The 113,639-nt window shown below is 68.4% G+C and carries 97 protein-coding genes and 1 pseudogene (1 of these 98 cut by a window edge); 29 read left to right on the top strand and 69 right to left on the bottom strand.

Translation table 11 applies throughout. The features are described 5' to 3' along the window. Positions 1–595: the 5' portion of a pyridoxamine 5'-phosphate oxidase family protein gene (locus ACOCMH_RS11665; protein ID WP_427307118.1), read on the bottom strand. 380 nt of this gene lie to the left of the window's left edge; 595 of the gene's 975 nt are visible here — the first part of the coding sequence; its start codon is at positions 593–595; its stop codon lies off the left edge, out of view. Between the two features lie 48 nt (positions 596–643). Then, positions 644–1,294, bottom strand: coding sequence for a glutathione S-transferase family protein (locus ACOCMH_RS11670; protein WP_427307119.1), 651 nt, complete (start codon positions 1,292–1,294; stop codon positions 644–646). Positions 1,295–1,392: 98 nt separating this feature from the next. Here ACOCMH_RS11670 and ACOCMH_RS11675 point away from each other — a divergent pair, with 98 nt between their 5' ends. The 3 genes from ACOCMH_RS11675 to ACOCMH_RS11685 all read left to right on the top strand — a co-directional run bounded on the left by ACOCMH_RS11675 (position 1,393) and on the right by ACOCMH_RS11685 (position 4,072). Next, a complete protein-coding gene (locus tag ACOCMH_RS11675; RefSeq protein ID WP_427307120.1) occupies positions 1,393–2,295 on the top strand; it encodes a LysR family transcriptional regulator in 903 nt (300 codons plus the stop codon). A gap of 238 nt (positions 2,296–2,533) precedes the next feature. After that, a complete protein-coding gene (locus ACOCMH_RS11680) occupies positions 2,534–3,220 on the top strand; it encodes a TetR/AcrR family transcriptional regulator (RefSeq protein WP_171518076.1) in 687 nt (228 codons plus the stop codon). Positions 3,221–3,397: 177 nt separating this feature from the next. Continuing rightward, positions 3,398–4,072 carry a histidine phosphatase family protein gene (locus tag ACOCMH_RS11685; protein ID WP_427307121.1) on the top strand — a complete coding sequence of 225 codons (675 nt, stop codon included), beginning with the start codon at positions 3,398–3,400 and terminating at the stop codon, positions 4,070–4,072. A 172-nt stretch (positions 4,073–4,244) separates the two neighbouring features. Here the strand turns inward: ACOCMH_RS11685 and ACOCMH_RS11690 are convergent, their stop codons facing one another. The 3 genes and pseudogenes from ACOCMH_RS11690 to ACOCMH_RS11700 form a co-directional block, all read right to left on the bottom strand. After that, positions 4,245–5,420: an acetyl-CoA C-acetyltransferase gene (locus ACOCMH_RS11690; protein ID WP_427307122.1), complete on the bottom strand. Its 1,176-nt coding sequence runs from the start codon at positions 5,418–5,420 to the stop codon at positions 4,245–4,247. 144 nt (positions 5,421–5,564) lie between these two features. Continuing rightward, positions 5,565–6,032: a PaaI family thioesterase gene (locus ACOCMH_RS11695; RefSeq protein ID WP_427307123.1), complete on the bottom strand. Its 468-nt coding sequence runs from the start codon at positions 6,030–6,032 to the stop codon at positions 5,565–5,567. Between the two features lie 4 nt (positions 6,033–6,036). Next, positions 6,037–7,014 (bottom strand): annotated as a pseudogene (locus ACOCMH_RS11700) (NAD(P)H-dependent flavin oxidoreductase); the annotation flags it as partial. A gap of 208 nt (positions 7,015–7,222) precedes the next feature. Here ACOCMH_RS11700 and ACOCMH_RS11705 point away from each other — a divergent pair. After that, positions 7,223–8,098 carry a crotonase/enoyl-CoA hydratase family protein gene (locus tag ACOCMH_RS11705; RefSeq protein WP_427307124.1) on the top strand — a complete coding sequence of 292 codons (876 nt, stop codon included), beginning with the start codon at positions 7,223–7,225 and terminating at the stop codon, positions 8,096–8,098. Between the two features lie 33 nt (positions 8,099–8,131). Continuing rightward, the gene (locus ACOCMH_RS11710) at positions 8,132–8,803 is read left to right on the top strand and encodes a nitroreductase (protein WP_427307125.1); all 672 of its coding nucleotides are present in this window, start codon (positions 8,132–8,134) and stop codon (positions 8,801–8,803) included. Between the two features lie 30 nt (positions 8,804–8,833). On the opposite strand, the gene ACOCMH_RS11715 is transcribed toward ACOCMH_RS11710, so the two are convergent. Both ACOCMH_RS11715 and ACOCMH_RS11720 read right to left on the bottom strand, forming a co-directional pair. Then, positions 8,834–11,596, bottom strand: coding sequence for a LuxR C-terminal-related transcriptional regulator (locus ACOCMH_RS11715; protein ID WP_427307126.1), 2,763 nt, complete (start codon positions 11,594–11,596; stop codon positions 8,834–8,836). A 166-nt stretch (positions 11,597–11,762) separates the two neighbouring features. Beyond that, positions 11,763–13,310: an AMP-binding protein gene (locus tag ACOCMH_RS11720; protein WP_427307127.1), complete on the bottom strand. Its 1,548-nt coding sequence runs from the start codon at positions 13,308–13,310 to the stop codon at positions 11,763–11,765. Between the two features lie 255 nt (positions 13,311–13,565). Between ACOCMH_RS11720 and ACOCMH_RS11725 the strand changes: the two genes are divergently transcribed. Continuing rightward, positions 13,566–14,717 carry an acyl-CoA dehydrogenase family protein gene (locus ACOCMH_RS11725; RefSeq protein ID WP_427307128.1) on the top strand — a complete coding sequence of 384 codons (1,152 nt, stop codon included), beginning with the start codon at positions 13,566–13,568 and terminating at the stop codon, positions 14,715–14,717. A 55-nt stretch (positions 14,718–14,772) separates the two neighbouring features. Next, entirely contained in the window at positions 14,773–16,008 is a 1,236-nt protein-coding gene (locus ACOCMH_RS11730; RefSeq protein WP_427307129.1) for an acyl-CoA dehydrogenase family protein, read from the top strand. Positions 16,009–16,134: 126 nt separating this feature from the next. On the opposite strand, the gene ACOCMH_RS11735 is transcribed toward ACOCMH_RS11730, so the two are convergent. Next, positions 16,135–17,681 (bottom strand): IS3 family transposase gene (locus tag ACOCMH_RS11735; protein ID WP_427306043.1). Its coding sequence is split into 2 segments (ribosomal slippage): positions 16,135–17,198 and positions 17,198–17,681, totalling 1,548 coding nucleotides; the frame shifts between segments, so codons are not numbered across the junction. Positions 17,682–18,430: 749 nt separating this feature from the next. Here ACOCMH_RS11735 and ACOCMH_RS11740 point away from each other — a divergent pair. After that, positions 18,431–19,567: an FAD-dependent monooxygenase gene (locus tag ACOCMH_RS11740; RefSeq protein WP_427307130.1), complete on the top strand. Its 1,137-nt coding sequence runs from the start codon at positions 18,431–18,433 to the stop codon at positions 19,565–19,567. Positions 19,568–19,637: 70 nt separating this feature from the next. After that, positions 19,638–20,483 (top strand): IclR family transcriptional regulator, encoded by an 846-nt coding sequence (locus ACOCMH_RS11745; protein ID WP_427307131.1) that lies wholly within the window; start codon positions 19,638–19,640, stop codon positions 20,481–20,483. On the opposite strand, the gene ACOCMH_RS11750 is transcribed toward ACOCMH_RS11745, so the two are convergent. From ACOCMH_RS11750 to ACOCMH_RS11780, 7 genes are all read right to left on the bottom strand, one after another. After that, a complete protein-coding gene (locus ACOCMH_RS11750) occupies positions 20,470–21,483 on the bottom strand; it encodes a tripartite tricarboxylate transporter substrate binding protein (RefSeq protein WP_427307132.1) in 1,014 nt (337 codons plus the stop codon). The two genes, ACOCMH_RS11745 and ACOCMH_RS11750, sit on opposite strands and share 14 nt — an antisense overlap. Before the next feature lie 34 nt (positions 21,484–21,517). Further along, a complete protein-coding gene (locus ACOCMH_RS11755) occupies positions 21,518–22,369 on the bottom strand; it encodes an IclR family transcriptional regulator (RefSeq protein ID WP_427307133.1) in 852 nt (283 codons plus the stop codon). Between the two features lie 101 nt (positions 22,370–22,470). After that, positions 22,471–23,205, bottom strand: a complete 735-nt coding sequence (locus tag ACOCMH_RS11760) for a CoxG family protein (RefSeq protein WP_427307134.1) — start codon at positions 23,203–23,205, stop codon at positions 22,471–22,473. Then, positions 23,195–23,671: a (2Fe-2S)-binding protein gene (locus tag ACOCMH_RS11765; RefSeq protein ID WP_427307135.1), complete on the bottom strand. Its 477-nt coding sequence runs from the start codon at positions 23,669–23,671 to the stop codon at positions 23,195–23,197. The genes ACOCMH_RS11760 and ACOCMH_RS11765 overlap by 11 nt, the downstream gene beginning before the upstream one ends. 9 nt (positions 23,672–23,680) lie before the next feature. After that, positions 23,681–24,547 (bottom strand): FAD binding domain-containing protein, encoded by an 867-nt coding sequence (locus ACOCMH_RS11770; RefSeq protein WP_427307136.1) that lies wholly within the window; start codon positions 24,545–24,547, stop codon positions 23,681–23,683. Continuing rightward, a complete protein-coding gene (locus tag ACOCMH_RS11775) occupies positions 24,540–26,831 on the bottom strand; it encodes a xanthine dehydrogenase family protein molybdopterin-binding subunit (RefSeq protein ID WP_427307137.1) in 2,292 nt (763 codons plus the stop codon). Before ACOCMH_RS11775 ends, ACOCMH_RS11770 begins: the two co-directional genes overlap by 8 nt. 62 nt (positions 26,832–26,893) lie before the next feature. Further along, positions 26,894–27,841 (bottom strand): Bug family tripartite tricarboxylate transporter substrate binding protein, encoded by a 948-nt coding sequence (locus ACOCMH_RS11780; protein WP_427308444.1) that lies wholly within the window; start codon positions 27,839–27,841, stop codon positions 26,894–26,896. Positions 27,842–28,222: 381 nt separating this feature from the next. Here ACOCMH_RS11780 and ACOCMH_RS11785 point away from each other — a divergent pair, with 381 nt between their 5' ends. Then, a complete protein-coding gene (locus ACOCMH_RS11785) occupies positions 28,223–28,750 on the top strand; it encodes a MarR family winged helix-turn-helix transcriptional regulator (RefSeq protein ID WP_427307138.1) in 528 nt (175 codons plus the stop codon). A gap of 69 nt (positions 28,751–28,819) precedes the next feature. On the opposite strand, the gene ACOCMH_RS11790 is transcribed toward ACOCMH_RS11785, so the two are convergent. The 13 genes from ACOCMH_RS11790 to ACOCMH_RS11850 form a co-directional block, all read right to left on the bottom strand. Then, on the bottom strand, positions 28,820–30,238 hold the full coding sequence (locus ACOCMH_RS11790; protein WP_427308445.1) for an MFS transporter: 1,419 nt from the start codon (positions 30,236–30,238) through the stop codon (positions 28,820–28,822). A 238-nt stretch (positions 30,239–30,476) separates the two neighbouring features. Then, positions 30,477–31,433 carry a PDR/VanB family oxidoreductase gene (locus ACOCMH_RS11795; RefSeq protein WP_427307139.1) on the bottom strand — a complete coding sequence of 319 codons (957 nt, stop codon included), beginning with the start codon at positions 31,431–31,433 and terminating at the stop codon, positions 30,477–30,479. Between the two features lie 29 nt (positions 31,434–31,462). Beyond that, complete coding sequence (locus ACOCMH_RS11800; RefSeq protein ID WP_427307140.1) at positions 31,463–32,437, bottom strand: VOC family protein; 975 nt, start codon at positions 32,435–32,437, stop codon at positions 31,463–31,465. A gap of 23 nt (positions 32,438–32,460) precedes the next feature. Then, positions 32,461–33,939 carry an aldehyde dehydrogenase gene (locus ACOCMH_RS11805; protein WP_427307141.1) on the bottom strand — a complete coding sequence of 493 codons (1,479 nt, stop codon included), beginning with the start codon at positions 33,937–33,939 and terminating at the stop codon, positions 32,461–32,463. Between the two features lie 149 nt (positions 33,940–34,088). Next, positions 34,089–34,889: an aspartate dehydrogenase gene (locus ACOCMH_RS11810; protein ID WP_427307142.1), complete on the bottom strand. Its 801-nt coding sequence runs from the start codon at positions 34,887–34,889 to the stop codon at positions 34,089–34,091. A 12-nt stretch (positions 34,890–34,901) separates the two neighbouring features. Next, a complete protein-coding gene (locus tag ACOCMH_RS11815; RefSeq protein WP_427307143.1) occupies positions 34,902–36,617 on the bottom strand; it encodes a thiamine pyrophosphate-binding protein in 1,716 nt (571 codons plus the stop codon). Continuing rightward, positions 36,610–37,413 carry an SDR family oxidoreductase gene (locus tag ACOCMH_RS11820; RefSeq protein ID WP_427307144.1) on the bottom strand — a complete coding sequence of 268 codons (804 nt, stop codon included), beginning with the start codon at positions 37,411–37,413 and terminating at the stop codon, positions 36,610–36,612. Before ACOCMH_RS11820 ends, ACOCMH_RS11815 begins: the two co-directional genes overlap by 8 nt. Before the next feature lie 5 nt (positions 37,414–37,418). Beyond that, on the bottom strand, positions 37,419–38,270 hold the full coding sequence (locus ACOCMH_RS11825; RefSeq protein WP_427307145.1) for an IclR family transcriptional regulator: 852 nt from the start codon (positions 38,268–38,270) through the stop codon (positions 37,419–37,421). Positions 38,271–38,301: 31 nt separating this feature from the next. Then, a complete protein-coding gene (locus tag ACOCMH_RS11830; RefSeq protein ID WP_427307146.1) occupies positions 38,302–38,838 on the bottom strand; it encodes a cupin domain-containing protein in 537 nt (178 codons plus the stop codon). 42 nt (positions 38,839–38,880) lie between these two features. After that, on the bottom strand, positions 38,881–39,654 hold the full coding sequence (locus ACOCMH_RS11835) for an SDR family oxidoreductase (RefSeq protein ID WP_427307147.1): 774 nt from the start codon (positions 39,652–39,654) through the stop codon (positions 38,881–38,883). After that, positions 39,647–40,708, bottom strand: coding sequence for a Rieske 2Fe-2S domain-containing protein (locus ACOCMH_RS11840; protein ID WP_427307148.1), 1,062 nt, complete (start codon positions 40,706–40,708; stop codon positions 39,647–39,649). The genes ACOCMH_RS11835 and ACOCMH_RS11840 overlap by 8 nt, the downstream gene beginning before the upstream one ends. A gap of 39 nt (positions 40,709–40,747) precedes the next feature. Next, on the bottom strand, positions 40,748–41,053 hold the full coding sequence (locus ACOCMH_RS11845; RefSeq protein WP_427307149.1) for a recombinase-like helix-turn-helix domain-containing protein: 306 nt from the start codon (positions 41,051–41,053) through the stop codon (positions 40,748–40,750). 250 nt (positions 41,054–41,303) lie between these two features. Beyond that, positions 41,304–42,182, bottom strand: a complete 879-nt coding sequence (locus ACOCMH_RS11850; protein WP_427307150.1) for an alpha/beta fold hydrolase — start codon at positions 42,180–42,182, stop codon at positions 41,304–41,306. A gap of 329 nt (positions 42,183–42,511) precedes the next feature. Between ACOCMH_RS11850 and ACOCMH_RS11855 the strand changes: the two genes are divergently transcribed. From ACOCMH_RS11855 to ACOCMH_RS11865, 3 genes are all read left to right on the top strand, one after another. Further along, the gene (locus ACOCMH_RS11855; RefSeq protein WP_427307151.1) at positions 42,512–43,606 is read left to right on the top strand and encodes a porin; all 1,095 of its coding nucleotides are present in this window, start codon (positions 42,512–42,514) and stop codon (positions 43,604–43,606) included. A 100-nt stretch (positions 43,607–43,706) separates the two neighbouring features. Continuing rightward, positions 43,707–44,705: a Bug family tripartite tricarboxylate transporter substrate binding protein gene (locus ACOCMH_RS11860; RefSeq protein ID WP_427307152.1), complete on the top strand. Its 999-nt coding sequence runs from the start codon at positions 43,707–43,709 to the stop codon at positions 44,703–44,705. 145 nt (positions 44,706–44,850) lie between these two features. Further along, positions 44,851–45,342 carry a DUF421 domain-containing protein gene (locus tag ACOCMH_RS11865; RefSeq protein WP_427308447.1) on the top strand — a complete coding sequence of 164 codons (492 nt, stop codon included), beginning with the start codon at positions 44,851–44,853 and terminating at the stop codon, positions 45,340–45,342. 65 nt (positions 45,343–45,407) lie between these two features. Here ACOCMH_RS11865 and ACOCMH_RS11870 read toward each other — a convergent pair whose 3' ends face one another. Further along, complete coding sequence (locus ACOCMH_RS11870; protein ID WP_427307153.1) at positions 45,408–46,991, bottom strand: fatty acid--CoA ligase; 1,584 nt, start codon at positions 46,989–46,991, stop codon at positions 45,408–45,410. Positions 46,992–47,068: 77 nt separating this feature from the next. Further along, complete coding sequence (locus ACOCMH_RS11875) at positions 47,069–47,851, bottom strand: SDR family NAD(P)-dependent oxidoreductase (RefSeq protein WP_116388592.1); 783 nt, start codon at positions 47,849–47,851, stop codon at positions 47,069–47,071. A gap of 270 nt (positions 47,852–48,121) precedes the next feature. On the opposite strand from ACOCMH_RS11875, the gene ACOCMH_RS11880 reads away from it, so the two are divergent. Together ACOCMH_RS11880 and ACOCMH_RS11885 are read left to right on the top strand one after the other, a co-directional pair. Beyond that, on the top strand, positions 48,122–50,446 hold the full coding sequence (locus tag ACOCMH_RS11880; protein WP_427307154.1) for a mechanosensitive ion channel family protein: 2,325 nt from the start codon (positions 48,122–48,124) through the stop codon (positions 50,444–50,446). A 352-nt stretch (positions 50,447–50,798) separates the two neighbouring features. Next, positions 50,799–51,965 (top strand): helix-turn-helix transcriptional regulator, encoded by a 1,167-nt coding sequence (locus tag ACOCMH_RS11885; RefSeq protein WP_427307155.1) that lies wholly within the window; start codon positions 50,799–50,801, stop codon positions 51,963–51,965. Between the two features lie 19 nt (positions 51,966–51,984). Here the strand turns inward: ACOCMH_RS11885 and ACOCMH_RS11890 are convergent, their stop codons facing one another. Further along, entirely contained in the window at positions 51,985–52,875 is an 891-nt protein-coding gene (locus ACOCMH_RS11890; RefSeq protein WP_427307156.1) for a LysR family transcriptional regulator, read from the bottom strand. A 105-nt stretch (positions 52,876–52,980) separates the two neighbouring features. Between ACOCMH_RS11890 and ACOCMH_RS11895 the strand changes: the two genes are divergently transcribed. The 4 genes from ACOCMH_RS11895 (at position 52,981) to ACOCMH_RS11910 (ending at position 57,197) form a co-directional block, all read left to right on the top strand. After that, a complete protein-coding gene (locus tag ACOCMH_RS11895) occupies positions 52,981–54,204 on the top strand; it encodes a CaiB/BaiF CoA transferase family protein (RefSeq protein WP_427307157.1) in 1,224 nt (407 codons plus the stop codon). Then, a complete protein-coding gene (locus ACOCMH_RS11900; protein ID WP_112774895.1) occupies positions 54,201–54,662 on the top strand; it encodes a MaoC family dehydratase in 462 nt (153 codons plus the stop codon). Before ACOCMH_RS11895 ends, ACOCMH_RS11900 begins: the two co-directional genes overlap by 4 nt. A 330-nt stretch (positions 54,663–54,992) precedes the next feature. Further along, the gene (locus ACOCMH_RS11905; RefSeq protein ID WP_427307158.1) at positions 54,993–56,153 is read left to right on the top strand and encodes an acyl-CoA dehydrogenase family protein; all 1,161 of its coding nucleotides are present in this window, start codon (positions 54,993–54,995) and stop codon (positions 56,151–56,153) included. Positions 56,154–56,198: 45 nt separating this feature from the next. Further along, positions 56,199–57,197, top strand: coding sequence for an acyl-CoA dehydrogenase family protein (locus ACOCMH_RS11910; RefSeq protein WP_427307159.1), 999 nt, complete (start codon positions 56,199–56,201; stop codon positions 57,195–57,197). Between the two features lie 24 nt (positions 57,198–57,221). Here the strand turns inward: ACOCMH_RS11910 and ACOCMH_RS11915 are convergent, their stop codons facing one another. The 8 genes from ACOCMH_RS11915 to ACOCMH_RS11950 form a co-directional block, all read right to left on the bottom strand. Next, positions 57,222–58,775 (bottom strand): SpoVR family protein, encoded by a 1,554-nt coding sequence (locus ACOCMH_RS11915; RefSeq protein ID WP_427307160.1) that lies wholly within the window; start codon positions 58,773–58,775, stop codon positions 57,222–57,224. A 131-nt stretch (positions 58,776–58,906) separates the two neighbouring features. Continuing rightward, entirely contained in the window at positions 58,907–60,169 is a 1,263-nt protein-coding gene (locus tag ACOCMH_RS11920) for a YeaH/YhbH family protein (protein ID WP_427307161.1), read from the bottom strand. A gap of 37 nt (positions 60,170–60,206) precedes the next feature. After that, positions 60,207–62,129, bottom strand: a complete 1,923-nt coding sequence (locus ACOCMH_RS11925) for a PrkA family serine protein kinase (protein ID WP_427307162.1) — start codon at positions 62,127–62,129, stop codon at positions 60,207–60,209. 466 nt (positions 62,130–62,595) lie between these two features. Further along, positions 62,596–63,783, bottom strand: coding sequence for an acyl-CoA dehydrogenase family protein (locus tag ACOCMH_RS11930; protein WP_427307163.1), 1,188 nt, complete (start codon positions 63,781–63,783; stop codon positions 62,596–62,598). Between the two features lie 138 nt (positions 63,784–63,921). Beyond that, positions 63,922–64,701 carry an enoyl-CoA hydratase/isomerase family protein gene (locus tag ACOCMH_RS11935; protein ID WP_427307164.1) on the bottom strand — a complete coding sequence of 260 codons (780 nt, stop codon included), beginning with the start codon at positions 64,699–64,701 and terminating at the stop codon, positions 63,922–63,924. A 20-nt stretch (positions 64,702–64,721) separates the two neighbouring features. Next, positions 64,722–65,705 (bottom strand): Bug family tripartite tricarboxylate transporter substrate binding protein, encoded by a 984-nt coding sequence (locus ACOCMH_RS11940; protein ID WP_427307165.1) that lies wholly within the window; start codon positions 65,703–65,705, stop codon positions 64,722–64,724. A gap of 34 nt (positions 65,706–65,739) precedes the next feature. Beyond that, positions 65,740–67,464, bottom strand: a complete 1,725-nt coding sequence (locus tag ACOCMH_RS11945; protein ID WP_427307166.1) for a long-chain fatty acid--CoA ligase — start codon at positions 67,462–67,464, stop codon at positions 65,740–65,742. A 42-nt stretch (positions 67,465–67,506) separates the two neighbouring features. After that, on the bottom strand, positions 67,507–68,550 hold the full coding sequence (locus ACOCMH_RS11950) for a Bug family tripartite tricarboxylate transporter substrate binding protein (protein WP_427307167.1): 1,044 nt from the start codon (positions 68,548–68,550) through the stop codon (positions 67,507–67,509). 313 nt (positions 68,551–68,863) lie between these two features. On the opposite strand from ACOCMH_RS11950, the gene ACOCMH_RS11955 reads away from it, so the two are divergent. Then, positions 68,864–70,051, top strand: a complete 1,188-nt coding sequence (locus tag ACOCMH_RS11955) for an AraC family transcriptional regulator (protein WP_427307168.1) — start codon at positions 68,864–68,866, stop codon at positions 70,049–70,051. Positions 70,052–70,072: 21 nt separating this feature from the next. Here ACOCMH_RS11955 and ACOCMH_RS11960 read toward each other — a convergent pair whose 3' ends face one another. The 3 genes from ACOCMH_RS11960 to ACOCMH_RS11970 form a co-directional block, all read right to left on the bottom strand. Next, positions 70,073–70,279 carry a DUF6494 family protein gene (locus ACOCMH_RS11960; RefSeq protein ID WP_062802625.1) on the bottom strand — a complete coding sequence of 69 codons (207 nt, stop codon included), beginning with the start codon at positions 70,277–70,279 and terminating at the stop codon, positions 70,073–70,075. Between the two features lie 146 nt (positions 70,280–70,425). Beyond that, positions 70,426–71,670: a CaiB/BaiF CoA transferase family protein gene (locus ACOCMH_RS11965; protein ID WP_427307169.1), complete on the bottom strand. Its 1,245-nt coding sequence runs from the start codon at positions 71,668–71,670 to the stop codon at positions 70,426–70,428. Continuing rightward, the gene (locus tag ACOCMH_RS11970; RefSeq protein WP_171517072.1) at positions 71,670–72,584 is read right to left on the bottom strand and encodes an SDR family NAD(P)-dependent oxidoreductase; all 915 of its coding nucleotides are present in this window, start codon (positions 72,582–72,584) and stop codon (positions 71,670–71,672) included. The genes ACOCMH_RS11965 and ACOCMH_RS11970 overlap by 1 nt, the downstream gene beginning before the upstream one ends. A 188-nt stretch (positions 72,585–72,772) precedes the next feature. Here ACOCMH_RS11970 and ACOCMH_RS11975 point away from each other — a divergent pair, with 188 nt between their 5' ends. Then, the gene (locus ACOCMH_RS11975; protein WP_171517071.1) at positions 72,773–73,675 is read left to right on the top strand and encodes a LysR substrate-binding domain-containing protein; all 903 of its coding nucleotides are present in this window, start codon (positions 72,773–72,775) and stop codon (positions 73,673–73,675) included. 15 nt (positions 73,676–73,690) lie between these two features. Here the strand turns inward: ACOCMH_RS11975 and ACOCMH_RS11980 are convergent, their stop codons facing one another. Together ACOCMH_RS11980 and ACOCMH_RS11985 are read right to left on the bottom strand one after the other, a co-directional pair. Continuing rightward, entirely contained in the window at positions 73,691–74,197 is a 507-nt protein-coding gene (locus ACOCMH_RS11980; RefSeq protein ID WP_427307170.1) for a DUF2628 domain-containing protein, read from the bottom strand. A 198-nt stretch (positions 74,198–74,395) separates the two neighbouring features. Further along, positions 74,396–74,863: an MgtC/SapB family protein gene (locus ACOCMH_RS11985; protein ID WP_427307171.1), complete on the bottom strand. Its 468-nt coding sequence runs from the start codon at positions 74,861–74,863 to the stop codon at positions 74,396–74,398. 508 nt (positions 74,864–75,371) lie between these two features. On the opposite strand from ACOCMH_RS11985, the gene ACOCMH_RS11990 reads away from it, so the two are divergent. The 5 genes from ACOCMH_RS11990 (at position 75,372) to ACOCMH_RS12010 (ending at position 80,945) form a co-directional block, all read left to right on the top strand. After that, entirely contained in the window at positions 75,372–76,541 is a 1,170-nt protein-coding gene (locus ACOCMH_RS11990; protein WP_427307172.1) for an acyl-CoA dehydrogenase family protein, read from the top strand. A 9-nt stretch (positions 76,542–76,550) separates the two neighbouring features. Then, positions 76,551–77,747, top strand: a complete 1,197-nt coding sequence (locus tag ACOCMH_RS11995; protein WP_427307173.1) for a CaiB/BaiF CoA transferase family protein — start codon at positions 76,551–76,553, stop codon at positions 77,745–77,747. Between the two features lie 73 nt (positions 77,748–77,820). Continuing rightward, positions 77,821–79,203: an MmgE/PrpD family protein gene (locus tag ACOCMH_RS12000; protein WP_427307174.1), complete on the top strand. Its 1,383-nt coding sequence runs from the start codon at positions 77,821–77,823 to the stop codon at positions 79,201–79,203. 8 nt (positions 79,204–79,211) lie between these two features. After that, a complete protein-coding gene (locus ACOCMH_RS12005; RefSeq protein ID WP_427307175.1) occupies positions 79,212–80,036 on the top strand; it encodes an HpcH/HpaI aldolase/citrate lyase family protein in 825 nt (274 codons plus the stop codon). Between the two features lie 42 nt (positions 80,037–80,078). Continuing rightward, complete coding sequence (locus ACOCMH_RS12010; RefSeq protein WP_427307176.1) at positions 80,079–80,945, top strand: FAS1-like dehydratase domain-containing protein; 867 nt, start codon at positions 80,079–80,081, stop codon at positions 80,943–80,945. Between the two features lie 244 nt (positions 80,946–81,189). Here ACOCMH_RS12010 and ACOCMH_RS12015 read toward each other — a convergent pair whose 3' ends face one another. The 4 genes from ACOCMH_RS12015 to ACOCMH_RS12030 form a co-directional block, all read right to left on the bottom strand. After that, on the bottom strand, positions 81,190–81,540 hold the full coding sequence (locus ACOCMH_RS12015) for a hypothetical protein (RefSeq protein WP_427307177.1): 351 nt from the start codon (positions 81,538–81,540) through the stop codon (positions 81,190–81,192). 504 nt (positions 81,541–82,044) lie between these two features. Next, positions 82,045–82,353, bottom strand: coding sequence for a hypothetical protein (locus ACOCMH_RS12020; protein WP_427307178.1), 309 nt, complete (start codon positions 82,351–82,353; stop codon positions 82,045–82,047). A gap of 123 nt (positions 82,354–82,476) precedes the next feature. After that, a complete protein-coding gene (locus ACOCMH_RS12025; protein ID WP_427307179.1) occupies positions 82,477–83,448 on the bottom strand; it encodes a Bug family tripartite tricarboxylate transporter substrate binding protein in 972 nt (323 codons plus the stop codon). A gap of 55 nt (positions 83,449–83,503) precedes the next feature. Then, on the bottom strand, positions 83,504–85,024 hold the full coding sequence (locus ACOCMH_RS12030; protein ID WP_427307180.1) for a class I adenylate-forming enzyme family protein: 1,521 nt from the start codon (positions 85,022–85,024) through the stop codon (positions 83,504–83,506). A 359-nt stretch (positions 85,025–85,383) separates the two neighbouring features. Between ACOCMH_RS12030 and ACOCMH_RS12035 the strand changes: the two genes are divergently transcribed. The 3 genes from ACOCMH_RS12035 (at position 85,384) to ACOCMH_RS12045 (ending at position 89,335) form a co-directional block, all read left to right on the top strand. Then, complete coding sequence (locus ACOCMH_RS12035; protein ID WP_427307181.1) at positions 85,384–86,577, top strand: acyl-CoA dehydrogenase family protein; 1,194 nt, start codon at positions 85,384–85,386, stop codon at positions 86,575–86,577. 13 nt (positions 86,578–86,590) lie between these two features. Further along, positions 86,591–87,718: an acyl-CoA dehydrogenase family protein gene (locus ACOCMH_RS12040; RefSeq protein WP_427307182.1), complete on the top strand. Its 1,128-nt coding sequence runs from the start codon at positions 86,591–86,593 to the stop codon at positions 87,716–87,718. A gap of 237 nt (positions 87,719–87,955) precedes the next feature. Continuing rightward, positions 87,956–89,335 carry a DUF1329 domain-containing protein gene (locus ACOCMH_RS12045; RefSeq protein ID WP_427307183.1) on the top strand — a complete coding sequence of 460 codons (1,380 nt, stop codon included), beginning with the start codon at positions 87,956–87,958 and terminating at the stop codon, positions 89,333–89,335. Positions 89,336–89,402: 67 nt separating this feature from the next. Here ACOCMH_RS12045 and ACOCMH_RS12050 read toward each other — a convergent pair whose 3' ends face one another. The 21 genes from ACOCMH_RS12050 to ACOCMH_RS12150 all read right to left on the bottom strand — a co-directional run bounded on the left by ACOCMH_RS12050 (position 89,403) and on the right by ACOCMH_RS12150 (position 113,487). Beyond that, positions 89,403–89,591: a hypothetical protein gene (locus ACOCMH_RS12050; protein WP_427307184.1), complete on the bottom strand. Its 189-nt coding sequence runs from the start codon at positions 89,589–89,591 to the stop codon at positions 89,403–89,405. A gap of 538 nt (positions 89,592–90,129) precedes the next feature. Next, positions 90,130–92,418 (bottom strand): arylsulfatase, encoded by a 2,289-nt coding sequence (locus ACOCMH_RS12055; protein WP_427307185.1) that lies wholly within the window; start codon positions 92,416–92,418, stop codon positions 90,130–90,132. A gap of 163 nt (positions 92,419–92,581) precedes the next feature. Beyond that, on the bottom strand, positions 92,582–93,658 hold the full coding sequence (locus ACOCMH_RS12060; RefSeq protein WP_427307186.1) for a Rieske 2Fe-2S domain-containing protein: 1,077 nt from the start codon (positions 93,656–93,658) through the stop codon (positions 92,582–92,584). A gap of 75 nt (positions 93,659–93,733) precedes the next feature. Next, positions 93,734–94,975, bottom strand: a complete 1,242-nt coding sequence (locus ACOCMH_RS12065) for an NADH:flavin oxidoreductase (RefSeq protein ID WP_427307187.1) — start codon at positions 94,973–94,975, stop codon at positions 93,734–93,736. A gap of 23 nt (positions 94,976–94,998) precedes the next feature. Continuing rightward, positions 94,999–97,449, bottom strand: a complete 2,451-nt coding sequence (locus ACOCMH_RS12070; protein WP_427307188.1) for an efflux RND transporter permease subunit — start codon at positions 97,447–97,449, stop codon at positions 94,999–95,001. A gap of 29 nt (positions 97,450–97,478) precedes the next feature. Then, on the bottom strand, positions 97,479–98,441 hold the full coding sequence (locus ACOCMH_RS12075; protein WP_427307189.1) for a WD40/YVTN/BNR-like repeat-containing protein: 963 nt from the start codon (positions 98,439–98,441) through the stop codon (positions 97,479–97,481). Positions 98,442–98,641: 200 nt separating this feature from the next. Further along, the gene (locus ACOCMH_RS12080) at positions 98,642–99,847 is read right to left on the bottom strand and encodes an acetyl-CoA C-acyltransferase (protein ID WP_427307190.1); all 1,206 of its coding nucleotides are present in this window, start codon (positions 99,845–99,847) and stop codon (positions 98,642–98,644) included. Positions 99,848–99,861: 14 nt separating this feature from the next. Further along, positions 99,862–100,317 carry a MaoC family dehydratase gene (locus ACOCMH_RS12085; RefSeq protein ID WP_427307191.1) on the bottom strand — a complete coding sequence of 152 codons (456 nt, stop codon included), beginning with the start codon at positions 100,315–100,317 and terminating at the stop codon, positions 99,862–99,864. 107 nt (positions 100,318–100,424) lie between these two features. Next, on the bottom strand, positions 100,425–101,228 hold the full coding sequence (locus tag ACOCMH_RS12090; RefSeq protein WP_427307192.1) for an SDR family oxidoreductase: 804 nt from the start codon (positions 101,226–101,228) through the stop codon (positions 100,425–100,427). Continuing rightward, entirely contained in the window at positions 101,225–102,427 is a 1,203-nt protein-coding gene (locus tag ACOCMH_RS12095; protein ID WP_427307193.1) for an acyl-CoA dehydrogenase family protein, read from the bottom strand. Before ACOCMH_RS12095 ends, ACOCMH_RS12090 begins: the two co-directional genes overlap by 4 nt. Next, complete coding sequence (locus ACOCMH_RS12100) at positions 102,424–103,572, bottom strand: acyl-CoA dehydrogenase family protein (RefSeq protein WP_427307194.1); 1,149 nt, start codon at positions 103,570–103,572, stop codon at positions 102,424–102,426. The genes ACOCMH_RS12095 and ACOCMH_RS12100 overlap by 4 nt, the downstream gene beginning before the upstream one ends. Positions 103,573–103,583: 11 nt before the next feature. Beyond that, positions 103,584–104,459 (bottom strand): SDR family oxidoreductase, encoded by an 876-nt coding sequence (locus ACOCMH_RS12105; protein WP_427307195.1) that lies wholly within the window; start codon positions 104,457–104,459, stop codon positions 103,584–103,586. A gap of 10 nt (positions 104,460–104,469) precedes the next feature. Beyond that, positions 104,470–105,621: an acetyl-CoA C-acetyltransferase gene (locus ACOCMH_RS12110; protein ID WP_427308449.1), complete on the bottom strand. Its 1,152-nt coding sequence runs from the start codon at positions 105,619–105,621 to the stop codon at positions 104,470–104,472. Between the two features lie 20 nt (positions 105,622–105,641). Further along, positions 105,642–106,709, bottom strand: coding sequence for an acyl-CoA dehydrogenase family protein (locus tag ACOCMH_RS12115; protein ID WP_427307196.1), 1,068 nt, complete (start codon positions 106,707–106,709; stop codon positions 105,642–105,644). Positions 106,710–106,729: 20 nt separating this feature from the next. Next, a complete protein-coding gene (locus ACOCMH_RS12120) occupies positions 106,730–107,896 on the bottom strand; it encodes an acyl-CoA dehydrogenase family protein (RefSeq protein ID WP_427307197.1) in 1,167 nt (388 codons plus the stop codon). Beyond that, positions 107,886–108,680: an enoyl-CoA hydratase family protein gene (locus tag ACOCMH_RS12125; protein WP_427307198.1), complete on the bottom strand. Its 795-nt coding sequence runs from the start codon at positions 108,678–108,680 to the stop codon at positions 107,886–107,888. Before ACOCMH_RS12125 ends, ACOCMH_RS12120 begins: the two co-directional genes overlap by 11 nt. A gap of 211 nt (positions 108,681–108,891) precedes the next feature. After that, positions 108,892–109,971, bottom strand: a complete 1,080-nt coding sequence (locus ACOCMH_RS12130; protein ID WP_427307199.1) for an NAD(P)H-dependent flavin oxidoreductase — start codon at positions 109,969–109,971, stop codon at positions 108,892–108,894. Beyond that, a complete protein-coding gene (locus tag ACOCMH_RS12135) occupies positions 109,968–110,858 on the bottom strand; it encodes an enoyl-CoA hydratase (RefSeq protein ID WP_427307200.1) in 891 nt (296 codons plus the stop codon). The genes ACOCMH_RS12130 and ACOCMH_RS12135 overlap by 4 nt, the downstream gene beginning before the upstream one ends. Positions 110,859–110,875: 17 nt before the next feature. Next, a complete protein-coding gene (locus ACOCMH_RS12140) occupies positions 110,876–111,676 on the bottom strand; it encodes a CoA-transferase subunit beta (protein ID WP_427307201.1) in 801 nt (266 codons plus the stop codon). Between the two features lie 16 nt (positions 111,677–111,692). Continuing rightward, positions 111,693–112,583, bottom strand: a complete 891-nt coding sequence (locus ACOCMH_RS12145; RefSeq protein ID WP_427307202.1) for a CoA transferase subunit A — start codon at positions 112,581–112,583, stop codon at positions 111,693–111,695. A 7-nt stretch (positions 112,584–112,590) separates the two neighbouring features. Further along, a complete protein-coding gene (locus ACOCMH_RS12150) occupies positions 112,591–113,487 on the bottom strand; it encodes a VOC family protein (RefSeq protein ID WP_427307203.1) in 897 nt (298 codons plus the stop codon). Positions 113,488–113,639 lie beyond the last annotated feature (152 nt).

Below are 113,639 nucleotides of genomic sequence, written 5' to 3' on the forward strand. Positions count from 1 at the left end.
CTTGCGTCGACACGCTATGGCTTGACGCGATGAACAGCGTATCGGCGCCGCGCAGCCAGGCGCCGGCGTGCGCATCCAGCGCGTCGCCGTGCCAGGCCGCAGGCGCGGCAGCCGGCTCGGCAATGGCTACGTCGCGCAACTGGATGTAGCGCGGACAGTTGCCGAAGCTCTGCTCGACCTCGACCGTCAGTCCCGCCTGATCCTGCGCCACGATGATGCCGTTCATGCGGTTGCGCCGGCGCGTAGGCAGTTCGATACCGAGCAGGCCGATGCGTGCGCCCTGTTCCAGCGCCGCGGCAAGCGGATCACCGGGTAACGGCACGGCGTCGATACGCAAGTGGGTGGCGTCCGGCGTCCGCGCAAATCCCGGCGCCCCTACCAGCAGCGTGGCCCAGGGGGCGCCATCGGCATCGACCGCGCCGGCCAGCAGGAACGGCAGCTGCGCGAAGAACGCGCGGTGCTGTTCCGGCATCTCGCCACGAATCACGCGCGGGCCCGCCGCTGCCATGCGTTCGCGCTTGCCGGCGCGCTGCTGTGCGGCGAGTTCGCCGGCGTGGAATGGCAGGCCGGCATGCGGCCAGGTGGGCAGGTCCATGAGTGCTCCTTCGAAATTCCAGTAGCCAGGCGCTCGCCGGCGCAAAGGCTATGCGGCCAGGCCGGCCTTCGATACCAGGATCGGCACGAAGCCGGGCAACGCTTCCACGCGGCGCAGCCAGGCATTGAGCGCCCGGTACGGCGCCAGCGGCACGTTGCCTTCCTCGGCGCGGGCGATATAGCTGTAGGCGGCTACGTCGGCAATGGTGGCGTGTTCGGCGGCCAGGAACGGCTGTGCCGCCAGGATGGGCTCGATCAGCGCAAACAGCCGCTGCGCGCGCGCGACCGCGTCTTCCATCGGCACCGGCCGGCCAAACAGCACGCCCAGGCGCGCCGCTGCCGGGCCGAACGCAATCTCGCCGGCAGCCACCGACAGCCAGCGCTGCACGCGGGCCGCGCCGACAGGATCCCGCGGCAGCCAGCAGCCGTCGTCATAGCGCGTGGCCAGGTAGACCAGGATCGCGTTGGAATCGCCCAGCACCACGCCGTCGTCGTCCAGCACCGGCACCTGGCCGAACGGGTTCAGGCGCAGGAAGGCCTCGCTGCGCTGCTCGCCGCCAGGCAGGTCAACATCCACGAGCCGATACGGCAAGCCAAGCAGACCCAGCATCAGCTCGGCGCGGTGCGCGTGGCCGGAAACCGGCGAACGGTACAACACCAGCGGCCTGGCGGGCACTGCGGGGGCATTCGTGTGTGGCATGGCACTCTCCTGAGCGGTTGGTATGCACGGATTCTGGATGCCGGCGACGCTGCAATAAATAGAGGCATTGATATTTGACTACTCCACAAAATGGAGTAATGTTTGCCGCCATGGACAAGCTACGTGCAATGCAGACCTTTGTGCGGATCGTCGACGAAGGCAGCCTGACTGCCGCCGCGGCGTCGCTGCACACCTCGTTGCCGGCGGTGGTGCGTACGCTGGCGGCGCTCGAAGCCGAACTGCAGGTGCGGCTGCTGAACCGCACCACACGGCGGCTGTCGCTGACCGCCGAGGGGCGCAGCTACCTGGAGGGCTGCCGGCGCATCCTGGCCAATATCGACGAAGTCGAGGCAGGCCTGAGCGCCAGCCATGTCGAGCCCAGCGGCCAGCTCACGCTGACCGCCTCGGTCTTGTTCGGGCAGATGTACGTGGCGCCAGCGGTGACGCGATTCGTGCAACGCTATCCGCGCGTGCGTTGCCGCATGGAATTCACCGACCGCGTGGTGAACCTGCTTGAGGAAGACCTGGACGTGGGCGTGCGCATCGGCCCGCTGGCCGATTCCACGCTGGTGGCGCAATCCGTCGGCCATATCCGCCGCGTGGTGGTCGCCACACCCGCCTACCTGCGCAAGCATGGCGTGCCCCGCCACCCGGACGCGCTGGCCAGCGCCAACTGCGTGCGCTTCACCGGCAACCATGCGCACTGGTGGACCTTCCGCGAAGGCGAGCGCGAGTTCCATGTGCCGGTGTCGGGCAACCTGGAGTTCAACCAGACCGCACCCGCCGTGGCGGCCTGTGCCGCCGGCGCCGGCTTCGGCCATTTCCTGTCGTACCAGGTCGCGCAGCTGGTCGAGGAGCGCAAGCTGCGCATCGTGCTGGAGGATTTCGAGCAGCCGGCCTGGCCGCTATCGCTGATCTATCCGCACGCGCGGCTGCTGCCGGCGCGCACGCGCGCCTTTATCGACTGGATGCGGGACGAGCTGAGCCCCCGCTTCAACTAGGCCCTGTCGTGTGATTGCCGATTGCCGCGTCAACCACGCGCGGCGGCGCATGGCGCTCGCGCACGGAATGTTCTGCGCGTCCTGATCGGCAAATGGCAAGGCACCGGGCTGGCACCACGGTGCGCCGACGGCATCTGCGCGGAACATTTGCAGGGCCACCCGACAAAACCCTTGACGCGTTGCCGTGCGCACCGGTATTTTCAGAAACCGAATCCGAATTCGAATACGGAATATGCCCATGTCAGCAACGCCTTCCGGCTTCACCGCCAACGCTTCCTTCCCCCGTATCGACACGCCCTCGATCCTGCAGCCGCCGCGCCAGCGTCGCGCGCGCGAGACCGAACAGGCCTTGTTGGGCGCAGGCCGAGAACTGCTGGCGACGCGCGACTTTGCCGCGGTTTCGGTGGCGCAGATCGCTGCGGCGTGCCAGGTATCGGTAGGCGCCTTCTACGGGCGCTTCCGCGACAAGATGGCCTATTTCGAGGCCCTGCGCACGTTGGTGATGGAAGAAACTTCCGCATCGATCGACCGCTACCTGGCCCAGGAACGCTGGGAAGATGTCGCCACGCAGGTGCTGCTGGAAAAGACCGCCAGGTTCATGGTGCTCGGCACGCTGGCCAACCGTGGCGTCATGCGCGCATCGCTGCGCCATGCGTCCACGCGCCCCGAGGAATGGCTGCCCCACCGCCAGAATGGCGAGGCGATCGTGGAACGCATGGTGCAGCTGCTGGTGCCCCGTCTGCCACTGCCCGCGGAGACGGCCGAGCTGCGCGTGCGGTTTGCCATGCAGGCCGTTTTCAGCGTGCTGGTCAATGCCGTGCTCAATGATTCCGGACCGCTGCACCTTGACGACGAACGGCTGATCACCGAGCTGAATCGCCTGATGGCCGGCTATCTCGGCGTGCCCCTGGCCGAGGCGGCCTGAGCCTGCCTGGTAATGCAGCCAGGCCATGGCTGCTATGAATTGCGCGGCGCTTGCTTGGCGCGGGCGCCGGCGTTCCATAGAATGGGCCAACGCTCCGCTCCGAGCCCGGCGCCCGGATCACCCCAGGTGCCTCGCCGGGACAGCCCTATCCGCCTCAATGATTTACCGGAACCGCTCATGGCCACGCTTTTCCTCGTCCGGCATGGACAAGCCTCGTTTGGCGCTGCCAACTACGACTGCCTGTCGCCGACAGGCCGGCAGCAGGCGCGCTGGCTTGGCGAATATTTCGCCGAGCGCGGGGTCAGCTTCAGCCGGGTAGTGGCCGGCACATTGGTGCGTCAGCAGGATACCGCCGCCGAAATCCTGGCCGTCATGGGGCAGCCCCAGGCCACGGTCATCTCGCATGCCGGCCTGAACGAATACGATGGCGAGGCGCTGTACCGCTGCCATACGGGCGGCGCCGACCACCGCGCCCACCAGAACGGCGACTACAACGACTATTGGCGCACCTTCCGCGCGGCCTATGCGGCCTGGACGCAGGACGGGCTCGCCGAGATGCCCGAAAGCTGGGCCGACTTCGGCGCGCGCATTGCCGGCGCGCTGGCGCACGCCAGCGAGGGCACGACGCGCGAGGATGCAATCCTGGTGGTCAGCTCTGGCGGCGCCATCGGCCGGGCCACGGCCGACCTGCTCGGGGCGCCGGCGCAGGCCGCGATCGAGATGAACCTGCAGTTCCGCAATACGGCATTCTGTGAAATCATCGTCGGCCGCGGCGTGCAGCGGCTGCTGAGCTTCAACAATGTGCCCCACCTCGAACGCGCCGACCGGCGCAGCGCCGTGACCTTCGCCTGACGTGGATTGCGGGCTCGCGGCGCTCGCTCAGCGCGATCCGCCCCCTTAAATGACAATGGCCGCGATTTCGCGGCCATTCTTTTTCTTGCTCCGGCTGCTGGCGCGGGCACTTTCACATGCCCGCGCCGCCGGTCCTTCTCCCTTTACTGCCCTGTGTCGCGGCGTCGCTGTTTTACAGGCGCTCGACGATGGTCACATTGGCCAGCCCGCCGCCTTCGCACATCGTCTGCAGGCCGTAGCGCTTGCCATGCGTATGCAGCGCATGCACCAGCGTGGTCATCAGCTTGGCGCCGGAGCCGCCGAGCGGATGGCCCAGCGCGATCGCGCCGCCATGCACGTTCAGGCGCTCCGGATCGGCGCCGGTCGCCTTGAGCCACGCCAGCGGCACCGGCGCGAAGGCTTCGTTGACTTCGAACAGGTCGATATCGCCGATGCGCAGGCCGGCACGCTTGAGCGCCACCTCGGTGGCCGGCAGCGGGGCTTCCAGCATTACCACCGGGTCATGGCCGATCACGGTCATGCTGTGCACGCGCGCCAGCGGCTTGACCCCCAGCTTCTTCAAACCCGCCTCGTTGACCACCATCAGGCCCGCGGCGCCATCGCAGATCTGGCTGGCCGTCGCGGCGGTCACGCGGCCGCCTTCGGCGATCAGCTTGACGCTGCCGATGCTTTCCAGCGTCGCGTCGTAGCGGATGCCTTCGTCGGTGGTGTGCATCTCGCCGTTGGCGCCGTCGGCTGTGCGCACTTCCACCGGCAGGATCTCGGCGCTGAAGCGGCCCGCCCTGGTGGCGGCGATGGCGCGCTGGTGGCTTTGCAGCGCGTAGGCGTCGAGCTGCTCGCGCGACAGGTCATACTTGCGCGCGATCATCTCGGCGCCGGTGAACTGGCTGAACTGCACGCCGGGGTAGCGCGCCTCGATCCCCGCGCTCTTCGGCACGCCGAAGCCATTCTTGGCCGGCAACTGCGACGACAGGCCCATCGGCACGCGCGTCATGCTTTCCACGCCGGCGGCAATGACGATGTCCATCGCGCCCGACATCACCGCCTGCGCGGCAAAGTGCAGCGCCTGCTGCGACGAACCGCACTGGCGGTCGACCGAGGTACCCGGCACGCTTTCAGGCAGGCGCGAGGCCAGGATCGCATTGCGCGCGACATTGCCGGCCTGCTCGCCGACCTGGCTCACGCACCCCATGATGACGTCTTCGACCAGCGCCGGATCGGCGCCGGTGCGTTCCACCAGTGCGTCGAGCACCTGTGCGGCCAGGTCGGCCGGATGCCAGCCCGACAGCTTGCCGCCCTTGCGGCCGCCGGCGGTACGGACCGCCGCGACGATATATGCCTCTGCCATGTGATCTCCTTGGTTCGGTGCAGGCCGCCGGGGCAGCCGTGGTGTTATGCGGCATGCCGGCGCGGGTGCCGGCAGCGTCGAGGGCTATTGTTGCGCCGGGGGTGGCGGCAAGCGTCGTCGGAAGCGACGAAGTTGCCGCACCGCTCAGGCGCGCGGCGCCAGCACCGCGAAGATCGCCGTGGCGCGCAACAGGCAGCGCTCGCCACTGAACAGCCGGCAGGTGCCGTAGCGCAGCCGCGAGCCCAGCTTGTCGAATTCCACGCGGGCTTCGACCCAGTCGCCCAGGCGCGCGGAGTCGAGATAGTCGAGGCTCAGGTTGACCGTCACCGCGCTTTTGGCGCGGCCGGTTTCCAGCGACATCATCATGCCGATCGCGGTATCGGCCAGCGTCGCCAGCATGCCGCCATGCGGGATGCCCAGGTTGTTCAGGTGGCTCTCGTCGATTCGCACGGCCAGCGTGCGGCGTCCGGCGTGCAGATAGAGCTGGCCGAAGCCCGCCATGTAGCCGCTCATCTGGCGCAGCGGGATAAAGCCCTCCGGCACGTCGGCGCCAGCTTCGGCAGGCGCGGCGATGGCACGCGTCATCGCCGTCTCGATTTCCGCCTCGGCCATGGCGTCAGGCAAAGTAGCGCGAGGCCACGCTGAGGTGTTCGCGGCAATCGGCCACCATGCGTGTGATCAGTTCTTCGCAAGTGGGCACGTCGTCGATCAGGCCCACGCACTGGCCGGCGCTGATGATGCCGCCGTCGGTTTCGCCCGCCTTGAGCGCGGCCCTGCCGCGCACGCCGGCCACCAGATGCTTGACGTCTTCGAACTGCGCGCCGCCGGGACGGCGTTCGATGCTCACCACTTCATCCGACACGGCGTTCTTGAGCACGCGCGCGGTATTGTGCAGCGTGCGGAAGATCAGGTTGGTGTCGCGCTCGCTGGCCTGGACCAGCGCCTGCTTGACGTTGTCGTGGATCGGCGCCTCGCGCGTGGCGCAGAAGCGCGTGCCCATGTTGACGCCCTCGGCGCCCAGCGCCAGCGCCGCGGCCATGCCGCGCCCGTCGGCGATGCCGCCCGAAGCGATCACCGGGATCGACAGCTTGCGCACGGCCTGCGGGATCAGCACCATGCCGGGCACATCGTCCTCGCCCGGATGGCCGGCGCATTCGAAGCCGTCGATCGAGACCGCATCCACGCCCAGCCGCTCGGCCGACAGCGCATGGCGCACCGCCACGCACTTGTGGATCACCTTGATGCCCGCGGCCTTGGCCCGCGCGATATGTTCCTTCGGGTTGTTGCCGGCGGTCTCGAGCACCTTGATGCCGCTCTCGATGATGACGTCGAGGTAGCGGGCGTACGGCGGCGGGTTGATCGACGGCAGCAGGGTCAGGTTCACGCCGAACGGCTTGTCGGTCATCTCGCGGCAGCGGCGGATCTCGTCGGCCAGGTCCTCGGGCGTGGGCTGGGTCAGCGCCGTCAGGATGCCCAGGCCGCCCGCGTTGGAAACGGCGGAGGCCATTTCAGCGTAGCCAACCCATTGCATGCCGCCCTGGATGATCGGGTAGCGAATGCCAAGCAGTTCGGTGATGCGAGTCTTCATGGTGGTCCTTTTGCTGTCTGCGCGGCACGGCGCTCGGCGGTATTGTGGCGCGCCGGTCCTGCCGTGGGATGCACGTCAGTCTACGGCCACGCGTGGCATCGCAGCCTCGTCGGAAGCGACGATTGCGGGCGGCGCATTCTGCACTAGTGTTGGACGAGCCCCGCTGCCGGCGCCCCCGTCCCGGCATCCCTCCCCTCTCCCAGCAGGAGCCAGCATGACGCCAGCCACGCCTTCGTTCGAAACCCTGCGCTACGCCGTTGAAGACGGTGTCGCCACCATCACGCTGCACCGCCCGGACCAGCTCAATGCCTTTACCGCGCAGATGATGCACGAGCTGATCGCCGCCTTCGACGCCACCGATGCCGACGACAACGTGCGCGCAGTGATCGTCACCGGGTCCGGCCGCGCCTTTTGCGCCGGCGCCGACCTGTCCGGCGGCAGCTCGACCTTCGATTTCGAAAAGCGCTACGGCGCCAGGCCGGACACCGCGCATCGCGATGGCGGCGGGCGCGTGTCGCTACGCATCTTCCGCAGCCTCAAGCCGGTGATCGCCGCGGTCAATGGCGCCGCGGTCGGCGTGGGCGTGACCATGCAGTTGCCGATGGATATCCGGCTGGCCTCGACCGACGCCAAGTTCGGCTTTGTCTTTGCACGCCGGGGCATCACGCCGGAGGCGGCGTCGTCGTGGTTCCTGTCGCGCGTGGTCGAGATCTCAACCGCGCTGGAATGGTGCTATACCGGTCGCGTGTTCTCGGCCCAGGAGGCGCACGAACGCGGCCTGGTGCGCTCGCTGCACGCACCCGAAGACCTGTTGCCGGCAGCGCAGGCAATTGCGCGCGAGATTGCCGCCAATGCCGCGCCGGTGTCGGTGGCGATTTCGCGCCAGCTGATCTGGCGCATGGCCGGCGCCAGCCACCCGATGGAGGCGCACAAGCTGGACAGCCGTGCGATCCAGTCGCGCGGGCGCTCCGCCGACGTGAAGGAAGGCGTCAGCGCGTTTCTGGAAAAGCGGCCCGCCGCATTCCCGGAAACCGTGTCGCAAGACATGCCGGACTTCTTCGACTGGACCAGCGAACCGCCCTTCGCCTGAGCCGCTCGAATCGATCTTTTCTCCGGAGTCCCGATGCAAGTCAGCCAAGCCGTCGCCAGCCGCAAGTCCGTCCGCGGCTTCCTGCCCCGGGCCGTCGCGCCCGACACAATCCGCCGCGTGCTCGATGCCGCCGCACGGGCCCCGTCAGGCGGCAATCTGCAGCCGTGGCACATCCATGTGGTCGGCGGCGAGGCGCTGCAGCGCCTGCTCGGCGTCATGCGCGAACGCATCGCCCAGGCGCCCACCGGCGAAGCGCGCGAGTACGACATCTATCCGCGCGAACTGGTCTCGCCCTACCGCGAGCGGCGCTTCCAGGTGGGCGAGGCGCTCTATCACCACCTCGGCATTCCGCGCGAGGACAAGGCGCGGCGGCTGGCGCAGTTCGCCAGCAACTTCACCTTCTTCGGCGCGCCGCTGGCGCTGTTCTGCACGGTGGACCGGCGCATGGGCCCACCGCAATGGTCGGACCTCGGCATGTATCTGCAGACGGTGATGCTGTTGCTGCGCGAGGAAGGCCTGGACAGCTGCGCGCAGGAGTGCTGGGCAATGTATCCGCAGACCGTTGCCGATTTCCTGTCGCTGCCGGCCGAACGGATGCTGTTCAGTGGCATGGCGATCGGCTACGAGGACCCCGCGGCGCCCGCCAACCAGCTGCGCGCCGAGCGCGCGCCGCTGGCGGAATTCACCGAATTCATGGGCATTTGAACTGGCACCGGGCGGCCGGCGGGTTGAGGATCAAAGCAGGCCGAGCTGGCGCGCGATCGCCACCGCCTGGGTGCGGTTGCTGGCGTGCAGCTTGGCGCTGATATTGCGCAGGTGCGTGCGCACCGTGGTCTCGGACACGAACAGGCGCTCGGCCATGGCGACGTTGGAGTAGCCCTCGGCCAGCAGGTGCAGCACCTTCTGCTCCTTGGGCGTCAGCGGTTCCACCAGCGCCGCCGGCGCGGGCCGGCCAGCGCCGCCAGGCGGCTCCGCGACGGCCAGGCCGCAAGCCTGCAGCAGCTTTTCAACGTAGGGAGCCGGCAGGCTGGCCGCCTGCCGCGCGCAGGCGTCGGCCACCAGCCGGCGCACATCGTCGCCCTCGTCGGCAAAGATGCGGACAAAGCCTTCGGCCGCGCCGAAGCGCAGCGCCTCGCCCATCACCACCAGCGCATGCGCGCCATCGCCGGTGCGCTGCCATGCCTGCGCCAGCAGGATGCGTAGCTTGAGCGCGCGGCGCATCAGCTGGTTGCCGGCGGCTGCGGCCAGCTCGCGCTCGACGGCCTCGCGCACCGGCGTGCCCGGGCGCGCATACAGGTCCAGCCGCAGCCGGCCGAGCGTGATGTCCTCGACATCGCTGGCAAAGGAGCTGACGCCGGGGCGCGTGCGCCACAGCGCCGGATCGGCGGCGCGCTCGATGGCCTCTTGCGCGGCGTGCACATTGCCCTGGCGCAGCGCCAGGCGGGCGCGCTCCAGCATCGCCGCCATCACCAGCCGCGTGAGGCCGCGATGGTGCCCCAGCGCTTCGAGTTGCGCCAGCCATTCATGGGCCTGGTCTGGCTCACGGCGCTCGAAGGCAATGCGCGCCAGCACCGCGTGCCCCGTGATGATCTGGTCAGGCAGGCCGAGGTCGCGCGACAGCGGCAGGTAGACGTTGAGCAAGCGGCTGGCGCGCTCGGAATCGCCGCTCTCGTAAAGACCCTCGGCCAGCAGGATGCCGGCCATGGCGTTGCCATTGGTGGGTCCGAAACGGTTCGGCAGCATCGTGCTGGCGGCGATGCGGAAGCGCGCCAGCGCCTGCTGCAGGCGCCCCTGGCGCAAATCGATCAGCCCTTCGACCGATTCCGAAAAGATCTTGTTGAAGTTGCTGTCCGAACCGCGCACCGCATGCCGCGCGACCTGCAGCAGCCGGCGCGCTTCGGGATAGTCGCCGGCCACCGCGGCCAGCCGCGCCATCGAGGTGGCGAGGATCGCATCGGGGAAGGCATAGCCCATCGGCAACGGCGGCAGCTCGTTGCGGGCAAAGGCGCGCGCATCGTCGAAGCGGTCCATCATGTTCAGCAGCATGTGGCGCAACGCGCGGATATGCGCCAGCAGGTCGCCGGCCGCGCCCGCGGTGGGAATCTGCTGCAGCAGCGCGATGGCTTCGGCCGGCCCGCGCGTGAACGACACCGCCCACACCCGCGCGATCTGCAGCTTGGGCAGCCGGGCCAGGTCCTCGGCAGGCACCGCCTCGAGCCAGCGCGTCAGCAGGCGCATGCGGCCCTGCGCCAGCAGGTCGTCGGCCGCGCCATCCAGTAATTGCAGCGCATGCGCGAGCGCCCCGGCGGCGAAGGCATGTTCGATGGCGGGCACCAGGCGCTCCTGCGACTCATACCAGCGCGACGCCGACAGGTGCAGCTGCGGCACGGCTTCGGGCATGGCCTGCGCCAGCTGCGCGCGCAGGAAACCGGAAAACAGGCTGTGATAGCGATACCATTGCTCGGGCGCGGCGCCGGAGCCGCGTTCGCCGTAGCGTTCGCTCTCCAGCGGCAGCAGGAACAGGTTGGCGCGCTCCAGCCAGGCCAGGATGTCTTCGCTGCTGCCGGCGGTGGCGGGCTGGCACACCGCGTCGCACAGCGGGCCGCACAGCTGGTCCAGGATCGAGGTGCGCAGCAGGAAGTCACGCACCGGCTCAGGCAGGTGCAGGAAGACGTCTTCGACCAGGTAATCGGCAATGGCCGCATTCGAGCCCGAGAAACCGGCGATAAAGCCCTCTGGCTGGGTGCGCCGCTCCAAGGCCACCGACGCCAGCCACAGTGCCGTGGCCCACCCTTCGGTGCGCCGGTGCAGCGCGCTGATGGCGGCCTGCTCCAGCTTCAGTCCGCGCGCCTGGCGCAGGAAGGACGCGGTCTCGTCGGCGGAAAAGCGCAGCTGCGCCGGCTCGATCTCGAGCAGTTCGCCGCGCGCGCGCAAGCGCGCCAGGCCGGTCTCGGGCACCCAGCGCGTGCCGATCACCACGCGGCAGCCCGGCGGCAGGCTTTCCACCAGTTGCCAGACCAATCCGGCCACGGCTGCGTTCTGGATGGCCTCGAAATCGTCGAGGAACAGCGTGAAGTCGCCGTGATGGCTGGCAAGGCGATCGATCAGCGCGAGCGCCTGCTCGCCCGGGTCCTGCGCCAGCGCCTGGCGCGCGGACCGGTCCGGCCCGCCGCTGCCCAGGCCCTGCGCAATCGCGGCTTCGATCGAGCCGAGGAAGCGCGAGGTGTCATTGTCGGAGCGGTCCAGCGTGAGCCACGCGGTGCGGCCGCCCGCGGCCTCGAGCCGCGCGCGGCACTGGAGCATGGCGGTGGTCTTGCCGAAGCCGGCGGGCGCGCGCACCAGCACCAGCTTGACGAAGCCGGCCGCGCACACGGCATCACAGATCGCCGCGCGCTGGACCTGGAACGGGGTCAGCAGCGGCGGACGCAGCTTGGCGGCCAGCGATGCCGCGCCGGCAGGTGGCGGCGTGCGCCGTCCGGTCTCCTCGATACTTGCCATTGGCTGTTTGTCGTCTCCCGCACATCGCGGCCCTGGGCGGGCGCGCAATGCGCCCCCGGCTGCAACACGCAGGCGGGTGGCCGTGGCTGTGGTGTAGCGAGGAATTATGACGTAAACCGCTGCGCTCGCTCAAACCCGCGCAGCGGCCAGGCACCGTTTGCCGGACTCACACCAGCTTGCTGGCGTGCCCGGCCCAGTAGCGGTCGCGCAGCAGCCGCTTGAGCAGCTTGCCGGTGGGCAGGCGCGGCAACTCGGGCTCGAAGTCCACCGAGCGCGGGCACTTGATGGCGGACAGGTTGGCGCGGCAGAACGCGATCAGCTCGGCGGCCAGTTCGGGCCCGGCCTGGCCCATGTCGGCGGGCTGCACCACGGCCTTGACCTCTTCGCCGAAATCCTCGTTGGGCACGCCAATCACGGCGACGTCCATCACCTTTGGATGCGTCATCAGCAGGTTCTCGGCCTCTTGCGGGTAGATGTTGACGCCGCCGGAGATGATCATGTTGGCCTTGCGGTCGGTCAGGTACAAGTACCCGTCGGCGTCGACATAGCCGACATCGCCGATGGTGCTCCAGTCCGGATGCTGCGGATGGCGCGTCTCCGCGGTCTTGGCCTCGTCGTTGTGGTAGGAGAAGGCGCGGCCCTCGGCAAAGTAGATCGTGCCCGGCTCGCCCGGCGGCAGCAGCGCGCCGTCCGGCCCGCAGATGCGCAGCTTGCCCACCATGGCCCGCCCCACCGTGCCCTTGCGCGCCAGCCATTCCGGCGTGTTGACCACGGTCACGCCATTGCCCTCGGTGCCGGCGTAGTACTCCCAGATCACCGGTCCCCACCACGCGATCATGGCTTCCTTCACCTGCACCGGGCACGGCGCGGCGGCATGGATCGCCACGCGCAGCGACGACACGTCATAGCCCTGCCGCTGCGCGTCGGGCAGCTTGAGCATGCGCGAGAACATCGTCGGCACCAGTTGCGTGTGCGTGATGCGGTGGGCCTGCACCAGCCGCAGGAACTGCTCGGCGTCGAAATGCTCCATCACCACGGCGGTGCCGCCCACGGCCTGCACCGACATGGTGTAGCGCAGCGGCGCCGCGTGGTACAGCGGCGCGGGCGACAGGTAGCGCGTGTCGGCATCGAAGCCATAGAGCCGCTGGCACAGGGCGGTGAGCGTCGTCGGCGCCTCGATGTCGGGGCTCGACGGAGGTGCATATACACCTTTGGGCCGGCCGGTCGTGCCGGACGAATACAACATGTCGCCACCGGTCACTTCGTTGTCGATGCGCGTTGCCGGGCAGCCGGACAGCGCGGCCTCATAGGCGTCATAGCCCGGCACCGTGCCGTCCAGCATCAGGCGGCCCTGCAAGGCGGGCGTCTGGCCGGTCAGCGCCGCCGCAATTTCCGCCTGCGTGTGCGTGGTGATCAGCAGGCGGGCGCCGCTGTCATTGACGATATAGGCCGCGTCGGCGGCGTTCAGGCGCGTGCTCAGGCAGATATAGACAATGCCGCTGCGCTGCGCGCCCCAGCACAGCTCGAACAGCCGCGGATGGTTCTCCACCATGAAAGCCACGCGGTCGCCAGGCTGCAGGCCCAGCTTGCGGAACAGGTGGGCGACCTGGTTCGAGCGCTGGTCCAGCTCGCGGTAGGTGACGACGGCGCCGCTGCTGCCCATGATGACGGCGGGCTTGTCGGGCGTGCGCTGCGCGTGGATGTGCGGATGCATGGCGTGGAGCTCCTCGACTGGGATGGTGGCACGGCGGATGCCGGTTCCGCATTCTCGGAACCCTGGCCGGTTCCACCATCGTCGGAAGCGACGAAGCGGCATCGGCCATTTTTTGTCGCAGCGCCGCAAAAGAAGGCGCCGCCGGCCAGGCGGTCAGCTTCGTCCGATGCGACGATGCGCCGCCGGACGGCTTGGCCGGAAGATGCCCGCCAGACTCCCGCCAATCACGCCTCACCCTCATCCGAAGGAGCCAAGGTGGATTTCCAGTTCAGCGAAGAACAGTCGATGCTGCGCGACACGCTCGCGCGTTACCTGGCCGATCACTATGATTTCGAAGCGCGCCGCGCGGCGGTGCAGTCCGCGGCCGGCTGGCGCCCGGACTGCTGGCGCGCGTTTGCCCGCGACCTCGGCATCCTCGGCGCGGCCTTCCCCGAGCAGCTGGGCGGCCTCGGCGGCGGCGCGGTCGAACACATGGTCGTGATGGAACAGCTGGGCCGCCACCTGGTGCTGGAACCTTACCTGGGCACCGTGGTGCTGGGCGGCGGCGCGCTGATGCACGGCAGCCCTGAACTGGCGGCGCAGTGGGTGCCGGCCATCATCGGCGGCGAGGCCACCGTGGCGTGGGCCCATGCCGAGCCCGCCAGCCGCTACTGCCGGCACGACGTGCAGGCCAGCGCCACGCGCCAGGGCGACGGCTACCGGCTCAGCGGGCACAAGCACGCCGTGGCCGGCGCGCCGTTCGCCTCGCATCTTTTGGTCAGCGCCCGCAGCAGCGGCGCGCGTCGGGACCCGCGCGGCATCAGCCTGTTCTGGATCGCACGCGACACGCCGGGCGTGACGCTGCGCGAATACCCGACCTTCGACGGGCAGCGCGCCGCCGAGGTGCTGCTGGACAACGTGCAGGTACCGGCCAGCCAGCGCATCGGCGCCGAAGGCGCAGCCTTGGCACTGATCGAGCAGCTGTGCGACCAGGCCATGGTTGCGCTGGCAGCCGAAGCCAATGGCGCGATGGCGCGCATGCTGGCCGACACCATCGACTATGCGCGCCAGCGCAAGCAGTTCGGCGTGCCGATCGGCACCTTCCAGGCACTGCAGCATCGCATGGCCGATATGTACATGCAGCTGGAGCAATCCGTGGCGCTGACGCAGGTGGCCGCCATGCAGGCCGCCAGCGCACCACCGGTGCGCGCGCAGGCGGCCTGCGCGGCGAAGATCCAGGCCGGCCAGGCGGGCGCCTTCGTCGGCCAGGGCGCGGTGCAGATCCACGGCGGCATGGGCGTGACCGAGGAACTGGCGGTGGGCCACTACTTCAAGCGCGTCACGGCGATCGACCTGCAGCTGGGCTCGGCCGAGCACCACCTGCGCCGCTATGCCGACCTGCTCTATCCCGCGCAGGCCGCGGCCTGAGCCCGCCGAAACACCGACGCACACAACCCTGTCGATTACCCAGCGAGGCCCGTCGATGCATCTCGAGTTCTCCCCGCAAGACCAGCAGTTCCGCGAAGAAGTGCGCGCCTGGATTGCCCAGGCCTATGACGCCGACCTGCGCGCGATGATGGCGCAGTCCAAGAACGGCTACCTCGACAAGGCCGGACAGTTGCGCTGGCAGAAGGCGCTGCATGCGCGCGGCTGGGCCGCGCCGAACTGGCCCAAAGAATATGGCGGCCCCGGATGGAGCGCGGCCCAGCGCTTTATCTTCCAGTCAGAACTGGCCGCCGCGGGATGCCCGCCGGTGTCGCCGATGGGCCTGAAGATGGTGGCGCCGGTGATCATGAAGTACGGCACGCCCGAGCAGAAGCAGCGCTTCCTGCCGCCCATCCTCAGCTCCGACGTCTGGTGGTGCCAGGGCTATTCCGAGCCCAACTCCGGCTCCGACCTGGCGTCGCTGCAGCTGCGCGCCGACCCTGGCACCGATAGCGATGGCGAGCACTACATCCTGAACGGCTCCAAGATCTGGACCACGCATGCGCAATGGGCCGACTGGATGTTCTGCCTGGTGCGCACCAGCCGCGAATCGAAGCGCCAGGAAGGGATTTCGTTCCTGCTGCTCGACATGCATACGCCCGGCATCACGGTGTCTGCGCTGCCGACGCTGGATGGCCCCATGCCCGGGCAGCAGGAGGTGAACCAGGTTTTCTTCGAGAACGTGCGGGTGCCGGTCGCCAACCGCATCGGCGAGGAAGGCAAGGGCTGGACCTATGCCAAGTACCTGCTGGAGTTCGAGCGCGGCGGCACGTATAGCCCGATGCTGCGCAAGCAGTTGTCCAAGATCGCCGAGATCGCGGCGGAACAGCCTGGCGACGACGGTGGCCGACTGCTGGACGATCCGGTGTTCCGCCGCAAGCTGGCCGCGCTGCACCTGCGCGCGGCCGCGCTCGAAGCGGTGGAATTGCGGGTGTTTTCGGGCGTGGAATCGGGCACTTCGATCGGGGCTGCGTCGAGCATGCTCAAGCTCACGGGCACTGAGACCCTGCAGGCGGCCAGCGAGCTTGCGGTAGAGGCGGCTGGGCCCGCGGCGCTGCCGTTCGTGCAGGACACGTGGGCGCAACTGCAGGGACGCGAGGCGCCGCCGCGTGTCGGGCCGGACTATGCGGCGGTGCTGGCGCCGCGCTATTTCAACTATCGCAAGGCGTCGATCTATGGGGGATCCAATGAGATTCAGCGCAATATCATTGCGAAGATTGTGTTGGGGCTTTGAGGTGGGGGCTGGGTTGGGTCGCTTTTGGTGACATGCTGTCGGCTTTTGAACCGCCGGGTTCCGCCCTGCTGGGCGGGTTACTTTTTGTCCGAGCGGTGTGTGTCAAGGTAGTTGTCGCGTCCGCCGTTATGCTGCTTTCCGGTGCTCCCTAGCCTCCTGCTCAGCTCGTTCGGGGTTCAAGAAGACCACTGGATCCAGTTTCCAATTCCGGATCCCTCGCGACCAGCGCTGCGGATGTCGGGCGCGGGCTGCCTGATACAGCATCGTGCGTCGCGCCAGTAGGGGCGGCGCTTCACCGCGGTGCCGCTGGTTCGGCGTGACGTACTTTAGGCCACTGTGGCGGTGCTCCTCGTTGTACCAACGCACGAACCGATGGACCCAATCGCGCGCCTGCTGCAGCGTATCGAATGGCCGATCCGGCCACAGCGGGCAGTACTTGGCTGTGCGGAACAGCGCTTCCGCGTAAGCGTTGTCATTGCTCACACGCGGACGACTGTATGAGGGCTGCACGCCCAGGTAACCCATCATCGCCAGCATCGTCCCTCCTTTCATGACGCTGCCGTTGTCCGAATGCAGCACCAGCGGCCGGCCGGCGGTCTTCTCGCGCAAACAGCCCAGCGACAGCAGTTCGCTGGCATGGTTGGCCGATTCGCTCTCGTGCACCTCGTTGACTACCAGCTTGCGGCTGTAGATGTCCTGCATCATGTACCAGTAAAAGAAGCGACCTTTCACCGTCGTGGGCATCCACGTGATATCCCAGCACCACACCTGGTTGGGTCCGTCGGCTCGGTGGGTGGTCAACGGACGCGACTTGGCTTCGTGGCCGCGTCCGCGCCGGCGCGCCTGGCCGGCGGCCTTGAGCACGCGGTAGAAGGTCGACTCCGAGGCCAGGTAACGGCCTTCGTCGGCCAGCCTGGGTACGATCTGGTGCGGCGTCAGGCCCTCGCAGCCGGGCTCGTTGGCCGCGGCCAGCACGGCCTCACGCTCGGCCTCGCTGAGCTTGTTGGCCGGCACCGGACGCTGCGCGCCCGGTCGTCCATCCTCAGGCGTATGGCGCCAGCGCTGCAAGGTGCGCTCGTTCAGACCTAATTCCTCGCACGCGAGGGCCTGGCGCGCGCCGCTCTTTACCGCTTCATCGATCAACGCAATGGCCTCGCGGCGATCCGAGACGTTGATCAATCCTCCTCGTCCCTTCCCCAGATCGCCTCGGCTTTTTTTCTTAGCACCAGCAGCGCTGCGGTTTCCGCCAGCGCGGCGTCCTTGCGCTTCAGCTCACGCTCCAAGTCACGGATTCGCTTCTTCGCGGTTGCTTCCTCGCGCAGCTGTGTGTCTGCCTTGGGCGGCGTCTTCGCATTCGCCTGCTCACAGGCAGCACGCCACTGCCGGATCTGTTCTGGCTGAATGCCCTTCCTGCGGCAGTATTCGGACAGCTCCGCTTCACTCAGGGGCGCCGTCTCCAGCACCACCCGGAACTTGTCCGCGCTGGACCACTTATCGCTCTGTTTGCCGTTGCCTGGCACAACTCGTCCTTGCTCTCGCGCCTCGTTGCGCCAGGTGCGCAGGCTCACCGTCGTGACACCCGTCTCCCTGGCCAACTCCACAACCGATCGGTTCACGGGCGGCATCATCTGCTCAACCACCCATTCCTTGTACTCCGCCGGATAGCGTTTCATTCTCCAACCGCTTCCGCCCTCCATTGTCCTTCATCGAAAGGCGGCGGGGCGACATCTATCCTGACATGGAGGGGAGCGACAAAAAGTAACCAAAAAGCGCGTTTACTGCCCTGCGGGCGGCATGTCTTATCGTAGTGTGCCCCGGGTTTTCGTACGGGGCTTGGCTTCCTCATAAGGCTAGACTGCCTGCCGCAGGGGTGCGCTTCGGTGGCAGGGGCGTTGAAGTGGTGGTTGAACGAGCCCAGAGCGGTGGGTGGTCCCTGCTGCTGGCGTTACCGTAGGAACGCCTTCGGCTGCGCTGCGCGCAAGCGCCCAATGTCCCCAGCGCATATTGAGCCTGCGCAGCAGCCGCAGGCGTCCCCGCGTTACGGCCGGCAGCAGGCGGCCTACGCCCTGCATGGGGATTGTCCAATAGTGGGTGATCGAAGGCACTATCCCTGACTCACATAGCGTAGCAGGGTCGAACGCGCACCCACATCCAAGCGGCAAGCACCGCCGCCCATATGACCAGCGCCGCGTAATTTATAGCCAGCCGCTCAGGCGACGCGTTTTTTGGTTACTTTTTGTCGCTCGGACAAAAAGTGACTCGCCGGCTACGCCGGCGAAACAGCCGCGCCCGCCAAGAACGATAAAGCGACGCCCCCACCCCTAGGGTTCCCCCGTAATTGACGTCCACCCTTTCACGCCTATATATTTTTATGAACATATAGTTCATTTTTGAACATCTCCCAACCAGCCAGCTGGAAACCATGCCCCTCAAAATCGGAATCAACGGCGCCGGCATCGGCGGCCTCGCCGCGGCCATCGCACTACGCAAACTTGGCCTGGACGCAATCGTCTACGAACAAGCCCCCCGCTTCGCCCGCGTCGGCGCCGATATCAACCTGACGCCAAATGCCGTTCGCGCGCTGGACGGGCTTGGCGTTGGCGAGGCTCTGCGCGAAACCGCCGCGCGTCCCAGCCACCGCATCAGCCGCATGTGGGATACCGGCGCGGAAACGTCGCGGCTGCCGATGCAGGAAGAGGCCGAGCGGCGCTATGGCGCGCCGCAGCTGACCATGCACCGCGCCGACCTGATGACCGCGCTGGAAGCCGCCGTGCCGGCCGACTGCGTGCGGCTCGGCCACCAGGCCGTGGCGATCGAGGCCGGTGCCGATGGTGCGACGCTGCGCTTTGCCAATGGCACGCACCAGCACGTCGACGTGCTGGTCGGTGCCGACGGCATCCATTCCACCGTGCGCACCGCGCTGTTCGGCCAGGAAAGCCCGATCTTCACCGGCGTGGTGGCCTATCGCGCCGTGGTGCCGGCCGAGCGCCTCGCCGGCGTGCCCAACCTGGGCGCCTTCACCAAATGGTGGGGCCCGGATGCGGCCACGCAGATCGTCACCTTTCCGCTCAACCGCGGCCGCGACATCTTTATCTTTGCCACCGTCGCGCAGGCAGCCTGGCGCCATGAGTCGTGGACCACGCCGGGCCGCGTGGCAGACCTGCGCAGCGCCTATGCCGGCTTCCACCCCGAGGCGCGCGCGCTGCTCGAGGCCTGCGACGAGGTGCTGATCTCCGCGCTGTACGTGCGCGATCCGCTGCCGGCGTGGTCGGCAGGCCCGGTCACACTGATGGGCGACGCCTGCCATCCGATGATGCCGTTCATGGCGCAGGGCGCGGGCATGGCGATCGAGGATGGCGTGGTGCTGGCGCGCTGCCTGGCCGAGGCTGCGAAGGACGGTGCCGCCGGCGTGCCGGCCGCGCTGGCGCGCTACCAGGCCGCGCGCCATGCGCGCACCAGCCGCATCCAGATCGGCTCGCGCAGCAATGCCTGGCTCAAGGACGGCGGCAATGCCGACTGGGTGTACGATTACGACGCCTGGAACGTCACCCTCGGCTGAAGCCGCGGGCCGCGTTTCACCGAAGCACGGCCGCCTGCGCGGCCGTTTTCCATGGATTGCCAACGCCAAGATGCCCAAGTTCCCCATGCCGACCGAACCCGACCTCGACGACAGCGCCGCGCCGGAAGATGGCCGCGAGGCCCAGCTGGTGTCGCCGGTCATCCGCGGCCTGCGCTTGCTGCGCTTTATCGCCGAGGGCGGTGCCACCGCCAACCTGAGCGAGGTCGGCCGCCGCATCGACGTGAACCGGGTCACCGTGATGCGGCTGCTGGATACGCTCGAGCATGAAGGCATGGTCGAGCGGCTGCCACAGGGCGGCCACCAGGTCGGCTTCAATTTCCTGAAGCTGGCCGCGCGCGTGCTGGCCTCGAACGACCTGACCAGCTTTGCCGGGCGCGTGCTGGCCCGCCTCAGTACGTCGCTGCAGCTGTCGGCCTACCTGGCGGTGCGCGATGGCGGCGATGCGCTCTACCTGCTGCGGCAGATGCCGGCGGCCGCGCTGGTCAGCAATATCCAGGTGGGCAGCCGCGTGGCCGCGCACCTGACCACGCCGGGCCGGATGCTGATTGCCGAGTTGCCCGCAGAGACGCTGCGCGAATTGCTGGGGCCCGATCCGCTGCCGACGGTCACCGGGCAGAGCCCGGCCACCCACGCGCGGCTGGCCGAGATCCTGGCCGCCGACCGCGAACGCGGCTGCGCTTGGAGTTTCTCGGCCTACGAGCCGGGCATCGATGCGTGCGCGGCACCGGTGCGCGGCGCCGACGGCGCGGTCATCGCCGCCATCAGCGTGGCCGGGCCGCAGCAGCGCTTCGAAGCCGACGGCACGCTGCGCGAGCGCGTGGCGAAGGAAGTCCGGCAGGCCGCGCGTGACCTGTCGGGACTGATGGGTTACCGGGGCGACGCTACTGCGCGGTGATCCCGTACTGCCGGATCACCTTCGCCCACGTGGCGGTTTCCTCGCGGATGCGCAGCTCGAGCGCCTGCGGCGTGCTGCCCACCGGCTCCATGCCCTGGCGCTGCAGCTCGGCCCGCACCGCGGGCGTGGCCAGCAGCGCGCGCACGTCGGCGCCGAGGGCATCGGCCGCGGGCTGGGGCGTGGCTTTGGGCACCAGCAGCGCGTACCAGGAACTGACGTCGATGCCGGGCACGCCCTGCTCGGCCAGTGACGGCACGCCGGGCGCCGCCGGTGACCGCTTCGGCTGCGTCACCGCCAGCGCGCGCAGCGCGCCGGACCGGATAAACGGCGCCAGCGTCGGCCACGTGCCGAACAGCACCGGCACCTGTCCTCCCACCACGTCGTTGAGCGCCTGCGTGGTGCCCTTGTACGGCACGTGCAGCAGCGCGATGCCGGCCTGGTGGCGGAACAATTCGCCAGCCAGGTGCAGGCCGCTGCCAACGCCGGGGCTGGCGTAGCCGAGCGGTTTGCCCGCATGGTCGGCTTGCTTTGCCAGCTTGATCAAGTCCTGCACGGAGTTTGCCGGCACCGACGGATGCACCGCCAGCACGTTGGGCGAGCCCGCCAGCAGCGACACCGGCCGGAAATCGCGCCCGACGTCGTAGGCAAGCCCAGGCATCATCGTGGGGTTGATGGTCAGGTTGCCGGCGGGCGCCACCAGCAGCGTGCAACCATCGCCCGGCGCGCGCCGCACCGCGTCGATGCCGATATTGCCGTTGGCGCCAGGCTTGTTGTCGACCACGAAGGGCATGCCGCGGCGCTGCTGCAGCCCGTGGGCCAGCGTGCGCGCGAGCTGGTCCGCGGGACCGCCCGCCGGAAACGGCACCACGATGCGCACGTTGGCGCAAGCGGCCGCCTGCGCCGCCTGCCAGGGCAGGCACGCCGCCACTACTGCGGCCACCGTGCCGGCCAGCCACCGGCGCCGCCGCGGCGCCCTCGTTCGTTGCTTGCTTTGCTGCATCTTGCTTTCCCTTGATGGCGGCGGCACCTTGCCCTCAGGCGAACGGCCTGGGCACCTCCGGCCGGTAGTCGAGCAGGCGCGACAACTCGGCCGCGGCGCGCCTGACCTGTTCCACCATATTGTCGAGCTGGTCCGGCTCGATGCGCGCGGCCGGGATGGTGGCGCCCAGCGCCGCCACCACCTTGCCGCTGCGGTCGCGCACCGGTGCCGCGATGGTGGAGATGCTGGCCTCGAAAAATCCTTCGTGCAGCACATAGCCGCGCCGGCGGTCGCGCTGGACCATCTCGTACAGCTCTTCGACCGTGCGCGGCGTGCTTTCGGAATAGACCTCGAGGCGCTCTTCCGGATAGAGCGCGCGCAGCTCGGCCAGCGACAGGTCTTCCAGCAGCACGCGTCCCAGCACCGTGGCATGCGCGGGCAGCCGCGTGCCGACATTGACGGTGCTGGCAAACGGACGCGAGGCCACGGATTTGGCCACGTAGACAATGAAGCGCCCGTCGCGCACCACCAGGTTGCACGGGTAGTGGATCTCGTCGCGCAGCCGGTCCAGCAGCGGGCGCCCCAGTTCGGTCAGCTCGAGCGAGGCCAGGTAGTCGAAACCGAGGCGCAGCACCGCCATGCCCAGCCGGAACTCGCGCCCGCCGTCGGTGCGCTCGACGAAGCCCATCATTTCCAGCGTGGCCAGCAGCCGGAACACCGTCGAGCGCGGCACCTTGAGCCGGCGCGCCAGCTCGGCGGCCGACAAGGTGCGCTCGCGGCTGCTGAATTCGCCCAGCAGGCGCAGGCCGCGCTCCAGCCCGGGCACGATGTACTTGTCCTGCGCGCTCTCCGGCGCACCCTCCTGGCCGCTTTCCTGCGTCGCTTCCTGCGGCGAATCGGTCGTCATGGTCTGTCTCTGCAATAGTCGGTCTTGGCGCAACGCTCTCATATATCACGCCTGCACCCGATAGGGTACCCGTATTGCGGACAGTCCCCGCCGGCCAGCCGCTATGCGACCGGGCGCAGGTACTCGCGCAGCCACGCCGCGCACTGCTCGCCGTGCGCCGCGGGCCAGCGCACCACGATGGTCTCGTCATGGCGGCGCAGTTCGATGCAAATGTCGGCATGCGGCCCGCGCCCGAACAGGCGCGACCACAGCCCAGCCCGCGCTGACGGCGGCTGCGCGGACTGCGCCGGCTGGACTGCGTGGCCGTTGACCGCCGGCGCCGCCGCGACGCAAGCTGCTTGCGGCGCAGGCGCCGGCCTCGCCACAGGCTCAGGCGCAGGCTGCGCGCCCTGCGGCGACAGCCGCGCCAGCAGGTTGGCGCCGAACTCGTCCCACATGCGGTCGGCCTTGGTCTTCATCACGCTCAGGCCGAACGTACCCAGCCGGCCCAGCACATCCACCTGCACCCGCATGCGCAACTGCGTGCCGCCGTCGTCCAGCGGCGTCAGGAACAATTCGCTCGACTGCCGCAGCGAGCTTGCCACCGAAGCGTCCTCGCCGGTGCCCTCGGTGCGCAGATAGTGCGGCGCACGTGTCTCGACGATCTTCGTATGCAGCCGGAAGCGCGCGTTGATGAAGGCGATCTTGACCGCCATGTGGGCGATGTACTCGACCTCGCTGAGCACTTCGATCGATGCCATGCCAGGCACGCACGCGCCCATCACGTTGGGGTCGAGCAGCAGCGCCCACACGCGCGCCGGCGGCGCCGCGGTAACCAGGGTCTTTTCAATTTCCACGCATTTTCTCCGCGGCGGACAGGACCGATTCGACGATGCCGACATAGCCGGTGCAGCGGCAGAGGTTGCCGTTCAGGCCGTGGCGGACCTCTTCCTCGGTCGGGTTGGGATTGTTGGCGAGCAGCGCGCACGAAGCCATCAGGAAACCCGGGGTGCAATAGCCGCACTGCAGCCCGCCATGGTCCATGAAGCACTGCTGCAGCGGATGCAGTTGGCCGTCGGCGGCCAGGCCCTCCACCGTCATCACATGGCGCCCGCGCGCCTGCACCGCAAGCATCAGGCAGGACTTGACCACTTCGCCGTCGACCAGCACCGAGCACGCGCCGCAGATGCCGGTCTCGCAACCGCGCTTGGTGCCGGTCAGGTTCAGGTCGTCGCGCAGCAGGTCCGCCAGCAGGCGCCGCGCCGGCACCTGCACCTGGTGTTCTTCACCGTTCACGGTGAGTTCTATGCTGACTGCATTCATGGGGACTCCTTATTCCGAGGCCACGCCGAACAGCTCGGCGAGGGTGCGGCGCGCGACCACGCGCACCATCTCGCGCCGGTATGCTTCCGACCCGCGCGCGTCCGACACCGCGTTGATATCCGCGGCGACAATGGTGGCGACTTGCGCGGCCAGTTCCGCCGTCACCGTCTGGCCGGCGAGCAGCGCCTCGGCGCGGCGCAGCCGGGCCGGGACCGGCGTGGACGCGCCCACTGCCAGCCTGGCCTCGATGCAGAACGCGCCCTCGCGCCGCACCGCCAGCGCCACGCTGGCGAGCGGGCGGTGCTCGGCGGCGGTGCGCAGGAAGCGCGCATAGCGGCCATCCGCCCCGGCTGCCGGCGCGGGCACGCGGATTTGCGTGACGATTTCGTCCGGGGCCAGCGCCGTAACGTAGTAGTCGACCAGGAAGTCTTCGATCTCGATCACGCGCTCGCCACCGCGGCCGCTGACCACCACTTGCGCGCCCAGCGCCATCAGGCAGCCGGGCGGATCGGTGGCGGGATCGGCATAGCAGAGGTTGCCGCCGAGCGTGCCCTGGTTGCGCACCTGTGGATTGGCCACGCGCGCGGCCATGCTGGCCAGCATCGGGTAGTGCGCCTGCACCAGCGGCGAGCGCGCGACCTCGGCATGCAACGCCAGCGCGCCGATGCGCAGGCCCTCGCGCGCATCGAACGTGATGCCGCGCAGCGTGTCGAGCCGGCCCAGCGAGACCAGGTGGCTCGGCGTCAGCATGCGCTGGCGCATGCCGAGCATCAGCGCGGTGCCGCCGGCAAAGATGCGGCAGCTGTCGCCAAGGTCGGCCAGCAGATGGCTGGCTTCGGCCACGGTGGCCGGCTCCAGGAAGGCAAAGTCACGCACGGGCGGCCTCCTTGTCATTCAGTTCGGGCAGGCCCGCCAGCACCTTCTCCGGCGTGATCGGCAGCGACTGGATGCGCACGCCGACGGCATCGAACACGGCATTGGCGATTGCCGCCGCGCCCGGCAGGATCGCAGTCTCGCTGGCGCCCTTGGCGCCGTAGGGGCCGTTGGGGTCGTTCGACTCGACCACGTCGGTGCGCAGCATCGGCACCGCGTCGGCAGTCGGCATGGTGTAGTCGGCAAAGTTGCCGTTCATCAGGCGGCCATCCTCGTATTGCAGGTTCTCGTACAGGGTCCAGCCGATCGCCTGCACGGTGGCGCCGTGGGTCTGGCCATGCACGGCGAGCGGATTGATGGCCTTGCCGCAGTCGTCGGCGACAAAGCTGTCGATCACGGTGACCTGGCCGGTGCTGGTGTCGACCTCCACCTCCACCGCCTGCGCCGCGAACGAATGCGCGGGCGCGACGTTGCCGTAGTAGTCGGCATCGTGCATCACGGTGGGTGCGTCGTAGCTGGCGCGCACGTGGATGCCCTCGCCGCCGTGGCGAAAGATATGCAGGCGCGCGATCTCGGCCAGCGTGGCGGACTGCTCCGGCTGCCCCGGCACGGCGATGCGGCCATCGGCGATCACCAGCTGCTGCGCCGCCACGCCCAGCTTTTCCGCCGCGAGTGCGAGCAGCTTCTGCCGCGCCTCGCGCGCCGCGCGCAGCACCGCGTTGCCCGAGATGATGGTCACGCGCGACGCCAGCGAGCCCAGGCAGAACGGCGCGGTATCGGTATCCGGCGCCATCACGGTGACGTGCGACAGCGGAATGCCCAGCTCCTGCGCGCAGATCTGGCTGAGCATGGTGTTGGCGCCCTGCCCCATGTCGCACTCGCTGGTCTGCAGCATGACGCGGCCGTCCTCGTTCATCTTGAGCAGGATGGTCGAGCCGTCCCAGTTGCCCAGGGTGCGGTTGCCGCTGACATGCATCGCCGCGGCAATGCCGACGCCGCGCCGGCGCGTGCCGGTGCCGCGCGGGGCCGCGCGTTTTTCGTCCCAGCCGATGGCCCGGCGCGTCATGTCGAGGCATTCGGCCATGCCGGTGCTGCTGATCTTCCAGCCGTGCACGCTGGTCTCGCCGGCGCCGATGGCATTGCGCTTGTGCACTTCGACGGGGTCGATGCCGAGCATGCCGGCCAGCACCGTCAGGTGGCAGTTCAGCGGAAACTGCATCTGCTGCCCGCCGAAGCCGCGGAAGGCACCGCGTGGCGGGTTGTTGGTATAGGCCATCACCGCGTGCGAGCGCACGTTGTGCAGGCGGTGCATGTTATCGCTGCGCATGGCGGTGACGTGCATCACATCCCCGGCAAGTCCGGAGTAGGCGCCGCACTCCGCAGTGATGCGCACGTCCTTGGCCAGGATCACGCCGTCGGCGGACAGGCCCATGCGCAGCCAGACCTGCATCGGCACGCTGGCGCGCGCGCCCTGGAAGTCTTCCAGCCGGTTGTTGACCAGCCGCACCGGACGCTCCAGCCGGCTGGCCAGGAAGGCGCAGATCAGGCTGTTGTTCTCCTCGACGATCTTGGCGCCGAAGCCGCCGCCGGTGGTGGCCTGCACCACGCGGATGGTCGACACCGGCCGGTCCAGCGCCTCGGCCAGCCGCGCCCGCGCCAGGAACACTGACTGCGTCGACGCCCACACCGTGAGCCGGCCGTTGCCGTCCTGCGCCGCGACCGACGCCATCGGCTCGAGGTAGCCCGGGTACTGCGAATGCATGTCGTAGGTGGCTTCGTACACCGCGGCGCAGGCCGCGAACGCGGCATCGACGTCGCCGCGCACGATGCGCATTTCATGGCCGATATTGCGCGTGCCGGTGTGGATCTCGGGCGCGCCCTCCGCCAGGGCCGCGGCCGGCGTCAGCAGTGCGGGCAGGACCTCGTACTCGACGTGGATCCGGTCCAGCGCATCGCGCGCGATCTCCTCGCTGACGGCCACCACCGCGGCCACTTCCTCGCCGACATGGTGCACCACGCCGCAGGCCAGGATGCGCTGCTCCTTGCGGTGCGGGCCCCAGTGGCGGGCGGGCACGTCGTACCCGGTCGCCACCAGTTTCACGCCGGGCAGCGCCTTCGCCGCGGCCGTGTCGATGCGCACGATGCGTGCGTGCGGGTGCGGGCTGCGCAGCACCTTGGCGTGCAGCATGCCGGGCAACTTGAGGTCGCCGGCATACTGCGCGCGGCCCATGACCTTTTCCCGCGCGGTCACCTGCGGCGTGGACGTGCCCACGATGGCCTTGCTCATGCCGGCCTCCTGCCTGTCGTTGTCCATGGGATGTGGCGGCGATGCGATGGCGCTGGCGCGGGTCATTCGGCGGTGATCGCCAGGTCGCGGATCACCTTGCCCAGGCGCTCGTAGTCGGCCGCGTTGACCTTCTCCAGCGCGGCCGGCGCGCCGCCCACGGGCGTGGCGCCGAACGTCGCCATCTTGTCGGCCACGTCGGGCAGGCGCAGCACGTCGTTGAGCTGCTGGTTCAGCACCTTGACCACCTCGGGCGGCGTGCCCTTGGGCGCCATCACGCCGTGCCACGCGCCGACCACCACGTCCTTGTAGCCCAGCTCGGCCAGTGTCGGCACGTTGGGCAGCAGCGGCGAGCGCCGGGCATCGGTGATCGCCAGCGGGATCAGCCGGCCCGTGTTGATGTATTGCGCCACCGGGCCCAGCGTGACGTAGGCAAACGGCACGTGCCCCGCCACCACGTCGTTGACCGCGGGCGCTACGCCCTTGTAGGGCACGTGCTGGATCTTCACGCCGGCGGCGCGGTTCAGCATCTCGCCTGCGATATGCATCGGCGAGCCCGCGCCCGGGCTGCCATAGGTCAGCGTCTTGCCGCCCCGGGCCGCGGCCACCATCTCGCCCACGGTCTTCACACCCGCCTGCGGGTTGGCCACCAGCAGCACCGCCTGCACGGCGGTCTGGATCACGGGCGTGAAGCCATGCAGGGGGTCATAGCTGGCCGACGGCGCCAGCTTGAGCACCATCGGCGCCAGCGTGAACGGATTGGGCGTGTACAGCAGCGTGTAGCCGTCCGCCGGCGCGCGGCTGACGAACGCGGCGCCGACCACGCCACCGGCGCCGGGACGGTTTTCGACGATGACGGGCTGCTTCAGGCGGGCCGACAGCTTGTCGGCGTAGAGCCGGGCCATGGCGTCGGTGTCGCCGCCGGGCGGGTAGGCCACCACCATGGTCACGGCCTTGGCCGGATAGGCGGCGGTGGCCAGCGCACTGCCCGCGGCCAGCGCAAGCGCGGCCATGGCAGTGGTGGCGACGACACCGGCAAGGGGACGTTGGGGACGTTGGGGACGTTGTCTCATCTACAGCTCCTGTGGGGGCGCATTCGCGACGCAGTCGTGGCGGTCAGCACGTCGCGGAAACAGGGTTGGCTCGGGTTACAACTCTGTGCGGTTGTTTTATTGGTAAAACGTTGATCCCATAAAGGAACACAAGCATCGTATGCCGCATAAGTTGACAACTCAACTTACGTTAAATACCAATTGACGCTCAACTATTTATAAAGGTCATTCTGTAGTCATCGCATCGAGATACTGATGGCGGCATTGGCAAGCGCCTGTGAGACAATCTGCCCCGCCCACCGGCCACGCATCCTGGCCGGCAGACCAGACCAAGAGGAACGCATGTCCCGTGATGCCGCGCCCGCCCACGGCAAGCCCGCGCCCGCCACCGCCCCCGCCGACAACACCAGCCCCTGGACCGACCTCGACGAGGCCGGCAGCGGCCTGACCGTTGATAACTTCCTGACCACGATGCTGAGCCAGCTGGTGACCGCGCTGCGCAGCACGGTGACCAAGCCTTATGCGGAACAGTTCGGCCTGACCGTGCCGGAATGGCGCATCCTGGCGCTGCTGGCGCATGCGCGCGCGTTGCCGTTTGCCGAGCTGGTGGCGCAATCGACCTCGGACAAGGCGCTGGTGAGCCGCACGCTGCGGCTGCTGGAGGACCGCGGGCTGGTGCAACTGACTTCGGCCGGCAACACGCCGCGCAAGAAGCTGCTGTGCGAAATCACCGAAGCCGGCACCGCGCTGCACGACCAGGTGATGCCGCTGGCGCGGCGCGGCCAGGCGGAGGTGATCCGGCAGTTGTCGCCGCAGGAACGCGAGGCGGTGTACCAGGGGCTGCGCAAGCTGCTGCGCGCGCAGGCATAAAGAAAAAAGGGCCGCGCCGGCATTGCGGCGCAGCCCTGTTGGAACACTGAGGGAACCGCACGGGCCCGTTCAGACCTCCAGTTCTTCCAGCACCCGCCCCTTGGTCTCGATGCCGAGGCAATGCACGGTGACGGCCGCCAGTGCCGGCACCACCGACAGCGCAAAGAAGGCAAAGCTGAGGTCGCCGCTGCCGATGGTGCTGGCGATCAGCCCAGGCGCGAAGATGGCCGCCAGCTTCAGCCAGGCGCCGCCCAGGCCGCAGCCCATGGCGCGCACGCTGGTCGGATACAGCTCCGGCGTATAGACATAGGCCGTGATGAAGCCGCTGGCCAGGAACCCCATTGCCAGCGCGCAGAAGGTCGCGACCACGTACACATTGGCGGCGTGGAACACCCCTGCCAGCACCAGCGACAGCGCGCACAGCAGGAACGACACGTTGATCACCGGCTTGCGCCCGACCTTGTCGACGATCATGGCGCAGACCAGCGAGCCCACCACGCCCAGCACCGAGGCCCCGGCGGCAAGGTTCAGCGCCAGCTGCAGCGGCGCGTGGTAGACGGTCTTGTAGACCGTGGGCAGCCACGTCGACAGCCCGTACTGGATAAAGCCGCAGGTGGCCCACAACATCCACACCGCCAGCGTGCGGCCGAGATAGGCCTTGCTGACCAGGTCGCGCACGCGCCGGCGCGGGTGCTGGCCCATGCGTTCGTAGGCGCTGGTATCGCCGGGCGGCGGCAGCGGCGTGCGGGCGCGTGCCTCGAAGGCACGCAGCGCGGCATCGGCCTCTTCCAGCCGGCCTTTCTCCGCCAGCCAGCGCGGCGATTCCGGAATCACGCGGCGCAGGATGAAGAACAGCACCAGCGGCGCGCCGCCGATGAAGTACATGACTTCCCAGCCGTAGTGCGGCACCAGCCAGGCACCGATGCCATTGGATACCATCAGCCCGATCGGGAACACCACTTCGTACAGCAGCACGAAGCGCCCGCGGCCATGGGCGCGCGTGACCTCGTTGATATAGGTCGCTGCCACCGGCAGCTCGCCGCCAAGTCCCAGGCCCTGCACGATGCGCAGCAGCGCGAAGATCTCGAACGACGGCGCAAAGCCACACGCCAGGCTCATCAGGCCGATGATGCCGGCGCTCCAGCCGATGGAGCGCAAGCGGCCAAAGCGCTCGGCCAGCCCCGGGAACAGCAGCGCCCCCACCAGCTGGCCGACCGACGGCGCCGCGATCAGAAAGCCGATCTGCCCCGGCGTGAGCGACCACTGCGCGATCAGCAGCGGCAGCGTGGCGGCGATGGCAATCACATCGAAGCCGTCGAAGAAGGTGGCCAGGCCGATCAGCAGCCGGGCCCGCACGTGCATGGCGTTGCCGGGCATGCGCTCGATGCGGGCGACGATATTGCCGCGCGTGAGCGGGCCACTGCGCGCGCTCGCCGCGCTCTGGCCGGAGCTGTCCGCCGCGGTCACGATACCTGCGGTGGCGGCCACCGGTGCGCCGGGGGACGCTGCGTCTTGTCTCTGGGTTAGCACGGGACTTCTCGGTTGATTCTGGGGTGGCCCGCCGTGCGGGAGGTTTGCTCCCCTCTCCCGCGAAGCGGGAGAGGGGCCGGGGGTGCGCGCCGGCGGTTCTGGTGGCATGGTTCCTTGCCAAACCACCCCTCACCCTGCCCTCTCCCCATGCGGGGAGAGGGGAGCACCGTCGGTGTTCAGGGGCGGTGCGACAGGATCACAAATCCAGCACCAGCTTGCTGCCCTTGCACCCCGACACGCACACCATCATGGTCTTGTTGCTGGCGCGCTCGCTGTTGCTCAGCACGCTGTCGCGGTGGTCGGGGCAGCCTTCGAGCACCGCGGTCTCGCACGAGCCGCACACGCCTTCGCGGCAGCTGTACTCGACTTCCACGCCGGAATCGAGCAGCGCATCGAGCAGCGACTTGCCCGGCGGCACCTTGACCAGCGAGCCGGTGCGCGACAGCTGCACCACGTATTCGCCTTCCTGCACCGCCTCGGTCGACGGGTCGGCGGCAAAGCGCTCGATATGGACATTGGGGTAGGCATGCGCCGCGCACGCGGCCTCGAATGCATTCAGCATCGGGCCCGGGCCGCAGCAGTAGAAGTGCGTCTGCGCCTCCTGCTCTCCCAGCATCGCCTTCAGGTCCGGCGGCGCACCCGCTTCGTCGTCGAAATGGAAGCGCACCGCGTCGCCGTAGGCCGACAGCGCATCGACGAACGCCGCCTCGGCGCGCGAACGCGCGCAGTAGATCAGCGTGAACGACTTGCCCAGCTCGGCCAGCCGCCGCGCCATGCAGACGATCGGCGTAACGCCGATGCCGCCGGCGACCAGCACGGTATGCGCGGCGCTCTCGTCCAGTTCGAAGTTATTGCGCGGTGCGCCCACCGTCAGCGTGGCGCCCACGCGCAGCTGCTCGTGCACATAGCGCGAGCCGCCACGGCTGCCGCGGTCCAGCAGCACGCCCACGGTGTAGCGGTTGCGCGTTTCCGGCGCCCCGCACAGCGAGTAGCTGCGCACCAGGCCGTTGCCCAGGTGCAGGTCGATATGGGCGCCCGGGCGGTACTCGGGCAGGGTCTTGCCGTCGGGATCTTGCAGTTCGATGCTGACCACGCCGCGCGCTTCGTAGCGCATGGCCTGGACCCGCAGGGTCAGGGACTGGTGGGCACTCATTGCTGCTTCCTTCTGTTGCGCTTCTCTGCTTACCGCTTCTCGGTCAGGAACTTGCCTGCCGGGCCGCCCGCGTTCTTCTGCCGGCGCGTGTTGCCGTCGATGCCGCCCTCGATCGCCCATTCGGCGAACATGGTCGGGCCCGGTTCGAAGGCGCGCGGTTCCCAGTGTTCGTCGAGCTGGTCTTCATCGGCGTAGTACTCGATCAGTCCGCCGGCCGGGTTCTTGAAGTACCAGAAGTAGGCCGAAGAAATCGGATGCCGGCCCGGGCCAAGCTGCGTGTCCCAGCCCTTGCGCGACACGTGCAAGCCGCCGCCGAACACTTCATGGATATCGCGCACGGTGAAGGCGACATGGTTGAGGCCGCTCTTGGGTTCCGGCAGCTGCAGCAGGAACAGGTCGTGGTGGCCGCCGTCCGCGGCGCAGCGCAGGAACGCGCCGCGGTCCGGATAGCGGTCAGACGGCACGAAGCCGAATTTCTCCACATAGAACTGCTCGGTGGCCTTGACATCCTTCACGAAGAACACCACGTGGCCGACTTCAATCGGCGTGGCGTGATCGTAGATCGGGCTGCGCTGGTTCATGCGCGGCTTGTCGTTCCAGGTATTCATCAGCGCGCATTCGACCTGCACGTCATGCTTGCGCGTGACCTGGAAACGCACGGCCAGCCCGTTCGGGTCGGTGCAGCCGAGGCGCAGCGTGTCGCCGTCGCCTTGCCTGATAAAGCCCGGCGCATCGGCGATTGCGCGAGCCAGATGGTCGAGCGATGCCTGCGATTCGACACCCCACACCACTTCGCGCAACGTCGGGCCGGCCTCAATCGCGGGCGGCAGTGAAGCATCGTCGATGCGGCGCACCAGCACGCGGCAGCCGTTCAGCGTTTCGAAATCCAGCCCCTGCGCGTCGTCGCGCTTGATGGCCAGGCCCCAGTCGGTGAAGAAACCGCGGCAGGCGTCGAAGTCATCCGCGCCGTACACGATCTCGTCGATTCCCAATACCTTGATCATGGCTTCTCTCCAGCTTGCCGGGTTCAGTGGTTGGCCCACGGCAGCGGTTGTTCGTTCAGGCCCCAGTACACGCTTTTCTGCTCCATGTACTGCAGGATGCCCAGTCGTCCCTTCTCGCGGCCCAGGCCGCTGTCGCGCCAGCCGCCGAACGGCGTCGCGATCGAGAATTGCTTGTAGGTGTTGATCCACACATTGCCCGCCTGCACCGCGCGGGCCACGCGCCAGGCGCGCTTGTAGTCGCGCGTCCAGATGCCGGCGGCGAGCGCGTACACGCTGTCGTTGGCCTGCGCGATCAGGTCGTCCTCGTCGTCGAACGGGATTGCCACCAGCACCGGCCCGAAGATTTCTTCCTGGCAGATGCGGGCGTGGTTATCCAGGCCTTCGATGATGGTCGGCGTGTAGAAATAGCCGTTGGGCAGGCCGGCCACGTCGGGGCGCACGCCGCCGCTACGCAGTTGCCCGCCTTCGTCCACGCCCGCCGCGACATACGATTCGATCGAATCGCGATGGCGGTCGGTGATCAGCGGGCCCATCTGGGTACGCTCGTCGGCGGGATCGCCCACGCGCAGCTGCGCGGCGCCGTGCGCCAGCCGGTCCATGAAGGCCTCGTACTGCGAACGCGCCACGAACAGGCGCGAACCGGCGATGCACGACTCGCCCGACGAACTGAAGATGCCGTACAGCACCCCGTTGACCGCATGGTCCAGGTCGGCATCGTCGAACACCATGGTCGGCGACTTGCCGCCCAGCTCCAGCGACACCGGCATCATCTTGTCGGCGGCGATATGGGCGATGTGCTTGCCGGTGGTGGTGCCGCCGGTGAACGACACGCGCCGCACCAGCGGATGCTTGGTGATGGCGTCGCCGATCACGGAACCCTTGCCGGGCAGCACGCTGACCAGGCCCTTCGGCACGCCCGCTTCTTCGCAGATGCGCGCCAGTTCCAGCGCCATCAGCGGCGTGACCTCGGCGGGCTTGACCACCACGGCGTTGCCGGCGGCGAGCGCGGGCGCCATCTTCTGCGCCTCGCTGGCGATCGGCGAATTCCACGGCGTGATCGCCGCGACCACGCCCATCGGCTCGTAGACGCTCATGGTCAGGCAGTCGCCGCGCTGGGGCGTGATGGTTTCTTCCAGCGTCTCGCAGGCGGCGGCAAAGAACTGGAAGGTGCCGGCGGCACTGGCGACCAGCGCGCGCGTCTCGCTGATGGGCTTGCCGTTGTCCAGGCGCTGGCGCTGGGCCAGTTGCTCGCCCTTGGCGCGGATCAGCTCGGCCACGCGGTACAGCGCGGCGGCGCGCTCATGCGGCTTGCGCTGGGCCCAGCCGCTGGTGAGGAAGGCCTGATGGGCGCCCTGCACGGCTTCCTCCACGTCCGCCAGGCTGGCGGCGTTCAGTTCAGCCACCACTTCGCCGGTGGCCGGGTAGCGCGTGCCGTAGCGGTCGCCGGTGCCGAGGCGCCATTCGCCGGCAATGCAGATGGGGAGTACTTCTTGGTGTTTCATGTCGTTGCCTGCTAAGTCTGTCTTTGCCTGCGGGATCTTGCTGCGGTGCCTTGTTGCGACGGCATTCTCAAATGCTGCTGCGGAACTCCCCTCTCCCGCGCGCGGGAGAGGGGAGCAAACACGCAGCGGTCGTTGGCGCCTCAAGTTCTTTAAATCGATACCGCGTGCGCCCGGTTCCCCAGCGCCCGCACCACGCTGAACACCGTCAGCGCCGAGGTCTTCGGGTTCGCCGCCAGCGGCTTGCCGCGCATGGTCAGCTCGAACCCGCCAAACGCCCCACGCGCTTCCACGTGATGCACGTTCTCCACCGCATGCGGATCGGCCAGCAGCTTTACCGCGGTGCGGTCCAGCCCGAGGCCGGCCAGCGACACGGTTGCGGCGACGTTGGCGTTCTTGGGGTACAGGCGCGCGGCGTCGCGCGCGGTGCCTTCGAAGATCACCGTGGTCTCGGTCAGCGCGTCCAGGTCGAACAACTGCTCGGCCGGCGTGCCGGTCCAGGCGCGCGCCGGCTTGCGGCCGGTGTAGATGACTTCGTCGAGCCCGCCGACACGCGCCGCGGCCAGCGCATCGATGGCGCCGATCGCGCCCGACAGCAACTGCACCTGCGTGCCGCCGCGGCGCGCGGCGGCTTCCAGCCGCTCGGCCATGCCGGGCTCCGACAGCGCGCCCACCGACACCACCATGCACGGGATGCCGCGCTCCAGCGCCGGCACGATGTGCTCTTCCAGCGCATGGTGGCCGGCGCACTCGACCAGCAGGTCGGGCCGCTGGTCGTCCAGGTGCGTGGCGACACGGGCGCGCGGCGCCAGCGCGGAGACCGCGCCGCGGGCCTCGTCCATCGTGTGCTCCGGCACGATCACCACGTCGAACACCACGTCCGGATCGCTCTTGAGCAATTCCAGCACGCCGCGGCCGATCGCGCCGCAGCCAACCATGGACACATGCAGCATCGCGGGTCTCCCTCAGGCGGTGATGGTGGTTTGTTCGCGCGCCGGCTCTTCGTTGTCCTTGTTCACCGGGGGGCCGGCGAAGATGGTCTTGAAGGAACCGATCGACAGCATGTCGATTTCCAGCAGGAACGGACCGGACTCGGCCTTGGCCGCCTCGAGCGCGGCGCCCGCCTCGGCCAGGTTGCTGACACGCGCGTGGCGCAGCGACAGCGACTTCGCCAGCGTGGCGTAGTCCGGCGTATGCAGGTCCACGTAGTGGCGGCGGCCGCCGTACTGCGCGTCCTGGATGTTCTTGATCACGCCGTAGCCCTTGTCGTTCATCAGCACGATCACCATGTCGGCGCGCTCCTGCACCGCGGTCGCCAGCTCGCCCAGGTTCAGGATGAAGCCGCCGTCGCCGGCCAGCGTGAAGGTCTTCTTGCCCGAGCCGGTGGCGGCGGCGCCGATCGCGGCGCCGATACCCATCGCCAGGCCCTGGCCAATGCCGCCGCCGAGCGCATGTACCCCGGCACGCGAGTCGAAGATGCGCAACTGGCGGTTGCCCCAGGTGCTGTTCGACACGGTCACGTCGCGCACCCAGTTGAAGTTGCGGCCGACCGCGCCCTGCAGCGCCTGCACCAGCGCCGAATACGGGCCGAGGCCATCGACCAGGCCGTTGACGGCGGTGTCGTGCGCGCGGCGCAGGTCGGCGGCGAAGGCCGGGTCGATTTGCATGCGCTGCTCGAGCCGGTCGGCGAGCGCGTCCAACGCCAGCGCGGCGTCGCCGCTGACAAAGTAGTCGCTCATGTAGCAGCGGCCTTCGGCGGCGGGATCGGCATCGATGCGCAGCAGCGGGCGCGGCAGCTTGAGTTCGTACTTCAGGGTTTCATTGCCGCGCAGGCGCGAGCCCACCACCAGCATCGCATCGCAGGTCTGATAGAAGGCCTCGACCGGCTTGTGCAGGTTGAACGCGCCCAGCGAGCGCGGATCATCCTCCGGCACGATGCCGCGGCCCTGCGTGCTGGTGACCACGCCGAAGCCCAGGTCCAGCAGGCGCTGCACCTGCTTGCTGGCGTGGCGCGCGCCGCCGCCCAGCCACAGCAGCGGGCGCTTCGCCCGGGCCAGGCGCTCGGCGAGCGCATCCAGCGCGTGCGGCGACGGCACGTGCCGCGGCACCGGCAGCGGCTGCAGGTCGACCGGCATGTCGATCAGCGCGGCCTGGATGTCGATCGGGATCTCCACGCTGACCGGGCCGGTCGGCGCCGTCAGCGCGGTCTGCACCGCCAGCTTGATGGTACTGATCGCGGTGTCGGCGCTGCGGATGCGGAAGGCGGCTTTCGACACGGCCTTCAGCATGGTGAGCTGGTCCGGCGCTTCGTGGATGTAGGCCAGGCTCTGGTCCAGGTACGGCGTCTCGATCTGGCCGGTGATATGGAGCATCGGCGTGCCGGCGGTCAGCGCTTCGACCATGGCGCCGGCGGCATTGCCGGCGGCGGTGCCGGTGCTGGTCAGGCACACGCCCAGGCCGCCGGTGGTGCGGGCATAGGCGTCGGCCATGTTGGTGCCGCCCGCCTCGCCGCGCGCCGGCACGAAGCGAATCTGGCCGCGCTCGCCCATGGCGTCGAGGATCGGCATGTTGTGGATCGAGATCACGCCGAAGGCGGCCTTGACCCCACATTGCTCGAGGAACGCCGTGATGGCGCAGCCGACGGTGACCTGCTGTTGTTCGTACTGGTGTTGATTAGGCATGACGGGAGTGTCCTCCGGAGATATCGATATGGCTGCCCGTGGTGTACGAAGACAACGGCGAGGCAAGGAACAGGATGGCGCGGGCTGCCTCGACGGGCAGGCCCAGGCGGCCAAGGGGAATATGCTTCTGCCGGGCCAGGCGCGCGGTCCACGCGGCCCAGTCCAGGTGACGATCTTCTTCGGGACGCGCCTCGAAGCGGCGGCGCCACTGGCCCGATTCGACCAGCCCGATCAGGATGCCGTTGACGCGCACACCCTTGGGCGCGAACTCGGTTGCCATCGAGCGCACCAGGTTCAGCACGCCGGCGCGCGCGGCGGAAGTCGCCACCATGTGCGGCTCCGGCTGCTGCGCCAGCAGCGAGTTGACGCAGACGATCGCGCCCTGGCCGGACTGCTCGAGCTGCGGCAGGAACGCGCGCGTCGGGTGGATCACCGAGAAGAACTTGAGCTGCAGTTCGTCCATCCAGGCCGCGTCCTCGGTATTGGCGAAGGTGGACACGCGGCCCTGGCCGGCGTTGTTGACCAGCATGTCGACGTTGCCCAGCGTGGCCTGCACGGCGGCGGCAAAGGCGGCGACCTGTTCCGGCCTGAGCACGTCGCAGGTGGCGGCATGGAGCCGGCACCCGGGAAATTGCTCGCGCAGCCGCGCTTCGGCGCTGCGCAGGCGCGCTTCGTCGCGGCCGCACATGGCCACGGCGGCGCCCGCCTCGAGCAGCAGTTCGACGGTCGCCAGCCCGATGCCGGAGGACCCGCCGGTAACGACGGCAACCTTGCCGCCGAGATCAATCATGGACATTGTCCTCACTCCCGATACAGATTCACCACCTTGCCGGCGCTGTGCAGCGACGGCCGGTAGTCGAGCAGGCGCGACAGCTCGCCCGCGGTATCCCTGACTTTCTCCACCATCGCGTCCAGTTGCTCCGGATCGATATGCGCGGCGGGAATGGTCGCGCCCAGCGCCGCCACCACCTTGCCGGTGCGGTCGCGCACCGGCGCCGCGATGGTCGAGATACTCGATTCGAAAAAGCCTTCCTGCAGCACGTAGCCGCGCTCGCGGTCGCGCTGGACGATGGCGAAGAGCGCATCGGCCGTGCGCGGCGTGCTGTCGGAGAACACTTCCAGCTGCGCCTCCGGGTACAGCGCGCGCAGTTCCGCCAGGGTCAGGTCCTCCAGCAGCACCCGGCCCAGCACCGTGGCATGCGCCGGCAAACGCGTGCCGACGTTGACCGAGCTGGCGAAGGGCCGCGGCGACACCGCCTTGGCCACGTAGACGATCGAACGGCCGTCGCGCACCACCAGGTTGGTCGGGTAGCCGATCTCGTCGCGCAGCCGCTCCAGCAGCGGGCGGCCCAGCTCGGTCAGCTCCAGCGACGCCAGGTACTCGAACCCGAGCCGCAGCACCGCCATGCCCAGCCGGAAATCGCGGCCGCCATCGGCGCGCTCGACAAAGCCCAGCATTTCCAGCGTGGCCAGCAGGCGGAACACGGTGGAGCGCGGCACCTTGAGGCGGCGCGCCAGTTCCGCGGCCGACATGGTGCGGTCCTTGCTGCTGAACTCGCCGAGCAGGCGCAGCCCGCGCTCCAGTCCCGGGACGATGTACTTGTCCGGGGTCTCGTTGGCGGCTGGCGTGGTCGGGATGGCGTGGGTGCTCATGGTCGGTGCGTGCGCTCGGGCCGAGGGCGCATCAGCGCTTGATCTTCGACAGCGGGTGCTCGGGCGGGTAGGTCGGCGTGATCGGCTTTTGGGCGCCGAGCATCACGCACATCAGCGCGTCTTCGTCGCCGATATTGATTTCCTCGCGGTACACGCCCGGCGGCACCGAGACCAGGTCGCGGTCGGTCAGGATGGTCTCGAAGCGCTCGCCATCCTTTTCCAGGACCAGCTTGATCTTGCCGCGCATGACGAAGAACACCTCTTCCACGTCGGTGTGGATATGCGACGGGCCTTCATGGCCGGCCGGGATGATCATCGTGGAGAAGGTGAAGTGCTCCGACGGCACGGTATTGGTGTCGGCGGCCACGCCGGTGCCGCCGGTGCCCAGGTAGCGCATCTGCGCGCGGCGGTACTTGGGGTCGAAGTCGGCCTGGAACTTCAGCGCGTCCCAGTCGTACTTGCGCGTGGAGAAGCGCGCGACGCGGCTTTCCATCCACTGGTCGAACGAGGCGCCCTCCGGCTGGTCCCAGGAACGCTTGATGTTTTGTTGTTGGGAAAGATCGCTCATTTGGATTCCTTCTGCTTGATGTGGCTTCAGTGGATCGGTGGATCAATGCATGACAAAGCCGCCGTTGACCGCCAGGGTCTGGCCGGTGACGAAGCGGGCAAGGTCGGACAAGGCGAACAGCACGGCGCCGCAGACATCGTCGGGCAGTTGCTCGCGCTGGATCGCGCGTTGCTCGCGGTACAGGTCGTGCCGGTGCTGGGGCACGTATTCGGTGGCCTCGACCAGGGTCAGGCCCGGGGCCACGGCATTCACCGTGATCTGGTCCTTGCCCAGCTCGCGTGCCAGCGAGCGGGTCATGCCGATGATGGCGCTCTTGCTGGCCACGTAGGCAAGCAGGTTGGGCGCGCCCCACAGCGGCGTGTCCGAGGCCAGGTTGACCACCGCGCCATGGCCGCTGGCGCGCAGCGCCGGCAGGCAGGCGGCGGTCATCAGCCAGGTGCCGCGCACGTTGACGTTCATCACGCGGTCCCAGGTGGCGATATCGATGGCAGCGGCGTCACGGCCGCCCGAGTCGGTCACGGCGGCGTTGTTGACCAGGCCATCGAGGCCGCCCAGGGCCTTCACGGCGGCGTCGGCACAGGCCTGCACCGAGGCGGGGTCGGACAGGTCCAGCGTGACCGGCACCACCTTCAGGCCGCGGGCGCGCAGCGCATCGGCTTCCTGCTGCAGGCGCTCGGCCAGGATATCGGCCATCGCCACGCTGGCGCCGGCTTCGGCCAGCGACGTGGCGAAGGCCAGCCCCAGGCCGCGCGCGGCGCCGGTGACCAGCACCTTGCGTCCGGCCAGCAGCGCGTTGTGCTTGGGAGCCTCAGGCATGGCTGGCGGCTCCGGCGGGTTGCAGCATGGCCACCGGCTCGTCGGCGACTTCCTGCTCGGCGCGGCGCTTGAGCAGCCGGCGCACGCGCGTGATGCCGGCATCGTGCTGGTACAGCATCTCGTGGTCGCGCGCGTTGGGGGCCATCATCTCCAGCACCACGCGGTCCTGCTCGAGCACGTCCCAGTGCAGCTGCTCCAGGCGGTTGCGATACAGGAAGCGCCATACGTCGCGCTCCCAGCCCTGCACGTGGCGGGTGCGCCAGAAGAACACCATGCAGTGGTCTTCATCGACCGGGGTGGCCATGCCGACGATGCCGAACGGGCCGCCGGGGCCGACCTTGGCGCGGTACGGGATCGCCAGGCGCAGCCACAGCGTGCCGGTCTCGCCGAATTCGACCCAGTCGAAGTTGACGCCGCGCTGGCCGGTCTTCTCGAACACCAGGCCGTGCTCGGTCTCGCGGATCTGCATCACGGCGGATTTCTCGCCCGACGCCATCGAGTGCGACACCGCATGCAGGTAGGCGCCGTGCATCGGGTCCATTACGTTGTCGATGGCATAGCGGTAGTTGCAGTCCCAGTGCGCCACGCACAGGAAGTGGCTGTGCTCGTCGCTGACCAGCTCCTCGGGCAGGCGCAGCTCGTCGGGGCTGCCCTCGCCTTGCGGGGCCTGGTCACCGAACCACAGGAAGATGGCGCCGGCCTTCTCCTGCACCGGGTAGCTGCGCACGCAGGTACGGCCTTCCAGCGGGCAGCTTTCCACCGCCGGCACGCTCTTGACCTGGCCGTCGCCGCCGACTTCCACGCCGTGGTACCAGCAGGCGACGCGGTCGCCCAGGTTCCAGCCCATCGACAGGCGCGCGCCGCGGTGCGGGCAGCGGTCTTCCAGGGCGTGGACCTGGCCGGCGCCGTCGCGCCACAGCACGATGTTCTGGCTCAGGCGGGTGATGCCGATCGGGGCGTGCGATACCGCCCAGGAGGCGGCGACGGGGTACCAGTAGTTGCGCAGGCCGGTGTTCAGGCGGGCTTCGGTGCGGGCTTGCTTGTTCGATTCCATGGTTTTCTCGCTTCGAGGCTGGACGTGGACGGGGCGGGCTCAGGCGCCCAGCCGGCGCATTTCGGCCAGGAAGCGCTCTTCGGTCCAAGGCTGGCCGTCCACGCTCAGGAAGCCGGCGTCATTGAACGCGCGCACGATGTCCTGCGGGTTCTGCGCGCCGCCTTCGAACGCCGCTTCGAGGGCGTCGCCGAGGGCGTTCTCATAGGCGCTCGGCGCGGCGGCACGGGTCTGCCAGACGATGTTGGCGACCTTGCCGGGTTGCTCGATATGGCCCTTGCCTGCCACGTTGTTCGGCGCCGGACGCTCCCAGGGCACCAGGTTCGGGTTGTACGAGAGGCTTTCCATTGCGCTTTGCTCCATGTCTTGCAGCTAGGGGGACCGTGTTCCGACGCCGTCCGGATGCGCCTTGCTCCTGCTTCCGTCGTGTTTTACTAATGAAACACTGGTTTAGATATTGAACACAGGTACGACTATAGACAACGACGCCGTAAAAATTGACTGGGGTTAACCCGCGACTGGGCAGGTTCGCTGGAAGTTGCGGCGCAAGCGGCGCGCCGCCGCGCGGGACAGCACCTGCAGGCGCCGCCGCGAAAGCTCAGTCGCAGCCAGGCAGCGCCGCGCGGATCAGCCGCGCCGTGGCGGCAGCCTGGTCGATATAACAGGCGTGTCCGGCATCCGGGATCAGCGAGAACGGCAAGCCGAAGCGTTCGGCCAGCGCGGCGCAGGCCGGCGGCGTGGTGACGACATCGCGGCCGCCGCAGGCAATCTGCGTCGGCACGCGCTGCGCACCCCGCGCCAGATAAGCGTCGATGTCGTCGCCGCACAGCATCGCCACGGCCTGGCGATAGCCGTCCGGGTTCAGCCGCCGCATATTCCAGCGCACCCACGCCTGGGCGCTGGCATCGGCCGCTTCGCTGAGCAGCCGCGCCGGGCCGCGTTGGGCCAGCCCGTCGACGCCCTGCGCGGCCAGCGCCTCCAGGCGCTGGCGCGCCACCTCGCTGGCCTGGGCCTCCTTGCCGGGCGCGCCGTAGCCTTGCGCCACGCTCAGCAACAGCAGCCGCGCCGGCAGCCGGCGCGCCGTGGCGGTATAGGCGGCAGCCATCAGCGCGCCCAGCGAATGCCCGACCACCAGCGCCGGCTGCAGGTCCAGCGCCGCGAGCAGCCCCTCGAGCCGCTGCGCATAGTCGGCGGCGGCCGGCCGCGCCTGCGCCAGCGGGCTGGAGTCGCCGTAGCCCGGCGCGTCCCACGCAATCACGCGCGCATGCGCGGCCAGCAGGCTGGCGCAGGGCAGCCAGGACGCCGCCCCGGAACTGATGCCGTGCAGCAGCACCACCACCGGCCCCGACCCGCCGCCGCAGCGATAGGCCACGCGCGCGTCGCCAACTTGCGCCACGCGCTGGGCAAACCCGCGGTCGAGGTCGTCCAGCAGGCGGCGATCGGGTTCCGCGGTCGTCAGGGACATATTTTGTTCCATATATAAAACCACTGTTGGTAAATAAAACTCTCCAAGCATAGGCGCTGCCCCGCCGCTACCGGGATCAGGGTTAACGATAGGCCGACCGGAAAGCCCGGCGTGGCGCCAGCTGCGGTCCGCCGCAGCCCTCTCTTTAGGGATAACCCTCCTCACATTTCCCGGAACGTCGCGGCTATATTTTGCTCAACGTTTCTTATGCTGTTTGATGTTTCATATATAAAACACAGAAGAGGCGATAACGACATCCAGTGCCGCCATCCGCAGTGGTACCGGAGAACAAGAGCAAAGCCCAAAAGACCACAAGACGGAAAACGGAAGGAAACTGGTAGATGAAACTTGCACGAACCGCCGCGGCACTGCTTGCGGCTTCCCCCCTGCTGGCCTCGGCGCAATCGTCGGTGACGCTGTACGGCGTGATCGACAGCGGTGTCGAGTACGTGAGCAACGTCGGCGCCAACGGCAACGGCCTGGTGCGCATGCCCAACAACACCGCCACGGTGCCGTCGCGCTGGGGCATCCGCGGCACGGAAGACCTGGGCGGCGGCCTGAAGGGCCTGTTCGTGCTGGAGTCGGGCTTTTCGCCGGACACCGGCAATGCCAACCAGGGCGGTCGCCTGTTCGGGCGCCAGGCGCTGGTGGGGCTGAGCAACCCGTACGGCCAGCTGTCGTTCGGCCGCCAGTACACGATGCTGTTCTGGGCCATCCTGGACAGCGACATCCTGGGCCCCAACGTCCATGGCTCCGGCTCGCTCGACAGCTACCTGCCCAATACGCGCGCCGACAACGCGGTCGCGTACAAGGCCAACTTCAACGGCTTCGTGGTGGGCGCCACCTACAGCTTCGGGCGCGACGCGGTCAACGCGGGCCCCAGCCCCGCCGGCACCAACTGCGCCGGCGAAAACCCGGCCGACAAGAAGGCGTGCCGCGAATGGTCAGCCATGCTGGGCTACGACAACAAGACCTGGGGCGTGATCGCGGCGTACGACTCGCAGCGCGGCGGTCCGGGTGCCTTCGGCGGACTGACCAACAGCAACCTGACCGACGATCGCCTGTCGTTGGGCGGCTACATGCTGCTGAAGAACACCAAGCTCGGCGCCGGCTGGATCCGCCGCGACAACGAGGGCAGCCCCACGCCGGTCAGCGACCTGTACTACGCCGGCGTCTCGCACGACATCACGCCGGCGGTCAACCTGGCGGGGCAGGTGTACTTCCTGAACTACCACGGCAGCGACAACCAGGCCATGCTGTACGCACTGCGCGCGACCTACAGTTTCAGCAAGCGCACCTCGGTCTATGCCTCCGCGGGCTTTATCAATAACAGCGGCCAGCTTGCCATGTCGGTGAGCGGGGGCTCGCCCGGTTCCGCCCCGCGCCCGGGCGAGAACCAGTGGGGCTCGATGCTCGGCATCAAGCACGTTTTCTGAGTCCGCCCGAATCCACCCGGGCCGCCGGCGCCGGGCGCCGGGTTCCCCCACGCGGCACCGCCTCCGGGCAGGTGCCCGGTTTTACCGAGGTATGAACATCATGAAGTCTGCACGACGCACCGTCCTGGCCACGCTGGCCGCCGCCCTGCTCGCCCCCGCCGCCTTGATCGGCGCGGGCAGCGCGCTTGCCCAGGGATCGTACCCGAGCAAGCCCGTCACCATCGTCGTCGCCTACCCTGCCGGTGGCGACGTCGACGTGCTGGCCCGCATGCTGGCCGAGAAACTGGCGCCGCGCCTGAAGCAATCCGTGGTGGTGGAAAACCGCACCGGCGCCGCCGGCACCATCGGCAGCGCCTACGTGGCACGCGCCAATCCGGATGGCCACACGCTGCTGCTTGCGCCCAACACCGTCGCCATCGCGCCGCTGGTGCTGCGCGCCGGCACCGGGGCCAGCTACGACGTGCAGCAAGACTTCACGCCGATCAGCCAGATCGGCACGCAGTCGCTGTTCGTGGTGGTCAACAAGGGCACCGGCATCACCAGGGTCAGCGACCTGGTGGCACGCGCCAAGGCCGGCAAGGTCGAGACCTATGCCACGCCCGGCAACGGCTCGCCGATGCACATCATGGGCGAGCTGTTCAACAAGTCCGCCGGCATCAAGATCAGCCAGGTGCCGTACCGTGGCCTGGCGCCCGCCATCGTCGACGTGATCGGCGGCCAGGTGCCGGTCACCTACATCACCTACGGCGCGATTTCGCAGTACGTCGGCAATGGCAGCCTGGTGCCGCTGGCCGTCGCCGACCCGAAGCGCTCGCCGTTCGCACCCAACGTGCCGACGCTGGCCGAACTGGGCTACAAGGACGTCGAGATCGGTGCCTGGCAGGCGCTGCTGGGGCCGAAGAACATGCCGGCCGAGGTGGTGCGCACGCTCAACGCGCACGTCAACGAGATCCTGAAGATGCCGGACGTGGTGGCGCGCATGGCCACCATCGCCGTCACGCCTTCGGGCGGCGACCCGGCCGTGCTGAGCAAGCTGATCGCCGCCGACACGGCCCGCTACACCAAGGTCGTGAAGGAGTTCGGCATCCAGGCCGACTAAGCCCGGCTCTGCGGGGCCAGGCTGAGTCGGCGCGGCCCCGCGGCAAACCATACGCTGCGGATGTAAGAATTACCCGGGTGGCGGCGGCGCCGGCACCACAGGGACCTGCGTTGCCATGTGGCCTGGAAGTTGCTGGGTCTCGCGCATGGACCTGTCGTTCGACTGGCGCGCAGCCCTGCTCTTCACTCTCTCGCCGCTCGAGATCATCGTGCGCGGCTCGCTGATGTACTGGGCGCTGTTCGTGCTGTTCCGCTTCGTCGCGCGGCGCGATGTCGGCTCGCTCGGCATTGCCGACCTGCTGGTGATCGTGATCGTTGCCGATGCGGCGCAGAACGGCATGGCCGGCAAGGGCGAGAGCGTCGCCGATGCCGTGCTGCTTGTGGTTACGCTGATCGCCTGGAACCGGCTGATCGACCTGCTGTCCTTCCATTTCCCCGCATTCCAGCGCTTTGCCACCCCGCGCAAGGTGCTGCTGGTGCGCGATGGCGCCAAGCTGCGCGAAAACATGCGGCGCGAATCGATCACCGACGAGGAGCTGGAAGCCAAGTACCGCGAGGAAGGCGTCGATTCGCTGGACCAGGTCAAGGCGCTGTACCTGGAGGCGGACGGCAAGGTCAGCGTGATCAAGAAGAAATAAAAGACCCGCGGCCAGAACAGCAAAGCCCGCCGGTGATGGCGGGCTTTGGCGCGTTCCCGGCGGTTTCAGTTCACCTGCCGGTTCATCCCCTCCCAGAACGGCTCGCGCAGCTTGCGGCGCAGCAGCTTGCCCGAGGGGTTGCGCGGCAGCGCGTCGACGAACTCGATGCTCTTCGGCACCTTGAATCCCGCCACGCGCTGGCGCGTCCAGGCAAGGATGGCATCGCGGTCCGGCGCCTGCCCCGGCTTGAGCACGACGATGGCCTTGACCGCCTCGCCCCACTTCTCGTCCGGCACGCCAATCACCGCCACGTCGGCCACTTGCGGATGGCCGTAGATCGCGCTTTCGACCTCGGCGGGGTAGACGTTTTCACCGCCGCTGATGATCATGTCTTTGACGCGGTCGTGGATGTACAGGTAGCCCTCGGCATCCATGTAGCCCGCATCGCCGGTGCGCAGCCAGCCGTCGGCATCGATGGTGCGCGCGGTCTCTTCGGGCTGCTTCCAGTAGCCGGCCATGTTGTGCTGCGAGCGCACCACCACTTCGCCCACCTCGCCCGGTGCCAGCTGGCGCCCCTCGTAATCCACCACCTTCAGCTCGACCCCCGGCAGCGGCTTGCCGGCGGCGCGCATGCGCGGCACCTCGTCGGTGGTGTGGTCCTCGGGCGGCAGCGCGACGATGGTGCCGGTGGTCTCGGTCATGCCGTACTGCTGCACGAAGCCGCAGCCGAACACTTCGATGCCTTCGCGCAGCAGCGCCGCCGGGATCGGCGCCGCGCCGTACAGCAGGTACTTCAGGCGCGAATAGTCAACCTGGCGTGCGCGCGGGTCACGCAGCACGATCTGCATCGCCGCCGGCACCAGGAACAGCTTGCTGACGCGCTCCTTCTCGATGAAGTCGAGCACCGCGCGCGGATCGAACTCGCGCGCAACCACGCCCTTGGCGCCGGACAGCAGGTTGCGCAGGCCCCAGCCGGAGCCGCCGATATGCGCCACCGGCATCGCCACCAGCGAAATATCGTCGGCCACCCAATGCGACCAGGCCAGGTGTTCGCGCTCGCTGACCTCGGTGCCGATGGTCAGGTTGCGGTGCGTCAGCATCGCCCCCTTGGGCCGGCCGGTGGTGCCCGAGGTGTACAGCTGCAGCACCACGTCGTGCGCAGCCGGCTCATGCGTGGGCGGCGTGGCCGGGTGCGCGTCGCGCCAGTCGGTGTAGCAGGGCCAGTCACCCTGCGCGTCGCACGGTTCCATGACCACCACCTTGCGCACCAGCGGCAGCGCCGGCAGCAGGTTGCGCACCATCGCCGCCGACTCGGCGCCGACAAACAGCACCACCGCATCGCAATGCGCGAGGATGAACTCCACCTCGGGCGGCGCCAGGCGCCAGCTGGCCGGCGCCATCACCGCGCCGGTCTTGCCCGCGCCCAGCAGCAGTTCAAAATAGTGGTCGCTGTTCTTGCCGATATAGCCGATGCGATCGCCCGCGCGCACGCCTTCGGCCAGCAAGGCCTGCGCCACGCGGTCCGTGTTGCGCTCGAACCCGGCGTAGGTGGTCTGCCGGCCTTCGAACGAATACGCCACCGCCTCGGCCCGCAGGTGCGCGAAATGGCGCACCGCATGAGGCAGCGTCGTCAGATAGCTGAAATCCATCCGCGTCTCCAAAAAATTTCATTGCTATGGCCGCCTCCGCCTGGTGCGGGTGCGGCCGTGGCAACAGGCCGGTGGGCTCAGCGCGGCGCCATGCGGATGGCGCCATCCAGGCGCACCGACTCGCCGTTGAAATAGCCGTTGCGGCACATCTCGACGGCCAGCGAGGCAAACTCTTCCGGCTGCCCCAGGCGCTTCGGGAACGGCACCGAGGCGGCCAGCGCGGCCTTGACGTTCTCGGCCGCGCCCTGCAACAGCGGCGTATTGAAGATGCCGGGAAGGATGGTGTTGACGCGGATGCCTTCGCCCGCCAGGTCGCGCGCGATCGGCAGCGTCATGCCGACCACGCCGGCCTTCGATGCCGAGTACGCCGCCTGCCCCATCTGGCCGTCCTGCGCCGCCACCGACGCGGTGTTGATGATCACGCCACGCTCGCCGCCAGCGGTGTCGAGCGTCAGCATGCCGGCGGCCGATCGCGCGATGCAGCGGAAGGTGCCGATCAGGTTGATCTGGATGATGCGCTCGAAGGCATCGGACGGGAAATGCTTGATCTGGTCCGGCGCTTCCTTGGCACGCGAGGCGGTCTTGATGGCATTGCCGGTGCCGGCGCAGTTGACCAGGATGCGCTCCTGGCCGATGGCGGCGCGGGCCTTGGCAAAGCCGGCCTCGACCTCGGCCTCGGAGGTCACATTGACCTGGCAGAACACGCCGCCGAGCTCACGCGCCAGCGCTTCGCCCTTTTCGGCGTTCAGGTCGAACAGTGCCACGCGCACGCCCTGTGCCGCCAACGCCCGCGCCGTCGCCGCGCCCAGCCCCGAAGCGCCACCCGTCACTACTGCCGATACCGATGCATTGAGTTCCATGCCGTCTTTCCTTTTGTCTCTTGTTGCTGTGCGGCCGGCGCTGCGCGGCCGCGCTCTGGTTAAGGCCGGCAGGCGCAAAAATCGCCTGTACCGGAGTGGGTTCGAGATTCGGGGATCGGGGCCGCCGATGCATCGTCCGAAGCGACGAATGCGCCGAATGCATACCAAGGCGCCCGGGCGCTCGCCGGCACACCGCGCGGCCGATGCGCTACAGTGGCGCGATCGAAGGCCCTTCCGGCGCCGGCCCCGCCCGGCAGACGATCCTCCGCCATGCGCAAACCCCAACCTCACGCCCTCGCCTGCCCGCCCCGTCGGCCTGCTGTCGTGGCCACGGCACTGGCCATGCTGGCCGGCCTGCTTGCGCTGCTGTGCGCCATGCCGGCGCACGCCGCTCCGGCCGGCCCGTTAGCCGCCCTGCTGGCGCCAGCGGAAAAGCCAGCGGCGCCAGCCGGTGCCGCTGCCGCCGCCAGCACGCCGCTGGCGCAGTCACTGGACCAGGTCATCACCACGCTGCAGGACGACGCCGAGCGGCGCGCGCTGGTGAACCAGTTGCAAACCCTGCGACAGGGTCTGGCGGCTTCCGCCGGCGTGGCGGCGCCAGCGCCCGCGGCGGCCTCGGCGGCCGGGCTGATCGGTGCCATGGCGCAGGTGCTGGACGAAGTCGACTCGCACCTGCGCGAAGACCGCGGCCCGTGGCAATACTGGGGCTGGCGCACGCGCTTCGCGGCCGAGGAATGGCGCGCCGCGCTGACGCAGGGCGGCACCCGCTCCGGACTGGACGCGCTGCGCGAATTCGCGCTGGTGCTGGCGGCCTGGGCGGTGTGCGGCTGGGTGCTGCAGGAGCTCGGCCATCGGCTGCGGCGACGGCACCAGGCCGGCGCCCCGCCCGCGCCGCGCGGCAAGCTGCCCGAGCTGCCCTCGTGGGTCGACGTCGGCATCTACATGCTGCGCCATATCGGGCCGTGGGTGGTGGCGTTCGGGCTGACGCTGATGCTGGCCCGGCAGTGGTTCGCGCAATCGCCGGCCAGCGTCGCCGCGGTGCTGCTGGCCTACGCCATCGTCGCCGGCGCGATCGCGGCGGCGGTGTGCCAGGTCATCTTCGCGCTGTTCCGCAGCGCGCACCGGCAACTGGCGGTGCGCCAACTGCTGGCGCGTTCACCGTGGCTGCTGTTCTGCACCGGCGCGCTGGCGGCACTGGGTAACGGCGCTGCCGATGCCCGCATGGCCGCGGTGCTGGGCAGCAACCTGTCGGCCCTGGTCTCGACCCTGGCCAATATCGCCGCGGCGCTGGGCATCGGCGGGTTCGCGCTGGCTTTCCGCCGCCAGATCGGCCAGCTGATCAGCCAGCGGCCGCTGGCCTTCCGCCAGGCCCATCCCGCCGTGACCGACCTGTTGCGCCTGGCGGGCCACGCCTGGCACCTGCCGGTGCTGGCCGTGGTGGTGGCGTCGGTGATCGGCACGGCGCTGGCCACCGGCCATGCCGATGTGTTCCTGCGCCGCACGGTGGCCTCGGTAGCGCTGTTCATCGCCGCGCTGCTGCTGACCATGGTGCTGGGGCGCTCGCCCAAGGCCGGCGCACGCGCGCCGCGCATCCGCGACCGCCGCCGCTCGGCCTACCTGCAGCGCTTCGGGCGCTTTGCGCTGGCGCTGGTGCGCGTGCTGGTCTGGGCGGTATTCGTGGAAATGATCATGCGCGTGTGGGGCTCTTCGCTGGTGCGGCTGGCCGAGTCGTCGGCCGCCGGGCGCCACCTGACCGAAACCGCGTTCCGCGTCACCAGCACCGTGCTGCTGGCCTGGCTGGTCTGGCTGCTGATCGACACCGCCATCATGCAGTCCTTGTCGCCGGCGCATGCGCGCGCCGCGCAGCCCAGCCTGCGCGCCAGGACCATCCTGCCGCTTGTGCGCAATGCCTCGTTCATCGGCCTGCTGGCGATCACCGTGATCGCGGTGCTGGCCAACCTGGGCGTCAACGTGACGCCGCTGCTGGCCGGCGCCGGCGTGGTCGGCCTGGCGATCGGCTTCGGCGCGCAAAGCCTGGTGCAGGACCTGATCACCGGCCTGTTTATCGTGATCGAGGATTCCATCGCCATCGGCGACTCGATCGAGCTGCCCGACCATGCGGGCGTGGTCGAGGCCATGACCATCCGCACCGTCAAGCTGCGCGACGGCCGCGGCGCGTTGCACACGCTGCCGTACAGCCAGATCAAAGCGGTCAAGAACCTGTCGCGCGGCTACGGCTACGCCGTGCTCAATATCGGCATCAGCTACCAGAGTGACCTGGACCGCGCGCTAGAACTGATCCGAACCACCGGCGCGGAACTGTCGCGCGATCTGCGCTACGGCCGCAAGCTGATGTCCGGACTCGAGATCCTGGGCCTGGACCGCTTCGACCCGAGCGGGCCGGTGGTAATGGCGCAGATCAAGACCCGGCCGCTGATGCAGGCGGAGATCACGCGGGCCTTCAATGCCCGGCTCAAGCGCAATTTCGACGCCAACGGCATCCGCATGGCGTCGCCGAGCCTCACCATCCAGGTCGATGGCGGCCCCGCGGAGCTACCCGTCGAGGAGCTGGTGCCAAAGGGGGCACCACAGTAAAAATGTGCCGGATTGAAGTGCCCCATAGGCAACCGCTTAAGTGTCGATCGGGCCATTCGCCCAGCGGCCTTCGCCTTTTAGCCGCACCGGCTGCGGCGTCAAAAGCGCCGCAGGGCAAGGCCTGGCGGAGACTTACGCGACACAATCGGGACTTTCCCCCCCATCACGGGGTATAAAACATACAACATTGTTTGGCATGATTGCGGTACGGCAAGCGCCGCCGACAGGCGCTGCCCGCAGCAGCCGTATCGGCGCTACTACAGAACGCCAGGACGGAACCGATAACACGAAGGGATGTGGCCACTTGCCGTGGCGCAGAGCAAGAGGCGTTTGCCACCGGGGGGATCTGAACATGGGCGAACACCCGACAACGGACGAGGATTTCCATCGTCTGGTCGACTCTATCTATGAGTCCGCGCTGGACGTCGCGGCCATGCCCGCCGCCCTCGATCTCTTTTCCCGCTACACCTGCACGGGCAGTCCACGCTACCTGATCTGGGACAAGCTCGCCGGCCATGCCCGCCTGGGCGTGACCCCGCACGGCTGCTTCACCAGCGGCGCCAGCCTGCCCGACTGCCTGCCCGGCCCCCTCGACCTGCCCGGCACCGACGCCCGGCGCGCGGCCTCTGAGGCGATGGCGCGGTGCTGCCACGGCGCCGGCGCCGCGACCGCCGCCACCACGCTGGCCTGCAGCGAACTGGAACAGGGCATCCGCCTGATCGAGAACGCCGAAGTCTGCGTGCTGATGAGCGGCACCAACGCCGGCAGCATCAGCACGGGCCAGCGCGAGCGGCGCCTGGCCCATGTCATGCCGCACTGGGTGCGCGCCGCGCGCATGCAGCAGCGCAACTTTGAACTGAGCGGGCTGGCCAGCCTGGGCCTGGCCGGGCTCGATACCCTCGACTTCGGCGTGATGGTGCTGCAGGCGGACCTGCGCGTGCGCTACGCCAACAGCTGGGCCGAGGCACTGGTGCAAGCCGACAGCCACCTGTCGCTGCAGGACGGCGTGCTGCGCGCCCACAGCGACACGCTGCAGGCGGTGCTGCGCAAGCTGCTCGACGGCGCCATGCGCGGCCGCGGCGCCGATGCCGCGTCGGGCTCGTGGATGCATATCACCTCGGGCGGGCAGCCGGTGCCGATCATCGTCACGCCGCTGGTCTCGCGCCAGCCGGTGGAAGGCCCGTGGCAGCTGCCGGCGGCGATGCTGCTGCTGGGCAACTCGGAATCGCGCTCGGTGCTGGATGCGGGCGTGCTGACCTCGCTGTTCGGGCTGTCGCGCAAGGAAAGCATCATCGCCATTCGGCTGGCCGCCGGCGAGACCCTCAACGAGATTGCCGAACGCGAGTTCCTCTCGCCCCATACCGTGCGCGTGCATATCCGCGACACGCTGCGCAAGACCGGCACGCATCGCCAGTCAGAACTGGTGCGGCTGCTGCACCTGCTGCCCGGCGTCAATCTGGAGCGGGCCGGCGTGACCTCGGCGATCCGGCCGCGCGCCCCGCGCCCGCGCGCCGCCTGACACCGCAGGCCTGCGCCGGCTACTGCACCGCGGCCTGCGCCGCCGCCAGGAAGCGCTGCACCTGGCGGTCGCCGTCATCGGGCCGCGCCGCCAGCGCAATGCCGATGCGGCCCGCCGGCCGCGGGCTCGACAACGGCAAGAAGCGCACGCGCCGGTTGGCGTAGCGCGCCGCCACGCTGGGCACCAGCGCCACCCCCAGCCCGCTTTCCACCAGGCTGACCTGGGTCTGCACCTGCACCGCTTCCTGCGTCACGCGCGGCACGAAGCCCGCCTGCTGGCACAGCATCATCGCGACCGCATGCAGGTTGGGCACCTGCGCCGCCGGATACATGATGAAGGGCTGGTCGGCCAGCGCGCGCAGCGCGATCGCGTCGGCGCGCGCCAGCGGGCTGTCGGCCGGCACGGCGGCGACGAAGACATCGTTCTCCAGCGGCGTCAGCGCATAGCCGCCGCTGCTCAGGATCGGGAAGCGCACCAGCCCGGCATCGATCTGGTGCTTCTCCAGGCGGTCCAGGATCGCGGCGGTGGTGGATTCGTGCAGGATCAGTTCGATGCCGGGATGCGCGGCGCGGAATGCCGGGATCAGCTTGGGCAGCAGCGCATAGGTGGCCGAGCCGATAAAGCCGATACGCAACGCGCCGCGCTCGCCCTCCCCCGCCGCCATCGCCGCGGCGCGCGCCTGCTGCGCGTGGAACAGCGCCCGGCGCGCGTCATGCAGCGCGGCCTCGCCCGCCTGCGTCAGCCGCACCCCGCGCGAGGTACGCACGAACAGCGCCGTGCCGAGCTGTTCCTCGAGCTTGCGGATCGAAATCGACAGGGGCGGCTGCGCCATGTGCAGCCGTTCGGCGGCGCGGTGGAAGTTGCCGGTCTCGGCCAGGGCGACGAACTGCTGCAGTTGGCGCAGGTCCATGGTTTGCAATATCCAAGGGATATCAATTGCTAAAAAACTAATATTAGACCACCAGGTCGCCGCTGATCTACCCTGTGGCCCACAGTACAAGACATCGGAGACACTATGCTGCCGCTTGCAGGCATCCGCGTGGTCGACCTGTCCACGGTGGTGATGGGGCCGTATGCCAGCCAGTGGCTGGCCGACCTGGGCGCCGAAGTGATCAAGGTCGAGCCGCCCGAGGGCGATTCCACGCGCCGTACCGGACCCGCCGCCGAACCCGGCATGGCGGCGATCTTTTTAGGGGTCAACCGCGGCAAGCGCAGCGTGGTGCTGGACCTGAAGCAGCCCGCGGCGCAGGCCGCGCTGGAGCGCGTGCTGGAGCGCGCCGACGTGCTGATGCACAGCATGCGGCCGCAGAAGCTGGCGGCGCTGGGGCTGGCGCCGGACACGGTGCGGGCGCGCCATCCCGAGCTGGTTTTCGTCAGCCTGCTAGGCTTTGCCGAGGACGGCCCCTATGGCGGCCGGCCCGCCTACGACGACATCATCCAGGGCCTGTCCGGCAACGCCGCGCTGATGGCGGCGCAGACCGGCGACAGCCGCTACTTCCCCACCATTGCCGCGGACAAGACCAGCGGGCTGGTGGCGGCGCTGTCGGTGTGCGCGGCGCTGGCCGGGCGCGCGCGGCGCCACGCCGACGGCGGCGCCGGGAACGGCACGCTGGTCGAGGTGCCGATGTTTGAATCGATGGTGGCGTTCAACCTGGTCGAGCACTTCTACGGGCGCCACTTCGAGCCACCGCGCGGCCCGAGCGGCTATCCGCGCGTGCTGGCACCGCTGCGTCGTCCGTACCGCAGCGCCGACGGCCATGTCTGCATGATGCCGTACACCGATGCGCACTGGCGCGACTTCTTCCACGCCGCGGGGCGCCCGGAGCTGGCTGCCGATCCACGCTTTGCCGACATCGCGGCCCGCACCGAGCATATCGCGACCCTTTACGAACTGACCGGCGAGATCGTGCAGGGACAGAGCACGGCGCACTGGGTTGCGCTGTGCGAACGGCTGCAGATCCCGGTGGCGCGCATCAATACGCTGGACGATCTGCCGGCGGATCCGCACCTGGCCGCCACCGGATTCTTTGAAACCGCCGACGACCCGGCCATGGGCACGCTGCGCTTTCCGGGCGCGCCGGTGCGCTTCGACGGCCAGCGCGCGCCGCTGGCGATGCCGCCGCGACTGGGCGAGCACACCCGCGAAGTGCTGGCCGAGGCCGGCCTCGGCAGCGAACAGATCGCACAACTGCAACACAGCGGCGCCGCGCGCTGCGCCCCCGCCACGGAGACACCATGACGCACGCTGAACTGCCCCGCCTGGGCCAGGGCTTCTACTGGCAAGACCTGCACGAGGGCCAGGCCTTCCGCACCTTCGCCCGCACCGTGACCGAGACCGACCTGGTCAACTTCATCTCGGTCACGGGCATGGTCGAGGCCATCTTCATCGAAGCCGGCTACGACGGCGGCGCGATCCAGGGCCGGCCGGTGCCGGCGGCGCTGACCTATACGCTGATCGAGGGCTTCATCCTGCAGACCATGATCCAGGGCACCGGGCTGGCGATGCTGGAACTGACGCAGCAGATCCACGGCCCGGTGCTGGTCGGCGACACCATCCATGCCACCGTGACCGTGACCGGCATCCGCCCGACCTCACGCAGCGGCCGCGCCGTGGTCGATTCGCGCATCGAGGTGTTCAACCAGCGCGGGGAACAAGTGATGACTTATACCGCGCGCCGGCTGCTGGCGGGACGGTGAACCCATGATCTCGCGCCCCGATGGAATCAAGATTGCGGTATGCCAGCGCCTGCCCTCACCCCCTGCCCCTCTCCCGCATGCGGGAGAGGGGAGCAAACCCTCGGCACGCGAAGACGCGCACCTTGTAGCAAGGCCTGCTTCAGCGACGGTTTTCTCCCTCTCCCGCTCGCGGGAGAGGGTTGGGGTGAGGGCCGGCGCGTCGACAAGGTATTGCGCAGCGGTATGCCACCGCCTGCCCTCTCCCCCTGCCTCTCTCCCGCATGCGGGAGAGAGGAGCACAGCGCTGTCATCTGAAACAGACTTCGCAGTATCAAGCCACAGGATTTCACCGTGACCGCATTGCTCTCCACTTTCAGCCTCACCACATTGCCGCCGCACGCCGTCGCGTTCCGCGCCGAGGTGCGCGCCTTTCTCGACCAACACCTGCCGGCGCTGCCGCCGGAAACGCGGGCGCGCTCCTGGATGGGCTTCGATGCCGGCTTCAGCCGGGCGCTGGCCGCACGCGGCTGGGTCGGCATCACGCTGCCGGCGCAATACGGCGGCGCGGGACTGGACCCGTTCTCGCGTTTCGTGCTGGTGGAGGAACTGCTGGCCTGTGGCGCGCCGGTTTCGGCGCACTGGATTGCCGACCGCCAGAGCGGCCCGCTGATCCTGCGCTACGGCAACGACGCGCAGAAGGCGCGCTACCTGCCCGCGATCAGCCGCGGCGAGGCCTTCTTCTGCATCGGCATGAGCGAGCCGAATTCCGGCTCGGACCTGGCCAGCGTGGCCACGCGCGCGGTGCGCCAGCCGGACGGCAGCTGGCGCCTGAGCGGGCGCAAGATCTGGACCACCAACGCCGACCGCTGCCACTTCATGATCGCGCTGGTGCGCACCTCCGGCACGCCGCAGGACCGGCACGCCGGGCTGTCGCAGTTCATCGTCGACCTGCACGCGCCGGGCGTCACGGTGCGGCCGATCCACGACCTGACCGGCGATGCGCACTTCTCCGAAGTCACCTTCGACGACGTCGCGCTGGCGCCCGATGCGCTGGTCGGCAACGAAGGCAGCGGCTGGGAGCAGGTCAACGCCGAACTGGCGTTCGAGCGCAGCGGCCCGGAGCGGCTGTATTCCAGCGTGGTGCTGCTCGATACCTGGCTCGACGCCCTGCGCCGCCAGCCGCCGGCGCGCCGCGACACCGTCACCGCGGGCCGCCTTGCCGGGCACCTGGCGGTGCTGCGCGCGATGTCGCTCGCGGTCACGGCGCGGCTGGCCGCGGGCGAAAGCCCGGTGGTGGAGGCCGCGCTGGTCAAGGACCTCGGCACCACCTTCGAGCAGTCGGTGCCGGCGCTGGTGGAAGCCGCGCTCGGCGACGAGCCGGCACTCGCGGCCGACGGGGCGTTGTACCGCACGCTGGCCTATGTCACGCAGATCGCGCCGTCGTACTCGCTGCGCGGCGGCACCCGCGAAATCCTGCGCGGCATGATCGCGCGCGGGCTCGGCCTGCGCTGAGCGTTGCGCCGGCCCCGCCGACCGTCATCCTGAACGAGATTGCCCATGCATAACGCCTACTCCGATGCCCTCGACGCGCTGCTGCGCGACTGCTGCACGCCCGCCACAGTGCGCACCCTGGAACAGCAAGCCGACCCGCAGCCGCTATGGCAAGCGCTGCGGGAAAGCGGCTTCGCCGACTGCCTGTTGCCGGAAGCCGCCGGCGGCGCCGCGCTGCCACTGCGCGAGCTGGCGCCGGTGCTGTTCGTCACCGGTCGCCACGCCCTGCCGCTGCCGCTGGCGCAGACCATCTTTGCGCGCGCGCTGCTGCATGCCAATGGCGTCGCCCTGCCCGACGGCCCGATAGCGCTGGCCGGCTTTGACGACGGTGCCACCGCCACGCTGGTGGCGGACGCGCGCCATGCGCAGTGGTTCCTGCTGCAGGACGGCGAGCGCTGCCTGCTGCTGCCGGCCGCGGCGGCGCACGCCGAGGCCACCGGTGCGCACGGCGACCTGACGCTGCGCGTAGCGCGTCCCGCGGCCACGGCGCCGGCGGCTTGTGTGCTGCCGGCCGGCACCGTGCGCACGCTGGGCGCCTGCCTGCATGCGGCGCAACTGGCCGGCGCCTTGTCGCATGTGCTCGACCTGACGCTGCAATACGCCAACGACCGCCAGCAGTTCGGCCGCGCCATCGGCAAGTTCCAGGCGATCCAGCACCAGGTCAGCGAGATGGCCGAGCATGTCGCCGCGGCGCGCGTGGCGGCGCAGCTGGCGTGTGACAGCGACAGCGCCACGCCCGAGCGCCTGCGCGCGGCAATCGGCAAGCTGCGCGCCAGCGACGCGGTCACGCCGGTGGCCGCGATCGCCCATGCCGTGCATGGCGCCATCGGCATTACCGAGGAATATGACCTGCAGCTCTATACGCGCCGGCTGCATGCGTGGCGCGTGGCGGACGGGTCGGAGCGCTGGTGGAGCCGCGTGCTGGGCGAAGCGGTCTGCGCCAGTGAAGGCCGCAAGGCGGTGGAGCTGGTGCGCGACTGGTGCGAGCCGGCGCCCGCCGCCTGAAGCGACAGGCCAGGAGCCTGCCGTTCAGGCGGCGAGGCTCAGCCCGCTGCCATGCGGACGGCGGTGGCGGCGCTCAGGCTTGCATTCGTACTTGAGCTCGGTGCGGCCGTCTTCATAGGCCACCTCCAGCCGCACGGTAAAGCCCCACAGCCGCGTCACGTGCCGCACCACCTCGTCGAAGTTGTGCGCCAGCGGCCGCCGGTCGCTCTGCAGGTGGCGCAGCGTCAGCGAGCGGTCGCCGCCGACGTCGACGTTGGTGACCTGGATATTGGGCTCCATGCTGGACAGGTCATACTGCGCCGCCATCAGCTGGCGGATGGCGCGATAGCCTTCGTCGTCGTGGATCGCGGTCACGCGCAGCTTGCCCTCGCGGTCATCGTCCAGCACCGAGAACAGCTTCAGCTCGCGGATCACGCGCGGCGACAGGAACTGCAGCAGGAAACTCTCGTCCTTGAAGTTGCGCATGGCGAAGTCCAGCGTCTTGCGCCAGTCGGTGCCGGCGATCTCGGGCGCCCAGCGGTAGTCCTCGTCGGTCGGGTTCTCGCACATGCGGCGCAGGTCCTGGAACATCAGGAAGCCCACCGTGTAGGGGTTCATGCCGCTGTAGTAGGGGCTGTGGTACGGCGGCTGGTAGATGACGTTGGTGTGCGCCTGCAGCAGTTCCATCATGAAGGCGTCATTGACCAGCTTTTCCTCGTACAGCTGGTTGATGATGGTGTAGTGCCAGAACGTGGCCCAGCCTTCGTTCATCACCTTGGTCTGGCGCTGCGGGTAGAAATACTGCGCGATCTTGCGCACGATGCGCACGATCTCGCGCTGCCACGGCGCCAGCTTGGGCGCATTCTTCTCGATGAAATAGAGCAGGTTCTCCTGCGGCTCGGGCGGGAACGAGACATCCGGTTCCGGCGTGTCGTCGTCCGACGCCAGCGCGTGCGGCCGGTGCTTGGGCAGCGTGCGCCAGAGGTCGTTGACCTGCATCTGCAGGTAGTTCTCGCGATCGGCCTGGCGCGCCTTTTCCTCGGTGATCGACAGCTTCTTGGGCCGTTTGTAGCGGTCTACCCCGTAATTCTGCAGCGCGTGGCAGGAGTCCAGCAGCAGTTCCACTTCCTGCTCGCCGTAGCGCTGCTCGCACTCGGCCACGTAGTTCTTGGCGAACAGCAGGTAGTCGACGATGGCGTCCGCGTTGGTCCACGTGCGGAACAGGTAGTTTCCCTTGAAGAAGGAATTGTGGCCGTAGCAGGCGTGCGCGATCGTCAGCGCCTGCATCGGCATGGTGTTTTCCTCCATCAGGTAGGCGATGCAGGGGTTGGAATTGATGACGATCTCGTAGGCCAGCCCCATGTGGCCTCGCTGGTAGCTGCGCTCCGACGCCAGGAAGTGCTTGCCGTAGGACCAGTGGCTGTAGCCCACCGGCAGGCCCGCCGACGCGTAGGCGTCAAGCATCTGCTCCGCGGTGATGATCTCGATCTGGTTGGGATAGGTATCCAGGCCGAATTCGCCGGCGATGCGGGAAATCTCGCGGTCATACCGGTTGATCAGTTCAAAGGTCCATTCCGAACCCGTGGACAGATAAGCCATCTTCGCCCCTTTTGTCCGCGCAGGACAGGCAGGCCGGTGCTTGCGGCACGGGTGCGCCGCCCGGGTCCCCTGTCTTGCCAATCTTGCCTTCTTTCACCGCGGCGTGCCGGCAACCGGCCAGCCAGGACTGATTATGCCGCGCGTTTCTGGAACAGGTCATGCAGCACTGGGTAGATCTCGTCCGCGCCGATGATGCGCTGCATCGCAAAGTGATCGAACTGGCTCTTCACCGTCAGATACTCTTCCCAGAGGTTCTGCGGCTCTTCCGAAGCCACCTCCACATAAGCGTAGTACTGCACCAGCGGCAGGATGGAATCGCGTAGCAGCCGGCCGCACAGCTCGGAATCGCCGGCCCAGTTGTCCCCGTCGGAGGCCTGGGCGCAGTAGATGTTCCACTGGCTGGGCGGATAGCGGTCGTGGATGACCTCAACCATCAGCTTCAGCGCGCTCGACACGACGGTGCCGCCGGACTCGCGCGAGTGGAAGAAGTCTTCCTCCTCGACTTCCTTCGCCACGGTGTGATGGCGGATGAATACCACGTCGATGCGCTCGTAGTTGCGCTTCAGGAACAGGTACAGCAGCATGAAGAAGCGCTTGGCCAGGTCCTTGCGGCTCTCGTCCATCGAGCCGGACACGTCCATCAGGCAGAACATCACCGCCTGGGCCTGCGGGCGCTTTTTCAGCACGCGGTTGTTGTAGCGCAGGTCGAGCTTCTCGATAAACGGCACGCGGTCGATGCAGGCGCGCAGGTGCCGCATCTTCTCCATCAGTTCGAGCGTGCCTTCGGCGTAGGGGCCGTCTTGTTCCAGCGCCTCGGCATAAGCCAGTTCCAGTTCGCGCAGGCGCTTCTGGTAAGGGCTGGACAGTGCGATGCGCCGCCCCAGCGAACTGCGCATGGTGCGCAGGATCGAAAGGTTGGACGGGGTGCCGTCGATGGAATAGCCGGCGCGCACCTTGCGCACCTCGGCAATCTTGGCGAGGTGGCGCTTGGCCAGGTCCGGCAGCGCCATGTCCTCGAAGAAAAAGTTGAGGAAGTCCTCGCGCGACAGCGTAAAGACGAAATCATCCTCGCCCTCGCCACTGTCGCTGGCGCGCGAACCGGTCCCGCCGCCGCCCTGCTGCTGGCGGTCGAAGGAATCGCCCTTGACGAACTTCTTGTTGCCAGGGTGAATCCACTCGCGCCGCCCGCCCGGGCCGTGGTGGAAGATCGGTTCGCTGATGTCCTTGACCGGAATGGACACCTGGCCGCTCTGCTCGATGTCCATGATCTTCCGGCCGGACACCGCCTTTGCCACCGCTTGCCGGATCTGCTCGCGGTAGCGCTTGATGAAGCGTTGCTGGTTGACGGCACTCTTGTTGCCGCCGTTTTCGCGCCGATCGATGACCGTAGCCATATGTTGCCCTCGTTGAGAGACCTGTTCCGCGGCGCCGTTACGATGACTTTCTTACGCGCAGATACCACTCCACCAACAGTCTCACTTGCTTGGGCGTGTACCCCTTCTCGACCATGCGGTTGACGAAGTTCTCGTGCTTGTCCTGGTCTTCGCGGGAAGACTTGGCATTGAACGAGATCACCGGCAGCAGGTCTTCCGTGGTGGAGAACATGCGCTTCTCGATCACCATCCGCAGCTTTTCATAGCTCGTCCAGACCGGGTTCTTGCCGCCATTGTTGGCCCGCGCCCGCAGCACGAAGTTGACGATCTCGTTGCGGAAATCCTTCGGGTTCGAGATACCCGCGGGTTTTTCCACTTTCTCCAGCTCGTCATTCAGCGCGTTGCGGTCGAGGATTTCGCCGGTGTTGGGATCGCGGTACTCCTGGTCCTGGATCCACAGGTCGGCGAACACCACATAGCGGTCGAAGATGTTCTGCCCATATTCCGAATACGACTCAAGGTAGGCGGTCTGGATCTCCTTGCCGATGAACTCCACGAACGGCGTGGTCAGGTACTCCTTGATATACGACAGCAGCTTGGATTCCTGCTCCGGCGGGAACTGCTCGCGCTCGATCTGCTGCTCGAGCACGTACAGCAGGTGCACCGGGTTGGCCGCCACTTCGGTGTTGTCGAAGTTGAAGACCTTGGACAGGACCTTGAACGCGAAGCGCGTCGACAGCCCGTTCATGCCTTCGTCGATGCCAGCGTAGTCGCGGTACTCCTGGTACGACTTCGCTTTCGGGTCCACGTCCTTCAGGCTCTCGCCGTCGTAGACGCGCATCTTCGAGAAGATATTGGAATTCTCCGGCTCCTTGATGCGGGTAAGCACCGCGAACTGCGCCATCATCTTCAGCGTGTTGGGCGCGCACGGCGCGGCCGACAGCGAGCTGCTGCGCAGCAGCTTGTCGTAGATCTTCACCTCGTCGGACACGCGCAGGCAGTACGGCACCTTGACGATATAGATCCGGTCGAGGAAAGCCTCGTTGTTCTTGTCCGCCTTGAAGGTCTGCCACTCGGCCTCGTTCGAGTGCGCGAGGATCACGCCGTCGAACGGGATCGCGCCGAAGCCTTCCGTGCCCTTGTAGTTGCCCTCCTGGGTCGCGGTCAGCAGCGGGTGCAGCACCTTGATCGGCGCCTTGAACATTTCGACGAACTCGAGCAGGCCGCGGTTGGCCAGGCACAGGCCGCCGGAATACGAGTACGCGTCCGGGTCATCCTGCGGGAAGTCCTCGAGCTTGCGGATGTCGACCTTGCCCACCAGCGACGAGATGTCCTGGTTGTTCTCGTCGCCCGGTTCGGTCTTCGAGATCGCGATCTGCGACAGCACCGACGGCCGCAGCTTCACCACCTTGAACTTGGTGATGTCGCCGTTGAACTCGTGCAGGCGCTTGACTGCCCATGGCGAGGCAATCGTGTTCAGATAGCGGACCGGGATGCCGTAGTCCTCTTCCAGGATCTTGCCGTCTTCTTCCGGCGAGAACAGGCCCAGCGGCGACTCATGGATCGGTGAACCCTTGAGCGCGTAGATGGGAATCTGCTCCATCAACGCCTTGAGCTTCTCCGCGAGCGAGGACTTGCCGCCGCCGGGAGGCCCGAGCAGATACAGGATCTGCTTGCGCTCTTCGAGGCCCTGCGCGGCGTGCTTGAAGAACGAGACGATCTGCTCGATCGTGTCCTCCATGCCGTAGAAGTCGCGGAAGGCCGGATAGATGCGGATGACCTTGTTGAAGAACAGGCGGGACAGCCTGGGATCGTGGTGGGTATCCACCAGCTCAGGCTGACCGATCGCGGCGAGCATGCGTTCGGCAGCGGTCGCGTAGGCAGTCGGATCCTTCTTGCAGATCTCCAGGTATTCCTGGATGCTGTATTCCTCTTCCTTGCGAGCTTCGAACCGCGTAGCGTAATGGCCAAAAATGTCCATACCTCACTCCCGTCAGAGTTCACGTCCGAGGCGTAGGTAGTGCTACCCCCAAGGCTTCGCGCAACGTTCGCGGTACACCACCCCGGCCTGGCGACCTGTCATGTTGCGAAGTCTTTACTTCATCATAGTCAAATAACGGCGATGGTGGAGTTCGAGTTGACGAATCTGGCGTCGATGCAACGGATGTTTCGGTGCTGCCTTTCCGCTGCATTTCCTGCCGGATTTTGCTGTCAGCCTTTGGCTGATTTTCACTCGGCTACGCCCCCGCGCGCGACGGGCCATTGACCATGCTTGTGACAAACCTTACACCTTTCCCGCGATCCGTGCACAGCCGGTTTTGTAACCATAAGCACGAAAGCCGGCACGGGTGCCGGCTTTCGTTTTGTGCTGGGACTCATGCGTTTTGCACGGCTTGCGCGCACTAGCACACAGACAGTGCTGATAGCGCAGCGCCAGTGCAGGCAGGTCAGAGCGTGCGCGCGACCAGCTCCTTCATGATCTCGTTGGAGCCGCCGAAGATCTTGCTCACGCGTGCGTTCGCGTACATGCGCGCGATCGGGTATTCCAGCATGTAGCCATAGCCGCCGTGCAACTGCAGGCACTCGTCGATGACCTGGCAATTCTGTTGGGTGCACCACCATTTGGCCATCGCCGCGGTCGCCGCGTCGAGCTGGCCGTCCATCAGGCGCAGCATGCAGTCGTCGACGAAGGTCGCGGCGATGGTCGCCACGGTCTTGCACTCCGCCAGCTTGAAACGGGTGTTCTGCAGATCGCCGAGCGGCTGGCCGAACACCTTGCGCTGGCGCACGTATTCGGTGGTCAGTTCGATGGCGCGCTGCATGGTTGCCACAGCGCCCAGGGCGATGATCATGCGCTCCTGCGGCAGCTGCTGCATCAGCTGGTAGAAGCCCTGCCCTTCCTGCGTGCCGAGCAGGTTTTCGCACGGCACCAGCACGTCGTCGAAGAACAGCTCGGCGGTGTCCTGGCCCTTCTGCCCGATCTTCTCGAGGATGCGGCCGCGGCGGAAGCCCGGCAGGTCCTGCGTTTCCACCATGACCAGCGACACGCCGCGCGAGCCGGCTTCCGGGTCGGTCTTGGCCACCACGCAGATCAGGTCGGCGTGGTACCCGTTGGTGATGAACGTCTTGGCGCCGTTGATGCGATAGCAGTCTCCGTCCGGGGTCTGTTCCCGCAGCGCGCGGGTGCGTATCGCTTTGAGGTCGGAACCGGCGCCGGGTTCCGACATGGCGATGGCGGCCACCAGTTCGCCGCTGGCCATCTGCGGCAGCCACTTCTGCTTCTGCGCTTCGGTGCCGTACCGCAGCAGGTAGTGGGCCACGATGCCGCTGTGCACGTTGTTGCCCAGGCTGGTGCAGACCGCGCGCGACATCTCCTGGGTGATGATGGCCTCGTGGGCAAAGGTGCCGCCGCCGCCGCCGTATTCCTCGGGGATGCTGGCGCACAGCAGCCCGATCTGGCCGGCGCGGCGCCACATGTCGCGGTCGATATAGCCCTGCTCCGCCCAGCGGGCCTCGTTGGGGGCGAGTTCGCGCTCGACGAAGCGGCGCACGGTGTCCTGGAACATTGCCAGGTCTTCGTTCATCCAGGAGGCCTGGCGGGCGGCGGGCGCCGCGTGTTGGTCTTGGGATCCCATAAGTTGGACTGGTATCAGGGTAAACGTGAAGGTTGAACCGGCAGGCTTCGGTCGATGCCGGAGACCTGCCTATATAGATAAGGGCGAGTGCCAGGGCCGGGCCGATGCTGCGGGACAGCAAGCACCGCCGCCGGACCTTCAGTCCGGCCAGCGGTAGCGCAGCGGCTGCTTGGCCATGAAGCGGTCGGCGGCCTCGCGGCGGTAGCCGGTGGCGAAGGCGATGCCCTGCGCGTCGGCCTCCATCGCCAGCATGGTGCCCAGGTCCTGGCCCAGGGACGCATTGAGCGCCTGCTTGGTCAGGCTGACCGCCACCGGCGAGGCCTCGGTGAAGGCTTGCGCTAGTGCCCGGGCACGCTCGTGCAGGCTGTCGGCCGGCACGATTTCCATGACGATGCCGAGGTCTTGCGCGGCCTGGGCGTTAAGCTCGCGCATCGAGAACATCAGCGCCTTGGCGCGTTGCAGGCCGATCATCCGCGGCAGCGTGTAGAACACGCCACAGTCAGGGACCAGCCCCATGCGCAGGAACGGCAGCCCGAAGCGCGCGCGCGGCGTGGCCAGGATGATGTCGGCCGTCAGCGCCAGGCTGAAGCCCGCGCCATAGGCGGCTCCGTCGACCGCGGCGATGACCGGCACGTCTAGGTGGATCAGGTCTTCCAGCCAGCCGTGGAGCTTGCGCAGGCGCTTGCGGCCCTGCTCGGCGCTGATCTCGACCTGCATCGAGCTGATGTCCCCGCCTGACGAGAAATCGGTGCCGGCAGCGGTCAGGATCAGGGCGCGCACGCTGTCGTCGTCGCGTATCCGGCGAATCACTTCGCCGATTTCCTCGCGCATCGGCAGCGACAGCGCGTTCTTGCGCGCCGGCGCATCCAGCGTCAGTGTGGCGACGCCGTCCTCGACGGCAAAACGGATGGTTTCCATGGGCGGGCTCCGGTGCGGTGTCAGTCGAGCTGGATGTTGGCGTCGCGCACGATCCTGGCCCACTTGGGCGTGTCGCCGGCGACCACGGCAGCCAGTTCCTGCGGCGTGGACCCCACCGGCTGCAAACCCATGCCGGCCAGCTTCTGCGTCACTTCGGGCAGGCGCACGATGCGTGCGGTCTCGGCGGCCAGCTTTGCGGTCACGTCCTTGGGCGCGTTGCCGGGCAGGAACAGCGCGAACCAGCCATTGGGCTCGAACCCCGCCAGCCCCAGCTCGGAGAAGGTCGGCACATTCGGCAGCGCCTTGTAGCGCTGGGTCCCGGTAATGCCGAGAATCTTGAACTTGTTGCTGCCCAGGTAGGGGTTGATCGAGGTCACGTCGACAAAGGCGCTGTCCACCTGGCCGCCCAGCAGGTCGCTCATCAGCGGCGCCGCGCCCTTGTACGGGATATGCGCGATCTCGATGCCGGCCTGCTGCCTGAGCAGTTCGCCGTGCAGGTGCGACGAGGTGCCGTTGCCGTAGGAGCCATAGCTGAGCTTGCCGGACTTGGCCAGCGCCAGGAACTCGCGCATGGTGCTGGCCGGCACGCGGTTGGGCACCACGAACAGGTCGGACGACTTGGCGATCAGCGAGACCGGGGTGAAGTCCCTGGCCACGTCGTAAGGGGTGCGCTTGTACAGCGCCGGCGACTGGATCAGCGCGGTGATCGCCAGCAGCACGGTGTAGCCGTCGGCCGGCGCCTTGGCGACGGTGTCGTTGCCGAGCATGCCGCTGGCGCCCGGCTTGTTCTCCACCACTACCGGCTGGCCCAGGCTTTCGGCCAGGCGCTGGCCGATCAGGCGGCCCACCGTGTCAGTGCCACCGCCTGCCGGATACGGCACGATCATGCGGATCGGCTTGGCGGGGTACGGCTGCTGGGCGAAGGCCTGGCCCGTGCCGCCGAGGATGGCCGCGCCGGCCAGGGTGCCGGCCTGCGCCAGCCAGTTGCGTCTGCTTTGCTGCATGCTGTCTCTCTCTTTGCTGAAGGTGGCGCCGGCGTCAGTCGCGCGGGTTGCTTGGCTGCATCTCGCGCTCCTGCAAGGCGCGCCACAGGATCTTGCCGGTGGCGGACTTGGGCAGCGCGTCGACCACGTCGACGATGCGCGGCACCTTGTACGCCGCCATGTGCTCGCGGCACCAGGCCATGATGCGCTCGGGCTCGGCTTCCGCCGTGCCGCGCGCGTCGGGCCGCAGCGCCACCACCGCCTTGACGGTTTCGCCGCGGCGCTCGTCGCGCGCCGCGATCACGCAGGCCTCGTGGATCGCCGGGTGGCCGTACAGCATGTTCTCGACTTCGGCCGGCCAGACCTTGTAGCCGGACGCATTGATCATGCGCTTGAGGCGGTCGCGCATGAAGAAGTAGCCTTCCTCGTCCATGAAACCGAGGTCGCCGGTGCGCAGGAAGCGCTTGCCGTCGAGCTCGATGAAGGTGGCGGCGTTGGCGTCGTCGTTGTGCCAGTAGCCCTGCATTACCTGGCCACCGTGGACCACGATCTCGCCGGTCTCGCCGTGGGGCAGCTCGCGCAGCGTTTCGGGGTCGACCACGCGCGCGTCCACGCCGAAGGTGGCGATGCCCAGGCATTCGCGCTTGGGCTGGTTGCGCGGGTTCGACAGGATGAAGGCCGCGGTCTCGGTCATGCCGTAGGCCTCGACGTAGGGCAGGCCGAAGCGCTCCTGCAGCATGTTGGCCACCGCTTCCGGCATGGCCGCGCCGCCGCCGCCGACGTATGCCAGGCTGGACAGGTCACGCGCCTCGATGCCCGGCTGGGAGAAGAAGTCCACCATCATCGCCGGTGGCGCGCCCCACACCGAGACGCCGTAGCGCTCGATCAGGTCCGCCGCCAGCGCGCGGTCCCAGCGCGGCATCAGCACCACCGTCGCGCCCAGGTAGAGCGGCGAGTTCATGCAGTTCTGCATGCCCAGCAGGTGGAACATCGGCGCCACCGCCAGTACCACCGATTCAGGCGTGGCGCCGCGCCAGATCTGCGAACCGGCCGCCGCGGTCATCAGCGTGCCATGGGTATGCATGCAGCCCTTGGGGTTGCCGGTGGTGCCCGAGGTATAGGCCAGCATGCACAGCGTGTCGTAGCCCGCCCGGTGCGGCAGCGGCCGGTGCCCGGCGGTGCTGGCCGCGTCCCATGCCACCGGCATCGCGCCCGCGGGCGCGGCCTGCGGCGCGGGCGGCGGCTCGCGCAGCCACGCCGGCACCGGCAGGCCACCGTCGTCGCGCAGCATGCCGGCATAGTCGTGCAGGATCACGTGGCGCACCGCCGGGCCGTGCAGCGGCGCCATGCGCGGGTACAGCTCGCTGCCGGCGAAGGCGGCGACGGCGCCGCTATCCCGCACCACGTGGGCGAGTTCGGCTTCCAGCCACATCGGGTTGGCGGGCACCACCACGCCTTCGGCACGCAGGATGGCGTAATAGGCAATGATGAACTGCGGGCAGTTCTGGCTGAACAACACTACCCGGTCGCCGGGCTGGATGCCGCAGGCGTGCTGCAGGTAGCCGGCCATCCGCTCGATCTCTGCGCGCAGCTCGCCATAGGAGATCGCGGTGCCGAAGTACTGGATCGCGGTCTTGTCCGGGTAGCGGTGCGCCGCCACCTCGACGTTGTAGAACAGGCTGGTGCGCGGCGCATGCAGCGTCGCCGGCAGGCCGGGCGGCCAGGCGGGAGAGCGGAACGGCTGGGTGGTGCGTGTGGCAGGGCTGGTAGCAGGCTTCATTGCAGCAATCGACGGGTCAGATACAGGTCAAACGGAAAGGGCTCAGTCCAGGCGGATGTTGCGCGTGCGGATCACCTTGCCCCAGCGCACGTAGTCGGCCTGGATGGTCTGGGCGAACGCGTCGGGCGTGCTGCCGGTCAGGATCACGCCAAGCTCGTTCATGCGCTTGCGCACGTCGGGCTGGGCCAGCACGCGGTTGACGTCGGCGGAGAATTTTTCAACGATCGGGCGCGGCGTGGCGGCCGGCAGCAACAGGCCGAACCAGCCCATCGCGTCCATGCCTTCGATGCCAGCCTCGCGGAAAGTCGGCACATCCGGCAGTTGCGGCGCGCGCGCGGGTCCGGTCACCGCCAGCGCGCGCAGGCGGCCGGTGGCGACATGCGGCTTGGCGCCCATCACCGAAATCACCGCCGCCGGCACCTGGCCGCCGAGCAGGTCGTTCAGTTCCGGCGCCTCGCCCTTGTACGAGACATGGAGCATGTCGATCCTGGCGGCCTCGTTGAAGACTTCGCCATACAGGTGGCCGCTGGAGCCTGCGCCGAACGAGCCATAGGAAAATTGCTTGGGCTTGGCGCGCACCAGCGCGATGAAGTCCTTCAGGTTGGTCGCCGGCACGGCATTGGCGTTGACGGCAAACACCAGGTTGGTGGTGCCCAGCTCGGACACCGCGGCAAAGTCCTTCACCGGGTCGTACGGCGCGCGCGCATACAGGCTCGGCGCCTGCACCAGCGGCGTGATCGTCAGCAGCGCGGTATAGCCGTCGGCCTCGGCCCGGGCAACCACTTCGGCGCCCAGCATGCCGCTGGCGCCCGGGCGGTTTTCCACCACCACCGGCCGCTTCCACTGCTTGCCCAGGCCCTCGGCCAGCGCGCGCGCCAGCACGTCGGTGGCGCCGCCGGCCGGGAACGGCACCACCATGCGCACCGTGCGCGCCGGAAAATCTGCCTGCGCATGGGCCAGGCCCGTCCCGAGCACGCCGGCGGCCAGCCCACTGCACACCAGCAACCCCGCGCCCAGCCGGCCGAGGGCACTACGACGCGCACCACGGCTCGCACTATGCTGCGCACGACGACGATCTGCCTGCATGTGTTGTCTCCTTGATTTTTTCCTGGGGCGGGACCGGGCTTTTTTGCTGGCCTGCGGGTTCCGCGCTGGCCGGTGGGCCGGCCTTGTAGGGGTACTTGCCGGAGAGTGCGCGATGCTGCAGTGCTTGGACAATGACCAGACGCGCCAAAATGATTGGCCGAATCGCTCAGGCGGAAGGCAGGCTTTGGCAAATCCCGATTGTGCGGCGCCGCGCGGGCTTGCTAAGGTGGGGGCAATATGTGGCGCCAAGCCGCAACAGCCGGGGCAGCCCCGCACAGGCCGCACCGGTGCGTCGTTCGTGACGAGGAGACCCATGCACACAGCCGTTCTGTCATCGCCGCGCCCGCCGATGCCGGGCAAGCCGCACTTTTCCGGCCACGGCCTGCCCCGGGACCCGCTGCGCGGCGACGTCGCCAGCGCGGCTGGCGCCCGGCCGGCGGCGTCAGGCGCATCGGCCGCGCCGGCCCCGGCACGCCACACCATCGCCATCCAGCACGTGACGCACATCCTGCAGGGGGCGCGCCGGCTGGGCCACGACATCGATGCCCTGCTGCGCCGCGCCGATATCTCGCCCGCGCTGCTGGCCTCGCCCACCGCGCGCGTGACGCAGGGCCAGTATGCAGCGCTGATCCGCACGCTGCGCCGGGTCATGCGCGATGAACTGTGGGGGCTGCTGGACCGGCCCGTGCCCCCGGGCGTGTTCGCCCAGGTGTGCCGCAGCCTGGTCCATTGCGCCACGCTCGAGGACGCCATCCGCACCGGGCTGCGCCTGTACCGCCAGCACATCGACGCCTTCGCGCCGCGACTGCATGTCGGCGCCGACGGCAACACCGCGGCGGTGGTGCTGCATCCGCGCGCGCCCGCCTCGGCCTGCCGCAGCTTTGCCGAATCGACCTTCGTGTTCCATGCCTATGCGCTGGTCAGCTGGCTGGTCGCCGGGCAGATCCCGCTCGCGCGCGTCGACCTGAGCGCTGCCGCATCGCAGGGCCGCACCGATACCGAGCGTGTGTTCAAGGCCGCGGTCAACTACGGCCAGGCTGTCACCGCGCTGCATTTCGACGCCGCCTCGCTGCGCCTGCCGGTGATGCAGGACGCCGCCAGCCTGCGCGAATTCCTGCGTGAAACCCCGCGCAACCTGCTGATCCGCTACCGCGACAACAGCTGCCTCGCGGAACGCATCCGGCAGCACCTGCGCTCGCACCTGGACGGCGAACTGCCGTCGCTGGAGCAGATGGCGCAGCTGCTGCGGCTCACGCCCCAGACCCTGCGCCGGCGCCTGCGCGACGAGGGCCGCGGCTACCAGAGCATCAAGGACAGCCTGCGGCGCGACGTGGCCATCGGCATGATGGAGCGCCCCGGCATGACGCTGCAGGATGTTGCGCTGCGGCTCGGCTTTTCGGAGCCCAGCACGTTCCACCGCGCCTTCAAGAAATGGACCGGCGTGGCGCCGGGGGAATACCGGATGCGCGGGATGCGGGCCGAGGACGCGCCGGCGGCCTAGCCAGGGCGGCACACCACCGGCTTATTCGAGCCGGATCTCGCCGTCGAAGCGCGCCTGCAGCTTCACCGCCGCCAGCTCCAGCGTCACCGACACGGGCAAGTGCTCGTTGCCGGCCAGGGTGCCGTCGGCGACGGCCCGGGCAATGGCCTGCTCGATCTCGCGCTGGGAATTGACGCCAACCACCTTCAGGAACTTGCGGATGCTGAGGTTGAAGGTTTCTTCGTCCATGGCTGTCTCCGGGAGCAAAGCGGCATGCGGCCGCCACCCGGACAGCCTACGCCTGTGACGGCGTCCGTGCAGCGGCGCGCGCGGCCGCCAGGATGAAGCGGCGGCCGGGAACCGGCCGCCGCTTCGTCGTCAGCGCGGGCACGCGCTCACACCACGCCCTGCTCGCGTAGCTTCGCGATGCGCTCGGCCGACAGGCCCAGCACCGTCTCCAGCACCTGTTCGGTATGCTGGCCCAGCCGTGGCGGCGGCGCATCGTACTGCACCGGCGTGGCCGACAGCCGCAGCGGGCTCTTGACGGTCGGGCACAGGCTGCCGTCCTCGCGCACCAGGTCGACCTGCAGTTCGCGATGCCGCACCTGCGGGTCTTCCAGCACCTGGCCGTAGTCGTTGATCGGCCCGCACGGAATGCCTTGCGCCTCCAGCGCCTGCACCCAATGGGCGGTCGGCCGCGTGCGCATGTGCGCCTCGAGCAGCGGCACCAGCGTGTCGCGGTGGATGATGCGGCCGGGGCCGGTGGCAAAGCGTGCGTCGGCGGCCAGGTCGGGCCGTTCGACCCCGCGGCAGTACGCCTGCCACTGCCCGTCGTTGCCGGCCGCGACGATCATGTAGCCGTCGGCGGTGGCGAACACATGGTAGGGCACCATGTTGGCGTGCGCGTTGCCGTAGCGCGGCATCGCCTTGCCGGTGACGCGCTGCGCGATGATGGGGGTGGCGCCGACCGCCACCACCGCGTCGAGCAGCGCCATGTCGATATGCTGGCCCTCGCCGGTGCGTTCGGCATGGCGCAGCGCGGCCAGCACCGCCACGGTGGCATACATGCCAGTCAGCATGTCGACCACCGCCACGCCCACCTTCTGCGGCCCGCCGCCGGGCAGGTCATCGCGCTCGCCGGTGACGCTCATCAGGCCGCCGAGGCCCTGGAAGATGAAGTCGTAGCCGGGCTTGTGCGCGCTGGGGCCGGTCTGGCCATAGCCCGTGATCGAGCAGTAGACGAGCGAGGGGTTGATCGCCTTCAGGCTGTCGTAGTCCAGCCCGTAGCGCTTCAGGTCGCCGACCTTGTAGTTTTCCAGCACGATCTGCGACCTGGCGGCCAGCTCGCGCACGATCTCCTGCCCTTGCGGGCTGGCGATATCCAGCGTGACCGACTGCTTGCCGCGGTTGGCGCCGGCAAAGTAGGTGGCGTCGCGCGACGGCTGCCCGTCGGCGCCGGGCAGCCACGGCGGCCCCCACGAACGGGTATCGTCGCCGGCGCCGGGCCGTTCCACCTTGATCACCTCGGCGCCCAGGTCCGCCAGGTTCTGCGCGCACCACGGGCCGGCCAGGATGCGCGACAGGTCCAGCACGCGCACGCCGGCAAGCGCGCCGCGCGCCGGGGCTTGGCCGCCCGCCATCAGATCGGGTCCCAGCTGATCACGTCGGGCGAGCGCTCCAGCTTGAAGAAGCTGTTGCGCATCGCCGGCATGGCGATCTCGCCCACCGACTCGGGCGTCCAGCCCTCGCTCATGTGCACCGAGCGCACCGGGCGCGGCTGGCTCATCAGGATGATCTCGTTGGCGCGCACCGCGAAGATCTGGCCGTTGACCTCGCTCGCTGCCGGGCTGGCCAGGTAGACCGCCACCGGGCCGATCTTGCCGGCTTCCATCTTCTGCAGCTTGGCCACGCGGGCTTTTTCCTCGGGCGTTTCGGCCGGGATCGAGCTGGTCATGCGGCTCCAGGCGAACGGCGCGATGCAGTTCGAGCGCACGTTGAAGCGCTGCATGTCCAGCGCGATGGACTTGGACAACGCGGCGATGCCCAGCTTGGCCGCCGAATAGTTGGCCTGGCCTAGGTTGCCGATCAGGCCCGAGGTGGAGGTCATGTGCACGTAGGCGCCGCTCTCCTGGTCCTTGAAGTAGTTGGCGGCGGCGCGGCTGACGAAGAAGGTGCCGTTCAGGTGCACGTCGATCACGGCGCGCCATTCTTCCTCGTTCATCTTGAAGAACATGCGGTCGCGCAGGTTGCCGGCGTTGTTGACCACGGCGTCGATGCGGCCGAAGTTGTCGAGCGCGCATTGCACGATGGCGTTGGCACCGGCCCAGGTCGACACGCTGTCGGTGTTGGCCACGGCTTCGCCGCCGGCGGCGCGGATTTCCTCGACCACGCGTTGCGCGGGGCCGGCGTCGCCGCCCTCGCCGGACATCGACACGCCCAGGTCGTTGACCACCACCCTGGCGCCGGCGGCCGCCATGGCCAGCGCGATGCCGCGCCCGATCCCACCTCCAGCGCCCGTTACCAGCGCGACCTTGCCTGCCATCAAACCGCTCATTGCTTGCTCCTCTGAATACTTTTTGTGCGGTCACCGACCGCAAACCCGGCGAAACAGCCTTGCGCGGCGGGCAGCGCCCGCCCGTGCGGTCAATCCGGATGTCCACGCCGCAGTGGATACGATAAATTGACGCCCAAGCGATTGGAATTCACGAATCACAAAACTGGCCTTTGGCCTGACAGAAGCCCATGCATTACGACCTGACCGACCTCCGCCTCTTCCTGAATGTCGGCGAGACGGAGAACCTGACCCGTGCCGCCGAGCGCAGCTTCCTGTCGCTGCCCGCCGCCAGCACGCGGATCAAGCAGCTGGAAGAGGCTTTCCAGACACAATTGCTGATCCGCCAGGTCAAGGGCGTGCGGCTGACGCCGGCGGGCGATGCGCTGCTGCGCCATGCGCGCGAGGTCTTCCGCGAGCTCGAATGCCTGCACGCGGACCTGCGGCCGTATGCCAAGGGCGTGAAGGGCCGCGTGCGGCTGCTGGCCAACACCACCGCCACCAACTCGTTCCTCGCCACTGGCGTATCGCGCTTCCTGAGCGAGAACCCGGACGTGGACATCGAACTGGAAGAACACCTGTCGCAGGAGATCGTATCCGCCATCAGCGCGGGCGCGGCGGACCTTGGCATCGTCGCCGGCGAAGTCGCCACGCAAGACCTGGATGCGATGCACCTGTGCAGCGACGCGCTGATCGTGATTGCGCCGGTCAACCATCCGCTGCCGACGTTCAAGCGGCTGCATTTCGCCGACCTGCTCGATACCTGCCGCTTTGTCGGCCTGAACCAGTTCAGCGCGATCCAGTCCTTCCTCGACCGCATTGCGGCCGGCATGGGCAAGCGCATCAGCCTGCGCATCCAGGTGGGCAGTTTCGACGCGGTCTGCCGCATGGTCGAGGCCGGCGCGGGCATCGCCATCGTCCCCAACAGCTGCGCGCGCCGCTATGCCAGCCGCAAGGTGCTGCGCTTTATCCCGCTGGAAGACGAATGGGCCAAGCGCGAACTGCGCCTGGTGCGCCGCCCGGGACGCGAACTGCCCCAGTTTGCCGAAACCCTGATCCATTACCTGGTCGACGCCGCGCGCGAACCCGTATAGCGCGGCGACCAGGGTTCAGCCCGCGCCCGGAGCGCCGCCCTGCACCATCAGCGCGGCCAGCGGACGCAGCGACACCACCATCACCAGCAGCAACAGCCCCATGGCGAACACGCCGGGCCAGCTGGTGCGGCCGCGGCGCACCAGCGAGTCGGTCTCCAGTTCCGGCGAGTAGTGGTATTCGCGCAGATGCCGGATAGTGGCCTCGGCATGCCAGCGGTAGAGCTCGTTGCCATAGAGGCCCAGCAGCAGCGCCAGCGCGTACATCAGCGGCCGGCCCGCCATCGGCAGCTGCAAGCCGAACCAGGCGTGCAGCAGCGGCTCGGCGCCAACGATCAGCGCATAGACGCCCACCTGCCAGTACATGCGCCGGTAAGCCATCCAGAACGGGCCCAGCAGGCAGGCCGCCCAGTTCCACGAGATGCCGCCATGGGTCTCGGCCAGCGACCAGCGGGCGCTGTAGTACGGAAAGCGCGTGCCCACGAATGCGGCCAGCGCCGTGTCGTCACGGATCGATGCATGCATGCCAGACCTCCCCCAATGGCTGCGGCGGCAGCGCCTTTGGATCGCGGCGCAGCCTGTGCCACAGCATAGGGCGCGCGGCGGCCCTGCTGTGTGCGCCGGCGCGCATTCGGCACGCATTGGGACACCCTTAGCAGCGCAAACAGCCGGGATCTGATCGCAAGGGCACAGACCGTCGCACCGCGCCGTGGTGCGGCAACGCTACTTCCAGCGTTGCAGGATCTGCAGGATGACCAGCGTAAACACCGTGGCGATCGCCGCGGTGGTGTCGCGCCCGAGCCCGGCCGCGACACCGATGGCCGCCACCATCCAGATGCTGGCCGCGGTGGTCAGGCCCTTGATATGGGCTTCGTCGCTCTGCTTGAGGATGGCGCCGGCCCCCAGGAAGCCGATGCCGGCGATCAGCCCCTGCAGCACGCGGCTCATGTCCGCCAGCGGCACGCCGGCCTGCAGCGGCACCAGCACGAACAGCGCCGAGCCCAGCGCCACCAGCATATGGGTGCGCAGCCCCGCCGCCTTGCCCGAGGACTCGCGCTCGTAACCGATCAGGCCGCCGAGCAGCACCGCCATGGACAGCCGCACCAGGATGCGGGTGGCCTCGCCGGCGTCCGGCACATCGGCAAATTCCGCGCGCAAGGCGCGGTAGATATCGGTCCAGACTGACTCCATGCGAACTCCCGGAGACTTGGATGCATGGCTTGAGCGTAGCACGTCACACCGGGGCGGCGGAAAGCACTTTGGCGCCACATCGCCGTGCCGTCCGGCGTGTGCGGCAACGTCCTACACGGCAAGCGGAAGCTCCCCGACAGTCCCGCCGACGCGGCATTCCTATATTGAAATCACCAATCACTGACCTCCAATGGAGTCGCACCATGCCCTATATCCTCGCCTGGCTACTTGGTGTTCCGGCCTTTGTCCTGATCCTGATCTGGCTCTTTGTCCACTGATCGGCAGGCCGTGCTGCGGCACCGCCCCCAACTAACACTGGCGCCCCGCGCGCCACCCGCTGCACGCCCGGCTCGCCGGGCGTCTTGCTTGATGGCCCCGGCCGTGCCGCGCTTTCATATCGCCCCGCCGCGCCGCTTCCGGGCCACCTAAGCCGCTCTTTCGCAAATCCGAATTTCGGCGTGCAGGGGGCTCGGGAATAATGGCCCCAGTTCCAATCGACCCGGCGACCATGCACGCAGACCAGGACCCCGACCAGCTGTACCCCGAAATCCGCGAGGCGGTGCGCAGCCTGTGCGCCGGCTTCGATTCGGCGTACTGGCAACGGGTGGAAGAGCAGGACGCCTTTCCCGAGAGCTTTGTCCAGGCGCTGACGCAGGCGGGCTGGCTATCGGCGCTGATCCCCGAAGCCTATGGCGGCTCCGGCCTGTCATTGACCGCGGCGTCGGTCATCATGGAGGAAATCAACCGCAGCGGCGGCAATTCCGGCGCCTGCCACGGGCAGATGTATGTGATGGGCTGCCTGCTGCGCCATGGCTCCGCAGCGCAGAAGCAGCGCTGGCTGCCGGCCATCGCCTCGGGCGAGCTGCGCATGCAGTCGATGGCCGTGACCGAGCCCACCACCGGCACCGACACCACCAAGCTCAAGACCACCGCGGTGCGCCAGGGCGACAAGTACGTCGTCAATGGCCAGAAGGTGTGGATTTCGCGCGTGCAGCATTCGGACCTGATGCTGCTGCTGGCGCGCACCACGCCGCTGGACCAGGTCCGGCGCAAGTCCGAGGGCCTGTCGGTGTTCGTGGTGGATCTGCGCGATGCCATCGGGAAGGGCCTGACGGTCAAGCCGATCCGCAACATGGTCAACCACGAGACCAACGAGCTGTTCTTCGACAACCTGGAGGTTCCCGCCGAGAACCTGATCGGCGAGGAAGGCCAGGGCCTGAAGTACATCCTCGATGGCCTCAACGCCGAGCGCATCCTGATCGCCGCCGAGTGCATCGGCGACGGCTACTGGTTTGTCGAGCGCGCCAGCAATTACGCGCGCGACCGCATCGTGTTCGACCGCCCGATCGGCCAGAACCAGGCCGTGCAGTTCCCGATCGCGCGCGCGTACGTCAACGTCGAGGCCGCCAGCCTGATGCGCTACAAGGCGGCGCGGCTGTTCGACGCCGGCAGCCCCTGCGGCAAGGAAGCCAATATCGCCAAGCTGCTGGCCGCCGACGCCTCGTGGGAAGCCGCCAACGTCTGCCTGCAGACGCACGGCGGCTTCGGCTTCGCCGCCGAATACGACATCGAGCGCAAGTTCCGCGAAACCCGCCTGTACCAGGTGGCGCCGATCTCCACCAACCTGATCCTGTCCTACGTGGCCGAGCATGTGCTCGAGCTGCCGCGTTCGTTCTGAGAACCCTACATGCTCCACTCCTCCCAAGGCATCCGCCCGCTCGACGGCATCCGCGTGGTCTCGCTCGAGCACGCGGTGGCCGCGCCCTTCGCCACGCGCCAGCTGGCGGACCTGGGCGCGCGCGTGATCAAGGTCGAGCGCCCTGGCGTGGGCGACTTCGCGCGCGGCTATGACCAGTCCGTGCACGGCCAGGCCTCGTACTTCGTCTGGCTCAACCGGGGCAAGGAAAGCCTGACGCTGGACCTGAAGGACAACGAGGCGCAGGCGATCCTGCACCGCCTGCTGGCCGACGCCGACGTGCTGGTGCAGAACCTCGCCCCCGGCGCTGCCGCCCGCATGGGCCTGGATTTCGACACCCTGCACGGCCAGTACGAGAAGCTGATCGTCTGCGACATCTCCGGCTATGGCGACTCTGGCCCCTATCGCGACAAGAAGGCCTACGACCTGCTGATCCAGGCCGCCGCCGGCCTGGTGGGGCTGACCGGCGGCCCGAACGAGCCGTCGCGCGCCGGGGTCTCGATCGCCGACATCTCCGCCGGCATGTACGCGTACAGCGGCATCCTGTCGGCGCTGCTGCAGCGCGGCCGCACCGGCAAGGGCCTGCGCGTGCAGGTGACCATGTTCGAGGCGATGGCCGAGTGGATGAACCAGGTGCTCTATTTCGGCCACTACGGCGGCACCACGCCGGCGCGTGTCGGCGCCTCGCACCCGACCATCGCCCCGTATGGCGTGCATCGCGCGAGCAATGGCAGCGTGATCTTCAGCGTGCAGAACGAACGCGAGTTCGCCAATTTCTGCGAGATCGTGCTCGGCGACCGCGCCCTGGCGCAGGACGAGCGCTTTTCCAGCAATACCGCCCGCGTGCGCAACCGCCCCGAACTGACCGCGCTGATCGAAGCGCGCTTTGCGGCGCTGACGGTGGCGCAGGCGGAGGCCTTGCTGGACCAGGCGCAGATCGCCAATGCGCCGATGAACGACATCGAAGCCGTCTGGAACCATCCGCAGCTGCAGGCACGCCAGCGGTGGCGCGAAGTCGCCACCCCGAACGGCCCGATCGGCGCGCTGCTGCCGCCGGCCAACCTGTCGGGCGTGGAGCCGGTGATGGGCGACGTGCCGGCGCTGGGCGCGCACAGCCGCAGCATCCTGGCCGAGCTGGGCTACGGCGCGGGCGACATCGACGCGCTGGCGGACAAGCGCACCATCTGAGCCAACACCGGCGCCCGGGCAAACCGGGCGCTCTTTTCTTCCCGCAAGCACTGTTCAAATTTCCGGAGCCGGCATGAGCCAAGCCGCAGACACCACCTACCCGACCCGCCAGCTTTGCGAATTCCTGGCCAACCTCAAGCTGGCCGAGGTGCCCGCGCCCGTGATCGAGCGCACCAAGGACCTGTTCCTGGACTGGATCGCGTCGGCGATCGCCGGCAAGGACGCCCCGGCGGTGCGCACGCTGCAGGAATTCGCCGCGGCCATGGGCCCGTCCGACGGCGCCGCCGAAGTGCTGGTCGACCGCCGCCGCACCTCGCCCTACTTTGCCGCGCTGATCAACGGCGCGTCCTCGCACGTGGTCGAGCAGGACGATGTGCACAACGGTTCGGTGCTGCATCCGGCCGCGGTGGTATTCCCGGCCGTGGTCGCCGCCGCGCAGGCCGAAGGCAAGACCGGCGCCGAAGTGCTGCTGGCGTCGATCGCCGGCTATGAAGCCGGCATCCGCATCGGCGAATTCATGGGCCGTTCGCACTACCGCGTGTTCCACACCACCGGCACCGTCGGCACGCTGGCCGCCGCCGCGGCCGTGGCCAAGCTGTTCGGCCTCGATGCCGAAGGCATCAACCAGGCGCTGGGCTCGGCCGGCACGCAGGCCGCCGGCCTGTGGGAATTCCTGCGCGATGCCGCCGATTCCAAGCAGCTGCACACCGCCAAGGCCGCGGCCGACGGCCTGCAGTCGGCGTGGCTGGCGCGCGCCGGCTTCACCGGCGCGAAGCAGATCCTGGAAGGCGCGCAGGGCATGGCCGCCGGCATGTCGAGCGATGCCAATCCCGCCTGCCTGACCGATGGCCTGGGCACGCGCTGGGCCACCGCCGAGACCTCGTTCAAGTTCTTCGCCTCGTGCCGCCACACGCACCCGGCCGCCGACGCGCTGAAGGCGCTGATGCAGCGCGAAGGCATTGCCGCCGGCCAGGTCGCCAGCGTTACCACCCACGTGCACCAGGGCGCCATCGACGTGCTCGGTCCGGTGGTCAACCCCGCCACCATCCACCAGGCCAAGTTCTCGATGGGCACGGTGCTCGGGCTGGTGGCCGTGCACGGCCACGCCGGCCTGGGCGAGTTCGAGCAGCACGCGCTGCAGGACCCCGCAGTGGCCGCGTTCCGCGGCAAGGTCGACATGGAACTGGATCCGGAGATCAATGCCGCCTACCCGCGCCAGTGGATCGGCCGCGTGACCGTCAAGACCACCGATGGCCGCACGCTGGCCGCGCGCGTCGACGTGCCCAAGGGCGACCCCGACAACACGCTGTCGCGCCCCGAACTGGAAGCCAAGGCACTGCAGCTGGGCGCGTTCCGCCAGGGCGCGAGCGAGGCCGAGATGCGCGCCATCATTGCGCGCGTGTGGGCGCTGGAGCAGGCGCCCGACGTCAACGACTGGCTTCCCGCCGCGCGCTGAGGATCGACATGTCCACCGCAGTCACCTACCTGTTCGTGCCGGGCGACCGGCCGGAACGCTTCGACAAGGCCGCATCCGCGGGCCCGGACGTGATGATCCTCGACCTCGAGGACGCAGTCCATCCGGACGCCAAGCCCGCCGCGCGCGCGGCCATCGCCGCCTGGCTGGCCGGCCAGCCCGGCGCCAGCGCCTTCGTGCGCATCAACGACAGCGCCTCGCCCGCGTTTGCCGCCGACCTGGCGTGGCTGCGCGCGCTGCCCCCGGGCACCGCGCTGGCCGGGCTGCTGGTGCCGAAGGCCGAAGACGCCGCCGCGCTGGCCACCATCGCGCAAACCCTGCAGGCGATCAACCCGCAGGGCGAGCTGGTCGCCATCATCGAGACCGCGCTCGGCCTGCACCAGGTCGATGCCGTGGCATCGGCCGGCGGCGTGGCGCGCCTGGCCTTCGGCTCGCTCGACTATGCGGTCGACCTGGGCTGCAGCCATACCCGCGACGCACTGGCCTTCGCGCGCGCGCGCATCGTGCTGGCTTCGCGCGTGGCCGGCCTGCCGCCGCCGGTCGACGGCGTGACCACCGCGCTCAAGGACGAAGCCGTGCTAGCCAGCGACGTCGCCTATGCGCGCGAACTCGGCTTTGCCGGCAAGCTCTGCATCCACCCGGCACAGGTGGGCGCGGTCCGCGCCGGCTTCCTGCCCAGCCCCGAACAACTCGACTGGGCCCGCCGCGTACTGGAAGCTACTGCCAGCGGCAGCCACGCGGTGCAGGTCGATGGCAAGATGGTCGACCGGCCCGTGATCGAGCAGGCCCGCCGGCTGCTGGCGCTGGCGCAATAGCCCGGCATCCGCCATCCTTCACGCATCACAAGGTCCACTGCCATGACTGACGCCACTACTGAACTCGAACGCCTGCGCGGCTGGATCGGCCGCAGCGAAGCGCGCACCGAAACGCTGTCGCCGGAGCCGGTCGCCGGCCTGGCCGCCACCTTCGACCTCGACCCCGAGGCCGTCGCCGCCGGCCCGCTGCCGCCGCTGTGGCACTGGCTCTACTTCCTGCCGCGCGCACCGCAGCGCGAACTGGGCCGCGACGGCCATCCCACCCTCGGCGGCTTCATGCCGCCGGTGCCGCTGCCGCGCCGCATGTGGGCCGGCAGCGAACTGAGCTTCAGCCATCCGCTGCATATCGGCGATACCGTCACGCGCACCTCCACCATCAAGGACGTGCAGTACAAGACCGGCCGTACTGGCGAGCTATGGTTCGTTGCCGTCGATCACGAGCTGACCGTCAACGGCAAGACCGCGGTCAACGAGCGCCACGACATCGTCTACCGCGCCATGCCGGACCCGACCAAACCGCAGCCTCCGCGCCCGCGCCTGGAGCAGACGGCGCAATGGCAGCGCACGCTGCAGGCCGACCCCGTCATGCTGTTCCGCTATTCGGCGCTGACCTTCAACGGCCACCGCATCCACTACGACCGCCAGTACACACGCGAGGTCGAGGGGTACCCCGGCCTGGTGGTGCATGGGCCGATGCAGGCCATGCTGATGCTGGACCTGGTGGCGCGCGAGCAACCGCAGGCACGCGTGAAGCGCTTCGGCTTCCGCGGGCTGGCGCCGCTGTTCGACCAGGACACCATCACCGTCGGCGGCGCGGCCGATCCGGCGCAGCCGGGGCGGCTGGTGCTGTGGACGGGGGATGATGCTGGCGGGCAGGCGATGCAGGGGTGGGCGGAGGTGCAGGGGTAAGAGCCTGAAGCCTTATCCGCTCCGCCGGTTTGCTCCCCTCTCCCGCTTGCGGGAGAGGGGCAGGGGGTGAGGGCAGGCGGTGGCATGCCCCAGGCTTGACTTCGTAGAGGCTCCGGCCCTCACCCCAACCCTCTCCCGCAAGCGGGAGAGGGAGCAAACAAGCGGTCGGCCAAGTCAGGCGGTGCCTACAATGGACACCAACGGCGCCTGCCACCTCAGTGAATCAGCGACCGGCCGCGATTGGCTACCCGACCATCGCTTCCTCAATTCCCTCCGCGACGTCTTCTACCCTGTCGGCCAGCAATCCAAGGGACGCCTGACACAGCCCTCGCAACGCATCCAACGTAGCCGCCTGCAAGGCTACGCTTCCCTCTTCCTGTGCATCGCATTCGCTGTGGGTCACCAACGTCAGCACGCATGCAGTCCCTCGCGCAACCGCATCGGCCTGGTCCAACAGATTCAACAACAAGAGTTGCCGGGGAACAGGCAACGCGTCCTTGCGCGCTGCACGGCGGGTTTCGGGACTGAACCGGGAGAGGGAATCATCAAGTCGAGGCGGGATAAAGGCGTCGGATTCGATGTTGGACTGATGCATTGCTGACCTCCGTATCGTAGATGTGGAGGCCCGCCGCTCATTCTCACCTGAGGTGGCGGGCCAGACAACGGGGGTGAGAAAACCGGACGATACGGCCGGCCCAGCCGAAGCTAGCCCCGCCCGGCCCGCCGTAAAGTGAAGGCGCACACAAGCGTAACGGACTTGAAAATTGCCGCTTGCGCGACAGTCCGCTGTATCGTGAACCGGGTTCTCACACCCGACTCCTGTTGATCAGGAGCCAAGCCAGTCTAGAGAACCCTGTCGTTCACAATCAAGGAGCAGATTGTGAAGGATGGATACGTCGAGTCAATCGTAGAAGTTGGCAAACTTCACGTAGCGCTCAGAGAAATCCGGGTTCCAATCCTGCCAGACAAGGCCACGTGCATACCTCGAGCACCGTTGGACGATTGTCCAACAACTGTTGGACAATCGCGGGCTCGGGCCAGTCATGTCAATCGCTTAAAAAATTTCGGGCGGAGGACGGGCTTCGCGAACCGGACGGCTTTACTTCGTTGAAGCTCCGGCCCTCTCCCCCGCCCCTCTCCCGCAAGCGGGAGAGGGGAGCAAACCGGCAGCGGCAAGTAGGCTATCAGTGCCTTCATTCGCCTCCGGACTTCCCACTTCCGCTTGTGTACTCCCTCTCCCGCTTGCGGGAGAGGGTTGGGGTGAGGGTGGGAGTATCAACGAAGTGAAGGCTGTCGCTATTGCCACCGCTTTCAGCGGCAGCAGCGATACGAAACGCAACCAACTCAATTGTCGTGACAGCGTTAGGAGAATTGCCTCTTGCGAAAACGCGGTGGCGAATTGCACCATTTTTCGCAGGTTCTTGGCCGCAAAGCTACGCCGTAATCACGGACAAGCTGCGTAGCCCGCAACCGTCTCCGAAAACGAAAAAAGCCGGCGTTCCGCCGGCTTTTCCGCAACATCCACAAGCGTTCAATCCGCCTGGATCCCCGCCTTCTTCACCACCCCACCCCACAACGCCAGCTCCCGCTGGATCCGGTCCCCCAGCACCTTGGGCGTACTGATATTGACGTCATACCCCCCGGCCGTCATCCGTTGCCGGAAGGCAGCATCCTCCCCCACCGCCTTCTGCGCCTTGACCAGCTTGTCGACCACATCGGCCGGCAGCTTCTGCGGCCCCACCAGCGCATACCAGCCGGTCAGGTCATAGTCCTTCTGTCCCGACTCGATCATGGTCGGCACGTTCGGCAACGCCGGGTTGCGGGTCTTCGACGTGACCGCCAGCGCGCGCACCTTGCCGCCATTGATATGGCCGATGGCCGTGCCGGTGATATCGAACATGAACGTGACCTTGCCGCTCATCACGTCTGCCATGGCCGGCGCGTTGCCCTTGTACGGCACGTGCAGCATCTTCACGCTGTTCATCTGCGCCAGCAGTTCCGCCGACAGGTGGTTGGAGGCACCCACGCCCGCGGAGCCGAACGAGACGCCTTCCGGATGCTTGCGCGCGTAGTCGACCAGTTCGCTGACGTTCTTCGCCGGGAAATCCTTGTTCACCAGCAGTACGTTGGTGTAGTCGGTGATCAGGCCGATGTAGGTGAAGTCCTTGACCGGGTTGAAGTTGACCGAGTGCTGGATCAGCGGGGTCATGGTCATGGTGGGGCTGGCGACGAAATACAGCGTGTAGCCGTCCGGTGCCGCCTTGGCGGTCATGTCGGCGGCGATTGCGCCGCTGGCGCCGGCGCGGTTATCCACCACCACCGGCTGCTTGAGCACGCGGCCCAGCTGCTCGGCGTAGATGCGGGCGGCGGTGTCGACCGGGCCGCCGGGCGCGTAGCCCACCAGCAGCTTGACCGGGCGCGACGGATAGGCATCGGCGGCCCATGCCGCGCCTTGCAGCAGCAGCGTGGCAGTCAGCGCGGCCAGCGTCTTCCATGTTTTCATTTATGTTCTCCTCCAGGGATGGCTGTCATGCCCGGGGCCCCGTGCCCCGGGGGCTTTAGTCGAGCATGGCGCGCAGCGGCTGCTTGAGCAGCTTGCCGCTCGCCGTGGTCGGAATCACGTCGACGGTGCGGATTTCGGCGGGCCGCTTGTACGGTGCCAGGCTGTCGCGCAGGTAGGTGTCCAGCGCCTTGCGGTCGAGTTCGGCGCCTTCCTGCAGTTCGATGAAGGCCACCACTTCTTCGTTGCCGTCGCCCGTGGTGCGCCCCACCACGGCGGACTGGCGCACGCCGGCGAAGGCGTTGATCACCGACTCCACCTCGATCGGGTACACGTTGAACCCGGAACGGATGATCAGGTCCTTGGAACGGCCCGAAATGAACAGCGCGCCATCGGCATCGAGATAACCAAGATCGCCGGTATTGAGCCAGCCGCCGGGCAGCAGCGCCTCGGCGGTCTGTTCCGGATTGCGGTAGTAGCCGAGCATCACGCCCGGGCCGCGCACGCGGATCTGGCCGCGTTCGCCGGCGGGCAGCGGCTTGCCTTCGGCATCGGTGATCTCGATCTCCACGCCTTCGACGATATAGCCGGCCGAGCAATCAGCGCGCGGCGCGTCCATGCGCGTGATGAACAGCGACCCGGCGTATTCGGTGATGCCGTAGCCGTGATGCAGCGGCTGGCCGAACAGCGTTTCGACGTCGCGCTTGAGCGTGGGATCGAGCGGCGCGCCGCCGGTATAGAGATAGCGCAGGCGGGGAAAGGCGCCGGCCTTCGCGCCCACCGTGGGGGCGACTGCCATGATGCGCGTGAACATGGTCGGCACGCCCTGCAGGATGGTGACCCCTGGCTCCGCCAGTGCCTCGAACACTTCATTGGCGTCGAAACGCGGGCGCAGGAACAGGCTGGCGCCGGCGTACAGCGTGGCCATCAGCACCGTCGCGATGCCGAAGATGTGCGACATCGGCAGCGCGCCGTAGGCCACGTCGGCGGGGCCCATATCGCGCGAGGTCGCGGAGATGCGCGCGAACTGGGTCAGGCCGGCGTGCGGCACCATCACGCCCTTGGGCGCGCCGGTGGTGCCCGAGGTATAGATCAGCGTGGCGACGCGGCGGGCAAGCTCCGCGGGCTCGCGCCGCGGCGCGCTGTCTGCCCGCGCGACGCGCATGCCGTCGTCATAGACCGCGCAGCCGGTGGCCGTTGCGCCCAGCCGCTCGCCGTGCGCGGCGGCAACGTCGGAAACGTGGCCGGTGAACAGCACCAGCGCCGGCTGCGCGTGGTCGCGGATATTGTCGATCTCGCGCGCGGACAGGCGCGCGTTGACGTTGATCGGCCAGGCGTGCAGCAGGCTGCAGGCGAACAGCGTCACCACCATCTCGTTGCAGTTCTCGCCCACGACCATGACCCGGTCGCCTTCACCTACGCCCTGTGCCGCCAGCCAGTCGCGGGCCGCTTCAATGCGGCGCCACAACTCGCCATAGCTGATGACGGCACCGTTCTCGTACAGGCATGGCGCCGCGGGGGTCTGCGCGGCCCAGTGGGCGGGGATCTCGTGGATGAACTGAGGGCGGAAGGAAGACATGGTGCTGGGAATCTCTCGAATGCAGGCTGAGTCGGATATGCGGCGGAATGCACCCGGCCACATGAAACTGGCTGCATCAGTTTGCGGCAAGGCCCGCGCCGCAGCCATTTGGAATTCACTAAGGTCGTGTTCGTCCGGGCCATGGTCCCGCCGGCGCGCGCCATGGCAAGCGGTGCCTGGCGCATGTGGTTCTGTCTCCGCGAAGGACGCCTTTGCGATTGATAAAGCAACGAATCACCCGAGGCCCATACAATCGGCCGGCACAGCAAGGGTTTTCGCCATGGCGCGCTGCACAACACGCGGCACCGCCGGATTGCGCGCCGGCTCTGCGAAGCCCGCGTACCACAGGGGACATTCAGATGGATTTGCGTTTCACCGCCGAGGAACAGGCCTTCCGCGAGGAAGTCCGCGCGTTCGTGCAGACAAAACTGCCGGAAGACATCCGCAACAAGGTGCTCAACCACCAGCGCGTGGAGAAGGACGACTACGTCCGCTGGCACCGCATCCTGCAGGCGCAGGGCTGGGGCGCGCCGACCTGGCCGAAGCAGTGGGGCGGCACCGGCTGGACCGCGCTGCAGCGCCTCATCTTCGAGATCGAGACCTTTCGCGCCGGCGCCCCGCGGCTGCTGCCGTTCGGGCTGACCATGATCGGCCCGGTGCTGATGAAGTACGCCAGCCCCGAGATGCAGCAGCGCTTTTTGCCGCGCATCCCGGGCGTGGAAGATTTCTGGTGCCAGGGCTATTCCGAGCCGGGCTCCGGGTCCGACCTGGCCTCGCTGAAGACCCGCGCGGTGCGCAAGGGCGACAAGTACATCGTCAACGGCCAGAAGACCTGGACCACGATGGCGCATTTTGCCGACTGGATCTTCTGCCTGGTGCGCACCGATTCCGAAGCGAAGGCGCAGGAAGGCATCTCGATGCTGCTGATCGACATGAAGTCGCCCGGCGTGACGGTGCGTCCGATCACCACGCTGGACGGCGGCCACGACGTCAACGAGACCTGGTTCGAAGACGTGGAAGTGCCGGTCGAGAACCTGGTCGGCGAAGAGAACCGCGCCTGGACCTACGCCAAGTACCTGCTCGGCCATGAGCGCACCGGCATCGCCGGCATTGGCCACTGCCATCGCGAACTGCGCCAGCTCAAGCACTACGCTGCGCAGGCCACCGACGGCGCCGGCCGTCCGCTGATCGAGGACGTGCGCATGCGCGACAAGATCGCCCGCGTCGAGATGGACATCATGGCGCTGGAAATGCTGCTGCTGCGCGTGGCCACGCAGGCCGCGGGCACGCCGGGGCCCGAAGCGTCGATCGTCAAGATCCGCGGCTCGGAGGTGCAGCAGGACCTGGCCATGCTGATGATGGAAGTGGCCGGTCCCAACGCCTGGCCGTACTCGCCCGACTGGCTCGAGCCCGGCGCGACGCAGCCGGTATCGGGCCCGGAGTGGGCCGCACCGGCCGCCTCCACCTACTACGACATGCGCAAGACCTCGATCTACGGCGGCGCGACCGAAGTGCAGAAGAACATCATCTCCAAGATGATCCTGGGTTTCTGAAGGGATAGCTGACATGGACTTCACCTACAGCGAAGAGCAACAGATGCTGGCGGACAGCCTGCGCCGCTTCATCGACACCGAATACACCTTCGAGGCCCGCCGCAAGAGCGCGCGCCAGGGCGAAAGCCTGGACCGCGGCGTATGGAACAAGCTGGCCGAAATGGGCGTGCTGGGCCTGACCGTGCCGGCCGACTTTGGCGGCTTCGGCGAAGGGCCCGCCAGCCAGCTGGTGGTGCAGCGCGAGCTGGGCCGCGGCCTGGTGCTGGAGCCGGTCACGCCCAGCGGCGTGATGGCCGCCGCCATCCTGGCCGCCCACGGCAGCACCGCGCAGAAGGAAGAATGGCTGCCCGCGATCGCCTCGGGCGAGCGCATCGTCACGCTGGCCTACCTGGAGCCGACAACGCGCTACCGCCCGGAATCGGCCCGCGCCAGCGCCGAACGCAGCGGCGACGGCTACGTGATCAGCGGCACCAAGAGCGTGGTCTGGCACGGCGCCGCCGCCGACGCCTACCTGCTGACGGCGCGCGTATCGGGCAGCAACGAGATCGCGCTGTTCCTGGTGCCGCGCGACAGCAAGGGCCTGGGCGTGACCGCCTATCCGACCATCGACGGCCTGCGCGCCGCCGACCTGACGCTGCAGAACGTCACCGTGCCGGCCAGCGCACTGGTGGGCCAGGCCGCGGACGGCCTCGCGGCGCTGGGCGTCGGCCTGGAGCACGGCATCGCGGCGCTGTGCGCCGAAGGGGCAGGCGCGATGGAAAAACTGATCCAGATCACCGGCGAATACCTGGGCACGCGCCAGCAGTTCGGCAAGCCGCTGGCCACGTTCCAGGCGCTGCAGCACCGCATGGCCGATATGCTGGTGCAGAAGGAGCTGGCGCTGTCGATGGCCTATGTGGCGGCGCAGGCGCTGGATGAAACCGATCCCGCCGCGCGCCGCCGCATGCTGTCAGCCGCCAAGGTGACCGTCGCCCGCGCGGGCCGCTTCGTCGGCCAGCAAGCGGTGCAGCTGCACGGCGGCATGGGCATGACCGACGAGCTGTCCGTGGGCGACTACTTCAAGCGCCTGACCATGCTGGACCAGCTGCTGGGCGACAGCGACTACCACCTGCAGCGCTTTGGCGAAGTGATGGAAGCCTGATCGCGCCGGTGTTTGCTCCCCTCTCCCATCAATGCGAGAGGAGAGCAAACCGGCGACACGCGACAAGCTGTCGGAACTCCGGAGGCCGGGCACTTGCCCGGCCTTTTTGTTGGCCCCTCCCCCCGCTAGGGAAATCCACTAGTCCGTTCCAACGATTCCCGGCCGGCATGCCCTCACTACCCTGTCACCAGGGGCCCGGGCATCACCGGCCACTTCCGTCAAAAGGAGCGAGACGTCATGACATCCAGTACACAACGACTGCTGCGCGGGGGCCTGCTGGTCACCAGCATGGCACTGGCCGCGGCATCGTGGGCGAAGGCCACGCCGGAAGAACTCAAGCAGCTCGACAGCACCCTCACGCCGATGGGCGCCGAGCGCTCCGCCAGCAAGGACGGCGAGGTGCCGGCGTGGAGCGGAAAGTGGCTGGGTGCGCCGCCCCACGTCAAGTATCAGCGCGGCGACCGCTATCCGGACCCGTATGCCGATGAGAAACCGCTGTTCGTCATCACCGCGCAGAACATGGCGCAGTATGCCGAGCGGCTGACCGAAGGCCAGAAAGCGCTGTTCAAGAAGTACCCCGACACCTTCAAGATGCCGGTGTACCCCAGCCATCGGGACTTCCGCTTTGAGGACGGTGTCTACAAGGACATCCGCACCTACGCCACCACCGTCAGCATGACGAGCGATGGCAACGGCTTGAAGGACGCCGGGCCCCAGGTTCCCTACCCGATCCCGAAGACCGCCATGGAGTTGCTGTGGAACCAGCGCTTCTCGGCGGCCATCGGCACCGAGAAGGCGCAGTACGACCAGGCCGTGGTCTATCCGAACGGCTCGATCGCATGGGGTCGCGTCTCGTACAACATCTTTTCGCCGCGAAACAACGGCAAGTTCGAGCCCAACAACCCCCTCAACGACCGCACCTTCTTCCGCACCGCCACCGACCTGCCCTTGCGAGACCGCGGCCAGGTGATCGTGGGCTATGCGGTCTGGGACCAGGAGGGCTCGGACACCAACCGCACGTGGATCTACAACCCGGGCACCCGGCGCGTGCGCCAGGCGCCGGAGTTCGGCTTCGACCAGCCCCAGGGCCCCGGCGGCTTCCGTACGGTGGACGACGACCGCCTGTTCAACGGCTCGGGCGAGCGCTACAACTGGAAGATCGTCGGCAAGAAGGAGTTCTACGTCCCGTACCACACCTACAAGCTGATGAGCGCCTCGGTCAAGTACAAGGACCTGCTGACGAACGGCCATGCCAATCCGGACGTCATGCGCTACGAGCTGCATCGGGTATGGATCCTGGAGGCAACGCTGAAATCCGGCTTCCGCCACCAGTATGCGAAGCGCGTGCTGTATCTCGACGAAGACACCTGGCAATCGGTTGCCGCCGACAACTATGACGGCCGCGGCCAGCTGTGGCGCACCAACCTGCAGGCACTGGTCTATGCCTACGATGCGCGCCGCTTCTCCGCGGCCACGGTGTTCTACCATGACCTGATCTCGGGCGCCTACCTGGCGGACCGCCTGACCAACGAAGGGCCGATGGCCAAGTTGAACAACAGTCCCGAGTTCAACGAGGCGTTCTTCTCTCCTGACGCGGCGCGCGGGTCAGGGACCTGATTGCATCGTGATTGGCTGGGCGCTCTTGGGGGCGCCTTTTTTTTGGTTCTTTTCGATTTCGGCCACATTAAGAAGCCGGCAACTCCTCCTCCAGCACCCGTTCCAACTGGGCCTTCACCAATCCCAGCAAGCAAAACGCCCCAAAGCTCCCTTCCCACCATTCGCTCTGCTGTTCCAGCAATGCAAGCACCCCATCCATACCGGCTGCCACCGCCAGAAGACTGTACCGCGCTGAGGATAGATCGATTTCCGACATAGGACCCCCTATCGTTGCATGAAGGTCCACCGCACCACGCTAGCGGAGGGCGGCGGGCCTGACGACGAGGGTGGAAACCGGGCACTTACCCCAATCCCGGTCAGCCTGCTGGCTGCCTCGCCCGGCCCGCCATGGAGGAGGGTGCGCGCGTATGCGGACGCGGGCAACCGCGAGAGCGATTGCCCAGGGGTAAGGCTTCGAGTTTCCACACTCGGTCACCGTTGTTCGATGACAGCCCCAGTCTCCCGCGGCACGACGTGTGACGCGATAGGACGTTTCGCATTCCCATACGGACGCCGCATCCTGCCCCCACCTGACCGGCCAGCAAATAGCCAATCACCGAAACGCATCCGCGCCGTGAAGCGCGTTCCGGATTTCGACTTGATTGGTCAGACTGAGTTCTGAAGCAACAACCTGATCATGGATGCGGAAGGCCTCACTTCGTGGATGCGCTGGCCCTCTCCCCCGCCCCTCTCCCGCAAGCGGGAGAGGGGCGCAAACCAACGGGAGGGAAAGTCCTTCAGGCTATCCCACTGCCTTACCGCAAATCCACCCGGACCTTATCGATACGCCCGCCCGTAAAAGCATAACCAGGCGTCGCCTCGGCAGGATATTCCCCCGCCGCCGAGCCATGGTCGATGCCAACATCAAAGGTCTCATCGATGGTGTAGAAGCCCGGCGGGCTTGCCGGCAAGCGATCCCGGCCAACCGGCTTGCCATCCACCAGCAACTGCACCGCGGCGCCCTTGCCATAGCCGCCGCCGTCATAGTCGAAATCGAAGCGCAACTGATGGTGGCCGGCGGACAGCGGTACCGGCGCGCGCAACGTCACCGTCTTCAGATTGAACAGGCGGTACGTAAACACCGGATATCCGTTACCGTCCAGGTAAAGCGACCAGCCCGCGCTATGCCCACCCAGCGTCGCGATCACGCCACGCGCCTGCGCGCCGGTTTCGATCGTGGCCGACACGCTCCAGGACCGGTTATAGGTCTTGGGCAGCGCCGATTCGGGAACACCGACGGCACCCTGCGTGAAGGTCGCACTGGTGCGGCCCGCGGACAGCGATGGCAGCGCCCTGGCGTTGGTGGGCGACATGTTGCGCAGCGGCAGCACGTGGTTACGCGCCGCTTCGCGCAGGAACAAGTCCTGCATCGCCGCCAGCCGCGCCGGCTCGCGCCGCGCCAGGTCGTTCGCCTGCGAGAAGTCGGTGGTGAGGTCATAGAGCTCCCACTGGTCGTCTTCGAACTTCTTCTGGCCATAGTCGATCACGGTCCACGGGCGCCGGCTATGGAAGGCCGACGCCATCCAGCCATCCTGGTACAGCGCGCGATGGCCGAATACCTCGAAGTACTGCGTGGTATGGCGCGTAGCCGCCCTGGCATCGGCGAAGCTGTAGAGCAGGCTGACGCCATCCATTGGCTTCTGCGCGACGCCGTTGACCACGGCGGGCGCCGGAATACGCGCGGCTTCGAGGATGGTGGGCACGATGTCGTTGACGTGGCCGAACTGGCTGCGCAGGTCGCCGCGCGGGGCGGCATGCTTCGGCCACGTCACCACCATCGGATTGCGCGTGCCGCCAAGGTGGGATGCCACTGCCTTGGTCCATTTGAACGGCGTATTCAGCGCCCATGCCCAGCCGGCCGGAAAGTGCGGATAGGTGCCGGGCGCGCCCAGCGCGTCGAGCTGCGCCAGCCGCATCGCATCGCTTTCCGGCAGCCCTTGCACCGGCGCGAAATAGCTCGCGCTGCCGAGCAGGCCGCCTTCGGAACTGGCGCCGTTATCGCCAACGATATACAGGAACAGGGTGTTGTCGAACTGGCCACTGGCCTTCAAGGCATCGATCAGCTTGCCGACCTGCGCATCGGTATGCGCAAGGAAGCCTGCATAGACCTCCATCAGCCGCGATGCCACCCGCTTCTGGTCCGGCGACAGCGTATCCCACGCCGGCAGGTCGGCCATGCGTGCGGTCAGTTGCGTGTTCGCCGGGATCACGGCAAGCGCCTTCTGGCGGGCGAAAATCTCCTCGCGCAGCTTGTCCCACCCCTGGTCGAACTTGCCGCGATAGCGGTCGATCCACGCCTTCGGCGCCTGCAGCGGCGCGTGGGCGGCCCCCGGTGCAAAGTACAGGAACACCGGTTTGTCCGGCGTGACCGCGCGCTGCACGCGCAGCCAGTCGATCGCCTTGTCGGCGAGGTCCGCAGTGAGGTGGTAGTCGCGTCCCGGCGGCCGCATCACCGGAGTCGTGCCGTCATAGAGCGAAGGCTCGTACTGGTCCGTTTCGCCGCCATGGAAACCATAGAAGCGCTCGAACCCTTCCCCGGTCGGCCAGCGGTCGAACGGGCCGCTTGGCGACAGCTCCCAGTCCGGCGTCTGGTGCCATTTGCCGAACGCCGCGGTGTTATAGCCGTTCTGGCGCAGCACCTCGGCGATGCTGGCGGTATCCTTGGTGTGGAAACTGCTGTATCCCGGGCGTTCGTCCGCGACGTTCGCCACCGCGCCGATTCCGGTCGCGTGCGCATTGCGGCCGGTCAGCAGTGCCGAGCGGGTGGGCGAGCAGATCGCCGTGGTATGGAAGTTGTTGTAGCGCAGGCCCTCGCGCGCCAGCGACTCCAGCACGGGCGTCTGCACGGGGCCGCCGAAGGTGGAGGCAGCACCGAAGCCGACATCGTCGAGCAGCACGATCACCACGTTGGGCGCGCCTGCCGGTGCCTTGACCTGGTAGGCCGGCCTGTTTGCAGCGCGGGGAACGGCGGGGCCCTGCTGCGTGTATGCAGGCGTGACGACCAGCGCCAGCCAGGTGGCGATGAGCTTGCGGGTAAATTGCATAGGCGTCCTGCGATATCGGTGGGCCGGCGCGGCGGCATGTCCCTGGCGCTCCGCATTGTTCGCATGACGCTGCGCCGCGGGCATCGTCCGCCCGGACTATCCGATCCGGGCGAACCATCAACGTACGTTGCACGGCGTCGAGGCGCCGTCGATAAACGCCACATCAGCCCTCGAACACATGCCGCAACACCGGCGGCTCGACATTGCCCGGGTTCAGCTCGATGACGCGCCGCGCTACGCTGGACGGGCGCACCTGCTCCACATCCGTATAGAACTGCTGGTACCAGTCACGCATCTGGTACATGGGCCCGTCGCCTTCGCACAGCAGCGGGTTGTCGATACGGATCTTGCTGTCCCAGATCGCCACGTCCTCATAGAACGCGGCACGGGCCTGGTCGACATAGGCTTGGGCCATGGCGCGGTTCTGTTCATCGGACAGCCCCGGGATCTTCTTCACCAGCACGCCGTAGCGGAGCACGAAGCTGTTCAGGTCGATCGGCACATGGCAGTTGAGCAGGATCGATTCAATGCGCTGGTCGCCCATCTGGCCGCTCATGTCGGTGATGTGATAGGCAGGCCCGAAGTACGTGGACAGCGCCGTCAGCTGCGCATCGCCGGAGAGCCGGGCGCTGCGCCCGATCATCAGCTGCGTGGCCTTGTGTGCTTCGAACAGGTTGGCGAAGTAATCGACCGGCGCGCCGTGGACCGTCCCGAAATGCGCCATGTCGGAGATGTTGTCGACCAGCTCGCGGCAGTTGGTCTGGATCACCATCTCGTCCACGGCCCAGTCGGACCACTCGTCCGAGAAACAGGCGTCGATGCGCGGGATGGCGACTTCCGGGGGCGCGGGCCGGCCTTCCGGATCGTGCCAGATGAACAGCAGGTGGTTCTGCTCGCAGGTTTCCCAGGCACCGATGCGCGCCTTGGGCGGCACCCGTTTGCAGTAAGGGATGGACTTGCAGCCGCCATCGCCGCCCCACTGCCAGCCGTGGAACGGGCACACCAGGTTGTCGCCCTGCACGGTGCCGGTGCTGAGGTCGGCGCCCATGTGCGGACAGTGGCCGTCGATCACGCGAATCGCACCGGTCGAGTCGGCAAATGCCGCCAGGCGCCTGCCGAAGATATCCAGCGTGTGCGGCTTGCCGTCGCGGTAGCTATCGGCCAGGCCCAGGCAATGCCAGCCGCGCGCGTAGCGGGCCTCGGGCGGGCGCGATTCGATCTTGTAGCCTTGTACGCTCATGGCGTCTGTCTCCTTGTGATCCGGTGGGATCTTCAAGATAGGGGCGTCCGGCCCGCGCCTCATCGTCTCATCGGACTACTGCAGCGCAACCATGCGGGCAAGCGCCGGGTCATTGCCGGGGCCATGCACGCAGCTCACCCCGGCCGGATCGTAGATTCGCGCCACGCAGCCATTGCAGCTGTCGCAGGCGGAACGCTGCAACGCGCCGCCGCGCCAGCGGGCCACCAGCGTGGGGTCGTGGATCAGCGCTCGGGCGAGGGCGATCGCATCGAAGCCCTCTGCCATCAACTGCGCCACGTTGTCGGGCGACTTGACCCCGCCGATATAGGCCAGCGGCATCCGCACTGCCTGGCGCACCACACGGGAGGCTTCCAGGAAGTACAGTTCGCGGAAGGCCAGGTCGCGCGGCGTGCGCTTCTCCAGCATGGTGAGGCCCAGGCGCGCCAGTGCGGTTGGCGCCGTGGCCTTCATCTGCGCCGTCGGCATCGGGCTGCCGAACAGCGCCCACGGACTCTCCACGTTGCGCCCGCCGCTGAGGGTCAGCAGGTCGGCCCCTTCCGCCTCCAGGATGGCTGCGGTCACGGCGGAATCCGCCGGCTCATTGCCGCCAGGCACGGCGTCGCTGACGCTGAGCTTGCAGCACACCGCCAAGTCGGCGCCGACGGCGTCCTTCACCTGGCGCAGCACGGCGGCCGGAAAGCGGGTCCGGTCCGCCACGCTGCCGCCGAAGGCATCGCGCCGCCGGTTGCTCAGCGGCGACAGGAACTGGTTGAGCAGGTAGCCGTGCCCCATGTGGATTTCCACCGCATCGAAACCGGCTTCGCGCGCCAGCCGCGCCGCGGCGGCGAACTGGCCGGCCACGCGGGCCATGTCCGGCGCGCGCATGGCGCGCTGGAAATACACGCCGTGCATCATGCCGAAGGCATTGAGCCCTGACGATGCACTGCCCGGCGCGCGGCTGCCGCCGTGGCGCATGGTGGTGAACGAACCCGCATGCGTGATCTGCAGGCAGGCCGCCGCGCCTTCGCGATGGACCGCGTCGGTCAGCACGCGCAGGTGCGGCACCTGCTCGGCACGCATGCTGAGCTGGTGCGCGAAGGTCAGCCCATCGTCGGCGACGGCCGCGTAGGCCACCGTGGTCATGCCCACGCCGCCCGCCGCCACATCGCGGTGGTGCCGGACCAGCGCCCGGGTCGGCAGGCCCTGCGGCGTCATGCCTTCATTCGCGCCGGCCTTGATAAAGCGGTTGCGCAGCGTCAGCGGGCCGATGCGAAGCGGCGTGAAGGCCGGTGCGGCAGAACTCTGGCTCTCGGGCATGCGGTCTCTCCGGTTGCGCGAACTCAAGCCGCGTCGGACTTCAGGCCATGCGTGACCGGCCCCGCCTCGCCGCCCACGGGGGCGTCCGCTGGCCTGGTGGCCGGGGCCCTGGCGCGGGCGCGCTCTTCCTGCTCGACGCCCAGCCACGCCGCCAGCGCCGGCAGCAGCGATACCGCGCCGAACAGGTTCACCAGGAACATGAAGGCCAGCAGGATGCCCATGTCGGCCTGGAACTTGAGCGCGGCAAAGGCCCAGGTGCCCACGCCGATGCACATCGTCAGCGCCGTGAACAGCGCCGCCGAGCCGCGCTGGCGCATGGCCTCGGCAAAGGCCTGCGGCAACGCCTGCCCTTCCTCGCGGATCTGGTGCTGGATGCGCTCGTACAGGTAGATGCCATAGTCCACGCCCACGCCCACACCCAGCGTGATTACCGGCAGCGTCGACACCTTCAGCCCGATGCCAAGCCGCGCCATCAGCGCATTGCACAGCACCGACACCAGCGTCAGCGGCACGATGATGCACAGCACCGCGCGCCACGAGCGGAAGGTCAGCAGGCACAGCAGCGTGATCGCGCCGAAGATCGCCAGCAGCATCGCCACTTCGGCCTCTTCCACCGCCTCGTTGGTCGCCGCCATCACGCCGATATTGCCGCCGGCCAGGCGGAAGGCGACGTTGGGGGTCTTGTCGGTGGCGTTGAAGCGGCGGATCTCGCGGATGATATGGGCGATGGTCGCGCCTTCGTGGTTGGCGGTGTAGATCAGCACCTGGATCGCCTGGCAGTTCGACGTGTTCATGCCGTTGTCCGGGTCGAAGGCCTTGGCGCCCTGGCTCAGGCCCGCGCTGTTGCGCGGCAGCGCCTCCCAGCGCGGGTTGCCCTCGTTGTAGGCGCCGATCACCACCTTGGCCAGCGACGACACGCTCACCACCGACTGCACGCCGGACACGCCGCGCATATGCATCTCGAAGCGCTCCACCGCGCTCATCACCGGATAGTGCAGGCAGCCGTCGTCGAAGCCGGTGGGTTCGACCACCACGGTCAACGCATCCGAGCCGATGTTGTACTGGCTAACGATGCTGGCGCTGTCGCGGTTATAGCGCGAATCCGCGCGCAGCTCCGGCGCGCCGGTACCGACATCGCCGATCTTCAACCCGCGCGATTCGATCGCGCCGGCGGCCAGCAGCGCCAGCGCCGCGACGAACACGCCCAGCGCCGGCGCCGGGCGCGCCAGCGCGCCGAACTTGTGCCAGATGCCGCCCTGGCCGGTGCCCCGCGCTGCCTGCGAGCGCGCCAGCGCCGACGGCTCCAGCCGGGTGTAGGACAGCAGGATCGGCAGGAACACCTTGTTGGTCACGATCATCAGCAGCACGCCCAGGCAGGCGGTAATGCCAAGTTCGCGCACGATATCGATCTCGATGCGCATGATCACCATGAAGCCCAGCGCATTGGTCAGCAACGCCACCGTGCCGGGGATGAACAGCTTGCGGAACGCCGCGCTGGCGCTGTCGAGCGCGCCGTGCCCCTGCGCCACCTCCTGCTTCCAGGCGTTGGTCATCTGCACCGCGTGCGAAACCCCGATCGAGAAGATCAGGAACGGCACCAGGATCGACATCGGGTCGATGCCGTAGCCCAGCAGCGGCAGCAGCCCCAGCAGCCAGCCCACCGGCAGCAGCGCCACAACCAGCGCCAGCGCGGTGATGCGCAGCGAACGCGTGTACAGCCGCAGCAGCAGCGCCGTGACGGCGAAGGCCAGCGCGAAGAAGCCCATCACGCCGGCAATGCCGGCCTCGACATCGCCCACCAGCTTGGCGAAGCCGACGATATTGACTTCGACATCGGTGCCGCCGAACTGCGCGCGGATCTTCTCGAGCTGGCGCGCCACCGAGCCGTAGTCGATGGTCTTGCCGGTGGCGGGGTCGGTCTCGCGCAGCTCCGCGCGGATCAGCGCGGACTTCAGGTCATTGCTGACCAGCCGGCCGATCTGGCCGGAACGCGCCACGTTGCGCCGCACCTTGTCGAGTTCGTCCGGCGCGCCGGAGAAGCGCCCCGGCACCACCACGTCGCCGCGGAAACCGGCTTCGGTGACCTCGGTGTAGCGCACGTTGGGCGTGAACAGCGAGAACACGCGCGAGCGGTCCACGCCGGGGATGAAGAACACTTCATCGGTGGCGTGGCGCAGCTTGTCCATGAAGCCGGCGTTGTAGATGTCGCCGTCGCCCTTCCAGCGCAGGCTGACCAGCACGGTATTGGCGCCGGAGAAGGTGCTGGCGTACTTGGTGAACACCTGCATGTACGGATGCTGCAGCGGGATCATCTTGTTGAAGCCGGGATCGAGCCGCAGCCGCGTGGCGGAAGCGCCCAGCGCCACGGTCACGGCCAGGCACAGCCACAGCAGCAGGCGGCGCCGGCGCATCAGCACGCCGGCGCAGGCATCGACGAAGCGGCCCAGGCGGCCGGGGGATTGGGGGCGGGTCATGGTGGTTCTCGCGTCCGGGTCGGTCGGGTTCAGTGATTGGCGGCGAGCTTGGCGCCGGCCAGGCCGCCATTGCCGCCGAGCGCCAGCGTGTCCTTGCCGGTGCCGGCCAGCGCGGCCAGGGTCTGCGGGCTGCCCGCCGGCAGCACCGCGAAGCGGCGCCCGCCGTCGGCGGACATCACCAGCACGCCGCCCTGCCCGGCCAGCACGATGCGGCCATCGGCAAGCTCGGCGCCGCCGAAGAACGAGGTCCTGAGGCCGGTCTGCGCCGCCCGCCAGGTCGTGCCGAAGTCTTCGCTGCGCAGCGCGTTGCCGCGCATGCCGAAGGCCAGCCAGGCGCCGTCGCGCAGCGGCAGCACGCCGTACAGCGAGCCTTCGTAAGGGGTCCTGACCGGCTCCCACTGGCTGCCGCCGTCGGTGGAGCGCAGCACCAGTCCGGCCTCGCCGACCAGCATCAGGCGCCCCTGCCCGTCGCCGGCGATGGCGTTGAGGTGGCGGTCCTGCATGGCCTTGCCGCCAGCCTCTTCCCAGTGCCTGCCCTGGTCGCGCGACACCAGGAACCGGCCAAAGCTGCCTACCGCGAACCACGGCCCGCTGGCCTGGGCCAGGGCACCAAGCAAGGGATCGGACGATTGCGGATCGAAGGCAACCTGCTGCCAGTGCGCGCCGCCGTCTTCGGTACGCAGGATCAGGCCGCTGTGTCCGACCGCGATGCCCTGGCGGCTGTCGGCAAAAGCCACCTGCGTCAGCGTGGCGCCTTGCGGCCGGTCCACCGTGGCCGGGCGCCAGCTGCGCCCGAGGTCATCGCTGAACAGGATCTTGCCGCGCTCGCCGACCGCGACCAGGCGCTCGCCGGCGCGGGCGATGCCGTTGACCTGCAGGCCGTCCGGACGCAGCGCGGTGGCCGGGAACGGCGGGAGCGGGCGCGGCGCGAAGGCCCACACCGCGGTGGCCAGCACGGCCAGCGACATGGCGATGCCGATCAGTCGTTTCATGATGTCTCCTCCTTTTTGGAGTGATGGCACGTGGCCTTGTGATTGTTTGCTCCCCTCTCCCGCGTGCGGGAGAGGGGCGGGGGTGAGGGCCGGCGCTCGCAATGCTGACGCCCGTGACTTCGTGGAGGCTCTGGCCCTCACCCCCAGCCCCTCTCCCACTGGCGTGGGAGAGGGGAGAAAACCGGCAGCGCTACCTCTGCTTATGGCGATACGTCAAACAACGCCGCCGCCCCCATCCCCCCGCCGATACACATGGTCACCACCGCCTGCTCCACGCCGCGGCGCCGGCCTTCGATCAATGCATGCGCCGTCATGCGCGCCCCCGACATGCCAAACGGATGCCCGACCGAGATCGCGCCACCATTCACGTTCAGCCGCGCATCGGGAATGCCGAGCGTCTGCTGGCAGTACAGCACCTGCGAGGCGAACGCCTCGTTCAGCTCCCACAGGCCAATATCCGCGACGGTCATCCCATGCCGCGCCAGCAGCTTCGGCACCGCGAACACGGGGCCGATGCCCATCTCGTCCGGCGCGCAGCCGGCCACCGCCATGCCGCGATAGCGGCCCAGCGGTGGCAGCCCGCGGCGGCGCGCCTCGTCGGCGCTCATCAGCAGCACCGCGGCGGCGCCATCGGACAGTTGCGAGGCATTGCCGGCGGTGATGTGCTCGCCTTCGGCCACCGCCTGGCCGCCGCGCCAGACCGGCTTGAGCGCCGCCAGGCTCGCGGCCGTGGTGTCGGGCCGGTTGCATTCGTCCTGCGCCAGCCGCACGGTCTCGTAGCCGGTCAGCGCGCCGGCCTTGTCGAACAGCGCGCGGCGCGTTTCCAGCGGCACGATCTCGTCGTCGAAGGCGCCGCGCCGCTGCGCTTCGGCAGTGCGCTGCTGGCTGCGCCAGGCGTAGGCGTCCTGCTCGGCGCGGCCGATGCCGTAGCGGCGCGCCACCACCTCGGCAGTTTCGATCATTGCCATGTAGGCGGCGGGCTGCCGCGCCAGCACGGCTTCGGACTGGGCGCGGAAACTGTTCTTGTGCTGGTTCTGCGTCAGCGAGATCGACTCCGCGCCGCCCGCCACGATGATGTCGGCCTCGCCGCACTGGATGGCGCGGGCGCCCGCGGCGATGGTCATGAGGCCCGAGCCGCACATGCGGTCCATGGTCATGCCCGGCACGCTGTCGGGCAGGCCGGCGGCCACCGCGCACAGGCGCCCCAGGTTGTAGCCCTGGGTGCCCTGCTGCGCCGCCGCGCCGATCAGCACGTCGTCGACCTCGGCCGGGTCCACGCCGGCGCGCTCCACCACCGCGCGCACCACGTGGCCGCCCAGCACCGGGGTTTCGGTATCGTTGAAGGCGCCGCGGAAGGCCTTGCCGATGGGTGTGCGCGCGACGGCGACGATGACTGCGTCTTTCATGCTTGGGTTCCTGTTCAGAAGTAGTAGCGGCTGATGGTTTCAGCCACGCAGGCGGGCTTGGCCTCGCCTTCGATCTCGACGGTCATGCGCACCACCGACTGCACGCCGCCATCCAGGGTCTCGGCACGCACCACCTCGCCCACGCCGCGCACCCGCGCGCCCACGCGCACCGGCGCCGGGAAGCGCACCTTGTCGCAGCCGTAGTTGACGCCCCACTTCATGCCCTCGACGGTGACCAGCTCGGGCAGGAACTGGTTGACCAGCGCCAGCGTCAGGTAGCCATGGGCGATGCAGCCGCCGTAGGGTCCTTGCGCGGCACGTTCCGGGTCCACGTGCAGCCACTGGTGATCGCCGGTGGCATGGGCGAACTGGTCGACCTGTTCCTGCGTGATGCGGGTCCAGGCGCTCTCGCCGAGGCGATGGCCGACCGCGGCGTGGATGTCTTCGGCGCAGCGGAAGATTCTTGGCATTGCTGTCTCCTGCGGATTCTTGTTTGCTCCCCTCTCCCGCCCGCGGGAGAGGGGAGCGAATGCGGGGGTGGTGGCAAGCACCAGCGCATTCGCATATCGCCGGCCCCTCAAGCCCGCTGGCTGCTCACCGGCAGCACTTCCCCCGTCATATACGACGCATAGTCGCTGGCCAGGAACACCATCACATTGGCCACCTCCCACACCTCCGCCGCGCGCCCGAACGCCTCGCGCTCGCTGAGCTGCCGCAGCAGGTCCGCCGGTGCCGACTTCTTCAGGAAGTCGTGCAGCGCGATGCTCGGCGCCACCGCATTGATGCGCACGCCAAACTCGGCGGCCTCCATCGCGCTGCAGCGCGTCAGCGCCATCACCCCGGCCTTGGCCGCGGCGTAGTGCGACTGCTCCTTCTGCGCGCGCCAGCCCAGCACCGAGGCATTGTTGACGATGGCGCCGCGCCGGCGCGACTGCATGTGCGGCAGCATCGCGCGCGTCATGCGGAAGGTGCCGGTGAGGGAAATATCGATGACGCGCGACCACTCGGCATCGTCCATATCAACTAGGCGGCGCGACCCGCCCAGGCCGGCGTTGTTGATCAGTACGTCGGTGCCGCCCAACGCTTCTTCGGCGGCGGCCACAAGTGCGCGCACCTGCGCTTCATTCGACACATCGCAAAGCTGGCCATGGATCGCCTGCAGGCCGGTTTCCGCGCGCAGGCGCTCGACCGCTTGGTCCAGCCGCTTCTGGTGGACGTCGGAGATCATCAGCGCGCGGCAGCCCTCCTCCGCGCAGCGGCGCGCGGCGGCAAAGCCGATGCCGGCGCCCGCGGCCGCGGTGATCAGGACGCTCTTGCCGGCGAGCAACTGGTGGCCCGGTACATAGGCCGGCGCGCCGGGGATTTCGGTATGAAGGGTCATGGCTGTCCTCGTGCCTCGCGCGGCATGCCCAGCCCGCGTTCGGCGATGATGTTGAGCTGGATTTCGTTGGTGCCGGCGTAGATGGTGTCGGCGCGCGAGAACAGCGCCATCTGCTGCAGCCGCGTGCGATGCGCGTCGGCCGGGTCCAGCACGTTGGCGAGCGGGCCCAGCACGTCCAGCGCCAGTTGCCCCAGGTCGCGGTGCCAGTTGGACCAGTAGTACTTGTAGATCAACGCCTCGCGCTGCAACGCGGTACCCCCGTCCTGGCCCGCCTGCGCCGCGCCGGCCAGCATGCGCAGCGCATTGGCGCGCATCACGCGCAGGCCGGCCCAGGCGCGCGCGATGCGCTGGCGCACCAGCGCGTCGCGGCTGCTGCCGTTGTCGCGCGCAGCCTGCGCCACCCATTCCAGCTCGTGCGTGAACTGCATCTGCTGGCCCAGCGTGGAAATGCCGCGCTCGAAGCCCAGCAGCGCCATGGCGATGCGCCAGCCGTCGCCGGGCTCGCCGAGCACGTCGGCAGCGGCGGCGCGCGCGCCGTCGAAGAACACCTCGTTGAATTCGGCGCCGCCCCCCATCTGCCGGATCGGGCGGATCTCGATACCAGGCTGGTCCAGCGGCAGCATCAGGAAGATCAGGCCCTTGCTGCCGCGCGAGCCGGGCTCGCAGCGCGCCAGCACGAAGACCCAGTCGGATTCGTGCGCGAGCGAGGTCCATACTTTCTGGCCGCTGACCAGCCAGTCACCGCTGGCGGTATCGCGCACCGCGCGCGTGCGCACATTGGCCAGGTCCGAGCCCGCGCCGGGTTCCGAATAGCCCTGGCACCAGAACGTGGTGCCGTGGCGAATGCCGGGCAGCAGCCGCGCCTTCTGGTCCTCGCTGCCGAAGGCAATGAGGGTCGGGCCGATCAGGCCTTCGCCGATATGGCCCATGCGGCCCGGCCCGCCGGCGCGCGCGTATTCCTCGTGGAAGATCACCTGCTGCATCACCGGCAGTTCGCGCCCGCCGTGCGTGCGCGGCCAGCCCAGGCCGGTCCATCCGCCTTCGGCGAGGCGCCGCTCCCAGGCCTTGCGCAGCGCGGGGAAAGCCTCTTCGTCGCCGGGGCCGCCGCGGTGCTTCAGGCAGGCGAACTCGCCGGCCAGGTTCTCGGCCAGCCACCGCGCCACCTCGGCGCGGAATGCCGACTCTTCATTCGCTTTCATGCTGTCCTCCATGCCTGCGGGCCGTTGGCGGCGATGTAGGCAAGCGCGGCCCCGGCACCGCCCAGCCACTGGCTGGCGGCCTGCGCGCGCTTGAAATAGAGCTGGGGGTCGTATTCCCAGGTGAAGCCGACCCCGCCATGCAGCTGGATGGCCTCCTGCGCGCAGAAGCGCAGCGCGTCGTCGGCGGCGACGGCAGCGGCGCAGATCTCAAGCCGGGCCTCGGCGGCCTCCGCCGCCTCCCACGCCTGCGCCGCGCCATACACCGCCGAGCGCGCCGCCTCGGCCACCACCATCATCTGTGCGCAGCGATGCTTGACCGCCTGGAACGAGCCGATCGCGCGGCCGAACTGGACGCGCTCCGAGGCATAGGCAACGGTCAGGTCCAGGCATTGCTGGGCCGCGCCGAGCTGCTCCGCGGCCAGCATCAGCTTGCCGTGCCACCAGGCCCGCGCCAGGCCCTGCACGGCGGCGTCCCCGCGCGCCACGCAGGCGCTTGCGGCAACGGGCAGGCCCTCGAGCCGCAGCGACGCCAGCGGCCGCGTGCGGTCGAGCGTGTCCAGCGGCGCGATGGCGAAGCGCGCGTCCTGCGCCAGCGCGGCAGGCTCCAGCAGGAACAGCGCCGGCTCGTCCTCTTCAAGCCGCGCCGGCACCAGCAGCCAGTCGGCCCCGGCGGCGTCGGCCACCTGCGCAGCGCTACCGCGCAGCACGAAGCCTTGGGCGTCGGCCTGCGCCGCGATCCGGACCCCGTCGTAATGCCAGCCGCCATCGTCCGGCAGCACCGCCGCGGCCCGGCACTCGCCAGCGGCCAGCCGCTCCAGCCACGGCGCGCTGTGGCCGACGCTACCCTGCAGCCACGGCGCCGCCACGCAGGCCGTCGACCAGAACGGCACGCAGGCCAGGCGCTGGCCGAGTTGCTCCTGCAGCAGCACCAGCCCGGGGGCGCCCAGGCCGGCGCCGCCCACGGTCTCGGGCAGCGCGATGCCGCACCAGCCGAGCTCGCCCGCGATGGCGCGCCACAGCGCGTCATCGTGGGCCGGCCCGGCCTCGGTCGCGCGCCGCACCGCCGCCGAATCGCTGTGCGCGGCGAGGTAGTCGCGCGCGCTGTCGCGGACCATCTGATGTTCGACGCTCAGGGAGAAATCCATGGCCGTCCCGCTCAGGTGCCGTAGACCGGCTGGGCCGGCTGCGCCTGCGCCAGCAGCCCTGTCACCGCCGCGCCGATCTCTGCCGGTTGCCAGCGCGCGCCCTTGTCGGCCTTCGGGCCGGTGCGCCAGCCGTCAGCCACCGACACCATGCCGCCGACCGCCTCGAACATGCGCCCGTTGACCTGCGCGGAATCCGCGCTGCCCAGCCATACCACCAGCGGCGCGACATTGGCGGGGTCGTAGTAGTCGAAGCCGCCCTCCGGCGCCTTCATCATGTCGGCGAACACGTCTTCGGTCATGCCGGTGCGCGCGGCCGGCGCGAGTGCATTGGCGGTGATGCCGTAGCGGCCCAGTTCCGCGGCCTGCACCAGCGTGAGTGCGGCAATGCCGGCCTTGGCGGCGGCGTAGTTGGACTGCCCGACCGAACCCTGCAGGCCCGCGCCGGAACTGGTATTGATGATGCGCGCGTCGACGGGGCGGCCAGCCTTGGCGGCATCGCGCCAGCGCCGCGCCAGCAGGTTGGCCAGGCAGAAGTGGCCGCGCAGGTGCACGCGCATGACGTCGTCCCAATCGGCCTCGGTCAGGCTGACGAACATGCGGTCGCGGCAGATGCCAGCGTTGTTGACCAGCACATGCACCTCGCCGAAGGCCTCGACCGCGGCGTCGACGATGCGCTGCGCGGTGGCGAGCTGCGTGATGTCGTCAGCGTTGGCCAGCGCGCTGCCTCCGGCCGCGCGGATCTCCACGCAGACGGCCTCGGCCGCCTCGCGCCGGATGTCGTTGACGACCACGTTGGCGCCCTCGGCGCCGAAGGCCAGCGCATAGGCACGGCCCAGCCCGCCGCCGGCGCCGGTGATGATGACGGTGCGTGCGTCGCAGAGTCCCATGTCGATCTCCTTACAGCCGTTCGATGATGGTGACGTTGGCCAGGCCGCCGCCCTCGCACATGGTCTGCAGGCCGTAGCGGCCGCCGGTGCGTTCCAGTTCGTGCAGCAGCGTGGTCATCAGGCGCGCACCGGTGGCGCCAAGCGGGTGGCCCAGGGCGATGGCGCCGCCGTTAGGGTTGGTGCGCTCGGGGGCGTAGCCGGTCTCTGCCAGCCAGGCCATGGCCACCGAGGCGAACGCTTCATTGATCTCGACCACGTCGATATCGGCCAGGCGCAGGCCGCTGCGCTCCAAGGCACGTTTGGTCGCCGGGATCGGCGCGGTCAGCATCCACAGCGGGTCGTCGCCCAGCACGCTCATATGCGCGATGCGCGCGCGCGGCTTGAGGCCGTAGCGCTTGAGCGCGTCCTCGGAAACGATCAACAGCGCGGCGGCCGCATCCGCGGTCTGGCTCGACACGGCCGCGGTCAGCGCGCTGCCGGGCATCAGCGGCTCCAGCGCCGCCATCTTGGCCAGCGTGGTATCGGGGCGCGGGGTTTCATCATGTTTCACGCCCTCGCACGGCACGATCTCGCGCGTAAAGCGGCCGCCCTCGATCGCCGCGGCGGCACGCTGGTGGCTTGCCAGCGCGTAGGCCTCCATGGCCTCGCGCGACAGCTTCCAGTGCTCGGCAATGCGCTGCGCGGCGTGGAACTGCGACACCGGGGCATCGCCAAAGCGTGCCTGCCAGCCCTTGCTGCCCGAGAACGGGTCGGCAAAGCCCAGAGCCTGCCCTGCCAGCATCGCCGACGAGATCGGGATCTGCGTCATGGTCTGCACGCCGCCGGCAATCACCACGTCCTGCGTGCCGCTCATCACCGCCTGCGCGGCGAAGTGCACGGCCTGCTGCGACGAGCCGCACTGGCGGTCCACGGTCACGCCCGGCACCGTCAGCGGCAGGCCGGCAGCCAGCCACGCGCTGCGGGCAATATTGCCGGCCAGCGGGCCGATGGTGTCGACGCAGCCGAACACCACGTCGTCATAGTCCTCGGCCGGAATGCCGTTGCGGCGCACCAGTTCGGCCAGCACGAAGCCGCCCAGGTCGGCGCCATGCAGGTGCGACAGTCCGCCCTTGCGGCGCCCGGTGGGCGTGCGCAGGGCATCAACGATATAGGCGTCTTTCATGGTCATTGGTCTCTTTGGATTCAGGCGAAGGTGGCGCCGGCACCGATGTCATGCGCGCCGTCAAGGATGTGCGCGCCCATGCGCGCCTTGTGGAAGGCCCGGTCGCCCCAGCTTCCCGCCAGAGCCCAGGCCCGCTTGGTGAAGATCTGCAGGTCCAGCTCCCAGGTGTAGCCCATTGCGCCATGCACCTGGATGGCCTGTCGCGCCGCGCTCCACGCGCAGCGCGCGGCGGCGACACGGGCGTGCGAGACATGCAGGCCCGCATCGGGCAGGCCATGCGCCAGCGCGGCGGCGGCCCGCAGCAGCACCGGCCTGGCGAATTCAAGCTGGATCGCCACGTCGGCCAGCAGGTGCTTGACCGCCTGGTAGGCGCCGATGGCCTTGCCGAACTGCTTGCGCTGCGCGCTGTAGTCGATCGCCAGGTCCAGCATGCGCTGCGTCAGGCCCAGTTGCTGCGCGGCCACGCCGAGCGCGCCGCGGTTCAGCGCGCTGTTCCACAGGCCACTGCCGCACGGGATCAACTCGGTATCCGCCGCCGGCGTCCACGCCAGCTCGAACAAGCGGCGCGAAGGATCGAGTCCGGCGCGCGCTGACAATACGGCCTGGTCCGGCTGCAGCAGGTGCACGGCACCTTCGTGCGCGCACAGGATGGCGTCGGCGACATGGGCGTCGGCGACGAGCCGCTCTTGCGGATGTGCGATCGCCACGCGGGCATCGCCGGCGGCGATGCGCTCCAGCAGCGCGGCACAGCGTTCGCGCGCCGAGGCGTCCGGCGCTGCCGCGAGCGCGTCACGCAGCAGCCCGGCCGCCACCAGCGCGGTGTCGAGCAAAGGCTCGGGCAGCGCAAAGTAGCCGCAGGCCTGCGCCAGCGGCGCCCACTCAACCTCGCCCAGCCCCAGACCGCCGTGCTCCTGCGGCACCATCACCGCGGTCAGTCCCTGCTCGGCAAGCTGGCGCCACAGCATGTCGGAGCGGCCGGACTCAGTGGCCCACAGCTCGCGCGTCAGTTCCGGCGTCATCTCGGTCATCAGGAAGCGCCGGATGGCCTCGGCAAACTGTTCCTGTTCTTCGGTCAATGCGAAATCCATGGTGTTTTCCCCGGGTGCCGTCACGCGCGCGGCATGCCGAGCAGGCGCTCGGCGACGATGTTGCGCTGGATCTCGTTGGTACCGGCGTAGATCGGGCCGGCCTGCGCGAACAGGAAGCCATCCAGCCAGTGGCCGAGCGACCCCGCCGGCTGCCCCGCGGGCGCGACTTCGGCGACCTGTCCCAGGATGGCCAGCGCGGTATCGTGCATATGGATGTCGAGTTCTGACCAGAACACCTTGTTCGTGCTCGACTCCGCGCCGATGTGGCCACCCCGCACCAGCCGGCTCGCGGTGGCATAGGTGGACAGCGTGTAGGCTTCCGCATCCATCCACGCACGCAGCACCGCCTCGCGCAGCGACGGGTCGCGGTCAGCCGCCTCGCGGTTGGCCTGGTACAGCCTGACCAGCGCCCGCGCGGTTTCCTGGAAGCGCGCCGGCGAGCGCAGCATCAGGCCGCGCTCGAAGCCGGCGGTGGCCATCGCCACCTGCCAGCCGGCGCCCTCTGCCGCCAGCCGGTTCTCCACCGGCACCCGCACGTCGTCGAAGAAGATCTCGGCAAAGCCGGTCTGGCCGTTGAGCTGGCGGATCGGGCGCACGGTGATGCCCGGCGTATTCAGCGGCACCAGCACGAAGGTCAGCCCATGGTGGCGTGTCGAGGCCGGGTCGGTGCGGAACAGGCCGAACAGCCAGTCGGCCCATACTGCGCGCGTCGACCAGATCTTCTGGCCGTTGATCACATAGTCGTCGCCGTCGCGAATGGCGCTGCAGCGGATCGCGGCCATGTCGGAACCAGCGTTCGGCTCGGACCAGCCCTGCGCCCAGATATGCTCGCCCGAGGCCATGCGCGGCAGGAACCGCGCCTTTTGCGCGGCGGTGCCGAATTCCATCAGCGTGGGCCCCAGCAGGAAGATGCCGTTCTGGTTGACGCGCATCGGCGCGCCGGCGCGCCAGTACTCTTCCTCGAAGATCAGCCATTCGATCAGGTCGCAGCCGCGCCCGCCCAGCTCGGCCGGCCACGTGACCATGCTCCAGCGGCCCTGGTTGAGCGTGGCTTCCCAGGCGCGGTGCTGGGCAAAGCCTGCCTCGGTGTCAAAGCTTTCCAGCGGGGTGGGCGGCACGTGCGCGGCCATCCAGTCGCGCACCTCGGCGCGGAAGGCGCGCTGGGCGTCGGTGTACTCAAACCGCATCGCGTGCTCCCTGCACCGAGCCGGCGAAGCTGGCTTCGCGGCCTTCGACGAAGGCGGCGCGCGCCTCGCCGGAATCGGCGCTCATGTACGCCTGCAGCGTGAAGCCCTGCTCCCAGCGGTACTTGTCCTCGAGGTTGCCGTCTTCCACGCCGTTGAGCGCTTCCTTGGCGAGCTGCAGCATCGCCGGGCTCTTGGCCGCGATCTGGCGCGCCAGCGCCATGGCGGCGTCGCGCAGATCGCTGCGCGGCACGACGCGCTCGACCGCCCCGAGCCGATAGGCCTCGGCGGCATCGATCATCTCGCCGGTGAAGTACATCGCCCGCACCTTCTGCACGCCGAACATGCGCTGCAGGTGGGCGCCGCCGCCCATGGCGCCGCGGTCGATCTCGGGCACGCCAAAGCGCGCGCAGTCCGATGCGACGATGATATCGGCCGCGCCGCAGATGCCGATGCCGCCGCCCAGCACGAAACCGTGCACGGCGACGATGACCGGCTTGGGATTGCGGTGTACGGCGCGGAAGGTGGCGTAGTTGCCGGCGTTGACGTCGACGATGCGCTCCGGGTGCGCCGACAGCTCCTTGATGTCGACGCCCGCGCAGAAGCCGCGGCCTTCGCCGCGCAGCACGATCACGTGCACGGCGGGATCGGTGCCCAGTTGGTCGATCGCGGCGGCCAGCGCATGCCAGCCGGCGCTGTCGAGCGCATTGACGGGGGGATGGTCGATCACCAGTTCGGCGATGCCGTTGGCGGTGTCGATGCGGAAGGGTGGGTGCGTCGGTTTCATGGTTGGTTGGGGTGTCATCTTTGTTTGGGCGTTGGTTGGGCTTGGATGGCTCGCTAGGATGGAGGCGCTTGCCCTCACCCCCTGCCCCTCTTCCGCAAGCGGGAGAGGGGAGCAAACCGGCGGCATTTGCAATGCCCTCTGTCCTGATCGAAGCCGCTTGGGTACTCCCTCTCCCGCTCCCGGGAGAGGGCCGGGGTGAGGGCCGGGCGCATCAACAAGGCGCAACCTGTCTTGATGCCAACACCTCCAGGCGCGCGCGCGCCTGCAACACCATCCCTGCCACAATCTGCTCGCACGATGCAATCGCACCGATCGCCGCCGCCGCCTGCCCGCTGGGCAACACCCCTTCATCCGGGCACCCCTCCACCATCGCGCGCTGGATCAGCACCGGCGCGTTGGCGGCCATCAGGGTCTGGGCGGCGCTGTAGTCCTGCTCGCGCATTGCGCGCCACGCGGTCGCCAGCAGCTGCGTGCTGCGCATGCCGGTACGCGCCTGCCATTTGCGCGCGGCCGACAGGGCCAGCCAGGTGCGCCGCAACGGGCCGGCCTTCTCCAGCCCGATCAGCAGGTCGTTGTCGATCATCCGCTGCGGCAGCCCGTCGATCGCCAGCGACACGCGGATCTGGCCGGGGTCGCACACCTTGACGTAGCGCTCCAGCGTCTGCGCCGGCACCGGCGATTCGGCCGACATCAGGAAGCGCGTGCCCATGGCCACGCCGGCCGCGCCGTAGGCCAGTGCCGCGGCAAGGCCGCGGCCATCGAAGAAGCCGCCGGCGGCCACCACCGGTACGCTGACGCTGTCCAGCACCTGCGGCAACAGCAAGGTCGTCGGCGTGCCGCCGGTATGGCCGCCGCCCTCGCCGCCCTGCACGGTGACCACGTCCGCGCCCATTTCCACGGCCTTGGCCGCATGCCTGGCGGCGCCCACCGTCGGCATGCAGACCACGCCGGCCGCCTTGAGCCGGCCGACCATCTTCGCGTCCGGGCCGCGCCCGTAGCTGACCGCGCGCAGCCGGTGGCGGATCGCCATCTCGATGACCTCGTCCGCGTTGGTCTGGAACATATGGAAGTTGATGCCGAAGGGCCGGTCGCTGAGCGCCTTGACGCGCAGGATCTCGCGCTCGACCTCGCCGGGCGGAATCGTGGCGCCGGCGAGGAAGCCAAAGGCCCCGGCATTGCCGCTGGCCGCGACCAGCTTCGCATCCGCCACCCAGCCCATCGCCGTCTGCACGATGGGGTAGCGGCAGCCGAGCAGGTCGCACAGCACGGTGTGCAGGCTCGCGGTGCTCATGCCTTGTCCTCGTCGCCGGTGCGTTGCGAAGCGGCCATGGCGCGCGCGTCATAGCCGCCGAGCTTGTCGCCGCTGACCAGTTCATTGTGCGCATGGGCGAAGTGGTGCCAGGCGAAGACCGCATCCATCGCGGTGCGCTTGCCCTGCAGGTCCTCCACATGATTGACCGCCTGCTTGGTCAGCGTCAGGCCCAGCCGCGGCATCTGCGCCACCTTGGCGGCCATGCCGTAGACGGTGTCCTCGAGCGCGTCGCGCGGCACCACGCGGTTGACCATGCCCATGCGTTCGGCGCGTTCGGCGCCCATGCGCTCGCCCAGGAACAGGAATTCCTTGGCGATGCGCGGGTGCAGTTCGTAGGCATGCGCGAAGTACTCCACGCCGGGAATGCCCATGCGCACCACGGGATCGGCAAAGAACGCATCGTCCGACGCCACGATCAGGTCGCACACCCAGGCCAGCATCAGGCCGCCGGCAATGCAGGCGCCGTGCACCATGGCGATGGTGGGCTTGGGCAGCTCGCGCCAGCGCCGGCACATGCCGAGATAGACCTCCTGCTCGCGCGCATACAGGAACTCGCCACCGGGCTTGTTAACGTGGTCATACCAGAGCGACGCACGCTCGAACGACTCGTTGATGTCGCGCCCCGGCGTGCCGATGTCGTGCCCGGCCGAGAAATGCTTGCCGGCCCCGCGCAGCACGATCACCTTGACCGCGTCGTCGGCGGCGGCGCGCCGGTAGGCCTCATCCAGCGCGTAGGTCATCTTCGAGTTCTGCGCGTTGTGGTACTGCGGCCGGTTCATGGTCACGGTGGCGATGCCGTTCGCGACCTGGTAGAGCACTTCGGCGTCGGGGCCGAGGCGGATGGCTTCGGTAGCTGGCGATGTCATGGCTTGGCTCTCCGTCTTTACACGCGTCCGGCAGGATTGCCGCGCACGATCGCGGCGCGCAGGTTGTGCGGGTCGAGCTGCGCGATCAGCCGCAGTTCTTCCGCTGTCGGCGCTGCCGTCTCGAGCAAGGCTTCACCTGGCGTGTTCGCCAGCGCAAAGCCGGTGGCGGCCTGCACCTGGTCGAAGCTGACGCCGGGGTGCAGCGAGCGCACGCGGATGGCGTGGCCGGCGCCGCCGAAATCCATGACGCACAGGTCGGTGACGATCACGCGGAGGTCAACGAAGCTGCGCATGCCGTCGACCTGTCGCGCCGGGTTGTAGCCGGCGCTGCAGACCATGTCGACTTCGCCGGCGACCAAAGCGCGCGGGCTGTGGCCCGGCACGAAGAAGGAATTGGCGTGGTGGATGCTGTTGCCGGGAAAACCGCGCGCGCCCAGCAGCTGCGTCTTGGGCTGTGCATGCGTGCCGCCCAGGCAGGAGATATTGGCCTGGCCGTAGCGGTCGATCTGGGTTGGCATCACCAGCGCATGGCGGCGCCCGCCCCACAGGCAGTCGAACACGCGCGAATAGCCCATCCAGCCGCTGGCGCGCACGGTGTAGCCGGGCTCGCGCGGGCCCAGCGGCACCGGCGTTTCGACGAGATAGGCTTCGCCGTCGGTCAACAGCAGCCCGGGGTTGTGCGCCAGCCGCGCCAGTCCGGCGGCGATGCGCGGACCGGTGCCGATGCCGGTGGCCAGCACCTCGCCGTCGTCGCGCCAGGCGCGGGCCGCGGCGGCGATCATCAGCTCGGCGCGGGTGAATTCATAAGTGGCGCTCACGGTCGCTCCTTGGAGATCAAAGTACGGGCAGCGGCAGGTCGTGCACGTGGCCCAGGCCGCCGATGCACGCCAGGTAGTGCGCCTCGCTGGCGCCCACCACCTCGTCGCGGTAGGCACCGAAGCCGTCCTCGGCCTCGGCGCTGGCGCAATAGGACTTCAGCGCCGGCAGGTCCCAGCCGTACGCCGGCGCGCACGAGGTGGGATGGGCGCCGGCCGGTGCGTGCACCACGCCGGTCACCAGCGAACGCTCGAAGGGGTTGTTGCGGGCACGCGCCAGGTCGTCGTCCTCGAGGCGCGGATGCAGGGCTTCGCAGCTCACATAGCAGCGCCGCGCGGCGCGGGCGAACCATTCATCGAAGAACGGATCGGGCCCGTCGATGCGGGTGTTGCCCAGCACATCGCTTTCGTTCACGTGCAGCAGCGCCGCGTCCAGTTCGATGGCAGGCATCGCCACCAGCACTTCGCCATCGGCATAGGGCGAGCGCACAGTGCGCAGGTGCGGGTTCTTGTCCAGCACGTCGGTGCCCAGCGCGGCGCGCGTCGGCAGGAACGGCAGGCGCGCGGCCGCGGCGCGCAGGCCCAGCTGCAGCATGCCCTCGTCCAGCTCCGTCACCTCCAGCAGGCCCCGCTCGCGCGCCTGGCGGAAGTAGGGCTCGAGCGGAATCACGTCGAGCGAGACAAAGCCGAACACCAGCTTGCGGACCTTGCCGGCCGCGCACAGCATGCCAACCTCGGGGCCGCCGTAGGCGACCACGGTCAGGTCTTTCAGCGGCGAGCGCAGGATCTCGCGCACCAGCGCCATCGGCTTGCGGCGCGGGCCCCAGCCGCCGATGCCGAGGATCATGCCATCGGCGAGCTGGCCGACCACGTCGGCCGCGCTCATGGTTTTGTCGATCGTCTTGGTCATGGTGTGTTTAGCGGTATCCGATGCTGAAGTCGTGTCCCCACAGGCTGACGCGCGTTGCTTCGTAGGCCGCGTGGTGGCTCCAGTCCACCACCAGCCCGCCGTGGCCGAACTCGAGGTCGAAGCCGCCAGGGGTCTTCATGTAGAAGGAAGTCATGCGGTCATTGCAGTGCTGGCCCAGCGTGGCGGAGAGCTTCACGCCGTGCTGCTGCACACGGTCCAGCGCGCGGCCCACCTCGGCCATGTCCGGGACCTCGGCCATCACGTGGATGCAGCCGGCTTCCGACGGCATCTCGAAGATCGCCAGGCTGTGGTGGCGGCCGTTGCCGCAATGCAGGAAGTGAATGCGCTTCTCCGGCTCCGCCGGGTCGTTGGTAAAGCGCACGCGGAAGATGTCGGACAGGCCGAAGCCCATCACCTCGCACAGGAAGGCGTAAGTCTGGTCGAAGGCCGGCGCGGGCAGCACGGCGTGCCCTGCCCCCATCGGGTCCGTGATGAAGCGCGGCACGCCCACCGGCGAGACAAAGCGAAGGAAGTCCGAGCGCATGCCCCAAGAGATCTCATGGCGGTTGCCCGACGGGTCGGCGAACCAGGCCATGGCCTGCACGCGGCGCTGCGCCAGCTCCGCGGCACTGGCGTGCACCACCTCCACGCTGGCCTGGCGCAGCGTGTCGAGCGCATGGCGGTAGGCGGGCTCGTCGGCCAGCTCCCAGCCTGATGCCAGGTAGCGGTCGCGCGCGCCCGGCACCACCAGGTAGCGGTAGTCGCGTTCATCCATCTTCACGTACAGCCCACCGCCGGGCGCGCCGGAACAGGCCATGCCGAGCACCTGTTCGGCATAGTGTCGCCACTGCCCGATGTCGGTGGACTCGACCACGATGTAGCCAAGCGCACGAATGTCCAACATGCCGGTCTCCTCTGGTTCGATGCGGGGTTCGGGACTGGCTGCCGCGGGTTGCTGCGCTGCTGCAGCCAGTCGATGGGACCGATTCTTTCGCGTGCGGCCCGCGGGCACATCGTCCTCGCGGACTAGCCGGTATTGCGGCACGGGTGCCGTCT

Source organism: Cupriavidus sp. H39 (assembly GCF_050271075.1).
Taxonomy (GTDB): domain Bacteria; phylum Pseudomonadota; class Gammaproteobacteria; order Burkholderiales; family Burkholderiaceae; genus Cupriavidus; species Cupriavidus necator_B.

Bases quoted from the DNA above. Each gene is read 5' to 3' on its own strand.
- ACOCMH_RS11780 (WP_427308444.1), bottom strand. From the start codon at position 27,841: ATGGCCGCGCTTGCGCTGGCCGCGGGCAGTGCGCTGGCCACCGCCGCC.
- ACOCMH_RS11775 (WP_427307137.1), bottom strand. From the start codon at position 26,831: ATGAGCAAGGCCATCGTGGGCACGTCCACGCCGCAGGTGACCGCGCGG.
- ACOCMH_RS11880 (WP_427307154.1), top strand. From the start codon at position 48,122: ATGCGCAAACCCCAACCTCACGCCCTCGCCTGCCCGCCCCGTCGGCCT.
- ACOCMH_RS11835 (WP_427307147.1), bottom strand. From the start codon at position 39,654: ATGCCTGAGGCTCCCAAGCACAACGCGCTGCTGGCCGGACGCAAGGTG.
- ACOCMH_RS11745 (WP_427307131.1), top strand. From the start codon at position 19,638: ATGCCCAAGTTCCCCATGCCGACCGAACCCGACCTCGACGACAGCGCC.
- ACOCMH_RS12055 (WP_427307185.1), bottom strand. From the start codon at position 92,418: ATGCAATTTACCCGCAAGCTCATCGCCACCTGGCTGGCGCTGGTCGTC.
- ACOCMH_RS11825 (WP_427307145.1), bottom strand. From the start codon at position 38,270: ATGAGCACCCACGCCATCCCGACCACGCCAGCCGCCAACGAGACCCCG.
- ACOCMH_RS11755 (WP_427307133.1), bottom strand. From the start codon at position 22,369: ATGACGACCGATTCGCCGCAGGAAGCGACGCAGGAAAGCGGCCAGGAG.
- ACOCMH_RS11910 (WP_427307159.1), top strand. From the start codon at position 56,199: ATGCATAACGCCTACTCCGATGCCCTCGACGCGCTGCTGCGCGACTGC.
- ACOCMH_RS12105 (WP_427307195.1), bottom strand. From the start codon at position 104,459: ATGGGACTCTGCGACGCACGCACCGTCATCATCACCGGCGCCGGCGGC.
- ACOCMH_RS11695 (WP_427307123.1), bottom strand. From the start codon at position 6,032: ATGGCCGAGGCGGAAATCGAGACGGCGATGACGCGTGCCATCGCCGCG.
- ACOCMH_RS12005 (WP_427307175.1), top strand. From the start codon at position 79,212: ATGTCCACCGCAGTCACCTACCTGTTCGTGCCGGGCGACCGGCCGGAA.
- ACOCMH_RS11855 (WP_427307151.1), top strand. From the start codon at position 42,512: ATGAAACTTGCACGAACCGCCGCGGCACTGCTTGCGGCTTCCCCCCTG.
- ACOCMH_RS12095 (WP_427307193.1), bottom strand. From the start codon at position 102,427: ATGAAAGCGAATGAAGAGTCGGCATTCCGCGCCGAGGTGGCGCGGTGG.
- ACOCMH_RS12060 (WP_427307186.1), bottom strand. From the start codon at position 93,658: ATGAGCGTACAAGGCTACAAGATCGAATCGCGCCCGCCCGAGGCCCGC.
- ACOCMH_RS11710 (WP_427307125.1), top strand. From the start codon at position 8,132: ATGCAAGTCAGCCAAGCCGTCGCCAGCCGCAAGTCCGTCCGCGGCTTC.
- ACOCMH_RS11925 (WP_427307162.1), bottom strand. From the start codon at position 62,129: ATGGACATTTTTGGCCATTACGCTACGCGGTTCGAAGCTCGCAAGGAA.
- ACOCMH_RS12030 (WP_427307180.1), bottom strand. From the start codon at position 85,024: ATGTCTTCCTTCCGCCCTCAGTTCATCCACGAGATCCCCGCCCACTGG.
- ACOCMH_RS11865 (WP_427308447.1), top strand. From the start codon at position 44,851: ATGGACCTGTCGTTCGACTGGCGCGCAGCCCTGCTCTTCACTCTCTCG.
- ACOCMH_RS11950 (WP_427307167.1), bottom strand. From the start codon at position 68,550: ATGCAGGCAGATCGTCGTCGTGCGCAGCATAGTGCGAGCCGTGGTGCG.
- ACOCMH_RS11820 (WP_427307144.1), bottom strand. From the start codon at position 37,413: ATGTCCATGATTGATCTCGGCGGCAAGGTTGCCGTCGTTACCGGCGGG.
- ACOCMH_RS12110 (WP_427308449.1), bottom strand. From the start codon at position 105,621: ATGAAAGACGCCTATATCGTTGATGCCCTGCGCACGCCCACCGGGCGC.
- ACOCMH_RS11990 (WP_427307172.1), top strand. From the start codon at position 75,372: ATGCACGCAGACCAGGACCCCGACCAGCTGTACCCCGAAATCCGCGAG.
- ACOCMH_RS12015 (WP_427307177.1), bottom strand. From the start codon at position 81,540: ATGCATCAGTCCAACATCGAATCCGACGCCTTTATCCCGCCTCGACTT.
- ACOCMH_RS12145 (WP_427307202.1), bottom strand. From the start codon at position 112,583: ATGACCAAGACGATCGACAAAACCATGAGCGCGGCCGACGTGGTCGGC.
- ACOCMH_RS11970 (WP_171517072.1), bottom strand. From the start codon at position 72,584: ATGAGCGGTTTGATGGCAGGCAAGGTCGCGCTGGTAACGGGCGCTGGA.
- ACOCMH_RS11815 (WP_427307143.1), bottom strand. From the start codon at position 36,617: ATGCCTAATCAACACCAGTACGAACAACAGCAGGTCACCGTCGGCTGC.
- ACOCMH_RS12135 (WP_427307200.1), bottom strand. From the start codon at position 110,858: ATGACATCGCCAGCTACCGAAGCCATCCGCCTCGGCCCCGACGCCGAA.
- ACOCMH_RS11830 (WP_427307146.1), bottom strand. From the start codon at position 38,838: ATGAGCGATCTTTCCCAACAACAAAACATCAAGCGTTCCTGGGACCAG.
- ACOCMH_RS11940 (WP_427307165.1), bottom strand. From the start codon at position 65,705: ATGCAGCAAAGCAGACGCAACTGGCTGGCGCAGGCCGGCACCCTGGCC.
- ACOCMH_RS12125 (WP_427307198.1), bottom strand. From the start codon at position 108,680: ATGAAACCGACGCACCCACCCTTCCGCATCGACACCGCCAACGGCATC.
- ACOCMH_RS12085 (WP_427307191.1), bottom strand. From the start codon at position 100,317: ATGCCAAGAATCTTCCGCTGCGCCGAAGACATCCACGCCGCGGTCGGC.
- ACOCMH_RS12130 (WP_427307199.1), bottom strand. From the start codon at position 109,971: ATGAGCACCGCGAGCCTGCACACCGTGCTGTGCGACCTGCTCGGCTGC.
- ACOCMH_RS11870 (WP_427307153.1), bottom strand. From the start codon at position 46,991: ATGGATTTCAGCTATCTGACGACGCTGCCTCATGCGGTGCGCCATTTC.
- ACOCMH_RS11795 (WP_427307139.1), bottom strand. From the start codon at position 31,433: ATGAGTGCCCACCAGTCCCTGACCCTGCGGGTCCAGGCCATGCGCTAC.
- ACOCMH_RS11805 (WP_427307141.1), bottom strand. From the start codon at position 33,939: ATGAAACACCAAGAAGTACTCCCCATCTGCATTGCCGGCGAATGGCGC.
- ACOCMH_RS11995 (WP_427307173.1), top strand. From the start codon at position 76,551: ATGCTCCACTCCTCCCAAGGCATCCGCCCGCTCGACGGCATCCGCGTG.
- ACOCMH_RS11685 (WP_427307121.1), top strand. From the start codon at position 3,398: ATGGCCACGCTTTTCCTCGTCCGGCATGGACAAGCCTCGTTTGGCGCT.
- ACOCMH_RS11720 (WP_427307127.1), bottom strand. From the start codon at position 13,310: ATGCATCCGCACATCCACGCGCAGCGCACGCCCGACAAGCCCGCCGTC.
- ACOCMH_RS11765 (WP_427307135.1), bottom strand. From the start codon at position 23,671: ATGAATGCAGTCAGCATAGAACTCACCGTGAACGGTGAAGAACACCAG.
- ACOCMH_RS11885 (WP_427307155.1), top strand. From the start codon at position 50,799: ATGGGCGAACACCCGACAACGGACGAGGATTTCCATCGTCTGGTCGAC.
- ACOCMH_RS11715 (WP_427307126.1), bottom strand. From the start codon at position 11,596: ATGGCAAGTATCGAGGAGACCGGACGGCGCACGCCGCCACCTGCCGGC.
- ACOCMH_RS11840 (WP_427307148.1), bottom strand. From the start codon at position 40,708: ATGGAATCGAACAAGCAAGCCCGCACCGAAGCCCGCCTGAACACCGGC.
- ACOCMH_RS11980 (WP_427307170.1), bottom strand. From the start codon at position 74,197: ATGCATGCATCGATCCGTGACGACACGGCGCTGGCCGCATTCGTGGGC.
- ACOCMH_RS11945 (WP_427307166.1), bottom strand. From the start codon at position 67,464: ATGAAGCCTGCTACCAGCCCTGCCACACGCACCACCCAGCCGTTCCGC.
- ACOCMH_RS12080 (WP_427307190.1), bottom strand. From the start codon at position 99,847: ATGAAAGACGCAGTCATCGTCGCCGTCGCGCGCACACCCATCGGCAAG.
- ACOCMH_RS11920 (WP_427307161.1), bottom strand. From the start codon at position 60,169: ATGGCTACGGTCATCGATCGGCGCGAAAACGGCGGCAACAAGAGTGCC.
- ACOCMH_RS12150 (WP_427307203.1), bottom strand. From the start codon at position 113,487: ATGTTGGACATTCGTGCGCTTGGCTACATCGTGGTCGAGTCCACCGAC.
- ACOCMH_RS11915 (WP_427307160.1), bottom strand. From the start codon at position 58,775: ATGGCTTATCTGTCCACGGGTTCGGAATGGACCTTTGAACTGATCAAC.
- ACOCMH_RS11670 (WP_427307119.1), bottom strand. From the start codon at position 1,294: ATGCCACACACGAATGCCCCCGCAGTGCCCGCCAGGCCGCTGGTGTTG.
- ACOCMH_RS11895 (WP_427307157.1), top strand. From the start codon at position 52,981: ATGCTGCCGCTTGCAGGCATCCGCGTGGTCGACCTGTCCACGGTGGTG.
- ACOCMH_RS12020 (WP_427307178.1), bottom strand. From the start codon at position 82,353: ATGGTGCAATTCGCCACCGCGTTTTCGCAAGAGGCAATTCTCCTAACG.
- ACOCMH_RS11890 (WP_427307156.1), bottom strand. From the start codon at position 52,875: ATGGACCTGCGCCAACTGCAGCAGTTCGTCGCCCTGGCCGAGACCGGC.
- ACOCMH_RS11955 (WP_427307168.1), top strand. From the start codon at position 68,864: ATGCACACAGCCGTTCTGTCATCGCCGCGCCCGCCGATGCCGGGCAAG.
- ACOCMH_RS12050 (WP_427307184.1), bottom strand. From the start codon at position 89,591: ATGTCGGAAATCGATCTATCCTCAGCGCGGTACAGTCTTCTGGCGGTG.
- ACOCMH_RS12045 (WP_427307183.1), top strand. From the start codon at position 87,956: ATGACATCCAGTACACAACGACTGCTGCGCGGGGGCCTGCTGGTCACC.
- ACOCMH_RS12090 (WP_427307192.1), bottom strand. From the start codon at position 101,228: ATGACCCTTCATACCGAAATCCCCGGCGCGCCGGCCTATGTACCGGGC.
- ACOCMH_RS11680 (WP_171518076.1), top strand. From the start codon at position 2,534: ATGTCAGCAACGCCTTCCGGCTTCACCGCCAACGCTTCCTTCCCCCGT.
- ACOCMH_RS11845 (WP_427307149.1), bottom strand. From the start codon at position 41,053: ATGGAAAGCCTCTCGTACAACCCGAACCTGGTGCCCTGGGAGCGTCCG.
- ACOCMH_RS11930 (WP_427307163.1), bottom strand. From the start codon at position 63,783: ATGGGATCCCAAGACCAACACGCGGCGCCCGCCGCCCGCCAGGCCTCC.
- ACOCMH_RS11985 (WP_427307171.1), bottom strand. From the start codon at position 74,863: ATGGAGTCAGTCTGGACCGATATCTACCGCGCCTTGCGCGCGGAATTT.
- ACOCMH_RS11740 (WP_427307130.1), top strand. From the start codon at position 18,431: ATGCCCCTCAAAATCGGAATCAACGGCGCCGGCATCGGCGGCCTCGCC.
- ACOCMH_RS11705 (WP_427307124.1), top strand. From the start codon at position 7,223: ATGACGCCAGCCACGCCTTCGTTCGAAACCCTGCGCTACGCCGTTGAA.
- ACOCMH_RS11860 (WP_427307152.1), top strand. From the start codon at position 43,707: ATGAAGTCTGCACGACGCACCGTCCTGGCCACGCTGGCCGCCGCCCTG.
- ACOCMH_RS12000 (WP_427307174.1), top strand. From the start codon at position 77,821: ATGAGCCAAGCCGCAGACACCACCTACCCGACCCGCCAGCTTTGCGAA.
- ACOCMH_RS11690 (WP_427307122.1), bottom strand. From the start codon at position 5,420: ATGGCAGAGGCATATATCGTCGCGGCGGTCCGTACCGCCGGCGGCCGC.
- ACOCMH_RS12010 (WP_427307176.1), top strand. From the start codon at position 80,079: ATGACTGACGCCACTACTGAACTCGAACGCCTGCGCGGCTGGATCGGC.
- ACOCMH_RS11800 (WP_427307140.1), bottom strand. From the start codon at position 32,437: ATGATCAAGGTATTGGGAATCGACGAGATCGTGTACGGCGCGGATGAC.
- ACOCMH_RS12040 (WP_427307182.1), top strand. From the start codon at position 86,591: ATGGACTTCACCTACAGCGAAGAGCAACAGATGCTGGCGGACAGCCTG.
- ACOCMH_RS11875 (WP_116388592.1), bottom strand. From the start codon at position 47,851: ATGGAACTCAATGCATCGGTATCGGCAGTAGTGACGGGTGGCGCTTCG.
- ACOCMH_RS11965 (WP_427307169.1), bottom strand. From the start codon at position 71,670: ATGGCGGGCGGCCAAGCCCCGGCGCGCGGCGCGCTTGCCGGCGTGCGC.
- ACOCMH_RS12070 (WP_427307188.1), bottom strand. From the start codon at position 97,449: ATGACCCGCCCCCAATCCCCCGGCCGCCTGGGCCGCTTCGTCGATGCC.
- ACOCMH_RS11810 (WP_427307142.1), bottom strand. From the start codon at position 34,889: ATGCTGCATGTGTCCATGGTTGGCTGCGGCGCGATCGGCCGCGGCGTG.
- ACOCMH_RS12025 (WP_427307179.1), bottom strand. From the start codon at position 83,448: ATGAAAACATGGAAGACGCTGGCCGCGCTGACTGCCACGCTGCTGCTG.
- ACOCMH_RS11730 (WP_427307129.1), top strand. From the start codon at position 14,773: ATGCATCTCGAGTTCTCCCCGCAAGACCAGCAGTTCCGCGAAGAAGTG.
- ACOCMH_RS11675 (WP_427307120.1), top strand. From the start codon at position 1,393: ATGTTTGCCGCCATGGACAAGCTACGTGCAATGCAGACCTTTGTGCGG.
- ACOCMH_RS11900 (WP_112774895.1), top strand. From the start codon at position 54,201: ATGACGCACGCTGAACTGCCCCGCCTGGGCCAGGGCTTCTACTGGCAA.
- ACOCMH_RS12115 (WP_427307196.1), bottom strand. From the start codon at position 106,709: ATGGATTTCGCATTGACCGAAGAACAGGAACAGTTTGCCGAGGCCATC.
- ACOCMH_RS11975 (WP_171517071.1), top strand. From the start codon at position 72,773: ATGCATTACGACCTGACCGACCTCCGCCTCTTCCTGAATGTCGGCGAG.
- ACOCMH_RS11960 (WP_062802625.1), bottom strand. From the start codon at position 70,279: ATGGACGAAGAAACCTTCAACCTCAGCATCCGCAAGTTCCTGAAGGTG.
- ACOCMH_RS11850 (WP_427307150.1), bottom strand. From the start codon at position 42,182: ATGGAACAAAATATGTCCCTGACGACCGCGGAACCCGATCGCCGCCTG.
- ACOCMH_RS12075 (WP_427307189.1), bottom strand. From the start codon at position 98,441: ATGAAACGACTGATCGGCATCGCCATGTCGCTGGCCGTGCTGGCCACC.
- ACOCMH_RS11785 (WP_427307138.1), top strand. From the start codon at position 28,223: ATGTCCCGTGATGCCGCGCCCGCCCACGGCAAGCCCGCGCCCGCCACC.
- ACOCMH_RS12120 (WP_427307197.1), bottom strand. From the start codon at position 107,896: ATGCGGTTTGAGTACACCGACGCCCAGCGCGCCTTCCGCGCCGAGGTG.
- ACOCMH_RS12065 (WP_427307187.1), bottom strand. From the start codon at position 94,975: ATGCCCGAGAGCCAGAGTTCTGCCGCACCGGCCTTCACGCCGCTTCGC.
- ACOCMH_RS12035 (WP_427307181.1), top strand. From the start codon at position 85,384: ATGGATTTGCGTTTCACCGCCGAGGAACAGGCCTTCCGCGAGGAAGTC.
- ACOCMH_RS11750 (WP_427307132.1), bottom strand. From the start codon at position 21,483: ATGCAGCAAAGCAAGCAACGAACGAGGGCGCCGCGGCGGCGCCGGTGG.
- ACOCMH_RS12100 (WP_427307194.1), bottom strand. From the start codon at position 103,572: ATGGATTTCTCCCTGAGCGTCGAACATCAGATGGTCCGCGACAGCGCG.
- ACOCMH_RS11935 (WP_427307164.1), bottom strand. From the start codon at position 64,701: ATGGAAACCATCCGTTTTGCCGTCGAGGACGGCGTCGCCACACTGACG.